Consider the following 115,343-nt stretch of genomic DNA (forward strand, 5'->3'; position numbering starts at 1 on the left):
TTTTGGAACGACATCTTTATAAATTTCTCTGTCTTCGTATCAAACTCTACATCAACAAAAACACCATATTCTTTTCCATCTTCCCGTAGCCACAATTTAAATTTTTCAACTGTTACTTGAACGGTTTTTGGTTTTCTGCCTATATGAAGATAATCGACAATTTCTGCTTTTGGGTATTGTTCTTTCGTCTTTTCTACAGCAAGTTTACCCCATTTCGCATAAGGTGGCTGCGCATGAACAATTGATGAGCCGGTATATATATTTGAACATGTTGTTATGAACAGAATGACGAGTGCGACACGCTTTAACAATTTCTTCATGATGAACTCCTTTTATTCTTTTTGTATATTGTTTACATATTTTTTCAACGATATTAGTTTGGATTTTTTTGTCTTCTTTACATAAAAGCGAGGCTTTTACAAAACATAACCAAGAAATCATTACCGTAATTAAGGAGGGAAAATTATGCGTCAAAAAGCTATTTTTAAAATAGCAGTTTTACTTGCGTTCATAGGACTATCTTTGATGGTTAGTAGTATACAATTAAAAAATGTAGAAGCCTTTTCTAATCAAGTCATTCAAAGAGGAGCATCTGGTGAAGATGTCATTGAACTGCAGTCTCGTTTGAAATATAACGGATTTTATACGGGAAAAGTGGATGGTGTTTTCGGATGGGGTACATATTGGGCACTGCGAAATTTTCAACAAAAATTCGGATTGCCAGTTGATGGTTTAGCAGGGACGAAAACGAAGCAAATGCTTGTTAAGGCAACGAAGTATGACAAGTCAACTGCTAATAAAGGTACTACAACGAATAAAGGAAATAGTGGTGGTACTGCACAAGAAAATAAACCACCACAAAATAAAGGGACGAATGTTCCAAATGGTTATTCTCAAAATGATATTCAACTTATGGCAAACGCAGTATATGGAGAATCTCGTGGTGAGCCGTACTTAGGACAAGTTGCAGTAGCTGCGGTTATTTTAAACCGTGTTACAAGCGCATCGTTCCCAAATACCGTTTCAGGAGTAATCTTTGAGCCAAGAGCGTTCACTGCGGTAGCAGATGGGCAAATATATTTAACACCAAATGAAACAGCGAAAAAAGCTGTACTCGATGCGATTAACGGATGGGATCCAACAGGAAACGCATTATATTATTTCAATCCGGATACCGCAACAAGTAAATGGATTTGGACTCGTCCACAAATTAAAAAGATCGGTAAACATATTTTCTGTAAATAGAGCGGAGGTGGCAACATGTTACGAGGTATTATCATTGTATTATTAACAGTCGGTGTAGTAGGAACAGGATATTGGGGTTATAAAGAACACCAAGAGAAGAATGCCGTATTAATTCGAGCGGAAAATAGTTATCAACGTGCGTTTCATGATTTAGCGTATGAAGTTGATTTATTACACGATAAAATTGGCACAACACTTGCGATGAATTCGCGTTCATCTTTATCACCTGCATTAGCGGATGTGTGGCGTTTAACATCTGAGGCTCGTTCAGATGTAGGACAACTTCCTTTAACATTAATGCCATTTAATAAAACAGAAGAATTTTTAGCGAATATCGGTGATTTTAGTTACCGTGCAGCCATTCGTGATTTAGAAAAAGAACCGTTAAATGATCAAGAATATAAAACGTTACAAACTTTATATTCGAATGCAGGAAATATACAAGATGAACTAAGAAAAGTACAACATCTTGTTTTGAAAAACAATTTACGTTGGATGGATGTAGAAATGGCGCTGGCATCAAACCGAGATCCAGCAGATAACACAATTATTGATGGATTGAAAACTGTAGAGAAAAACGTAACATCATATTCTTCTACAAACTTCGGACCGACCTTTACAAGTGCACAAAAAAATAAAAAAGGTGGATTTGAAGCAGAAGGGAAAGCAATTTCGAAAGATGAGGCTGCCAAAATTGCAAAATCGTTTTTGAATTTGAAAGGAAACGAAAAAGTCGATGTTGAGAAAAGTGGAAAAGGTGCAAAAGAGTCTTTCTACAGTGTGAAAATTAAAGACCCGGCAACAAATAATGAGTATTATATGGATATTACAGGTAAAGGTGGATATCCAATTTGGGTAATGAATAATCGAGAAATTAAAGAGCAAAAAATCAGTTTAAATGACGCAGGAAGTAAAGGATTGACATTTTTGAAAGATCATAAGTTTAAGAATATGGAGCTGTATGATAGTTCTCAGTACGACAATATCGGTGTGTTTACGTATGTAGTAAATGAGAACGACGTACGTATTTATCCAGAAGCAATCCAAATGAAAATTGCTTTAGATGACGGTTCTATCGTTGGATTTTCGGCGAAAGAATATTTAGCATCACATCAAAAACGAACAATCCCTTCGGCAAAGCTAACTGCAGCAGAAGCAAGAAAGAAAATCAATCCTGATGTAAAGGTAATGGAAGAGCGAAAAGCAATGGTAGTAAACGATTTGCATAATGAAGTGCTTTGCTATGAATTTGTTGGTACTTTAGGAAAAGACACGTACCAAATTTTCATTAATGCTAATAACGGTGCAGAGGAAAAAGTGAAAAAAATGCAAGCTGTTGAAAAAATTTATGATTAAACTTTAATAGTAAAGTGGTGAAAATAGTGAAAACCCTAATATATATATTGATGCTCTGTTTCGTTATTACTGGATGTAGTATCGGAAAAAAAGATAATCCAAACGAAAAACCAGAACAAAAAAATGTCTCAATGAAAAATGTTAATTATACAAATAAATCAAATAAGCCAAATGAAAAAGCAGCAGATCATTTAGCATCGTTAGCTGCAAGTGTGCCTGGTGTGAATGATGCGACAGCAGTAGTAGTTGGGAAATATGCTATTGTAGGTATTGACGTAAAAGCGAAACTAGACCGAACTCGAGTGGAGTCAATTAAGTACTCTGTTGCAGAAAGTTTAAAAAACGATCCGGATGGTGCGAATGCAGTCGTTGTAGCAGATGTTGATACGTATGAAAGACTGAAACAAATTGGAAAGCAAATTAAAAAAGGAAAAACAGGCGAAGGTATACTTGATGAGTTAGCAGCAATTGTTGGCCGAGTAATGCCACAAGTTCCAAATGACATGATTGAAAATCGAGAAACGAATCCAATTAAAGATAATGATAAACAATTACCTAAAGATGAAGAGAAAGAATTGAGAAAAGAACAAGATGACCAATCGAATAATCACTTAAATAAGTAAAATAAGCCTCGTACTACATTGTGCGAGGCTTATTTTACTTATTATTAAATATTCAGTTTATTTATAAGGGAATATATGGTTTAATTATGTATGGGAGGGACAACTGTTATGATGAAAAAAAGTGCATTTATATTATGTAGTTTATGCCTCAGTTTCAGTATGACAGCGTGTGAACAGACGAAAGAAGTGAAACAGCAAACAGCTACTTCTTCTACTGTGACGGAAATTCAGCAGAAAGAATCTATAAATATAAACCATTTCACGAAAATAAATGAAGGAATGACTTATATGGAAGTGAAGGATTTAATCGGTTATGAAGGGGATTTACTCATAGAAGAAGGAGTAGAAGATTCTGCACAAATTAAACAAATTTTTGCTTGGAAGGGAAGCAGTCCTAAATCAATTGTTGAAATTACATTTCTAGATGGAAAAGTACATTCTAAATCACAACAAGGTTTAAGTTAAAAAGATAAAAAACAGGAGAGTTTAGCATGAACATACATACAGGGGAAATTCAATTAGTTCCATATAAAGAGCAATATAAAGAAATAATACAATCATTTACTTTACCAAGTGAACAAGTTCAATTTACATCCGATCCAGGTGAATTACTGGAGAAAGCCAAAAATGATCGCACGAAAAATGTGATTGTTATTTTAGATTACAACGGGGTACCTGTAGGTGTTTTCGCATTACAAACGGGAGATAGAGTACAGGAATTTACAAATAATGAGAATGCTTTACTTTTAACATCCTTTTCTATAAATCACAATCGTCAAAGGAAAGGATACGCTAAAAAGTCATTGTTACTATTAGCAGAGTTTGTAAAACACTATTTCCCAATAAAAAATGAAGTTGTACTTGCTGTGAATGAAAGGAATATTCCAGCACAAAATTTATATGAAAAAGTTGGCTTTCAAGATAAAGGTTTAAGAAGAATGGGCCCCATTGGCCAACAAATCATAATGCATTTACCTATAATGAAATAATGAGATGAAAACTTGCTCTTGAATAATCATGTAGTAAGTTTTTTTATTATAATCACTTTCGGTGTAAAATATATGTGTATAAAATGAAATTGTTAAGTCCATTTAAATGTAAGGGGTAATGATATGACAATCTATATCGCACTACTAAGGGGAATCAATGTAGGTGGACATAAAGTAATTAAAATGGCTGATTTGAAAAAAGTGTTTGAATCAATAGGATTAAAACAAGTAAAAACATATATACAAAGCGGTAATATCGTATTCGAATCAGAGGAAGATATAGACTTTCTAAAGGGACGAATACAATCTGAAATTAAAAACGTTTTCGATTTCGATGTTCCAGTCATGTTAAGAACATATGATGAATTTATAAATATTATAAAAAGATGTCCTTATGAAGCTCATTCATTGCTAGAGGGAGAAAGTCTACACGTTGCTTTTTTAGCGAATGAACTTTCTGAAAAAGAACAAGATCAGTTGCTTATGCAAAAAAATGAGACTGAAGATTGTTATATACATGAAAAAGCTGTGTATTTATTTTTCAAAAATAGCATTCGGAATTCTAAATTAATGAACCAGTTGCAGAAGTTACATACACCAGCTACAGTAAGAAATTGGCGGACTGTGAATAAATTAAAAGCGATAGTAGAGAGTATGCAGCTATAAAAAGAAGAGGCTTTCTGTCTATAGAAAACCTCTTCTTTTTATTTATATTGTTTCGCGACAATGAGTTCAATAATAGGATAAATAAAGAATGAAGAGCACAGTGCAATAAAAAGAGGGAAGTTTTTAACCCCATCTAAATTAGCTCCCATAGAAAATCCTTCAGAGAAGAGTAATATAAGGAACATTACAACTACGAGCGTAAAATATGCAATTTTAGAGCTTTTATACGTAATTTGTTGTCCCATTTCATCCTGACTGTCTTTTGATACACCGTGGGGATCTCCCCATGTAATTTGATTGATGAGATAGCTAATTATTATAGCGCTAGTGAAAATTGTACCACCTAAAATCGTACCTTCAGTGATGTATTTATAGACTCCATGTATAAGTACTCCAAGTAATGATAAAGCGATTGTTATTAAAATGAATTTTTTGCGATTCATATGAGAAATGGCACCTCCATTATTGTAAAAAAGTCTTTACAATGATAGTGTGAAATTGGAAAAAATTATGTAAAATGTTTTTACACCTGGTGAAGGTATATAATATTTTGTTTTAAAGATAAATAAAAAATTACATTACATTTGAATGTAAAAGAATGGGCTCGCATATATTTGGAAGGGATGTCAGATTAATTTAGGGGGTAGTTATGTCTATTCTTTTAAAAGCTGGTGCTGATGCAGGAAATAACGGTTTGAAGTTAATGGTGAAAGGGCAAGATCCTATTTTTATTCCGAGTATATATTCTTTATATATAGGAGAGCCTACAGGATTGTTAGATGAGGGAGATGTTTCATTATCTGAATTAGAAAATCACATTGACGTGACCATTAGTTCTCCATCGTTAATGTTAAATAACGTGAGGTATATCGTTGGAGAAAAAGTCATTCAAGATCAATTAAAAGGTACTGAGGTTGAGAAAAAATCGAATAAGTCGACGGATGAGTTAATGGTTATTACAATACTATCAGGTTTAGCGGTAAGTGCTATGCGTCAAAGTCCAACTTCTAGTCATATTAACATTCGATATGATTTATCTGTTGCTCTTCCTATGCAACTTATTACGCAAGAAATAGCTGCGGAAAATGCAAAACGTTATATGGGTAACCATAAAGTTGTGTTCCATTATCCAAACGGACGTGATGTGACAATTAATATTTCTATCGAATATTGTAAATGCCTACCTGAGGGCGCTTCTGGGACGTGGGGCATTGTATATGATGAAGAAGGCAATGTGGTGAAACATAAAATAGAATGTGAACCGAATCAAGTTTCAGAAATTGATTTTGTTGATAAAACACTATTATCTTTTGATATTGGCGCAGGGACGACAGAAGAAGTAGTTTCACTAGGTGTAAACTTTCGACCACAACTAAGTAAAGGCTTATCATACGGTGTGAAAGAAACATTACTACAAGTAATTACGAGATGGAATCGGAAGTATCCAACAAAGACGATTGATAGCATTACAGAGTTTAACCAAATTTATTTAAATGAAAAGCATCCAAGAAATGCGTTATTAGTTGAAGAATCACAACCAGCATTATTAGGTTTAGCAGCGCGTGTCGCAACGGATATTATAAACAAAATTGATGATATGAAAGACGATCCATACGTGTTTATTTATGGTGGGGGCGCAGTTATCATTAAAAATAGCTTAAAAATGATTTTAAAACAAAAAGGACGTTTAACAAATGTAATCTTTGTAGATAATCCATTATTTACAAATGCAAGAGGATTATTAGTCTACACTTGTTCGCCAAAGTATAGAGAACATAAACAAAAAGAGTTAGGATTTACAAACTTAACGATAAGTTAGTTGGTGGAAACATGCGATCTAGGCGATATAAACGTGGTGATCGAGTAAAAATCAATATTCATAAATCAGTATCACCTGAAATGCTTGCATGGCTGAATAAACAATCAAACCCAACTAATTTCTTTTTCTTTGCAGCACAGCAATTATTTAAACAAGTAGGAGATATTGATGTGTCAAAAACTATACCAAGTAGCCATGTTTTCTCATTATATATAGAGCCAACATCACTATTAAAGATTGAAGTAAATCCTTTTAAAAACATACCACTGGAAGTAAATAAATCCACCGAAAGTACAAAAAAAAAATCATGGGATTCTGTTGATCAATTAGATTGTCCTTTTTTTTAAACATAGAAAAATTAATGAAGTGCCCATCACTATACATACGGATGCAGTGATGGGCTTTTGTTTGTGTATAGCCAATAAATAGAAGGAGCACTAGATGTGCCCCTTCTATTTATTGGTTCTATCTACATTTTTGATGTATGTTCTATAACTGCTTGCATTATGTCCTCCCAATCATCAGGGTGATTTTCATGTCCCGCACCTTCAAGAGTTAATAGTACTGATTTTGAAATTGCATCAATTAGCGCCAGACCATGTTCAAATGGGAGTGCTGTATCATCTGTTCCGTGAATGACTAATGTGGGTGCTTGTATGAAGTGGAGTATATCTTCATAAGCATCATCACCTTGAAGTAAAGCGTGATTAAACATACTCAATAGATTGTTAGCACGTTCTATTTCTTGTTTTACTTGTTTATAAACCCTATTTTCATCAAAGATTCGTTTTGATCCGCAAAGTAGACGAGAGCCTGAGACTAAATACTCTGCTACAGCATTTTGATTTGTCCAATCTATATTTTTACCATTTACGTGATGTGTCAAAATTCTTTCATCCATTGGGGGTAAATCACGAGTGTTGTTATCAGATCCTATTACACTTGTAGCTAGTAAAGTTAACGTTAGTATTCTTTCAGGGTGTTTTACAGCGGCAATTTGAGCAATCATACCACCTAATGACATACCAAATAGATGTGCTTTATCAATATGATACGCATCTAGTACCCCAATCGCATCTTCAGCCATATCCGTAACGGAATAATTAGAAGTTCCAGGTTCATATGCAACAGAGCGTCCCACATCACGGTTATCAAAACGAATAACAAATTTCCCTGTGTTCGCCAACCGTTCACAAAACTCTTCATCCCAATAAACCATTGAGCACGTAGCACCCATAATTAATAAAATAGTTGGGTTTTTAGGGTTCCCAAAGCTTTCTGTACATATATCAATCCCATTTATTTTAAATATTTTTTCAGTCATAGCGTTCTCCCCATTTCTTTTGAATTTAATTAAAAATACAATTTTGAATGATTCTTAGCTGTGTGTAAGTTTCGTTTTGGACTGCATAATGCTTCTTACGTAATTACCCCCAAAAATAAGTTTATGATAATTCAAAGCAAAAAATTTTGAGAAATATTTGTATGTTATTAAAATAAACACCAAGGAGGAGAGGAAATGAAAGCAATTGTTATTGAGCAATACGGTAGTGTTGAAGAATTACAAGAAAGACAAGTTTTAAAACCGGTTGTTAAAGGTAACGAGGTATTAATTCGGATTTTCGCAACATCTATTAATCCTGTTGATTGGAAAATTAGAAAGGGAGACTTACAAAAACAGTTACAGTTTTCATTTCCAATCATTTTAGGGTTAGATGTAGCTGGAGTTATTGAAGAAGTTGGGGAAGAGGTAGAGTGTTTCAAAATAGGAGATAGGGTGTATACGAAACCTGAAAATATAGGGCAGGGCTCTTATGCTGAATTCATTACAGTAAAATCGGACTTAGTATCCTATATGCCTACAAATCTAAGTTTTGAAGAGGCAGCTTCTATTCCTCTTGCAGGGCTTACAGCGTGGCAAAGTCTTGTAGATTATGCAGAAATAAAAGAACATGACCGAGTACTCGTTCACGCTGGAGCTGGTGGAGTTGGAAGTTTGGCAATCCAAATTGCAAAATCATTTGGAGCTTTTGTTGCGACAACTGCGAGTAGTAAGAATGAAGAGTTTTTAAAGTCTTTAGGAGCAGATCTTGTTATTGATTATAAAAAAGATAAATTTGAAGAACTACTATCAAATTTTGATATTGTATTAGATACAATAGGTGGGGAAGTACAAGAAAAAAGTTTTCAAATTATAAAGCCTGGTGGTGTTTTAGTTTCGATTGTCCATGATCCAATTCAAAAAGTAAAAGGGATAAAATCAGGGTTTTTATGGCTAAAACCAAACGGAAAGCAATTAGAAGTATTATCAAACTTAATTTTATACGGAAAAATAAAACCAATTATAAGTAAAGTAGTACCGTTTAGTGAGAAAGGGATTAGAGAAGCCCACATATTGAGTGAAGGTCAGCATGTTAGAGGTAAGGTTGTAATTAAAATGGAATGATAATGAAATTATTATTTATATGGTGAGTTGTATTTAATAAAAAGCAATTAGAACGCGTCAGAATTTAATACCCCAAAATATTTTGGGGTATTTGCTTTTATAGCATAAACTTTCGTATTGTATCATGTAATCTCTCTAATCCAATTACCATATCTTTTTCATTTAACATCGAATAGCTAATTCTTAATTGATTATTATTTGTTTCGGGATTTAATAGACAAGCTGTTCCTGGTAAAAAAGAGACATCTACTTCATTTGCCTTTTGTAATAAGGTAAAGGGTTCTATCGAATCAGGAAGTGTAATCCATAAATTAAAGCCACCATTTGGTATTTCAAAGTGTATTTCTTTAAGTGATAATAACATATCAATCGTTATATCACGTCTAATTTGTAAAGCTGTACGTAATTTTTCTAAATGATTTTTCATACGTTCTGCACGTAAAAAAGGTAGAAGTGCTTTTTGTGTTAATAAAGGGCTACCGATATCCATTGAACCTTTTACAGCATATAGCCATTCAAAAATAGGCCCTTCGGCTATAAGTGCAGCGATCCGCAATCCTGGTGCTAACGTTTTACTAAATCCTTTTATATATATTACATGGCCATGCGTATCAAAATTTTTGATCGGAGGGGGAACAGTAGCGCCCTCAAAATATATTTCTCCGAAAGAATCATCCTCAATTATAAAAAACTCATATAGCTCTGCTAGTTCTATAAGTTCCATTCTCCGTTCTTTACTCATTACTGTCCCCGTAGGGTTTTGGAAAGTTGGATTCGTATACAATAAAACAGGATTTTTACTTTGACAAATATCATCGATTAAGTCTGAACGAATTCCATGTTTATCAAGAGAAACCGGAATGATTTGAACACCTTTATTGACAAAAACATCAAGCGCAGCACCATAACATGGACTTTCCATTAATACGATATCGCCAGACTTTAATAATGTTTGAGCAATTAAATCAATTCCTTGTTGTGCTCCGCTTGTAATTAATAATTGAGAGGGGTCTGTCAGTAATTGCTGGTGTTCATTTAAATAATTTGCTATTTCAACTCGCAGTTCATAATCACCTTGAATTGGTCCATAAGTTGCTAGGATCATCTGATCTTTATTTAGTATTTTATGCATTTCGTCTGCCAAAAATGGATTTGGCAATAAACGAGGATATAAAATCGCTTGTGAAAAATCATAATATTTCCGGTGCTGATTCATTGCATATTGAGATCGCATAACATTAATCGTTTTCGTTTGTTGCCATTTAAACGGAATTGGTTTGAAATCTTTCTTTACATGTTTATGTATATAAGCGCCTTTTCCTTGCTTAATGCGTATATAGTCTTTCGTTTCTAATTGCTTATACGCTTTACGAACAGTTAATAGGCTGATCTGTAAATCTTCAGCCATGGAACGTAAAGATGGAAGGGAGTCACCATGTGCAAGCATGCCATTTTGTACTCTTTCAACAATCTGCATATATATTTGTTGATAATACGGAATGTTGGATTCTTTGCGTAGTACAATTTTCATAGCTTCACCTTTTTTCTTTTTATTTTTATTAAAGCGAAAAATATATAGGGAATCAACTACAACTTGAAGTAACTGTTATATGCACTGATACACTGTTATACACCATACCCTCTATACTCATTTTAAGAGTAAAAAGGGGGAAGTAAAATGGTCATTTTCAATTATATTTTAGTATGTATCATCTTCGGGACAACATTTTTAACGATAAAGGTTGGAATTGAAGCAGGAGCACCACCATTGTTTGCAGCAGGAATTCGTTTCTTTTTAGCGGGCGTCATCCTTATGATTATATATAAGCTAAAGCGAAAAGAGATTACACCACATGTATTTTCAAAACGTATTATGTATGCTGGATTTTGTTTAACGTTCATGACATTTGCAACTTTGTACTGGGCTGAACAATATATTTCTTCGGGATTAGCTGCTGTTCTTTCTGCTACAGGTCCAATGATGATTTTGTTATTACAAGCTAAGAGAAATAAAACAAAATTACAAAAGGAACAACTCGTTGCTTTAGTTATCGCACTAATTGGTGTTATCTTTGTTTCTTTACAAGGAATGCATCAAGAAGTAAGTTTCATATGGGGTATTGCTTGTATTGTTTTAGTAATAGGAGAGTTATTTTACGGAATAGGCTCTATTCACTCAAAAAAAATACTCTCGGATTTATCAAATGTCTCACCATTTCTCATTAATGGTATTCAAATGTTTTATGGAGGGGGTTTATTACTAATCGTATCTGTCATAGTGGAACAGCCAAATGTAACTATATTAACATCATGGAGTGTACAATGGCCTATTTTGTATCTCGTATTTATCGGGTCAATCGGTGGGCATGGTTTATATTATTGGCTTTTATCAAAAACAAATCCAGTGTTTCCATCAACGTGGTTATATGTTTCACCGTTAATCGCAATAATTGTGGGATATATCATTTTAGGAGAACCTTTGAATCCTACTATGGGAATAGGTGCTTGTTTCATATTGATTGGTGTATTTTTAGCTAATCGTTCCACACTCCGAACTTATTTCAAACAAGGAAGATTATTTGAGAAGGAAATGTAGTTGGATAAAGCAACAGCCCTGTAAATTACAGGGCTGTCATGTTCATAAAGATTGAATTACTATTTGGGATAAGTAAAGAAAGTATTACGGCCTAAAATAGTAGAAAAATCATTTATGACATGGATTAGAAATACAAAAGTTAGTTTAGAAGGGAATATAATTTCAAGTACCGTACTGAAATTATTGAGAAAAAGTGCAACATTAGGTTTTATATACAATTAAAAACCATTGCTATATCGCATGTTTATAATGTGCAAAATATTTGCTTTCCTTCTGTACAGAAGGAATTCAAAACAATTTATTAGGAAATGTGAATTGATATATTAGTGGGGAAATTAGAAGCATTAGAATCAAAAACACAGTTGGAAAAATAACCAACTGTGTTTTTTACTTAATTCGCTTTTTTTATAAACCCTTTATAATGACGTTTCACAAGTTGAGTTTCTAACGTTTTCATCGTTTCTAACGCTACACCAACGATGATCAGTAAGCTTGTACCACCAATTTGTGCAGAAGGTGGTAACGTAGCAATTTTTGTGAATAGGAGCGGTAATATTGAAATTGCACCTAAGAAAATTGCACCGATAAATGTTAGTCGGTATAAAATTTTAGTTACATATTGTTCTGTTGTTTTACCTGGACGAATACCTGGAACATATCCGTTTTGCTTTTTCAAATTCTCAGCCATTTGTTCAGGGTTTACTTGAACAAATGCATAGAAGTAAGTGAAAGCAACGATAAGACCAACATAAAGGATCATTCCGATTGGATGTGCGAAATCAAGATTCGTAATTAACCATTTTGATACGCTTGAATCAGGGAATAGCTGCGCAATTGTACGCGGCGTCATTAAAAATGCGGAAGCAAAGATAACTGGAATTACACCAGCACTATTTACTTTAAGAGGTAAATGAGTGTTTTTTGCTCCTTGATATTGATTATTGTTTCCTGAAACTGCTTTTGCATATTGAATTGGTATTTTACGCACAGCTTGTTGGATGTAAATAACGCCAACAACTATTGCTAAAATAACGAGACCAATTAAAACCATTTTTACAATGTGCATAAATAACTGATCGCCTGCGTTTTGGAATTGTTGTAAATAAATTTGATTTGCAACATTTGGAATCGCTGCAACAAGTCCAGCGAAGATAATCATAGAGATACCATTACCAACACCTTTAGCAGTAATTTGTTCACCTAACCAAAGTAAAAATGCAGTACCGGCAGTTAAAACTGTCGCAATAAATAAGTATGTAGTCCAGCTTTGATCTGTAATTAATTGTCCACCTGCTATATTATTAAAACCATAAGACATCCCAATGGATTGTATGAATGCGAGAATGATTGTAAAGTATCGAGTAAATTGAGCTGATTTCTTACGGCCCATTTCCCCTTGCTTTGCCCATTCTGAAAATTTAGGTATAACGTCCATTTGTAGTAACTGTACTATGATGGAAGCTGTAATATATGGTGTAATACCTACAGCAAAGATTGAGAAGTGTTGCAGTGCTCCTCCGCCAAATACGTTTAGCATACCTAAAACGTTGGCTTGATCTTGTACTTTTAATACCTCTGCGTTAGTATGAGGAACTGGAATAAACGTGCCAATTCGAAAGACAATTAGCATTGCTAGTGTAAAAAGAATTTTGTTTCTTATCTCAGCTACTCTCATGAAATTTGAAATCGTACGAAACATTATGTCGCCTCCTATATTTTTATCAGTTCAAAACTGATTATTATACCCTAATGAAGTAACCACAAACCTCCTTCCGCATTAAATTCATTTGACAAATGGATTTCATACATTTTGTAGTTTTCATGGATATAAAAATATAAGGTGTTTTTTAGCGACCTATAAGCTTTTCGTAATCATTCAATACACATAATATATCGAATAAATTAACAAATGTACATACATACGCATGAAAAATGAGTGAATAGGGGCATTTTTTACACTTATTTAATGCTAGATTGATAATTAGGAACGTTTTATGTAGTTGTATTGAAAGGATTGCGTGGAAAGTATTATGGTGTAGCTGTAGCACATGATAACCTCAAGGAAATCTTCAAGGATGTTGAGAAAACTCATATATTTAGTCGTGAATTAGAGAAACTATTAAAGCAAGAAAAGATTTGATTGAAATAGTAGTGAAGGAAAATCTTTTTTCTATAGAGAATATTTCTAACGCAGGAATCTAAGTATAGGTTCTAATGAAAGGAGAATTCACATGAATATATTTGTAAAGGACAAGTTTTATGAAACGAGAAATCAATTATTTGAGGAAATTACTTTGTTAAGTGATGCTCAATTTAATAGAAAACCAGATAAAGATAAATGGAGTATAGCGCAAGTTTGTCATCACTTAGTTTTATTAGATGATAGAGTTATAACGGTTATTTCGTCAGGATTAAAAAAGATGGATAGTTTCCAAAATGAGCGTAAAGAAATTCATACTATTGTATTAGATAGATCGATAAAATTTATAGCACCAGAAATGATTGAACCAAATATAGAATCATTTGAAGTGCTGCAAATGGTTGATTTGTTAAACGACTCTAGAAAAGAATTGATGCGTTTTCTGAGTACAATAGAAGATGAATCTAAATTGGCAAAAAAATCAGTGATGCATCCAGCTCTTGGAGAATTACTTCTTGATCAGTGGATAGAATTAATCTATTTGCATGAACAGCGTCATATAGAACAAATCAAAGAGGTCAAATTGCTTTGTGAAGTTGAAAAGTAAAAATTATTATCTATTTATTGAGCGATTTAGGATAGCATCAAGGGTTCGAGTGATAAAATACAAGTCTTGATTAAAATTATGATGAATTTAGTTGAAAGTAGCCAATAAGCAGAAGAAAATACGAAACTAGCAGATCTTACTCTTGAATAGGAAACGAACATTCAAAAAAACTGAATCCGAATTACTGTATAAGTGTAACCCCGTCTTAAATGAAGAACGGGGTTATTATTTTTGGAAGTGATCTCAGCATTTTCATTTAGAAGGAAATAAATTAGCAATGAAATCCGAAAATGTAACCAGCATTACACACTATATCTTTAAGTTATAATGATTTCCGGAGATGAGTTATATGTCCATAATTTTGACGGTACATATACATCTACCGTTGGTTTAGCGCTCTTCACACGTTAGAGGAAGAAGTAAATACTATTCTGCTAGGGGGGATATGCATTTTATTCTCTATATTTTCACAGCAGAACCACCTTCAAAATTATCTTTTGTAGTTGAAGTTTCCCGAATAATAAGTTACATTTTTAAAGTTCAAACAACTTTACGAAAGTACAAAAAGGGGAGGAATATTATTGTGCAAAGAATGAAATGGAAGAACTATGTATGTTACTTTGTAATTCTATTACTGCTCGGAACAGCAGTAATAGTCAAACCACCTATCTCTAAGGCTGAGGAATCTGAAGTTAATATTACATTGTTAGGTACTGCAGATATTCATGGTAGATTTATGCCGTGGGATTATGCACTTGATGGAGCAAATATGAGTGGAAGTTTGACGCAGCTTTATACGGTTATAAAGAAGGTCCGTCAAGAAAATCCAAATACCATATTAGTAGATGCTGGGGATACAATTCAAGGAAACTCAGTAGAATTATTCAACGATAAGCCACAATCGCCAATGATGGTAGCGATGAATACAATGGGATATGACGCCTGGGCATTTGGAAATCATGAATTCAACTTTGGATTAGATACATTGAAAAAAGTTAGTGAGCAATATAAGGGAAAAACGTTAGCAGGTAATATTTATAAGGAAAATGGAGAGCGCTTTCTTCCTGCATATACAATTGTAGAAAAAGGTGGAATTAAAGTTGGGATTATCGGTATGAATACACCAATGATTAGTGATTTTGAAAAAGGGACAGATCACTTAGATGGTTTAGTGGTGAAAAATCCGGTAGAAGAGACGAAAAAGGCAATTAAGGAATTAGAAGGTAAAGTAGATGTAATGGTAGGAGTTATGCATATGGGATTAGAAAATGAGAATGGTATCCCTGGTACTGGTGTTCAAGATATTGCAAATGCTTGTCCGGAACTAAGTGCTATTTTTGCGGCTCACATGCATAAACTTGTAAAAAAAGAAGTTGTAAATGGCGTAATTATTACAGAACCAGATAAATATGGAACACATATTTCACGTATTGACCTTACTTTTACAAAGCAAGATGGGAAGTTGGTTTTAAAAGATAAAACTGCTACCGCTATACCTGTAAAAAATGCTGATGGAACAACGATATTATCTGATCCTACACTTGAAGAAACACTAACACCTTTTCACGAATATGCGAGAGGAGATGCAAATGTTGTAGTCGCTCAATTAAAGGGTAGAAATCTTGTTCCTGAAAATGAAATAAAGGGTATTCCAAGTGTTCAGATTCAAGAAACACCTTTATCAGATTTCTTTCATGAAGTCATGCTCTACTACAGTAAAGCAGATGTAGTAGCCCATCAAATTGATAATGATTATGCCCGTTTGGATACAGGTCCTATTAAGAAAAAAGATATTGCGTATAATTACCAATATGCCTTGGGAGAAATTACAGTATATAAGATTTCTGGAAAAGATTTAAAAGACTATATGGAATGGGCAGCAGGATATTTTAACTCATCTCGTGCCGGAGATGTAACCGTTAGCTTTGATAAAACCCGCCGTGCGTCTAAATATAGTACGAACGATTTCTTTGGAGGCGTAAAATATGAAATTGACTTAACAAAACCATATGGAAGCAGAATTACAAATTTACGCTCTATTCGTACAAACAAACCAATCAAAATGAGCGATGTTATGACGCTGGGAATGAATGCATATAGAATGGAGGCTCTTCAGGCAAAAGGGGGAGCTTTAGAGGGGCGTAAGTTTGAACAAATTTGGTCATCTAAACAAGAGAATGCATTCGGAGAAACAGGTGGAACCATTCGTAACCTTGCTATTACATATTTAAAAGAGGTAAAAAACGGTGTATACACGCCAAAAGTTATGCGTAATTGGAAAATTACTGGTGTAGATTTACATTCTTCAGAGCATAAGGCTGTAGTTGATCTTGTGAATAAAGGGATTTTAGAAATTCCAAAAACAGAAGACGAAAAATACACAAATATAGCATCTATAAATACTAAAGATTCAATTACAAAAGAAGAGATTGTAGCACTCTCACAAAAAGCAAATATTAATCCAAATCAGTTTAAGCATATAAAAACGAAAGGTGAATTTTACAAAAAACTTAGTAGGATTACTAAAAAAATATAAATTATAAGGTTTCTTATAGTAATTGTTATTTTAATAACATTAAACCCACTCTTAAAATAGTAAAGAGTGGGTTTTTATGTTGTTATTTAGATGTAAGTGTACTTTTATTAGAATGAGTATAGATAATTAATAATTAACCAATTGGATGAGCGTCTAAAAGGACTCTTTTTTTATTCAAATTAATGTACATATGTGTTCCGTTCATTATTTATAATATTGACCACAATTTATGTAATTTTGCATAATTTTACATAAATTGTGTATTTTCTCTTTTTTCCGACAGTAATAGACAGTATACTTTGTACAAGCTTTCTATTTCAAAAATTATACGAGGTGAAATAATGAAAAACAAAAAGACATTAACTAAGGTAGCATTAACAACAGGATTAGCTTTAACAGCTGTGGCACCATATGGGGTAGGTCATGCAGAGGAAACAGATCAGCTACAAGTTCAAATTCAGGAGGAATCGTTCCGTTCGGGTGAACTTACACAACCGTCACAAAAGGCACCAGAAAATGTAGTAAAGGATGCACTTAAGGAGAAAACAGAGCAAGCTCTATCCCAAAAACAAGTCAATGGAGAAGCAGGAGTAGATTATAAAGTCCTTCAAAAACGTGGTTCGTATGATGGAACTACACTTGTACGTATGCAGCAAACATACGAAGGAAAAGAAGTATATGGCCATCAATTAACTGCACATGTAGATAATAATGGTGTTATTAAAAGTGTTTCAGGTGATAGCGCGCAAAATTTAAAACAAGAAGAATTGAAAAAACCTATTAATCTATCAAAAGATGAAGCAAGACAATTTATTTATACGAAGTACGGGAACGATATCAAGTTTATTACTGAGCCAGAAGTTAAAGAGGTCATTTTTGTTGATGAAAATAATGGACAAGCTAAAAATGCATACCAAGTTACCTTTGAAGCTGCAACACCAAACTATGTTTCTGGTACTTATTTAGTAAATGCACAAAATGGTGATATGTTAAAAAATATGGTACAAGAATCTAACTTAAAGGCCAGTGACAAACTAGTTGGAGCTTTAAAGAAAAGTAAACAAAGCAGTCTTACATCATTAACCGGAACAGGAAAAGATGATTTAGGTATTTCTCGTTCATTTGGTATCTCTAAACAAAGTAATGGCAAATATGCTCTTGCTGATTATACAAGAGGGCAAGGAATTGAAACATATGATGTGAATTACAGAGATATTACTAAAGAAGAAAGCTATTATCCTGGTACATTAGCGACTAGTACTTCGGCAACATTTAACGATCCAAAAGCGGTAAGTGCTCATTACTTAGCAACAAAAGTATTTGATTTTTATAAAGATAAATACAAGCGTAATAGCTTTGATAATAAGGGACAAAAGGTAGTTTCAGTTGTACACGCTTGGGATTCTGAAGAGACGAATGATCCGAAGAATTGGCAGAATGCATTAAGTGCTAATAATGGAAGTATGCTTGTATATGGTGATCCTATTGTTAAAGCATATGACGTAGCTGGACATGAATTTACACATGCTGTTACTTCTAGCGAATCTAATCTTGAATATTACGGGGAATCTGGTGCGATTAATGAGGCACTATCTGATATTATGGGAACATCTATTGAGAAATACGTAAATAATGGAAACTTTAACTGGACAATGGGAGAACAAACAGGATCTGTTTTCCGTGATATGGAAAACCCAGCTTCTGTTCCATCTTCACTAGGAGTACCTTATCCAGATGATTACAGTGAATTTAACGATTTTAATGGATGGGATCAAGGCGGTGTTCATTTTAATTCAAGTATTATTAATAAAGTTGCGTATCTCATTGCAAAAGGCGGTACTCATAACGGAGTAACTGTTAAAGGAATTGGTGAAGATAAAATGTTTGATATTTTCTATTATGCAAATACTGATGAGTTAAACATGACTTCTAATTTCAAAGAATTGAGATCAGCATGTATTCGAGTGGCAACTAATAAATATGGTGCGAATACAGCTGAAGTTCAAGCAGTTCAAAAGGCATTTGATGCAGCAAAAATTAAGTAATTTAGAAATATAGTCATCATTCATATATTAATACATTATGAAAAACAGCTAATATCATTTTAAGGATATTAGCTGTTTTTTTACGTAGCTATGTATTGTTGAAAATAAACTGACTAAGCAATAATTAGGTGCGTTATCTGTAAGAAGTTGCGACAAATAAATAAGGTTTAAAGTATATAAAAACAGAAAATTAATAATATATTGACCTCTTGATAGAAAGTCTATAAAATGAAAGCGATAACAAACGATTGCTTTAAAATGATTTCCCTGACCTTTTAGCATTTACAAATATATGAGGGCATACACAAATCTATTTTTTTAACTATTAATGCAAACGTTTTCGTATTAAAAGGTCATTGAAATACATACGTGAAAATAGCCAATATGGAGGTGAATTAAAAGAGATTTCTAGATTAATTTAAGCAGTGTTATTCAGTGTAAGCATAATAAATCGCTAGTAATATTTGAAGAAAGGGTGTATGTGGTGCAAATTACAAAAAGATTAATTAACAAATCATTTTTATTACTTACTATAATCGTTATGTTATCATCTGTTTTTTCTTTTCAAAGTGTAAAGGCAGTTTCAAATTCGAAAACAACTGAAGTTATCATTCATTACAAAGAGCAGTCTGGAAATACAAAAGACTGGAACCTTTGGATTTGGGGAGAAAACGCAAATGGTAAATCATATGAATTTACTGGTGAAGATGAATTTGGAAAGTACGCTAAGATGAATATAGATGGTGACTATAATCGTGTAGGATTTATCATTCGTACAAATGAGTGGGAAAAAGATGGTGGCGATCGTTGGATTGAAAATATAAAGGACGGTCGTGCTGAAGTATGGATTCTTTCGGGTGATGAAAAAGTATATAACTCTAAGCCTTCTTCGGATCTATCAATTCAAAAAGCAACTATTGATAGTTTCAATGAAATTACTGTAACGACTAATGTCCCGTTTAATATTAAGGAACGGAAAATTGAAATTGAAGGCATTAAAATTAAAAATATTAGTCCTTATGATATAAACAGTGGAAATATTACTAATAAGGTTAAAGTAATTACGGAGCAGAAAATTGATTTAAAACAGACATACAAAGTTAAAATTGAAAACTTAGCTGATACGAATACTGAAATCGGTAAAGTCATTCGTAGTGAGGAGTTTGATAATTTATTTTATTATGGTGGTAACGATTTAGGTAATGTATTTACACCACAATATACAAAGTTCCGTGTATGGGCTCCAACTGCAAGTGAAGCAAAGTTAGTTACATATAAAAACTGGAACGATAAAATAGGTGCTGAAATAAACATGCAACAAGGTGAAAAGGGAACTTGGACAGCAGAACTAAAAGGGAACCAAAAAGGGCTCTTTTATACGTATAAGGTCAAAATTGGTGATAAGTGGACTGAAGCAGTTGATCCGTATGCACGTGCTGCTTCTGTAAATGGGGATAAAGGTGCAGTCGTTAATTTAGAAGAAACAAATCCGAAAAAATGGAAAGCAAACAAAAAGCCAAAATTTAAAAATCCGGAAGATGCTATTATTTATGAGTTACATGTACGCGATCTTTCCATCCAACCTGAAAGTGGTATTAAACAGAAAGGGAAGTATTTAGGTGTAACAGAAAAAGGAACAAAAGGGCCAGAAGGTGTAAAAACAGGACTTGATCATATAAAGGATCTAGGTGTTACTCACGTTCAGTTTTTACCGATATTTGATTATGCTTCAGTAAATGAAGAGACTTTAAATGAACCGCAATATAACTGGGGATATGATCCTAAAAATTTCAACGTTCCAGAAGGCTCCTATTCTACAAATCCATATGAGCCAACTGTTCGAATAACTGAATTAAAGCAAATGATTCAAACACTACACGATAATAATCTTCGTGTTGTGATGGATGTAGTTTATAACCACATGTATAGTGCTACTGAATCTAATTTTCATAAGTTAGTTCCAGGTTATTATTACCGTTACAATGAAGACGGAACATTTGCAAATGGAACCGGTGTAGGAAATGATACTGCTTCAGAACGAAAAATGATGAGGAAATTTATGGTCGATTCTGTAGCATACTGGGCAAAAGAATACAATTTAGACGGATTCCGTTTTGATTTAATGGGTATTCATGATTATGAAACGATGAATGAAATACGTAAAGCTGTTAATCAAATTGACCCTTCTATTATATTGCATGGAGAAGGCTGGGATTTAAATACACCTCTTGCAGCTGAGTTGAAAGCAAATCAAAAAAATGCAGAGAAAATGAAAGGGATTGCACATTTTAACGATAATATACGTGATGGATTGAAAGGTAGTGTATTTGAAGAGAAAGAAAATGGATTTGTAAATGGAAAGGAAAGCATGGAAGACCGTATTAAAAAAGGGATTACGGCAGGTATTGACTACGATACAAATTCATCTACTTATCAAGATCCGGAGCAGGTATTAACTTATGTGGAAGCACATGATAATCATACATTATGGGATAAACTTGAGTTGACTAATCCAGGTGACAGTGAAGATGTGCGAAAACAAATGCACAAATTGTCTTCTTCGATTTTATTAACATCACAAGGCATTCCATTCTTACATGCAGGACAAGAGTTTATGCGTACGAAATATGGTGATCATAACAGTTACAAATCTCCAGATTCAATTAACCAAATGGACTGGTTACGCCGTGCAGCGTTTAATAATGAAGTAGATTATATGAAGGGCTTAATAGAATTACGCAAAAAGTACCCAGCCTTTAGAATGACATCTGCAGAACAAATTAAAAAACAAGTATCTTTTATTGATGCTCCAAAAAATGCTGTGGCTTATTCAATAGATGGAAAGGGCAATGGAAATAAAAACGAATACTTTATGGTCGCTCATAATGCAAATAGGGAATCCGTTGAAATCGCGCTTCCATCGAAAGGTCCTTGGAAAGTACTAGTAGACGGTAAACAGGCAGGTAGTAAAACACTTTATGTTGTCCGTGATAATAAAATTAAAGTCCCTGCTTTAAGTTCATTAGTTTTAAAAACAGAGAAACCGATTAAATAAATGCCAAAAGCGAAGTGAAGGTTGTTTTCATTTCGCTTTTAAAGTTAAAACAGTATAATTTCACATACTGTAATTATATTACAATTTAATAAATAAAAAGAGAAGAACTCACCAAGGTTCTTCTCTTTTTATGTGTAATTAGAGTTTCCGTGATTGTAAATATAAGAGTTTTTGAAAATAGCGAAAGGCAAGACGATGAATCGATTTACAAAGTGACAAGAAAATGACAAAACTGTAAGAATGCATGAATGTTTGTAAGAAAGTTCGATGTTTTCCTTTTTCTTTTTTTATTAAAGTGAAAAAGAAGAAAGCGATGTCATAAGAGGTTGATATTTTAGTTGAGTACAATAACTCAAATTATTCATGTAATGAGGGTATATGGCAAATAGTAAAACACCTTACTAAAAAGGAGGGATTTGAAAATGTCTTTTTCTCAATTCAATATTGATATTTTTCGAGCAATTAATGATTTAGGTAAACAATATGCTTTCCTAAACTCAGCCATGGTATTTTTGGCAGAATATATGGTATATATTTTGGGTTTAATTATTATAGCTTATTGGTTTACTGGGTTCAGAAAAAGTAGAATGCTGATTATTCAAGCGATGGTTGCTTTTGTAATTGCTGAGGTGATTGGAAAAATAGCAGGGAATTTTCATTTGAATTATCAACCGTTTGCAGTATTGCCTCATGTTAATAAACTTGTCGATCATACTGTAGATAATTCATTTCCTAGTGACCATACGATTCTCTTTTTTTCAATTTGTTTTTCGTTTTGGCTTGTTCGTAAAAAAACTGGATGGTTATGGCTTATACTTGCACTTTGTGTAGTAATCTCACGTATTTGGGTAGGGGTTCATTATCCTTTTGATGTTGCAGTAGGGGCTTTAATAGGGTGTATTTCAGCTGTAATTTCGTATTGGTTAGTACCGAAATTATCTTTTATTAGGCAATTACTTACTCAATATGAAAGGGTAGAGAAACATGTTTTACCATCCAAAAACAAATCAAAGGAATTTTGAGCATAGCCCTTTATCATCCTCATTACTATTCTCCACAAGTTGAATGGGCCGAGACATTCAATGCACTCATATCTAAAATACAGATACGATTGAAAGTAGAGATTATTTGTGCAGAAATCGATTGATTTAAACAGAGTTTTTGTTTGAGAAGGGAAGTAAAGACTTCTCGATGAAATGCGACGGCTGCTGGATTAAAGCGTTGATCCAGTCCTTCTGAGCTCATAAGTACCCCAATGGAAACTTCCAATTGTGTAAGTGATGTGCTAGCAATTTCTTGACTAAGCCATACGCAAAGGGCAATGAGTTCTTTTGCTGGATACTTATAAGATCGCTGTACAAAGCCAACTTGTTTGGCAATATCTTGTAGGGCCACTGGAGATAAAAAATATTGTAGCTCTTGAGCGGAAAAATTCAATCTATTTGAAATGATAGGATTCATCAAAACGCCATCCTTTCTTATAAACTGTTTACAATAAGCATAGCGTTTTTTCATTTTGAAGATATGATTCTAACTTTGCTTGATGGGAATGTGGAGAGATCACTTTAAACAACAGGAGTGATTTTTTTATGAGAGAAAATGGATTTTTATGTTAAAATATTTAAAAGAATATAATAATTATTATTTTTCTAACCGTTTGTATTGAATTATAAAATTTTTGGGGGAATAATTTTATGGTTAAACTAAGTGAAATAGTGTCTAAACTGGACATTGAACTTGATATAAAATCATTTGGGAAGGATTCTGCTTTCAGTCAATTCATACCAATGGTCTATGAACCTTTAAAGTTTGACTGGAAATCAGTTTTTGAAAAAGACTTTGTGGAATTATTTAATGGTCTAATGTTAAAAGGGGATGCAGATGTAAAGAAAATTTTTCTTGCCGTTTTCCCTACTGATGAAGTGTTGGAACGTTTTATAGAAGAAAGTAATAGCGGAGACTTACTTTTTATGCACCATCCCTTATTGATGGAATGTGGAGATCCAAAAGGAGTATGGGGCAAAGGCTTTGTTCCTATAAAAGAAAAATACATTAAACAAATAAAAGAAAAGGAATTATCATTCTATACATGCCATGTACCGATGGATTATCATGCCAATTTAGGTACAAGTGTAGCTATTGCTAAACAATTAAATGCAGAAATTATTGATGGGTTTTTAACAAGTTCTATAAATAATGAAGACCTAGTTCTAATTTGTAACATTGAAGAAAAGAGTGCAAGTGAACTAACTTCTCAATTAAAAGAAATATTCGATATTCCATATGTTGATTTTGAAGGTAAGAACATAAATAACGTAAAAAAAATAGCTATCGTTGCAGGTTGTGGCGACAAAGTAAGTTGGATGGAAGAAGCTGAAAAAAGAGGAGTTCAAGCTTATATCACTGGCGAAATCCATTGTCATATAGATAACGAATATGGTAAACAAAGATACAAACAAATGATGGATTATGTTTCTAATACTTCGATGTCTTTAATCGGCGTTTCCCATTCTGCATCAGAATATCTTGTCCATAAAACATTGATGAAGGAATGGTTTGAGAATAACTTTGATATTGAAACAGTTTTAATTCCACAGGAAAAATGGTGGTTATAAAGTTATAAAGTGATATTTAAAAGAGCTTGAATTCCCAAGCTCTTTTTTTGCGAATTTAGCTGAGAATTATATCGTGAAAACTAGGTGTTTTAGTCTGTGCTTCTTGCTGAAGTTTTAAGTTTAGCACCCCAAAAATGAAAAAAACAAGCGGAATTTTCATAAATAACTGTAAAAAAGTAAAATACTCGTTATGGGGTTTCTTAAAATCTTAGCGTGATGGGCATGTGACGTTACCCCTATAAGGGCTACTTTGCATCTTATGTGGTGAATTTTATAAATAGTGAAAAAGAGCCCTACATAAATGGGACTCTTTTTCTTCAAGTATTAACTTACTGGATATGCATTAGAACCGAGATAACGTTCTTTTATAATTTGAAGATGATGAAGCTCATGACCAGCAATGATGTATGCTAATGCACGAACTGTAACTTCAGATTGGTTTGCATTTCCTCTTTGTAACCAAGTGTCTTTATCTAAGCTTTTCAGTAAATGCACGGTAGATTGGCGAACAACTATTAAATTATCAAGAAGATTTTGCATAGATTGCTTATCAAAAGCAGCTTTAAGAACATACATATCATCGTTGTAGCCTGGAAGTTCAGCTGTCTCGCCTCGAGCAATAGATAACAAGCGATACGCCATAATACGTTCTGTATCTGCTATATGACCGATTACTTCTTTTATACTCCATTTAGTAGGAGCATATCGGAAAAGTCCTTCACTATCAGAAATCTTCTTTAATAAAAGATTCGTTTCCTTTATTTGTTGTTCTAAAATATGTATGATATTTCCGTCTGATACTAAGTTAATATACGTTGCATAATAGGAGTTATATTCACTTGCCTTTGGTTTTATTTGCATACGAATCATCCTTTATATTTAATCTTTAAGTACAGCTTATCATAAAAGAGTTTTTAATTAATCTGAAAATTTGAAATCGAAATAGTGTACTTTCACATCAATTAACAAACAGAAAAAAGGACTTTTGATTTAACTCTTAGAATATCGTTCTATTACAAGTTCTTTGATTGCTTCTGATGATAACGAGGAAATATAGAAAGGTTGTGAATTTATTTGGTGGGTTATAAAGCTATGCTGTTTGATTTAGATGATACGTTACTTGATAGGGATAAGGCAGTAGATAAATTGTTTTTATTTGTTTTAGAAACGTGTTATGAGGATGTTAGTGATACAGTCAAAAATAATATGTTACAGAAATTCAAAGAATACGATAAAAGGGAATATGGCATAAGTAATAAAACGGCAGTTTTGGAATCATTATTCGATGAATTCGCGCCAAAGTATAGATTGCCACGCAATTACATCCAAGATTTTTGGAATGAAAAATTCCCTAAATGTTTTTCGATAGACCAAAATACTATTCATTTCTTAAATCATATAAAGAAGCACTTTGAAGTTGGAATTATAACAAATGGCTCAACTCAAAGGCAAAAGGCTAAAATAAATAACACGAATTTAAACAATTACTTTGATACGATCATTATTTCTGAAGAAGTGGGATTTAGTAAACCTGATAAACGTATATTCGAACTAGCATTAAATAAGCTTAATGTAAAACCAGAAGATGTATTATTTATAGGAGATGACTTAGAAAAGGATATTGTTGGTCCTCAAAATGCAAATATAAAAGGTGTGTGGTTTAACCCTCAGAAAATCAAGAATACTACCAAAATACAACCATATGCCGAGATTAACACTTTGGATAGCTTGTTAAGTTATGTTACTCCACAATATTTTTTTAACAAGTAAAATTAATTTCATTGACCGTATTAGTAATATAAAAATCTGTATTTACAATAAAAAATAAGTGATTTTAATAGCTGCGGCTAATTTAATCTATGATTAACATGAAGTTTTGTAAAACAATTTTACTCATACTGTGTACATTATAAAGGGGTGGGACTATGGAAATAACGAAAGTAGTAATCGATGGAATCAATATTGCGGTCATTAGAAACGATAAGGTATTAATATCCGATGTTCAATCTGCATTAGATACTATGGCAACAGTTCAATATGAGGTAGATGCGAAACATATTATTATCCATAAATCTTTAATAAGTGAAGATTTCTTTGATCTAAAAACACGTCTGGCGGGTGATATCCTTCAAAAATTTATAAACTACAAGGTAAAGATTGCTATCATTGGAGATTTCTCTATGTATACAAGTAAAAGCTTAAAGGATTTTATTTATGAATGTAATAAAGGTAAAGATATTTTTTACTTAGCAACTGAACAACAAGCAATTGAAAAACTAAGTACATTAAAATAATAATAATACCCCCAGTAAAATCTCCCTCTTTTTCACATCGCTTATTATTTACAACATATAAGAACTGATGTTTGTGATAAACTAAGAAATGAATAAAGGGGGAATTTTCTTGAACAATTTTAATGATATAATCCACAATTTAAACAGCATAGTTTACAAACCTAACAATTTAATGATTACGAATCTAAAAGAAGAAAAACAAAACGCAGAATATGCAGGATGTTTATTTCACTTAAATAACAAAAACATTCGTTTTAGAAAATCAAAAATTACTCCTAATAAAATTGGTCAATTTGTTTCTTTTTGGGAGAAAGATGATAATATGCAAAATCAAGCGTTTTCTTATGACGCTGCTCCTGACTTATTAGTTATTACTTGTATAGATGATAATAAACTAGGACAATTTATTTTCCCTAAAGAGATTCTTCTTAAGGAAAAAATCTTGAGAACACAAAATCAAAAAGGCAAGATGGCTATGAGGATTTATCCGATCTGGGATACCCCTGTTAGCAACCAAGCTAAAAAGAGCCAAATATGGCAGCTTCAATATTTTGTTAATTTAAGTGATCATCATAATTTACCTATAGACAAACTATTAAATTTGTATTCATAGCTTCTTATCTTAAGTAATCTTGTAGGTTAGACTTTTTGTACCGGTACAGTTAAACGAAATGTACATTGTTTCAGTACCCCATCAAATTTACAATCAGCATATACTGTTTTAACTTATACATTTTAAGGGGTGCTGACTATGACAAGTCTACAACATAAGCTTTTTACAAGATTAAATCTTGCAAAGTGTACTGAAGTGAAGTTTGAAGAATTAAATACAATTCTCTTTGCATTTGCACACACTATACCATTTGAGAATTTAGATGTTATAGCAAGTAATACGAATACAATTACTATGGAAAATTTACAGGATAAAATTTTAACTAGATCCCGCGGCGGACTTTGTTATGAATTAAACACTCTTTTTTACTACTTTTTAAAAGATTGTGGTTATGATGTACAACTTGCATTAGGTACCGTATATAAAAATGATATAAACGCTTGGGCACTTGAAGATGGGCATATAACGATTATTCTAAATTACGATAACGTACGATACGTAATTGATGTAGGTATTGCTTCTTTAGTACCTCTAGTTCCTGTATCTTTTACTGGTGAGCCTGTTTCTTCTAAAAATGGTACGTATCGAGTGAGACGAAAAGATACGAGTAAAGGGAATTACGTTCTAGAAAGAAAAGATACGAATGGTGAGTGGAAAGTATGTCATGCTTTTTATAATCATATCATTGATGAGGCAGTAGTGAATGATGTTCAAAAAAGAGTAGTAGAAGATGAGAAATCTATTTTCAATAAAGGACCCATTGCGGTCAAATTGACGGACTCTGGCCATGTCTCTTTAACAAATACTAGTTTCACTGAAATAGTTCATGGTGAAAAAGTGAAACGTGAAATTACAGAAAATCAATATAGAAAGCTTTTATATACTTTATTTGCTATTGAGTTGTGAATATACAAATAGCCGGTTCTTATTCAGAATCGGCTATTTGTATAATTTTTGGTTTGAAAGGTTTTCTTCTAATGTGTTTAGGGAACTGTGGTATAGTTAATGTTTTTAATGTTTCTGCAGCCTCTTCGTATGAATTAAAAACTGGTTCTTTTCCATCATCCCCCTGTAAAACTAGTCCTTCATCTCGGATTACATACGGCATAAAACGACCCCTTTAAATAAAGATTTTTGTTCTTTTGAAACAGAATAACACTATTTAAAGTTTGATTTTCTTAATAGATATAATACACTAGAACAGTATAAAAAAAGTATATAAAATGAATATTGGATGTAAAGGAAGATTATTATGTCAGTAATTGATAAATTGAAACTAAATAAGTATACAAATATGGTTGTTATTAATGAACCAAGTGATTATGACATTTTTACAGGTAAAGAAACATCATTTTCAAAAGAACATGATGCTGTTTTTATTTTTGTAGAAACGCTTGATGAGATGGTAGAGCATACAAATTTCATTATTAAAAATGAAGAGTTGTTACTTGAGAAAGGTTATGTATTTTTTGCGTATCCGAAAAAAGGTAATTCTCGTTATAGTACTTTTATTCATCGTGATGAAATGTTTCCAGCTTTAAATGTTGGAGAAGATGGGTATGTAGGAAAGAGCGATATTAAATTTGCGCGAATGGTAAGTATGGATGACGTCTTCACTGTTGTAGGCTTAAAGCGTGAGAAGAAAAAAGCGACGAAAACACCTGCAATGAGCCAATGTGTAGCTGATTATGCAGATCGAATTCAAGATGTTGAAGCTTTATTAGCTAATCATCCAAATGAACTTACGTTTTATCAAAGTTTAACACCTGGATACCAAAAAGATTGGGCGCGTAATTTATTTTCTGTAAAACAAGAAAAAACACGTGAAAAACGTCTTGAGAAAATGATTGAAATCCTTTCACAAGGATATAAAACAATTGAATTATTCCGTAAGAAGAAAAAATAATGATTAGGAACGTCACAATGATGCAACAATTAATTGCGATGAGTACATTGAAAAAAGTATTCCTTCCATTATACTAAGGAATGTTCTTATATTTATATAATTAGTAAAAAAGAAAAGGTGTTTAAAATGAAATCGTATATTGTAGTTGGAGCCGGTATTTTAGGAGCGTCTACTGCTTATCATCTTGCTAAGGCTGGCGCGAACGTTATTATCGTGGATCGTCAACAAGTAGGTCAAGCAACTGATGCAGCAGCCGGTATTGTCTGTCCATGGCTTTCACAACGTCGTAATAAGGCATGGTATAAAATCGTTAAAGGCGGTGCGCGTTACTATTCTTCGTTAATTCAGCAATTAGAAGAAGACGGTGAAACGGATACAGGTTACAACCGTGTAGGTGCAATTAGTTTACATACTGATGAGAAAAAATTAGATCAAATGGAAGAGCGAGCGTATAAACGCCGTGAAGATGCACCAGAAATTGGTGAAATCACTCGCTTATCAGCTGAAGAAACGAAAAAATTATTCCCAGCATTATCAGAAGAATATAGTTCTGTTCACATTAGTGGTGCTGCACGAGTAAACGGAAGATTATTACGCAACGCATTAATAAGCGCTGCGAAAAAACATGGTGCAACTTTTATAAAAGGCGATGCAGTATTAGTCCGTGAAGGTAATCATATTACGGGAGTTAAAGTAAACGATGCAACAATTTTAGCAGAAAAGGTTATTGTAACTGCAGGTGCATGGGCGAATGAAATCTTAAACCCATTAGGAATTAATTTCTTAGTTACGTTCCAAAAAGGACAAATTGTTCATTTGCAAATGGAAAATACAGCAACAGAAAATATGCCTGTTGTTATGCCGCCAAACGATCAATATATTTTAACGTTTGATAATGGTCATTTCGTAATTGGTGCAACACATGAGAATGATACTGGTTTCGATCACCGTGTAACTGCAGGTGGTTTAAACGAAGTTTTCCATAAAGCAATAACAGTTGCACCTGGATTAGAAAATGCTACCATGCTTGAAACGAGAGTTGGATTCAGACCATTTACGCCAGGATTCTTACCTGTTATTGGCCCGCTTCCTAACTTTGAAGGTATTCTCGTTGCGAACGGATTAGGTGCTTCAGGTTTAACGGCAGGTCCATATTTAGGGTCAGAACTTGCTAAATTAGCGCTGGGACAACCAATTGAATTAGATTTAAATGATTATGACGTTGCTGGCGCAATTGAATAACATGGAGTACTTAAGCAAATTCGACAGGAAATAATCAGTTTTTCTTCGTTAAGAGTAAGCCTGTTTATGAAAAATAAAATACTTTAAAAATAGAGGGCCGACACGATAAACCTGCATTATTAATGTAGAATTGTGATGTTGGCTCTTTATTCATATTTATTTAAAGACGTTTATGTAATAAAAGAATTTTCTTTTGGAGTTAAAGTCCCTACAAAAAACATCTCATTATCTAAAGAACATTTCCATTATAAATGGTTTTGCTTTGAGGAAGCAGTAAAGCTTTTGAAATGGGATAGTAACAAAACAGCATTGTGGGAATTAAACAAAAGACTATTAAAACAATTAAAGTGTTAGCTAACAAAAATATTAGTGGAACAAGAATTGAACAATTAAGACAAGCCTTGCTACACTTCATATGTAGCAAGTTTTTTCTTAGCGTCGTTTTTTTAAAACCAAATTGTGATCAAATGATGAGTTACACCAAATATCGGAAATATATAATAGAAAATAAATTTCATATAGAGGTGAAATTATATGCCTAAAATTGATAATATGTTAGCGATTCTATGGATGCTTCGTTCAGGTAAAAAAATTACTGCAAATCAAATCTCAGAAAAGTTAGAGATTAATATAAGGACTGTGTATCGTTATATTGATACACTTTCAACAAGTGGCGTACCTATAATTTCAGAACCAGGACATAACGGTGGATACACTTTACTGAATAATTTTATTGAGGCTCCTCTTTTTTTTGATTTTGAGGAGCAAACTTCACTATTTCACGCTGCTGTTTTCGCAGAAGAAGCCGGATATTATGGAGGTGAAGCACTAAATAGGGCCATTTCAAAACTAAGTAAATACTCAAATCAAGAGCAGGAAACAAAGATAAACCAACATTTAACTAATCTTGAAGTAATAAGTCGATTACGTCCACTCTCTATAGAACCTTTTTTGAAGGAGTTGGAGCAGGCCGTAGCTGACGGGTATTCAGTAAAAATTCTTTACCATAAAAGTGGCGAAAAGCAATTAAATTATAGATTAGTCGATCCATACAGAATTATCTTTTGGAATAATAAGTGGTATGTGATTGGATTTTGTCATCTTAGGAATGATATCCGTAGTTTTAGAGTAGATCGAATTGAAAGTCTAATGCTAACCGAAAATAAGTTTAACCGGCCAAAAGATTTTTCAGCACGTGACTTTTTTATAAAAAACCTCCTTCCAACTATAGAAGATAAGGAAGAGATTATTTCTTTGGTTATAAATGGAGATAAAAGTGTATTGGCTGATATTTGCCAGCATTGGTTTTTAGGACATTATTTACAAGAACGGACTTCAAATCAAGCAGTTTTTCTTCTTGAAAAAGATATAATTCATACATATGTACCTTATTTACTTTTACCGTACAATAAATCTATTAAAGTTATTGAGCCGATAAGTCTTAAGAAAAGACTTATTGAAGTGCTGTCGGAATTAATAAAATTTCATCAAGTATGATAACTTCCCTGACGTTAGCTGTCAGGGAAGTTATCATATAATAGCTATATCAATTGTGATTGGAGTGCTATTGGATGCAAACAAAAAAAGTTTTTCTATATGTATTTAATACAATGTCGGACTGGGAATATGGATATTTAATTGCTGAACTAAACTCAGGAAGATATTTCAAAAAAGATTTAGCACCTTTAAAAGTAATTACAGTAGGAGCTAATAAAGAATTGATTACTACTATGGGAGGACTGAGCATAAAACCAGATATTTCCCTTGATGAATGTATTCTTGAGAGTAAAGATCTTTTAATTTTACCAGGAGGGACTACTTGGAGTGAAGAAATTCATCAACCTATCTTGGAGAGAATTGGCCAAGCTTTAAAGCTGGGCACTATTGTTGCTGCAATTTGTGGTGCAACTGATGCCCTCGCGAATATGGGATACTTGGATACTAGAAAACATACAAGTAATAACCTAGAATATACTAAAATGGTATGTCCTAATTATAAAGGAGAAAAGTTCTATGAGTTGGGATCTGCGGTATCTGATGCGAATTTAGTTACTGCATCAGGAATAGCTCCTCTGGAATTTGCAATGGAGGTACTGAAAAAAATAGATGTATTTACACCAGATGCATTACATTCATGGTATAACCTAAATAAGACTCATAAACCTGAATACTTCTTCCAGTTAATGAATTCAATAACTAGATGAGCTAAAAAAAACAACTTAGCAGATTTATATTAGTTTAAATAAAAACCATGCTTTAGACAACGTCAAAGCATGGTTTTTGAATATAATTTAAAAATGCTTATAGGGCTTATAGGGGTTTGATCCCTTATAGAGGAATAGGAATGAAAAAGCCCAATTTCTATTAATTAACGGTGAAGTTGGATTCTTTAGTATTGAAAAATCCTTAACGTTGTAAATCCGCATTTTCCTAACGGTACCCCAATAATCAAGCTTGTTTAAAAAGAAAAACGTTTTTTATACCTGAGGATAGTGAAAACTTCGCGTCTTTCTTACAAATATCGTGAATTTATTTCGAATTCACGTAGTTTTCTGTCAATTAAAAGAGACAAACTTGGATATATATGCTAACATCAGGGAGGAATTGTAAAGGAAGTTGGAAAAATGGAGGTAATTATGAAAACTTTCATATATATGGTGAGACACGGAGATTCACCGAAATTTGGAAAAGAAGAGACAAGAGGATTAACTGAAAAAGGAAAATTAGATGTTCAACGAATAACAGATGCATTACAAGGTGAGGGAATCGACGTTGTTATCTCAAGTCCATACAATCGCTCAATTCTAACTGTTCAGCAGTTAGCAAAGCAAATAGGACAAGAAGTTATAGTATTTGAGGACTTAAAAGAGAGACTTTTTATTGCTGAAGAGGAACGAATGTCGGATAAAGAATTATTCCCTTTGATAGAAAAGTCATTCTTAGAGCCCGACTTTGCTTTAATGGGAGGAGAGTCGAATATCGACTGTCAGAAACGTGCTATAAAAGGTTTAAAAGAATTATTAAACACCTATCGAGGACAGAAAGTAGTATTAGGCACTCATGGAGCTGTAATGACTTTGATGATGGGATATTATGACAGCAAGTATGATTTGAATTTTTTACTACAGACATCAAAACCAGATATATATAGAATGGAATTCAATGGGCAGGAATTGGTGGACGTTAAAAGGTTGTGGGAAATTTCATAGATTGACTTTATTCATCCATAGCTTACCTAAATGGCGTGTATTATAAGAAAAAGGGTTACTGTGGTAACCCTTTTTCTTATGGCACTGACGGGGATTGAGTTCAACAATATAAAAATTCGGTTCTTAGCGTACAAAATTCACTTTTGGTTCTTGCTATCCCGAAGTGAAATGGGAGGGAATGTTTTTGGACAGGATATTTTTAAAGTTATTTTTTAAATCAATCCTATTTGTTTTCTTATGCGGTATTGTTGTTTTTTCTATATTTCAGATTATTTTTGTCTGGAGTGTTTCGACAGGATTAGGGAGAGATGATATAGTCGGATTTTCTGATAATAAGTATGTAATTGGTCGTCCACCTGTTAGCTATAATTTATATAAAAAAGATAGCGGGGAAACTATATTAGATAATGTTATTGGTTATAAAAAAGGAACAACTAAAAGCTATATTCGGAATGAAATTGAATTTGTAGTGATAAATGAGACACAGGGTAGCTATGAATTGTATAAAATAGAAAAGGCTTCAGAAAAGGATATAGAACGGCTGAAAGAAATGAAGAGATTAGAATAAAAGAGACTATCTGAAAGGTAAAAATGTACACTTGTTATTGTTAAATCTAAAAAATGGTTTAGACTGATAACTAGGTTTTATTTTATAAAAAGAATTATTATTAAAATAAAGCATTAGGGGTTCAGTCCCATGCCCTTAAGCTAATATTTTGAAGTGTGCTCAAAACGAAAATTTTCTTCGTTTTGGGGAACTACCAATTTCTTAAGTTGATGGGCATGTGACGGTACCCCTAGATGATAAAATAGAGTACTAAGCATCCGATGTGAAAACAGATATCCCTGAATCAAAATTTTTATGGAAATGAAAACTCTTTTGGTCACCCAGGCGCAGGAGGTGCATTCTGTTTTGACTATCCAGATGAAAAGTTAGGTTATACTTATGCGATGAACAAACATGGCCAATGAACCAAGCGAACTGACGCTAAGAAAAACCCTGTTCAGTTGCCAATGAAAAAATGAAAATACGTAAAAATAGTTAGAAATATTTTTATGTTGTATGGTTTTTGGCTATGAATAGTGGAATAAATATTAAGTATTCAACAGTTCAAATAAAACGAGTCATCTTTTTATTTTAGGAAGAAAGATGACTCGTTTTATGCTAAAATTCGCTTAGTGTATATTTTCGTTAAAATGTGGGTGCCCCCCCTTTTAGCAAAACCGGAGTGGAAATGATGAGTATAAATAGTTTTGTGGGATTGATAAAGGACGAATTATTAAAAGAGGTAAGCATAAGAAGTGAGGATGCATTCGAGCCTGTAGTAGTTAAAGATATTCCTAGACTTTGGAAGTGTTTAGGGAAAGGTAATTATGCCGCAGTATTCATGCACAGAATGTACAAAGATTGGGTAGTGAAAGTTTACGCGCGAGAAGGAGAAGGAATTGAAAAAGAGTCAGAAGTATACCGAAGAATCGGAAATCATCCTTCTTATTCGAAGCTTATATATAAAGGAGAAAATTTCATAGTATTGAAACGTTTAAAAGAAATTACCTTATACGATGCTATTCATAAGGGGATTAAAATTCCTAAGCAGGTGATCCTTGATATCAATGAAGCTTTAGAGTATGCAAGGGAACAAGGGTTAACTCCTTGTGATGTTCACGGGAAAAATGTAATGATGGAAAAAGGAAAGGGATATGTAGTCGATGTATCTGATTTCTTAAAAACAAAAGAAGATAGTAAGTGGAGAGACCTAGAAAAGGCATATTTTACATTTTATGTGCCTTTCATTTATAAATTGCCTTTCCCTGTTAAAATACCGTATTTTATGTTAAATATTGTTAGACGTTCGTATAGAAACTATAAGAAGCTAAAAAAGAAATTCGAATTGTAAAAGGACCGTACATTTTAGATATGTCTAATTTGTACGGTCCTAATTTTATAAGTTCATAAAGTACGTCCTTTTTGTTTTCCATAAACATTTCTTCTTTTATAAAACAAAAGCAATCTAACAAGAATATATATACAGCATTACAAATCAACATTTTCCTGTTAAACCACCTTTTTTAAATAGAAATACGACTGATAAAACGATAACAACAGCCTTCAAACTGCCCCAATATGGATAAATAGCATGATTTGTTAGATTAGCATGTTGAAAAATGTTCTCTAAACCAAAAATCCCAATAATGACTGCTAAAAGAAAAGCGGCTTTTCCTATAGTCGTATTACGATAGAGGGTAAATAAATATAGTGCAAATATAAGTGGTACGATGATTTGTAGTAAAAGTGTCACAAGTAGTCCTCCTAGTTTATTTATAAGTATATTATATACAAAATTGTAATAAAAAGGAATATGAGTTAATTGATACTAATAAGACTACTCTAATCATACTCTTCTATTAAAAAGAAGAAAAAGGGGTGGAAAGTTAATTGACAAAAATTAAGGTTCGTTTACAACCCATCGTTCATAACATAAATTTACCTACTGTATTGAAAACAACTATTCTTCCAGGTGAATCGACCGAAAGACTATTTATCGCAACTCAATTAGGAGAGGTTTTTTACATAGGAGACGGAGTTATAAAAACATTTTTAAATATTCGTCCACGAATTATTAAATTAGGTACATTTGAAGAAGGTGTTGCTAGTAGTGGGTATGATGAGCGAGGATTGCTAGGACTTGCGTTTCATCCTCAATTTCATCATAATGGTTTGTTTTATCTTCATTATTCAGTAGCTGGAACTCAAGGACCTGGTGCACTTTCTGAACAATTTAAACCGAATCCGTGTGACCCTAAAACGTTAAACTTAAAGTGGGTTAATAGAAATACGCAATATGATCATATTGATACAATTGAAGAATGGGTTTTACAATCAAATGGTCAACCTCAAAAACGAAGAACATTACTTAATATAAAACGCCCATTTTTTAATCATAACGGAGTAAATACGTTAAACTTTTCTCCTGAAACGGGAAAACTTGTTTTTACAAATGGAGATGGTGGATCGGGATATGATCCATTTAATTTAAGCCAAGATGATTTAGAAATAGCAGGTAAAATAATTGAAATCGATGTAAGTAGAGATACATTCATAAATAATCCTCCAGTAGTTACACGCTTTAATGAACTTCCTCTATCTACACAAGAAATACTTACAGTAATTGCGAAAGGTGTTCGTAATATAACCGGTATTTCATTCCAAAGGTTTTATAATCAATATATTAAATATACAGGTCATGTCGGACAGGATATTGTAGAGTCTATTTTTTCATTTGTTCAATATAAACCGATACCGGTTACCGAACTTGTTCAAATGCATGTAATGAGGTTCCCTTCCAATCAAGATGGATTTATTAATTTTGGTTGGAGAGGATGGGAAGGAGAATTACCTACTTCTTTTATAAGGCACTGTTCTGAGAATCCTACTTTGGATGAGAGAACAATGGCTTATTATAATGAAACAATAATATTATCCGCAAAGCGTATTCAGCCACTAATTAGTTATTTTCATAAAGATCCCAGACCAGATAAGTTTGGAGGAACTTCACTAACAGGCGTTCAGCCATATATGGGAACTGCAATCCCGAATTTAAATGGTAGTGTTGTATTTAGTGACCTTGCTAAGAAAGAAGATTCTCGGCCGCCAGTTAAAGGTGTTTTAGCATATACTAGAGCTGGTACAGACGTTAAACATACTGACTTTCATGTTATTGAAACTAATTATGATTTCGGTACGCAAGCAGCTTATTATATGAGTTTAGGAACAAATTTGGATCAAACTAGGTTATATTTAGGAGTTTACGGTTCTATGAAAGTAACTGATTTTAACAAAGGTACTATTTTTGAAATTGTTCCTTAATACGATATAAATTCTCAGATTCATTCTTTTTACAATTGTTTATTATATAGTAATTGTTTTCTAGAAGAAGGTAACAAATAAACAATAAGTGTATGAATTAGATATCTTTAGGGGGTATTTCGATGAATCGGTTTGTAACTTATTGGTGTCAACTTATGATAGAGAATGATGCGAACTGTGTTCACAAAAGAAAATTGTCCCTAACAAATAAGTTAGTCATTACAGCTTTAATGAGCGCTTTGGCCACCATGTTTCAAGAGGCGGGGAATTTAATTCCTGGTATAGGATTATTCATTAGTCCTTTTGCGACGTTACCAATTTTTTTTGCTATTTTCTACTCCATTCGTGAGGGAGTACTTTCTTATCTACTTACTATTCTCCTATTATTTATTATTGAGCCGAGTGAACTAATTGTATTTCCCTTTACTACAGGCTTATTAGGTATAGCCTTAGGGCTTTCCTTTAAACAATTCAAGAGAAGAATTTGGGTGGTTTCCTTTTCTGCGATTTGTCTACTTATAGGAATTATGATTGTTCTAGATATTTTCCGTTTTCCCGTACTTGGTCCTACTATTCATACAACTATGGATATAAACATTATTTTATCTATATTTATACTGAGCTTTCTATACTGCTGGATCTATGCAGGGCTTTGTAGAATATTGTTGAATAGAGTATATAAAGTCTGGTTTTAACAATCGTATAGAATGGAGATTTAAAACATGTATAACGTTGAAATTAGGAGACCGAATTCGGATGATTTAGAGGAACTTCACTTGTTTTTCCGTATAGTTATTACGAATACATATAAAAACGAAGGATTATCACAATTATTGGATGACATAGAAAATGAAATTAACATGAAAAAGCAATATTTGAAAAATGATTTTGATAGTAATGGAGAAAAACGTTATTTTTTATTAGCGATTGATACAAATAATGATAAAATCATTGGAACAATTGAAGTTGGTCGAGCAAGTACATTGATTAATAGTTGTACAGGCGGTGTATTTAAAGAGTTGTATGAAATAGGAACTGTATTTATACTTCCGGAGTATCAAAGAAAGGGTATAGGGAGTTTACTACTAAATACAATGTTTCTTACATTACTTAGCAGAGGAATAACAGAATACTGTTTAGATAGTGGGTACAAAAATGCGCAAAGTATATGGACAAAGAAATTCGGAAAGCCTAGTTATATATTGAAAGATTATTGGGGAGATTCAAATGACCATATGATTTGGAAAAAAAGTTTACATGATACACCTATAATATTTGAATTATAAAATGAAATATACCTCTGAACATAGATTTTCTTACGCATGTATGCTATTATTTATCTTTATAATAAAAGAGGACGTGAATGAATTTGATTAAAATTAATATCCCTGAAGCTGATGTTTCAATTACTGAACGTAAACAAGTTATTAAAGGAGACGAGCCAATCATTACTCCAATTAGTGGATTTATCGATTTCCACTTGTTCCCTAGAGATAAAGGCGGCATTTTTATGTTTTACAATATTAATGACGAACTTCTTTTCGTAGGTAAAGCTCGTAAAATTAGACAACGTATTAAGAAACATTTCGAAGACAATGTTTCACCAATTAAAAATCACCGTGATGAAGTATACCGCATTGATGCATGTATCGTAGAAGATCCAACAGAAAGAGAAATTTACGAAACATATATCATTAATGAATACAAAGCAAAATATAACGTTGATAAAGTATTCTATAAATAAGTAATAAAAAACAATCCTAGCACATATACTGGGATTGTTTTTTTTATTTAAAATTAACCCTCATATTTTTCTCCTTTTTTCAAATGATTAGCAACAATAAAACAGCATACCCCTATACATATAAGTACAATTCCACTTGTTTTATGTTTTCCTTCAAAGAAAGGAATATCAGAAATAACATTTGTCATGCATAACCCTACAAACACAAGGATAGGTCCTACCCACAGTAATACATTGCCGAATTTCGTATGTTGCCACATAGTAAGCCTCCTCACCTCTTTTTACATATATATCCATAAATTAAAAGTAAATTCATAGAGAAATATAGTTTTTTTCATATCAAAAATTTAACCTTCATATATTGGTACAAGCAAACAAGAAAGGGGACCATCATGAATTGGTTAGAAGCTTTTATATTAGGGATCATACAAGGTTTAACAGAGTTTTTACCGATAAGTAGTACAGGTCATCTTTATTTAGGAAGGCATTTATTTCAATTAGATGAAGCAGGATTGTTTTTAGATACGATGCTGCATATTGGGACTTTACTTGCAGTGTTTATTTATTACAAAAAAGAATTTATATATTTAATTAAAAATCCATTTTCAAAACTAATGCTGCTACTTATTGTCGGGACGATACCCGCAGTTGTAATCGGATTGTTATTTAAAGACTTCTTTGAAGATATTTCAAAAACAGGTATTACGATTGGTTGGGAGTTTTTAGTGACAGGATTCTTTCTCTATATGGCAGATAAACAAAAGAATGGTCGTAAAAAAATGGACGATATTACATATAAAGATGCATTTATTATCGGTTCATTTCAAGCAGCGGCTATTTTCCCGGCTATTTCTCGTTCTGGAATGACAATCGTCGCTGCATTATGGAGGAAGTTAGATCGTGAAACTGCTGCTTACTTTTCTTTTTTATTATCAACTCCAGCTATTGCCGGAGCTATCATTTTGCAATTTGCAGATGTTTTTCAAGGGAAAGCAGAATCTATTTCAAGTACATCTTTAATTGTCGGAACGTTATCAGCTGCGTTTTTCGGTTACATAGCCGTTTCATGGATGATTCAATACTTAAAAAATCATTCCTTAAAAGTATTTGCGTATTACGTATGGGGATTAGGTATTTTAATTTTAACGTTGCAATTTACCCATGTGTTTTAATGTAAGTAACTATTTGTTTAGATCCTGTTTCATTCAAACAAGGCAGGGTCTTTTTTCATTAAGGGGGAAAATATGTTTAATAAGGCTGTTGTTATTGGCGGAAGTTTGGCAGGAAAACTCGCAGCAAAAGCATTATCAACTACTTTTAAAGAAGTAATAATTATAGAAGCTGGCGAAAAATGGGATGGAAAAGCTTCGAGAAAAAGAGTTCCACAAAGTAATCACCCTCATGTGTTGTTAAAAGGCGGAGAAAAAGCCATTGAAGAATTGTTTCCTAATATCACCAATGAACTAATTGAAGCAGGGAGTATCGAAAATAACTTTACTCGTGATTTAAAATGGCATCAATTTGGTTTATGGAAACAGCCATTCATAGGAGAAGTACAAATGATTCAACAAAGTAGGCTTTTGCTGGAATGGCATATTCAAAAACGAATCGATCAAATTTTAAATATTACTACTAAATATGAAACATTGGTTGAGGGGTTATTAGTAGATGTAAAGATTCACAAGGTATGTGGAGTAAAGGTTAAATGTTTAGAAACAGGCATGCAAGAAGAAATTCATGCAGATATTATAGTTGATGCAAGTGGATTTGGTTCGAAAAGTATAGAGTGGCTACGAGAATACGACATTGAAGTGCAAGAAGAGAAAGTTCGTATTGATTTATTTTACACAACGAAAATGTTTCAGCTTAAAGAAAATGAAACATTAAACTGCTGTAATATGCTAATGTCTCCAAGTTTCCCTGACAATCCGTATGGTGTTCTTATTCAAACAATAGAGGATAATCGTTATTTTGTGACTTTCAGCGGATATGCGAATGAAAAAGCGCCACAAACAGATGAGGAATTTTATAATTTTGCTGAAAATCTATCAATCTCAAATGTGACTGATTTCCTAAACAAAGCGGAGGCAATTTCACATATCAAAACGTATAAAATTCCTTATCAAGTATGTAGGCGATTTGATTTAGTGAATAATCTACCCGAAAGATTGTTAGTAGTTGGAGATGCACATTGTCGTTTTGATCCTGTTTTCGGGCAAGGTGTTTCAGTAGCTGCTATGGAGGCCCACCAATTGCAGTTACTTTTACAAAGGAGACAAAAGCTTGATAAAACATTTACACAGCAGTTTTATAAAGAGACCGCTCATATAATACAAACTCCATGGGAAATGACTACAACAGAAATATCACGTCATCCTCAGCTAAAAAGAGAATTAACAATAAAGCAAAAATTTCAGCTATGGTATACAAAACAAATATATCAACTATCTGCAACTGACTCTGACGTTTATATTCGATTAGTAAGAGTGATGAATTTAATTCGTAGTCCATTTCATTTATTTCATCCGAAAGTGCTACTTGCTGTGTTACTGAAGCGAAAGAAATAGCAGGAAATTAATCGATTTAAAAAGAATATATAACATTTAGTAGATATAGAAGGAGTAATCGAGATGAAAATATACATAGAACAATTAAAGAAAAACGATGCTAAGGATTTATTTACGTTTGAACTTATGAATAAGTCTTTTTTTGAAACAATGGTACCAAATCGTGGGTCGCAATATTTTGATTTTGAATATTTCCAAAAATTACTAGACGATTTATTAATAGAACAGACGGATGGAGATTCTTATTTTTATTTAATTCGTAATGAAGAAAAAGAAATTGTAGGACGAATAAATTTAGTAGATATAGATATGGAAACTCGAAGCAGTTCGTTAGGTTATCGGGTCGGAGAAAAGTTTACTAAAAAAGGAGTTGCAACAGCAGCTGTAAAATTAGTTTTAGACGTAGCGCAAAATAATGAAATTAATGAAGTTCATGCTAAAACAACTACTAATAATCTCGCATCACAAATTGTACTAGAAAAAAGCGGATTTGATTCTTATCATAACGAAGCAGATACAACATCTGTAGAATTAAACGGAGAACATGTGAAGTTTGTATATTATAAATGGAGAAATACTTCGTGCTTATAATAAGGGGGACTTATTCATGAATGATTTACGTTATCCAATTGGCCAATTCACATACAAACGTCCTATAACGGAAGAAATGATTGATACATGGATTCAAGAAATTGAAAATTTACCTAATGAACTAACAAAGGCAATCAAAGATTTAGATCAGAAACAGTTAGACACACCGTACCGCGTTGGCGGGTGGACGGTTCGTCAAGTAGTTCATCACGTTGTTGATAGCCATATGAATAGTTACATACGCTTTAAATTAGCACTAACAGAGAAGAATCCAACGATTAAGCCATATAAAGAAGAAAAGTGGGCAGAACTACCTGATTCTAAATTACCAGTAGATGTTTCACTAGTAATGTTAGATTCATTACATAAAAGATGGGTTAACCTTTTATATTCTTTAGAACTTGAAGATCTAGAAAAGACATTTAACCATCCAGAGACTGGTGAAACAAAACTCGCTGCTGCAATAGGACTATACGCATGGCATGGCCGACATCATACAGCTCATATTACCTCGTTAAGAAAGCGACTTAATTGGTAACATGGAGATTACATTAGAGAAGGCGACAGAAAGTGATGCAGTATCGTTATTTCAAATGCAAATAGACTCATTTAACCCTTTATTAAATAAATATAAAGAATATGAAACAAACCCAGCAAATGAATCTATTGAAAAAACTATTTTAAGGATAAATAATCCCCGCAGTAATTTTTATAAGATGATGATAGATTCGAACCTTGTTGGAGCGATATGTATATCCCAAAAAGAAATACCTTATAAATTTTGGATCAGTCCAATGTTCATTCATCCAATTTATCAAGGGAAAGGAATCGCTCAAAAGGTACTTATTTTAATTGAAGAGATGTTTCCAAAAGCACGAAGTTTTGAACTTGCTACAATTTTAGAAGAAGAAAGAAATTGTTTTCTATACGAAAAAATGGGGTATAAAAGAACAGAAGTAATAAAGAAATTAAATGATAAAACTACACTTATTTATTACAAAAAAGAAAGGTAAAGCATTTGAAATACGCTTTACCTTTTTATGTTATTTTAGATTAAATATACAATATCAATGCATATTCTTCCAAAACACTCGGGTTAGTAATTTTAAAAATGAATAAACATTCATAAAATGACTATTTCGTCGTATATGTTACCAATGCTTTTTGAATACTTAAAACACTATCGTCACCTTTAAATTCTTTCGTAATTGGTGCACTTAAACTAGATACCCAAATTTTAAGTTCTGCATCTAAATCAAAATGCCCAGCTGTTTCAATACTAAATTGTGTAATGCTTTTATAAGGAATAGAATGATACTCCGTCTTTTTACCTGATATCCCTTGTTTATCTACTAATATAAGACGACGATTTGTAAATACGATTAAATCACGAATTAATTTATAAGCATGTTCAACTTTCTCATCGTCTAGCATAATCTTCTCTAAATCACGTTCAACGCTTTCTGTACTCGCATTTGATGCATTTCCTAAAATACCACTAAATAAACCCATATGAAATTCCTCCTTTAATATCTGTGGAATGAGTTACTTATATTGTACCATGTTACTAACTTAGAGATTATGACATTACTTTAGTAGTTTTTGGTTATTGTTGTAATTAGTTTATATAACCTCATCTTAAAATCTTGTGCTAATATAGAAATAAGAAAAATGAAGCAGAGGGATATAACATGAAGAATACCGGTTTAGTATTAGAGGGCGGAGGAATGAAAGGTTTGTATACTGCCGGCGTACTCGAATATTTTATGGAAAAGAACTTATTCTTTCCTTATGTAGTCGGCGTATCAGCTGGAGCCTGTATGGGAGCAACTTATTTATCACGTCAAAAAGGGAGAAATAAAAAAGTAAATACAGAGCTAGTAGCAGATCACCGTTATATATCTTATCGAAATTTAATTCGAAAACGTGAATTATTTGGAATGGATTTTTTATTTGATGAAGTACCAAACAAAATTGTTCCATTTGATTTTCAAACTTTCTTAAACTCAAATGAACAGTTTGTAATAGGAACGACAGATTGTGAGTCAGGACAGGCTATTTATTATAATAAAACAGAACATGGAAATGATATTTTAAAAATCATTCGTGCCTCAAGCTCTGTACCGTTTATAGCACCTGCTGTAGAATACGATAATCGAAAGTTGTTAGATGGAGGGATTATAGATCCTATTCCAGTTCTAAAAGCTCAAAATGATGGTTATGAAAAGAACGTTGTAATTATGACAAAGCCAGAAGGATACGAAAAGCAACGGAATAGATTTTCTGGACTGGCTAAAATTTTATATAGAAAATATCCGAATATCGCAGAATCTTTAGTAGAACACTATCGTTTTTATAATGAGACGATATCTTATATGAATCAAATAGAACAAAAAGATAATTTTTATGTCATTCAACCAAGTGTACAACTTCCTATAAGCGGTATAGAGAGAAATAAAGAAAAGCTCGTTAATCTATATAATCTTGGGTATAAGGATGCTCAATATCATTATGAAAACTTATTAAATTGGCTGGAGAAATAGAGGGGGAAAAGTTGAAATTAGGAAAAAGGGTTATTTTTAATGAATTGCAGAAAATGTATAGTCCACTGCATAAACCGTTTCCTTATCGTGACATTCGAAAAATAAGGAAAGACTACAAAAACATTTTTAAAGAAGATGATTGTATCAGTTCTGATTTCAATTATTATTGGATGCATACAACAGGACCTTTAAGTTTCGTGCTTAATAATAATGAAAAGGATATTGCCTTTGACCAAATAAATTGGCTAAGAAAATCGTTTTTTGAATGGTTTCCGCAATATCGTTTTCTAGAAACTGAAATTGTGAAGTATCCTATTTTGTATAGAGATTTCATGAATCATGAGAAGACCCGAAAACTATTAATTTATTACCTTACTGAATAAAAGTGAAAACGTACAGGTTACAATACTTGTGCGTTTTTGTGTTCATAAAATATACAATAATAACAACTTGTTTATATAGGAATTCTTATTATGAAAAAGAAGTACATATAGAGTATTACAAAGGAGGGAAGAGGAGTGCGTTCAATAATTAGTCCTAAGTTAGAGGAACTTATTAATCAATTGAAGAATGGAAAAGAGAAAGCTTTAAATACTTTTTTACGTGAATTAAGGTCAATTCATACGCCATTAATCGAACAATGCCCTGCAGATAATCAGTTTAAGCTTATAACGTATATATGGTTAGGAGATCGACAAACTGAAAACGTTTATGTATTCGGTAGCTTCCCTGGTTGGGATCTGACTGTAAATCAATTACAACGGTTGCTACATACAGATATTTGGTTTAAAACGTTTAGAACGGATAAGGCATTTATTTCAACTTACTATTTTTCAGTAAATGATTTTTTTGAAAATGATTGGATAAAACGTAGTGAGCAGTACGAACTAGACCAATTTAATGGAGATACATTTGGAGATAGTGCCAATAAAGCATCTGTATTTAAAATGGATATGGAAATGCAGTATGATAGTCGGTTCACTTTAAATCATTATCCATCTGGAGAGATTGAGACTTATTCATTCTACAGTTCAACTTTAAATAATACACGTAAAATCCATATTTATACGCCTCATAATTATTCTCATAGTTCCCATCCTCATGAACTTCTCATTGCATTTGATGGGAATTCGTTTATTCAGAACCTTTCAATCGAAAAAACACTCAATTATTTAATTTATAAAAAAGAAATTCCATCTTGTATTGCCATTGCTATAGATCCTGTTGATCGGTTAGAAGAGCTAACTTATAACGATAAAATGAATACATTTTTAACAACGGAATTAATACCGTGGATGCAAGCTAAGTATCACGTATATCAAGAAGCGAAACATATAACAATTGCTGGTTTCAGCCTTGGTGGCTTAGCAGCTTTTTATGCAGCACTTCAAAATCCACATATTTTCGGAAACGTGTTGTCAATGTCTGGTTCTATACATTGGAAAAAGAATGATTATGAAAATACAATTTCTTGGATTGAAAGTCAAATTTCAACTATACATTTTAATAGGACTCAACCAAATTTTTATATTGCAGCAGGAGAGCTTGAAAACAAACCTCTTTTAACGGCTAATAGACGCCTGTATAAAGCTTTAAAAGAAAAAGAATACCAAATTACTTATGAAGAGTTCCAAGGTGGTCACGACGGTATTTGGTGGCGAGAAAAGTTATTTGATGGGTTGAAAGCATTAAAACTTACAAAAACGACACTGAAAAATAAAAAGGAGAGAGAATCTATGAATCAAGAAGAACTAGATAAAAAACTAAAAAAGCAAGAGATTTTAGTAAAAGATGAGAAAGTTTGGTCCTATACGTATGAGCATCACATCAGTTCTATCGTTAAAGAGGCGGAAAAGAAAGGGTCATTTGATAATTTACTTGGTAAAGGGAAACCTCTTAATCTTGATAAAGATCTTTCGTACAATCCTGAAAAGCAATTGTATAGAACGCTAAAGAATAATCATGTGTTACCTAGGTGGATTGAGCTTTCAAAGGAAATTGATAATTTAAAAGAGAGACTAAAAGAACATAAAAATACGGCAGAAGCAGCGGATTTAATTCGAACTATTAATAAAAAGGTTTTAGAACATAATCTACTTTGTCCACCAAGTGCGCAAAAAACGAGGGCGAAAATGGACTTTTAACAATTTTCAATGAAGCTATCTCGTGCTATATAATTAAGGAAGGCATTTTCAATTCATTATTAAAGGGAGGCAAATGTGATGAAGAATACGTATCAACTTCAAATTCCGAAAGAACTAGAGCAGTATCGTAGTATTTTAGAAGAAAGTATAAAACCGTATATTAAAGTGTCTGGAACATTAGCGGAGACAACTCTTTTTGAAAGCAAGTTTGGTGGTTATCCGTATTTACCTACAGATCAAGAGCATCCTAAAGGTTCAAATGGACAACCTATGATGTTGCTTGCGCAGCTAAACTTTGCAGAAATGCCGCATATTGAATATATGCCTCAAAAGGGCATATTACAGTTTTTCGTAAGTGCTGACGATGATCTTTTTGGAGCAGATTTTGATCACCTAACAACCCAAAAAGACTTTCGAATTATTTATCATTCTACAGTTACAGAAGATTTATATAAGGTTATTACTGATTTTAGTTATTTAAACACTTTAGAATTAGAAGACTTTATCATACCTGAAGCAGCGAAACTAAAGTTTGAATTGGGTCATCAACCCGTAACATCAAGAGATTATCGATTTGAAAAGATTTTTAACGATAACATTGATTGGGAAGAAATCGTTGATAAAGAAAACAATACAGAATTAGGCGAACTGTATGATGATTTATGCGAAGATCAAGGGCATAAAATTGGTGGTTATCCATTTTTTACACAGACAGATCCAAGAGAATGGCAAGAAAAATACAAACAGCATGATGTGTTATTGCTGCAAATCGATACAGACGACTCATTAAATATTATGTGGGGAGATTCTGGTGTTGCTAATTTCTTTATAAAGAAAGATGATTTGTTAAATCTAGATTTTTCCAATGTTATTTACAATTGGGATTGTTACTAAAAATATAGAAATAAAATACTAGCAAGCTAAAAAATCTTCCTGAAGATGAGGGGGGATTTTTTTAATGTTAAAAATAAACGTTATGTTAACTAGTGTATAGAACAATAAGTGCATTAAAAGTCAAGCGTAAATGATAGAAATAACAACAAATAAAGTAAAGCTGTAAAACGTGTGTAAATAGCAATAAATTGAACAAGTAAAACATAAAATAAAATTATTAATTTATATTTTGTATAGAAATAATTTTTCTGCATAAAAATTTCTTGTCGATTAAAAATGATTTGGATTCGTTAAATCTTAAGCAATTATTGATTAGGATTTGCTGTGATGGATTTATAGCAACATAAACAATAAAAACTGCAAAAATGTGTTTAGATACGATTTTATGTGAATCTCACTAAAAATCTCTGTTTCGTCTCATTAAGTATAGTTTACTTGGTTTTTGATACCTGATATTACTTTGTTTCTGTAACTGCCTATAATATATATTATGTCAACTAGTAAAAAGTAATAAACTTATTATATATTAGCGGCATGTTTTACACTTCCCTTTTCTTTTTTATTAGTGATTCATTCATTGTTTTGAATTGGTGTGAATTGATAGCTTTTTGGAATTCTAATTGTTTCTTGTATATGATGTTAATTAACAAAATTAAAAACAACTTGTTTAGAATTAATAATTAAACAAGTTGTTTTTAGATTGACCAAACTATATTTATAATTAGTTTTCTACAGCAATTAGTTTGATTTCGATTAATACTTCATTTTGAATTTAAATTTTATATATAATTGAACTTGCTCGTGTATGATTTGATTATCATTACAATTATTCTTTTTGTTGAAAAATATTATATTTACGCTTTAAATGTAAACCTTTATCTTTATGTAAACCTTTATCTTTATAAATCCACTGTGAAAATTTATTAACATTATTTTTACCACTTAGGTATATACGATATTGTCTTTCTTTATCAACAAAACTTAATTTGAATTTATTATCCTCAAGGATATCTTTAAAAGAATTCATAAAATTATACGATCCTCCAACAAAGCTAACAAAATATTTATGGGAGTTTACATGACCATCTCCATCAAAATACCCACGAACAAAATGATGTAAATATTCTTCTGGTACGAAAGGAAATTCGATGTTAAATGATTTACATGGCATGATTCCGTGTATGTTCATTAGATCGTCTTTTATTGTTTTGCTATTAATGTTTAGCATATATACGCCTGTTTTTTTATTTTGATATAGTGGCTGATTGGTGTTTAGTTCTTGTTTTATATCTTCTAAAATGTAACTTTCTTTTTGAGATATACTGACACATTGATTTTCTTTCTGTATAACACCATCTGCTGCTATAAACCCTAATATATAAGCCATGTTATTTGACCATGTTTTAAAATAATCTTCTGTTATGTCATACTTTCTCTTCCAACTCCCTATAGCACGCCTTGGAACGTTGTTGTCTGTTAGAATCATACGAATATACCTTGCAGACACATTAGCAAGTATAGCGATTTCTGAGGTGCTCTTCCCTTCTCCATACAGATGAATGATTTCAGGTTTTGATAGTTTACATTTTGAATTCTTTTTTCCTGTATTTGCACTTACATTCTCTCCTCTCTTTTACTAATTAGAGACATATTTTCTTCTTTAACATACAACGAAACATATGTTCTTTGTTGCTTTTAAGAAGGAATTTACTCAATTAAAACAATTTACATTTACTTAATATTGACTTTATCTGCTGCTGAATAAAGATCATTTTATATATACTAGCAATGAATTTGACGAATTTATGAAATGTACTGCATTTAAGATGAAAGATAAAATGATATAGTTTACACTACAAATAGCTACAATAACAACATACGTACATTGTTAAACGTAAAAAGGAGAACGAATGAAAAAGAAATATATTAATCAAATTCACACTGATGTAAGTTTTAAACCGAAAGATATTATAGGTTTAATGACTGATTACTTTAAAATGAAAACTAAGCTGCGTCCTATGAAAAATTTACCTATTGTTTTATCAAATAAAAATAATGAGTCTTTAGAGAGTGTTACGTGGTTTGGTCATTCTGCGTCTCTTTTAAAAATAGAAGGTAAAAAACTGTTATTAGATCCTATGCTTGGCGATGCCTCTTCCCCATTTCCTGTTTTTAATAGCAAACGTTATAGTGGTACGTTTTCTTTAGAAGGTGAAGATCTTCAAGAAATTGATGCGATTATCATTTCTCATAATCACTATGATCATTTAAATTATAAAAGTATTATGCAATTAAAAGATCGTGCAAAGCATTTCTATGTTCCGACTGGAGTTGCACAATATCTTATTAAATGGGGTGTTTCACCTAGTAAAATTAGTGAACATAATTGGTGGGATGAAGTTACGTTTGATAATATTAAGTTAGTTTGTGCTCCTGCAAGACATTTCTCTGGACGAAGTATGACAGATAGAGATCGTTCGTTATGGTGTTCATGGCTTATTCTTGGTCAAGAAACTAAAGTCTTCTTTAGTGGTGATAGCGGGTATGCGCCTCACTTTAAGGAAATTGGTGATAAATATGGTCCATTCGATCTTACATTAATGGAATGTGGGCAATATGATACACGCTGGTCTGCTATTCATATGTTGCCAGAAGAGACAGTACAAGCTCATATTGACGTTAAAGGAGAATTACTACTTCCGATTCATTGGGGTGCTTTTACATTAGCATTACATGAATGGAGTGATCCTATTGAACGTGTTACGAAAGAAGCAAAACGTTTAGGAGTTAATATTACAACACCGCAAATCGGTGAATCTATTACGTTAAAATCTAAAGATTATCCCTCAGCAGCTTGGTGGCGTGAAGTTTAATTATAAATGTAAAAAAGAGCGAACCTTTTTATTAGAGATTCGCTCTTTTTTCTGTATTTAATTTTTTTCTTCTTTAAATTTATTACTTAAATACTTTCATCTGCCTCATATAAAATTCTGTAACAAATAACTTAAAATATTCTATTTCCTCAAGCATTTTCAGTTTCGTTTATGTATTAATTAAGTTATGTATAGAATCTATCGAACCGTCCTGCTTAACTAATTCTTCATTCCTGTAATCTATTAATTTATGATTAGATAAAATAAAATTGTGTTCTAATATTAATTCATTATGCAGGACTTCAGGTAATAATTTTGGTAACATCTCTCCTACACCCTAATTATAGTCACTTAATATCCAGGACACACTTTTCCAATCTAAAATCCCTTCGGATACTTTTTTAGGTGTGTCATATGTAAATTCATACGGTAGTTCTACTATATAAACATACATACCACCGGAATATGAAGAATCTTCCCACTTAATAATGCCTTTAAATTGAATTTGATCATGCTTAACGTCTATATTAGTCTCTTCATTTATTTCACGAATCGCATTTTCTAAAGGTGATTCTCCTGGTTCTATCTTCCCTCCTACCCCGTTCCACAGTCCTTTTACAGGGTCATATTCTCTATTTAGCATGAGTATTTCTTCATTTCTTTTTATAAAACATCAAGTGTGCTTGTACATAATATAATTCCTTCCTTTGTTCCTAATAAGCTCTCACTGGTGATATAAGATGAACAGCTGTAGATTGCTCTCCTGCTTCAATTAATATCGGTCTCATAGAACCACCAAAACTTAAAATAACAGTTTCCTCTTTTATTGCTCTTAAAGCATCAACCATAAATCGTCCATCGAAAGATATATTTAATTGTTTTTCACCACGAATGGTATCTATTTGTTGTGTCTCAGATATTTTTCCGATTTGAGAAGCGTTAGAAGAAACTTTAATAGTGGATTCATTAATGATTTCTAAGTTGACGTTGTTATTCGCCCATTCACTTGCTAATAAACTTGATCGGTCTACACCTTGTAAAATCTTTTTTCTATCCATGTGAATAACCGTTTGAAATTCATTTGGAATGAGATTAGATATATTAGGATATTTCCCTTCAATCAGTCTTGAATATAACGTAGTTGTGCCAAACGTAAAAATAATATGGCTCTCTGAAAGATAAATAGTAACGAATTCTAAATTGCTGTTTATTAATTTTAAAAGCTCATTAACGGTTGCGCTTGGTACAATACAACTGGCTTTCATATTAGTAGAAATTAGCGTTTCCCGTATAGCTAGTCTATGAGAGTCAGTTGCAGCGCAAATTAATTTATTGTGGTCTAACTCGATATGTACGCCGGTAAGAACCGGTCTAGATTCATTTTTAGCTACTGCAAAGGCCGTTTGTTTAAACGCTTCAATTAATTGTTCAGTTTCCATTTGTATTTCTACATGATTATCTATTGATGGTACGTTAGGATACTCATCTGCTGAAAAACCATTTAAGTTTAAAGTGATTTCTTCTGATTGGATGGTAATTGTTTGCTCATTCTTACTTTTTATTACTATATCACCTGGCATTTTCTTTATAATTTCAATGAAGTATTTTGCAGGTACAACAATAGTTCCTGTTTTTAAAATAGTTGTAATTTGTTCGTCATCTATGGAACTAGGTATAAATTTTTCGATGAAAATATTCGAGTTACTTGCGATTAAAGTAATTCCAGATTGATCTGCTATTATTTTGATACCAGATAAGATAGGAAGTAAAGCTTTTGTCGATATGGCTTTACTTACTTCTGAAAGTGCTTGAGTGAAGTGTTTATGATTAACGATAAACTCCATTTTTCCCCCGCCTTATATGAAATGATATTTTTATGTTGATTGATGAATGATTGTTCCATTAAAAATGTAAGGTACTGTTTCTTTCTTTTGTAAAATGTCTAGTAAATGTTCTGATATACGTAAATACGGTGCTGCTATATGAAGTTCCATCCAAGTAATCTCTTCAATTTCTTTTGGACGAGATATATTTGTATCTCCGCCGATTATCTCACCTAAAAAATTAAAGAAAATCGCGTGATGGTCTCGCTCCTCGAAAAAGGCTTCGCTGATAGAGCAAATCCCGTTTACAGATATATGTAGTCCTGTTTCTTCTTTCACTTCCCGAATTACTGCCTCTTCTAACGTTTCTCCGAATTTAACTGCGCCGCCTGGTAATGTGTAATAAGAACCATTCTTCCCTTTGTTTTTTACCATTAAGATCTTTTCGTTAGCTTTATCGTATAAAAGTGCATATGTAACATTTACTTTCTTCATCTAAGTCCACCTCTAATAATGAGAATTTTCTATCTTTGTTACATTCTACCATTTAATCGTTTTAAAATATAAAAAAGTTAATTGAGTATTTCATTTATCTTAGCAAAATTAATAATCGGTAGTCCTTCATTACAAAATAAAAAAGAGCGTATTTTGAAAGTGATTATTCAACGTACACTCTTTATGCTATGATTGATTCAATTTTAGATTCTATATACTTTATAACCTTTTTTCTAAATAGTATCGATTGTGTCCCTTAGGATTGTCTTCACTTACCCCAATTACTTTATATCCATGCTTTTTATAAAAATCAGGTGCCTGAAAACTAAAAGTATCTAAATTGATTAACCTGCACTCTTTTTCAATTGCAAATTCTTCAATAAGTTTTATTAACTTGGTTCCATAGCCTCCGTGTCTATATTCTTCAGAAACCCACAGGAAATTAACATGTACGTGGTGCCAAAATGTAATTGCAGTTATTCCACCTACTATTTCTTCATTTTCATTTTTAACTATAAAACTAATTTTTTCTGAAGGCTTTTTCTCTTCATTCGAAATATGTTTTTGATTATATTCAATTACTTTTTCTCTTATGTAATCACTATCTTCCTGGACCCATTGTTTTACTATTTTCATTTTAATTATCACGCTCCTTTTATGCTATCTATTCAATTTAATAATCGCAATCTCCTGTCTAACTTAAAAGTTGTAGGTCACTGTTTCAGTTCACTAAAATAAAGAAAAGCCCTATCTGTAATAAGGCTTTATACGTTGTTCAATCCATTTTAATAAAAGCGCCCGTTAGTTCAACATTTTAATTAAATAATGTAATTGTATCGCTGCGAAAAAGAATGAATATTCCTAAACCAATTAGAACGATTGGAACAATAATATGACCGTTTTTCTCAAGTGCTTTAGCTAGAATTGGAGTTCTAATCAATATATAGCTAATAAAACACCATATTGCTATCATGGAAAAAAAGATAATTAATGTAACAATATTTGCTTCCAAGGTTTGACTAGCTAGCATTGGTATATAAATTGAGATATTGTCTGCTCCATTAGCTAATGTAATCGAAGCTACTTTAAATAATGAGCCAGAAACGTTATCAATGACTTCATTACTTTTATTAGAACGAATCGACAATAGTCCTTTAACACCCATATAAATTGGCACGAATCCTAATAAGCCAATCCACGAAACAGGAATGAAAAAAGAACTCAAAGAACCAATGATACTAAGAGAAATAATCAGACTAAATCCAAAATATTGTCCAATAACAATATAAAGTTTTTTAATCTTAGCTTTTTCGCGGACAGCTATACCTTCTATCCTAATTGCTTCTGTCCTTACTTGTGAAAATAAAGCAAGGAGTATAAAAATATCATCAATATTTGTTGTAGCAAATGCCACAACAGAAGAAATTATAGTTGTAACCAATATAAGCCAACTACCTTCATGATAAATTTATAAAAAATAATGGTCTATGAATGAAGTGCACATTCCATTACAAAGTTGGTTAACTTTAATTTTCTAAATGTTTTTTAACAATATTTTAGTTCCTTTATAAAACAATATGAATATTCTACTAATCTGCTACTTGATCCCTTAAGAAATAAACAACTTTACTGCTTCTCAAATCATTTCACTTTCAATTAAGTAACGCCATTCTTCCTACAAAAAAATAGGTTACACAATAAGGAAAATTAAATGTTTTGTAATAAAAAAGAGCCCTATATTAGGACTCTTTTTAGTATTACGCTACTTTCCGATGTAAATGTTTTAGTTCCTTTTTCTTCTCTGCTTTTGGTGGACGAATTAATATCGAAATAATGAAGGAAATAACGCTTAAAACACCAATGATAATAAAGGTCGGTTGAAATCCACCAAGTAATGCTCCGATGAATGATCCTGCAAGCGCACCAAATCCGAATCCTTGGTATACAATCCCGTAATTTGTACTATGGTTTTTTAAACCGAAGTAATCTCCAACAATGGCTGGGAATATTGTAATATTACCACCAAAGCAAAAGGCTACGCTGGCTACACAAGCAAAATAAATCCCGTAATTTAGTGGAATGAAACTTAATGTAAAGACTGACAATCCAATAATAATAAACGTTGCAGAGACAATTTTCATTCGACCAATTTTATCTGATAGCGTTCCAAGAATGATTCTACCTACTGTATTAAAGATTGCAATCATTGCGACGGCGTTAGCAGCAGTTGCTGCGCTAAGTCCAACGAGCTGTACCCCAATATCTTTTACCATCCCGATTAAATACAATCCACCCATACACGACGTAAATAGCATAAAAAACAAGAAATATACTTGTTTCGTTCTCATCATTTCACGCGGCGTATAATCATTGTGTAATGTTTCCGTTACTGTGTTACTTACAATTGCTTCACGTAAGAAGAACGATCCAATTAATACTAAAAGTAAGACGATAATCCCCCAATATAAAAATGCTTGTGATACACCAAGACTGTCGATAAGATTACCGTTTACATATCTAAAGATTAAGCTGCCCATTCCATATGCAGAAACAGATATACCAGAAATAAGCCCTTTTCGGTTTGGAAACCATTTAATTAAATTAGATAGTGATGTGATATAAGCAGTTCCATCTGCATAACCAACTACTACACCAGCTAATAAATATAGTAATGGTAAAGAAGAAACTTGCGAACTAAGTATTAATCCGAGTCCCAGAACAATTCCTGCAGTAGCGATGAGTTTACGAAGTCCAAATTTTTTCTGTAACTTTCCTGCAAATAAGGTTGAAAATGATAAAGAAAAGCTTGTTATGGAGAAAGTTATCGCAACGGCATTGAGGTTCCATCCAAACTTACTGACAAGGGGTTGATTAAATAAACTCCATGTATAAATTGTTCCAAGGCCAATTTGAACAATGATTGTGCCTAAAACAATTAGTAACGGATTTATAGTGGTTTGTTTCATACTAACTGTCCCCTTCTATTATATTGACATGAATTTTCACAGTTAGTATAACCATCATAAAATGCAAGATACTGTGCGGAAAATGGAAATTAAGTTCATGCACACAAAAAGACACTCCATAATGAAGTGTCTTTTTGCAGGTTATATACAGATATATTTCAAGAAAGCTTTGTTAAGATAAGACATTCTCAAATGCTTATGTATATAGAATATCAAAAAATTTCTTTTATGTGATGGGACTTAAGATGTATTTTTCATTCATCATATAGTCGGATGGATAAAAATTAATATTCGATTTCATCAAAATCCTTCGGCTGCGGTACTGTTTGCATATTAGCTGCATCTTTTGGATCGCTATAAATCGCATTTTGTTCTGTATTTACATCTTTAATGTTTTGCTTTTTGTTTTTATTTATTTTATCTTTCATTTTCTTTCACTCCTTTTCAATATAGGAGTAATTATGCCCTATTACTGCTACGAAATGTATCTGCGACTAAATTGCTAAATTCACGTAAATAATATAAATAATTCTCACCACCGTAGTTATATCTTTTATTATACATTTTCGCAACAACTACATTATATTCAGGTATTACTAATATAGTTGGTCCCGTAATCCCTAATATTTGATACGATCCTTTTGGTACGCGTTCACCAATTTCATTTAATTGTGCAGGTTCATTTTGAACGAACCAAAACAACCCGTTTTGTGGTAGTTCATTATTTTCAAACGCCGGACTCTGTATATCCGTAGCAGTTTTTATAATTTCTTTTGGAACGATTTGTTTACCATTTATCATACCTTGATTTAAATGGAGGTTACCCCAATACGCAAACTCTCTAGCTGAGACGAACAGATTTTTTTCAGTACCATCATCTACTGTACCCACTTCGCTAATCGCGGGTTCATTTGGATTATTAACAACTTTAACTAAATTTTCATCTTGCTTAATTCTCCACCCTGTTTCTTGGAAGTTGGCAAGTTTAAATATACGCTCCTTTAACAATTCAGGAAAACTTTTGTTATATAGCTGATAAATAAGACGTGTCATCATTCTTACATTAATATCTCTATACGCCCAAGCTTGTCCGGGTTCAAATTCACGAAAAATTGTCCCGTCATCCATTTCCGTTAAACCGTGCGAGTGAGTTACTAAATGTCTTATCGTTGTTTTACCAAGTAATAAAGGATCAAAGTCTTTAAAATATTTTATCGCCTCATCATCAATAGAGTTTATTTTACCCTCATAAAGCGCATATGCAATCATTAATCCTAAATAACTTTTTCTCGCAGAAGCAACGTTGAACTGGGAAGATGCTGTTACCTTTTTACTTTTAGATGTATTAGAATGGTATCCACTATAATGCTCTAGTACAATTTTGTTATCCTTTATAATACATAGTGCTGTAGCAGAACTATGATTTTTCTCTTTTATATTCTCTACCCAAGAAATTAACTTATCGTATGTATACAAATAAATCCCCCCTTAATACCCATAACAAATCACAGCATGAAAGAAAAGCATAAACTAGTATTTACGCCTTTCTTTCATATGAAATATTAGTGATTTATAAAATTAAATAACCCACCAGTTCCAGCAATTAAAACAGCTGAAACATCCAGCGCAACCTACACAACCGCCGCAACGTCCTGCACAACCACCGCATCTGCCTCCACATCCACCACAGCGTCCACCACAACCGCCACATCCACCGCAGCGACGTGCATCGTCCTGAATGTAGTAATATGGATATTGTTGTTGTTGATCCCAATACACAACATTACCAGACTGATAATCATTAAGGTTTAATGATTGTAGTTCTTGTTGAAACTGATTCATTACGAAACCCTCCATTTGTTATATAAATTCCGTCCAAATATTAAAATTAATATAGAAACAAGGCTATAGACTAAATGCGTACATCAACAAAATATGAACTTACACTAGGTGATGTACCTTGTTTTGCAGCCTATTTTCTTTATATCCTTTCAATGGACGAATTTACTATAAATAGAGTGATTTAAAAATTGCTAATCCAACAATTTAGTAGTTCATCACTTAATTTCCTTTCTAGTAATTCTTTAACTGAAGGCATTGGCATGATTTTATAAGTATTTAAAGATTCTTTACTATAATCTATCCAGTGGAATGCTAAATGAGATTCTCTAGACTTCGGTGTTAACTCAATATATAACTCTTGTGAATCTATTTCAAAAATGTGGTTAATTTCATGATGAAGTACTTCTTTATCTTTCCATTGGTTTTCTATGACCCCCAAAAACCGTTTTATACTACAATTTACTCCGAGTTCTTCTCGTAACTCTCTTATTAATGCATTCTCTGCTGATTCTCCGATTTCAACATGGCCACCAGGTAAAAAATAGTGATGTCCGATGTATTCAGCAACTAATAGTTTTTCATCTTTTATCACGACTGCTCGTACAATATGGTGGAATTTACTTTTCAATTTATATTCCTCCTAGGTATTCAATTTAAACTTGCTCAAAATAGTCATTTAGTATCGGTATAATATAAATCATAGGTGTTTCATACGGATGAATTTTATTAATAACTTCAAGAGCACCTTTTACAATTTCACGTTTACACTTTATTTCAATTTTACATTCTTGCCCCTCGCATATTTGACCAATTTCCCCATTATAAGGTGATGCTCCCTCTAACGGTCTCCAGTACCCTTTTACTGAACTATAAGAAAGACAATGGTCATATCCTCCAGTTTTACAAGCACCAATTTTATTTAACGCATCCCTTAACATTTCAATGTATTCTTCAGGAATAAATACTTCGATTTTCACTTCAGTAAATTGCACAATTCATTTCACACCTTTACTACTTTATAGTTAAACGAATAAACGATATACTTCCTCACCATCATAATCATATCCTAATGTTTGAAAACCGTAATGTTCATATAGTTTCTTTGCAGAAATATTATCTTTATGTACTGTTAATCTAATTTCTTTACACGCCTTAAATGTATTTTTTATTAAATCAATACTTTCTTGTAATGCTGCTTTTCCATAACCATTCCCTTGCCGTGTTTGATCAATGATAAATCCGTTAATCCAATACATATTTGATGTCTCTTTTACAACAGCATGCATAATAAAACCAACCATAAGATCACCATCGTATATGGCAAATGGTATGTATTCTACATTCTCGCCATCTGGTTTTATATATACTTTAGCAAGAGAAACTGCTACTGATGGAACAAAGTTTCTTTGCTCTTTTTTAACTTGTAAATTTAATGCATCTTCCCAATTCTCTCTCGTAACAACCTTTAAGTGGATATTCAATATTGTAAGCTCCTTTATAAAGAGAATGTATTTATATATTCAACGTAGTGAAATAATTCCCTTTTTCGACAACAGCTTATAACATGATTTTTATAAAATCTTGAATGAATTTTTGTTCATCTATTTCTAGTGCTATACGGGCCCCTTTAGGTATTGAGCTAGGGCGAAAATCAGCAAATGTTTGTCCTTTCGTATCTCCGTAAGTATCTACATTCACTGTACGATGCACAAATTCAAAAAAACTTGGGTTAACTAATCCACTTATAGCAACCACATCATGTAGCAAAGGTCCTTCGATAGATGGATTAAGTTTTTGGTATGCAGATAAATAGTAATCATACATTGGTTTCATTATCGTATGGAATGGATTCTTTGAATTAGATTGGATATAGTTAAATACATTTTGTGTTAAAACGGCTTTGTTTGTTACATTTAAAGGAAATATTAATAAATTCTTTGCTTGCTGAAAAACAATTTTACTTGCAATAGGGTCTCCATACACGTTTGCCTCTGCTAATGACGTAACGTTTCCTACTTCTAAAAAAACACCACCCATGAAATAGATTCCTTTTACATTCAACATTAAATCATTCCATAAATTAAAAGCAATCGCTAACGAGGTAGATCTTCCTACATCGACAATTGTTAAATCTTTTCCGTACTTTACAAGAATTGAAGTAATACTACCAAAATTGTATATCGGGATAGACAATACACTTTTTGGCACATGAATAGGCCCTAATCCTTCTGGTCCATGAATTTCAGGATAGTATGTTGTAATTTTTTCTGTAAGCGGTTTTGTTGCACCGCTAATCACAGGAATGTCTTGTCTATTTGCTAACTGTAAAATATACGCTGCATTATGCGCAGCATGTATATGTTCAACATTTCCGTATCCAGTTACAATACCGACAATTTCAATTTCAGGATGCAGTAAACCATACATAATGGCAAACGAGTCATCAATACCTGGGTCTCCGAAAAATAGTACTTTCTCCAAAGAATATCTCCTTCCATATAGAAAATAGCAGATGATAATTATGTATATGTAAAAAAATAATTAAACTATACAATTTTATATGAATATTACTCGTAATCATTGTATAAATAAAAAGAACTAACATTATGTTAGTCCTTTCTCAAATAAGCAATTTATTTAAGAGTTCAATAAAATCTCTTGCAAATAGTAAACAAACTACCCTGCTGTATTGCAGTACTCTTCACTTTGCATTTCTTTCTTTAATGATACATGTGCAATTAAAACTCCAAGTATAGTAATCCCCCCGCCAATTATTGAAACAATAGTTGGCACTTCACCTAACCATAACCAAGCTATAAAGCACGCAGTTACTGGCGTTAAATATAGAGAACTTGTTGCTTCAGCAGCACCAGTACGAGATATGATATAGGCCAATGCAATATACGGCAGTACTGTTGGAAATAAGCCTAAATATATAACACTTACATTTACTTCAAGAGGAGCCGCTAGTATTTTTTGATAAATTCCTGGTGAAAAAATAAGCATACATACAGTACTGGACAAAATTGTATATACCGTAAATGGCAAGAAACCATACTTTTTTAAATACGATTTTTGGAAAACGAAAAATAAACTTTCCGAAACTGCTGCTAATAATATAAATAGTCCTCCGCTATTTAATTGAATAGAATCCCCTTGACTTAAGGATATTAAAGCAATTCCGACAAAGCTAATTACACTACCGATCCAGCCATTTAATTTCATTTTTTCATTCAAGAACACCGAAGCAAGGATTGCTGTTACTATAGGAGTGACTGAAACAATTAAACTTGCAGATCCGGCATTTACAGTTTTTTCGCCGTAGTTTAATGCAATATGATAAAAAGTGAATCCTAAAGCGCCGAACATAAAAATTGCTGGGATATCCTTTAAATCCGGTATCCGTAACTTGTAAATAAAAGAAAACAACAGAAGTATAAATGAAGCGATTAATAAACGTAGTAAAGTAAGATGCTCAGGTGTATACGATTCAAGTCCCATACGAATTGCCGGAAAAGCAGTTCCCCATATAAGAATTGTAAAAGCGTGAGCATATATAATGCGTAAATCCCATTTTTTATTATGCATGTTGTCTCTCCCTTCCTAATAAACCAACCATTTTCAAATTACCAATTATTTCTTTTCATCATATTTAATAGTTGTTACAATGTCTTCAACCAGTTATTTATCGTAAAAACCAACCACTTAGCATTTTTAAAGTGAACGAGGGAGTTTTTTTATGACAACGAATAAAAAACTGCCTAAGTATCGGCAGATAGTAGACTATATGAAAGAAAAAATTGAAAATGGAGAATGGCCCATTGGAAGTAAGATTCCTAGTCAACGACAGCTAGCAAAATTATTTCATGTGAATCGGAGTACTGTAATAACTGCGCTAGATGAAATTATGGCGGATGGCTTAATTCAAGGACAAGTAGGAGCAGGAACAATTGTAACGAATAATACATGGTCATTGTTAGCGACAAATCCTCCGCCCGATTGGAGTGAATATGTAAAAGCTGGTATTCATAAACCAAGCAAATTAATGGTACGAGAAATAAATAAAGCAGAAGCAAATAAAAAACTTATACAGCTTAGTAAAGGCGAACTTTCACCTGATCTTTTCCCGATAGAAACTATGCGATCCATTATGAAAAACGTAAGCGAGGAATTAGATTATTTCGGATACGAGGAACAAAAAGGGGTGTACCCATTACGTGAAGCAATAAGTACATACGTAAAAACATTTGGAATACATGTATCGCCTCATTCTATATTAATCGTCTCTGGTGCACTACAAGCATTACAATTAATTTCAATTGGTCTTTTACATAAAAAATCAACCGTTTTACTTGAACAACCTTCTTACTTATATTCACTCCATGTATTTCAATCAGCAAATATACACCTATCTGGTATATCAATGGATCATCACGGTATTTTACCTCGCGACTTATTAAAAAGAATTAAATATAGTCAAAAGCAAAATATTTTATATTCTATTCCTTGCTTTCAAAATCCTACAGGGATATTAATGTCTAAAGAGCGACGGAAAGAAATATTAAAAATATGCGAGAAAGAACAGTTACCTATCATTGAGGACGATATTTACCGTGAATTATGGATTGATGAACAACCACCAGCTCCATTAAAATCAATGGATAAACATGGACATGTATTATATATTGGCAGTCTTTCTAAAACACTAACCCCTGGACTTAGAATTGGATGGATTATCGGGCCAGAACCTGTAATTGATAGATTATCAGATATAAAAATGCAAACAGACTATGGATCGAGTTCATTATCTCAAAGAGTTGCTGCTGAATGGATAAATAAAGGGTTTTATGAAGAGCATGTTGCAAACGTAAGAAGTCAATTAAAAGAACGAAGACAAATCATGATACAAGCTTTAAATAAGTATTGTGCAGATGTTGCAACGTGGGATATTCCTAGCGGCGGATTCTTTATATGGATAAAGATTGTACCTAACATTCCGATGAAGAAACTATTTTCAGAGGCACTATCAAAAGGTGTTCTTTTAAACCCGGGACGTATTTATGAAGAAGAATCAGATCAATGCATACGTTTATCATATGGATATGCTTCTCCAGAACAAATCACTAACGGGATTAAATTGTTGAGTGAATTAATCCGTATGTTAATGACACAATAAAAACTCCTCTTTTATCTATAGAGGAGTTTTTATGTATCTTTTACCACAACCGCATTTCCTGCCCTAACAAAATAAGTTCCTCATAAGGATCTCCGTCAATTTTTAATACTTGAGCAAAAGCCGGTTCTGTTTTTAAACCTTGTTCCTTTAAGTGCATTATTTTTTCTCTTATATGTGGATGTTGCATTAATAGCATGTGCTCTACGATCATATGTCTATATGCATTTTGGTTACGTACTGGCTTAGGCTGAGCAAATAATTCAAATTCAAAACCTTCAAATTCAAAGTTTACTTTTATCGATTCTGTAGTTTTAATTTTTTTCTTTTTTATTTTGAATCCTTTATAAGAACCGTATAAAGATCTCATTTCCTGTTCAAAAACATCAAAGTTATGTACTTCCATTACTATATCTAAGTCAGATCGAAGAGTATCAATTCTAATAGGAATTGTCCCACAAAGAACCGGACTATACAAAGTTAAATCCTCCATGATGTTTAGTTTATCCAAAACATCATACACTTTTTGTTGCTTCTCATTCCCAGATTGTAAATATGTAATAGATGTAAACATGGAAGTCTCTCCTTCTTTTCACGTAATACGTGTCTCGCTAAGTTCAAGAAAAATTTGTCCGTTTATATTTGTTCTAGGATTACCTTTATTTCAATATATTAAGGCGAATAAACAATGCGTTTCAACTTTTCTCCTATACTTCAATACTATAAAAATAAAAAGGAGGAATTATTATGAGCATTTTCAACGTTCTTTAACCATCCACATATTATTTGGAACAATATGTTTAATAACCGGTATTGTAGCGATGGTTGCTCAAAAGAAGAAAGGAAAACATACAGAATGGGGTGAAATATATCATGCATCCTATGTTGTTATCACCGTTACTGCAATTATATTATCAATTATAAACTGGGAAAAAATCGCATATTTATTTTATGTAGCAATTTTCTCTTATTCATTTGCGATTTATGGTTACCTTGCAAGAAAAAAGCGTTGGAAAAATTGGCTCCACCATCATATTAGAGGTATGATAGGCTCTTATATTGGTGCTGTTACTGCACTTTTAGTAAACATCGGCATTCATATTCCCATTATAAATTTACTTCCACCAATATGGTTTTGGTTTTTACCAACCTTAATTGGCATCCCCCTTGTAGCCAGTGTATCAAAAAAATATAAAAAACGTAGTTGAAATTAATTACATTTTGATTAATTTCAGATTATTATTATGAAAAGTTATACTCAATGTAATATTTTATAAAGAAATTCAATACTAGATTGATTTAAGTTATACATTTAGTGCTAAATGAAAAAGAACCCAATGATTAAATTGGATTCTTTTTCATATTTTATTAAATGTCGTTTCTTTTACACTTATTCCTTGTACATAACGAGCAACATTTGAAGTTTTATATTCTAAGTTATCTATAAGTAATTTTTGATAATTCATCAATTGTCTCCTTCCATACAGAGATTTGTACTCCTTCATTGAAAACACCCTTTTAAATACCTTTATATGACAGGTTGTAATATGAAAGAATTAAAAATGATATAACGTTGTCGGAATGAAAAAAGTGGTATATAATAAATATTAACATTACTAGTAATTATTTTAGGTATTCCTAGAATAAAGGAGCGATACATATGAAAATTACTATTTATTTCGGAAGTCATGAAGATCAAGATGTTCGTACTATGGACTGTCATTTAGATGTAGAAGATACAGAAGAAATTGTTTCTGTATCATAATATAAATAGTAGGGATGGACCCTCTTCCCTACAACGTTTAAGGCACCTTTTATAGGTGTCTTTTTTGTTGTTTTTTCGTCAAAAACCCTTTACTTTAGAGCGTTTTAATAGTAAAATATAAATATACGAACAAACGTTCTTTTTATTTTAATTGTACATGAAGGGATGATTTTTACAATGGCTCAAGCAAAGCGCAGAGGAAGAAAAAAGCAAACACCTATTATTTCAAATACAGGCTTTATCGGCTCTGTCTTTATTGATACATTGGAGTTACAAAAGAAATCCTATTATTTTGCCCGTAAAAAACTTCAAATTGTTCATCACGTATTAGATGGTCTCTCTGGGGCAACAAGCTCTCTATTTAAAGAACATAACATTTCAGCATATATGTCATGTGTGTATTTACATAAACAAAAGAAAATCGGCTTTGTTCTTTCAACGAAACCATTTGAACAAAGTGACGGTGTTGCTTATTTTGTAAATTATTTAATCGAAAAGAATTTTTACGGTAATCATGGCGAAGACGTAGAATATCAAGAAGTATTTAATACAGGTTTTATCGGTGTAGTATTCGCCGATTTATGTAGTATAGATCGTTTTAATTTCGAGTTTGAAATGGGTATGTTAACAAAATTAATGAAAGATATGATTATACCGGTTAAAGAACTCTTTTTACGCCATAATGTACCGGCCTACATCTCCACTTCTCATTTAGAGGAACAAAACAAATTAGGTTTCGTTCTATCTGTAAAACCATATGATGAACGTGCAGAGGCAGATTTATATTTTGAAGCGTATTTAAAAGAACGCGGGTTATTTATTGGTGATGAAGAAGATGATATTGACAAGATTGTTATTAGAAAAACCGCTGAATTACGATAGATAAGCGCAGAAAAATAAGACTGTCAAAGTAAACCCCAGAAATCCAACGGTCTCTGGGGTTTTATTATATATTTAGCTCTTTTTGCTTTTTGGTTTGTTTATGTCTATAAAGTAATTTACGAGATGTTAGAGAAATCAGTAATAAAATCAGTATTAGTACTAAAATTTGTATAAATGATAAATCAAAATATTTAGCACCTGTAACAATTAAAAGAGTAGAAATCGTACCTTTTACAATGAAAAAAATAATAATCCATAATCCGCCTTTTTTCCAGTTCATTTTTATTTTATCCCTTCCTGCGTTTAAATTCATAAAAAGTCCGTGATAGTTCTTGAAAGTGACACCCTAACGGGACTCTATTACACTAATAAAAAAGTAAAATTTTTTCACAAAAATAATGTCCAATTAAATGTGACGATTTCATATTAAATGAAAATGATATTCATTGTCAAATTTAGAGAGCGCTTTTAATTAGTCTTTTTTAATATTTTACTATCATTTTATATGAAGATGACATGAGTTTCGAAAAAGTATCTAATATAGGATGAATCTGCTACAGAGATTAAATAATAGAAATGGGTCCTACTACTTCACTAGTAAAAATGCTACATCTTATATTACGTATATCTTTAATTTTTTGTTGTATTCCAGGAATTCCTGCTATTAAACCGACTTAAAGAGAATAACGTAAAATTGTCTTCGATTTCATTAAATTAAATAAAAAACCCGCGAATTATTCACGGGTTTTACTTTAATAACTAATCGCTATTGTTCCTTCACCCGCATGAACAGCAAATGAAATCGGTAATGGATATAATTTGAAATCCATTTCAGGGAATGCTTGTCTAATATCTGAAATCCATTCTTCCGCTCCATCTTTATCGTTGGCATGGAACATATGAAGTACTTTAGGTAACTCTTTTTCGAGTTCACTTTTAATGTAATCTCTACATTTTTGGATTTTACGAACTTTCTTTTCAAGTAAAAGTTCTCCACTTTTCACTTCTAGTATTAAGTTGACACTTAATAAACTTCCAAGTAAAAATTGTACTCCTTTTACACGACCACTTGCATATAAACCTTTTAAGCTCTTTGGAAATACATAAAAAGGTCTTCTTTTTTCATCTACTAATGTTTTGTGTATATCTTGTAAAGTCATACCATCATTGTATAACGATTTCGCTTTTCTAATTAGTTCATCCATTGGATAACTTGTCGATTCACTATCTAACACAGTTAAAGGGAACCCTGCCATTTCTGCAGCAAGTTTCATATTTTGATAAGTTCCACTTACTTTCCCGCTAATAGCAACTGCAAATCCTTCTTCATATTCTTCTTTACATTTCGTAAATAACTCTACCATTTCCCCAATGTTAGGTTGTGATGTAGTGACAGTTTTACCTTCGTTTAACGCAGCATAGACGCGTTCACGTACACCTTCTTCACAATCTTTGTACGACACTCCATCAATAATAACTTCAATTGGTACAACAAAGTTATCTCCTTCTGTTATAAAACTCGCAGTTGTACTATCAGTAATCCAAGCAACACGCTTCATGTTGTTCCTCCCTTAATTCAATTCCTCTTTTCTAATTTTTCTATATATTTATGTTATGAAAAGAGAATATCCCTGTAATAGTAACAGGACTTTATAGTTTTGGCTATAGTAGATGAATATTAAATGTGAATATTTTTTGTCTATTTCACAAATAAAAAAGAAAATCAAGGAATTTGCTCGATTTTCTTCTTATCATATACTATTTAAAAGTTTCATTATCTAAAATTACAACATAATCATTCGTTAATCGTCCAGCTTCTTTTGTATAACTAACGAGCCGTTGTATGTTATCGCAGCAAATTTTTGCTCCCCATACGAGTAAAGGTACGCCGATAAAATCGATATGAAACCTTCTAGAAAATAGCCCGCCAAAAGTCATTGGTAAAGGCACTGTTGGTGATGTATTAGAAAAAACAATCTTTTCATGGCTTTGATAATGTTTTTGCAAAATCTCACCTAAATGCTTCATCGCAGGTACAACAACTTTTGATGCACCACATCCAATCGTATATACAGGGTGACCATTTTCGTCTATCCCATGAAAAATAATCTTCCCCATATCTTCGGTTTTCAATTTATTGAAGTAATCTACATTTAAAATTTCTTCTTTCGTTAACTTACGATCCGTTGGTAATTTATTTAAATGATACGCTGCAGCAAGTGAAGTTGTATGTGTGCCGCCGAAGTCTGTGTAAATGTATATCATATTATCATCCCTTGTTGTAAAAGTTCAATGTTAATTAGTATTACCGTTCACAGTGTTGTTAAACACGGGATGAACTTATTTTAAATTTTATTTATCAATAAATTTCACATTTTAGCATTATTTTTCTCTAGCACTTGAATGTTAAATTTAGTAACTAACTTTAAAAAAACTTTATACATATAATATCCAAAAATAGAGCCTAGTACGTTGCAGATTACATCATCAATATCTGTAATACGTCCCCATCCACTAAATAAAGACTCAAGTAATTGTAATAATTCAATACTAACTGATATAGTAAATCCTAATAAAATAGTGTTTTTGATCTTTTTATATGTATCCCATATAATTGGTGCTAAAAACCCTAAAGGCATTAATAATAAAATATTGCCTCCTACATTCCTTACGATTAGAGCAATCATGAATAAAGAATCCCCACCATAAGCACTTCCAATTTGATTGATATCTTTAATAATTGATGCAAAAGGGATAACATTAACTGAACGACTTAGATTTTCGGCACTAGAAGGAAAACCAATTGGTAAAGGAAATAGGGTTACGGCAACAACCATACAAATATATACTGCGAATAGACAACAAATTAATTCTGTCCGCCAATTTATACGTTCTTTACTTATTACTCCAATTAATATAATTCGAACTATAAAATAACAGATAATCCCCAAAATGATAAACACACTTCCGTTGATCATATACAAACAGTTAACACACCCCTTCCTATTATTATTTTTATATTACCTAAAAACCATCAATCTTTAAATTTGATTAATTGAATGTTTTTATGTTTATAAATTTGTATTTTAATATCTCTAACATTCATTATAGAAAACCATCATTTTGTAAATAAAATGATGGTTTTTAAAAGTATTTGTACAATTAAAAAGCTTGTTCTATTTCTCCCATTATTTTTTCAGGCCCCTCTCCTTTATTCGAAGGAATAACTAATGTAATTCCCAAATCTGGATATACAGCAGAGCGAAAACTGACGCCTGGATCATAGCCCATCACATGATATTTAAAAACATTGTTTTGTCTTGTTTCAATCCATATTCCATAGCCATAAAACTGATTATTTTTAACTTGAATATGAGGTTTTAAAAGTAACTCTGTATTTTCTTGGCTTATTACTTCATAGTTAAATAATGCTTCCCAAAACCTCAGCATGTCTGGCGCAGTAATAAAAGCACCACCATCAGAACCTCCTTTTATTGGTATAGAATATGCATTTGTTCTCCATGTTTGTTTATTTACATCTTTTATATATCCGAGAGCTGTGTGTCCTGGTAATCTATCTAAAGAGAAATAGCCAGAATCCTTCATGCCTAGTGGAATGAATATATTTTTTTCTATATATTCCGTAAAAGTAAGTCCTGTTTGCTCTTCTATAATTAATCCAAGTATGATAAAACCAGCATTGTTGTAGTGAAATTTCCTACCTGGTGTAAACATCATTTTATTGTTTTGGAATAATGGTAAAAAGTCTCGTAAACTTTTTAAAAGATACATTGGATTTTGTTTCCAAAGGTCCTCAAAGTTGTCCATAATACTTTCATCAAAATAATCTGGAATACCCGAACTATGCGTTAAAAGATGATGTACTGTAATATTTTCATTGAAGTTTGGAAATTCAATACTTAAACACTCCTTTAATTTTGTATGAAAAGTAATTATACCCTTTTCAACAAGTTGACAGATGCCAATTGCAGTGAAAATTTTACATCCTGAAGCAATTCCGAATCTTGTTTGTAGTGTATTATTTATACATTCACTTTTGTTTGCGTAACCAAATGCCTTTTCATAGACTAAGTCATTTTCTTTTTTTATTAAAACTACTCCAGAGAAATCTATTTTCTGTTGTATATCTTTTATAATTTTATCCACTTCATTTTTATTTTTATCACGACAACCACCCTTATCTTTGATATTGTTCTTTCCCCTTATTATTTTTCCATATAAAGGGGAAAGAACCTTCTTATTGAATACGATAAATTGTTAATGAGAACACAAAATTCATTTCGAATTTATTGATTCAGTAGAATACACCTTAGATTGTGATGGTAATAAAGTAAACACACACAATATGATAGTAATAAATAACATTATTAATGATCCTACAATAACTACAAGTTGTATCGAAATAGCTTGAGTTGCAATGCCGAACAAAATCGTTGCAACAATAGTTATTACCGCGATTAATAGCCCATATATACTTCCAATCCGTCCCATCATATGAACAGGAACGTTATTTTGGTAAAAGGTATAAAACCCTGTATTTGCATATGCCATAGCGAAAGATAAAATAAAAAATCCGATAGCAGCTATTAAAAACTCATTTGAAAAAGCATAAAATAAATAACCGATTGCAATGAATAATGATCCTATTCCAATTAAAAATGAAGGTGCTATTTTTTTTGATAAAATTGTATTTGTAATGGCACCTAATATATAGCCTGCTCCAGCTATACTAACTAAAAAACCATATTCACTATCTGTTAATAGTAATACCTCTTTTGCAAACGATAGTTCAAGTGAATCAGTAGCGGTTGCTAATACGATTATGCATTGAAATAAGAAGTAGATATATACGACATACACATGTTTTCTACTAAAGTTTATAACAGCCCTCCAATCTTTTCTTAATACAGTAAGGGATAATGTATTACTAGTCGTATCCAAATCTTCTTTCTTATCAAGGTTAGGCAGTAGCAGTGTAATGGCTCCTGATATAAGAAAGGCAGTAGCATTTATATAAATAGCAAACTCTGGTGTACCCGCAAATAATAGTACCCCCGCTACCGCCGGACCAATTAAAGATGCACCAGATCCTATTAAGGTACGCAGTGAGTTAAAACGTTGTCTTTGCTCTACTGGTATTAATTTCGTCATATATGTCATAGCAGTCGGTTCAAAAATCGCACTAGCCATGCTTATAACAAATACTAAGGAATAAACACTCCAAAGGGATGGAACTAATGGTAAAATGGCGATTAATATTGCACGAAATATATCAAGGTGAATCATTAATTTTCGTTTGTTCAAACGATCAATCATACTTCCTGACCAAGCGTTTGTGAATAGAGCAGCTACTGGTTTTATTACATATAAAATAGCAACAGCTAAGGCTGATCCACCCATATTATAGACAAGTACATTCAGTGCTATTAAGTAAATCCATGCACCTAAATTCGCAATACCAACTCCGGATAGTAGTAATAAAGGATATTTCCAATCTTTAAGTAAGTTTTTCATTTTAGGCCCCCGCTTTCCAAATTGTTTTAAAACAATAAAAAAATCCCACCCCCAAGACTTTTAGTCTTAGGGACGAGATTTATCATCGCGGTGCCACCCTAGTTTGTTAATATGTCGCCATATTAACCTTGTCAGGTACTGCATTGTAATTCATGCTTATACCATAGCTCTATAACGGGAGCTCCCGTCACACCACCCCCTAATAAAAGGTTCCGATGCGCTGCTCAGAGGCTTGGTTCAATAAAGAATTTTTGCTCCTTTTCAGCTAAATGGAGCTCTCTGTGAAAAATTCATTTTATTTACTCTTCTCTTCACCGCATTTGATTTTTTCCATATTATCACAGTTTTATATAACTGTAAATAAAGAATAATCTGTTGATTGAAATTATGTCAACGTTACTGTTCTTGTTTATTATTTTTTCTAAAAATTACGGTGCGTGAAATTACTTGTACTGTTAAAAAAGAGCCTACTGTCTCTAGGCCCTTCAAAGTGTCGGAATTAATTTGTATTAGCATCTGCTAACGGTTGCAGTGGAGGTTCTAATTCTATTTTTAATGCATCGCCTTCTTGTATAACTTGTCCCTTTTCAATACTTTGACTCGTTACATAACCCGTACCTGAAGTTTTCAAATCTAATTTTAATAGTTTAGAGAAATACATAACATCTCGCATTGACCAACCTTGTAAATTTGGCATTTTTGCATTATTCCCTAATAAGAATAAACGATCCCCTTCGCTCATCACTTCACCAGACTGTGGATATTGCTTTATTATCTTACCTTCTCCTAAAATTACTGGCTGAAGTTTCTTTTTTTCTACACTGTTCTCAACTGTATCCATCGTTTGATTAACATAATTTTGTACTTTTATTTGAGATTGTTTCGTTGTGTCTGCCATTTGTTTGTCAGTATATGGTTTCACCTTTAAATATTCGAGACTATTTTTCATAACTGGTTTAAAGATTTCAGCAAGAGGCTGAGCTCCATACTCGTCACCCTTTAATTTCGGTTGTTTAATAGCTAAATATACAATTATCTCGGGGTCATCAATCGGAGCCATTCCTAAAAATGAAAAAATATAATTTTCTTTACCTTCCATATATCGTCCATTTTCAGGATTCGGAATTTGAGCTGTTCCTGTTTTACCACCAATCGGATAACCATCTACTTTATACATTGTACCAGTTCCTTTTGAAGATGTAATAACACGCTCCATTAAGTTTCTTACCTTCTCTGCTGTTTCTTTTTTTATCGGACTCCCAATTTCTTTCGGTTGATTTTCCATAATAACTTGTTTGTTTGTTGGATTTACAACTTTGTCGACAATATATGGTTTCATCATTTTCCCGTCATTCGCTATTGCGGTAGCTGCTTGGATTAATTGAATAGGCGTTACAGTAGAACCTTGGCCGAAAGAAGTAGTAACTTGTTGAATTTGTGTGTTTAATAATAAAGTATTTTTACTTTCACCAGGTAAATCTATTCCGGTTTTTTGATTAAATCCAAACTTATTCATATATTGCTTAAATTTATCTGGTTTCAGTAACTGATCTTCTAAAATAGAAAAAGCTACATTTGATGATCTTTCAAAACCTTCATCAAATGTAATAGATCCCCACCCAAATCCACCATTATGATCTTTTATATCAGATGAACCAACAGAATATTTACCTGATTGAAAATATTCTTTTCCGTTATATACACCTTCATTAATGGCAGCAGCAAGCGTAAACACTTTCATTGTTGAACCTGGTTCATATGCGTTTGCAATTGGATCATTTAAAAAATACTCTATATCACCTTTATTAGGATTAAAACTAGGCTTGCTAGACATCCCTAAAACTTTCCCTGTCTTTGGATCTGCAATGATTCCTATTAACATAGAAGGATCATAGTGCTCTTGTGCTTTGTTCATCGCTTCTTCTAAAAAGCCATTAATTTGTTTATCAAGTGTAAGATATACATTATTTCCATTTTTAGCAGTCTCTATTTTTCTAATATCATTTGTAAGCGGAATACCTTTTGGTGAGCCTACATATTCTATATTCCCGTTTGTAGAGCGCAAATATTTATCCAAACTTTTTTCAAGTCCAAATTTACCTTCTGTATTTCCTTTATCATCAGGTCTAGCAAATCCGAGTATATAGGATGCAAAATCTTCATTTGTATATACTCTTGCTTTTTCTGTCCTAAAAGAAACCCCCGGTATTTTCAGTTTTTTTATTTCATCCTTCATTTCTCTAGATAAATTCCGGCCAATTTTTCCGATTTCAACTTGAGTACGTCCCTCATGAAAGTTTTTTATTATTTCTTCTTTATCAATTTCAAGCGCATCAGCTAATCTCCCTGCAGTTTCATCTTTATTTATTACTTTATCTTTTCCTTTTAAATTCACAACAACACGGTACGTTGTGGAATCTTGAACTAGCACCTTTCCAGTTTGATCATAAATTGTGCCACGATTCGCTTCTAAAACACCATTTTTATTGTGTTGTTCATTCGCAAGATCTTTTACATCAACATTTTGTATGACCCCTACTGCTTGAATGTAAAAAAAACGTAAAAGCATAGTAAGAAACAAAATAATAAAAACAATCATCATATACCTTGCGCCTTTATTTGTTTGAAGTTTATGCATACTTTTCTCCTTTCTTTTGCAATTAATTAATGAAAAGATGCGCTTTTAAGTATGATTTTATTTAATACTATATTTTTCGAAGTTTTTTTGGTAATCCCTTTAAATTAGTAAGAAGCCAGCAATGTTAATATTTATTTTTTGTTCTATTTTTTAATTTATATAAAATACGGTACATGAAATTTTTAAAAATTCAAATAAATAGAACCTACTTTTTTGTAGGTTCTAAAGTTTAAACTATATGATTGTATTTTGCTAAAAAAGGAATTCGTTTCGCTACCAATCCATACATTTTAAAAATAAGTTTCGCTATCGGTTCAAACTTACGTGCACTTTGCATTACTAACCTGCTCGTAATAAATGTTAAGAAAGCAGCACCAAGTATATCTAATGGATAATGAACGCCTACGTACATACGGGATATACCAACTAAAACTGCCCAAATAAGTGCGATATATTTCAGTCTTTCACCCCTAAGAATAAATATAAATGCAATGGAAAATACAAGTACAGAATGATCACTAACAAATGATGAATCTGCCGCATGTGGTACTAATTGATGTACTTGGTGTGATATAAAAGGACGCGGATGGTAATACACCGCATGAATGAAAACATTTACTAGTAATGCAATAACAACTGAAAGTGTCGTATATAAAACGGTATATTGTTTTCTAATTGCATTCTCTTTCTTTCCGTTATTAAACCATAAGATAAGCATAAATAGAATCGCTACATAAACAGCACTATTTGTAATAGCGATCATTAGCGTATCTAAAAGCTTGGACGATCCCGCGAAATGATTAAACCATTGAAATACTGTGTAATTCATCATACTCTCTCCTTGCATAAAAGTGTTCTTGATTTACACAGTATACAACCTCATTATGAAAATGGGTTTAAGCTTTTCTCATCTAATTCTCATTTTTCTATCATACATGTGACAATGAGGATACGTATTAAATAGGCAAATTATATATACAGCGGAAAAGCCTTTCAAATAATACAATTCATATATTTTTCATCGGTAGAATACATAACATTTACAGTTAAATATCCTCGTTCCGAAATCATATTTTTTAATGTATACACAGTACAATATACCTACATTGTTCTCCTTGCTACATCTGTTCTAATGCCTGAATCATTTCTTATATTTTATCAAGTATCTTTTATATTATGTTTCTTCATAAAGGTGACTCCTCACATTAAATTCGTCATCACTGCCCATTGACGTTCCCCTAATATATAAAAAAGAAGGAATGCTAAAAACATTCCTTCTTCGATCGATTATTTTATAATACAAGGTATTGTAATCGTAACGATTGTTCCTTTGTTTTCTTCACTCTCTATTTGAATCGCTCCGTTATATTTCTCTAATAGTCGTTTTGCAATAGATAAACCGAGGCCATTCCCCCCTTGTTTTCTACTTCTCGCTTTGTCAACTCGATAAAAACGGTTAAGAACAAATGGTAAATCCGCTTCAGGTATGCCTGCTCCACGATCTATTATACGAATTTTAACTTTTCCTGATTGCAAACTGGATTTAACACAAATATACTTATTATTTTCTTTTGTATATTTTACTGCGTTATCCATTATGATAATAACAATTTGTTCTAGGTATGATGATGGCATTGACACATATGCCGCATCTGCATTCAATTTCATATCAAATTGAAAGTCAGTTTGAAGTACGACAAAGTTTTGTGTAACTTGTTTTAATATGCTATTTACGTGAACTGGCTCAGCTGCAATTAGATGCATCTGTTCAGATTCAGCCCTAGATAGTTCTAGTAATTCTGAAACCAATTTATTTAAACGATCTACTTCTTTTAAACTGGATTGAAGAGATTTCTCTAATACCGCTGGGTCATTTTTTCCCCATCGATTTAACATTGATAAATGTCCCTGAATAATTGTTAATGGCGTCCTTAGTTCATGAGATGCATCTTCTACAAATTGTTTCTGTTGTGTAAAAGAGGTTTCTACTTCATCCATCATTTCGTTAAAAAGAAACGATAATTTCGCAAGTTCATCATTATTTTCTCGTACTGGAACCCGTTCATTTAGTCCATTTTTCTTAATACGTTTCATTGTAACTGTTATATTTTGAACACTTGATAATAGCTTTTTTGTTATAAGTATCCCACCTAAAAAACTAAATACCAATCCGCATATTCCAGAAATAGCCATTACAACTAAAATAATTTTTAATAAATGATCAAAAGTCTCTAAGTTTTTCGTAAGTTCGATCGTTCCAGTAAACTCTTTTGCTTGAATTGGTATGCGCTCAACTAATATTCGATCTTCTAGGTGTCTTTTTATAAAAGATTCATCCTCTATAACATGTTTCGGTTTTATCCAATCTTCATTAAAATCTCTTGAAACAGAAACAATCGCTTTTCCATTCATGTCGATAATACGAATCATTTGATGTTTATCAATCATATTATTTAGGAAATCTTTACTGTTCTCAAACGTTTTACTCGAAAGGCTATCGTCTTTATCTTGGAAGTATGCCGCTATTTCTGTCACTTGTCTATTTATTTGTTTTTGTTCATAATCTATAGTCCACTTATTAATTACGATAAATTGCAAAGCACTATATAAAATGAATAAAATAAATACTAGTGTAGTGGACCAAAGTGTTAATTTCCACTTTATAGGTAGATTTCGAATTCGAAACATAATATTTTTTATCATTTCATTATATATCCTGCACCTCGGACAGTTTGGATATATTCCTCCTTATCAACACTATGTAACTTATTCCGTAAATAACGAACATAAACATCAACGATATTCGTCTCAACCATTGCATCGTATCCCCATACTTGATCCAATAAAATATCACGTGTAAGGACTCGATTAATATTTTTCATAAACATAAGTAATAGCTCAAATTCTTTATTTGTAAGTTCAATTTCTTCATTACCTTTTGTAATAGTTCGAGATTCAATTTGGAGCTTTAAATCTTTGAACGTATGAAATGAGACGTTTTTACTTTCTATATTTTCTTCTCGTCTAAAAATAACCCTCATACGCGCTAATAATTCTTCAATCGCAAATGGTTTCGGAAGATAATCATCCGCTCCGCTATCTAATCCTGTCACACGATCCATAATACTATCCCTAGCTGTCAGCATAATAATAGGTGTCTTTTTAGCTGCCCTTAATCGACGGCAAACTTCCAATCCATTTAATCCTGGAAGCATTAAATCGAGTAATATGAGATCATAATTCTTTTCAAGTGCAGCTTCTAATCCCTTTCTGCCGTCAGGCTGTATATCTACTCTATATCCTTCATATTTTAATTCTAACTCTAAAAAATCCGATAAACTTTCCTCATCCTCAATAATTAGTATGTGTTGCAACAATAATTCCTCCTATACGGTTAAATGAATAAGTAAACCAATCCCAAATATAATTGCGATGATTTGATGTGTTCTTCGATACAATATCAAGTTTGTTGTTTTATTAGCTCGTTGTATGAAAAATCCAATAAACCCTAGAACGATTAAGGTTAAGAGAGAAAATATACCACTATATATTAGTAATACATGACGACTTCCTTTTATAAAAAAATATAACCCGTGAGTAATCGATACAGCTATTACAGCGTAACCGATTAATACGTGAAACTTTTTTATAAAAAGATATAGTTCTTTAAAAAATTTAAACCCAAGTATATTTTTCTTCTTTAAAAATAAACATATTTGACGTAAAAACCATAAAGATGCTGCTACAATTGCTCCATATTCACCGAAAGAACCTAATTTCTTATTTAACCATTTAACATTTAATACGTTCCCGTATATTACATTAATCACTAATAATGCTGCACTACAAATTATTATCGTAATACCAATTATTTTAACATACATATGGAAATATTTACTTCTAAGTATTTTCTCCATTTAATGTGAGCTCCCTTCCTTTTACAATCTTTGATAAGCAGTCTATCAAATAAAAAAGAAAAGAGCATGAGAGAAAGATTAAATTTAAATGAGAATTTCAAAACAACTTGAACTTTTTATAAATTTTTTTTAGCTAATTTTAATATTTTTTGAATAAAAGGAGCTTTTGCTTTTGTATATGATGCACGTTCAAAAGGAAATGTATTAGCTAGTTTTTCTTTTAATTCTTTATATTCCTTTCGTGCCCATTCATGATTTAAAAGAAAGTCTCGAAAGAAAAGGTTATTTCTCCATTCGTCACTATTATAAATATAAACATGTAGATGGTGGGTACCAGCTCTCCATTTTCCCTTTCTAAAAAAACGCCAATTAGGTGTTTCTTTCGGGACATATTCATAGCCAATTTCCGATAAATTTTCAGTCCACTCTTCTGTAATTTGTAAATCTTTTACACCAATCATCATATCGATAAGCGGTTTAGCAGCTAATCCTTCCACTGCTGTACTCCCTATATGTTTAATAGCAATACATTCTTCTCCCAATAAAGATATGAATTTCTCCTTTTCAATTAAATATTCTTCATGCCATTCTTTTTGATATGGTTTAATAACGATTTGTTGTTCCATTTACTTCACCTCTTTATAAGTGTTTATCATTATATTTACAAAGTTTTATATTGTTAACATAGGATTTTCACAAATTATGTCGAATACTGAAATATACAACTTTATTATATTAAATGCGAGGTACAATATGAAAGATATTCTAGTCGAAATCCAATTGAATACTGTAAAATTCCAATTAAAAAAACATCATGACTTTGATTGGCTAACGAAATTAGGAACCGTATTTGCAGTTTTTGACCAACAAGATTCCGGTAATCTTTCTTTTGGTGTGGAAAAAGATGGTCATAAGAAATTCATTAAATATGCTGGGGCACAAACCATTGCATATGAAGGAACAACAAATGATGCTATTGAAAGGTTAAAAAATTCAGTTACTATTTATGAAGAGTTAAAGCATGACTCGCTTATTAGATTAATTGAACATTTTCCAGTTCAATCTGGATATGTATTAATTTTCGATTGGTTTGATGGTGAATGTCTACATTCCCATTGGAGTTTCCCACCTCCTGAGAAATATAAAAATCCAAACTCTCCTTTTTTAAAATTTAAGCATTTATCTGTTAAGGAACGAATTCAATCCTTAAATTCCATTTTTTCTTTCCATACATATGTAGAAAAGAAAAATTATGTAGCGATAGATTTTTATGATGGTAGTATTTTATATAATTTCAGTACAAATGAGACAAAAATTTGTGATATTGATTTATATTCTAAAAAACCATATATAAATAAAATGGGACGATTATGGGGTTCCTCTCGTTTTATGGCTCCTGAGGAATTTGAGCTTAATGCAATGATTGATGAGAAGACAAACGTATTTAATATGGGGGCGATGGCATTCGCACTTTTAGGCGGTGGAAAAGATCGCACTTTTATAAAATGGGACGCAAGTAAAGGATTATATGAGGTAGCATATCGTGCTGTAAATGAAAACCGTGCAGAACGGTATGCATCAGTTAAAGAATTTTATGAAGCATGGCTAAATGTATCTGATACTGCAAAAATATAACTACATATTTTTAAACTAATATAGTTTATACGATTATCATGTATAATACAGATGAAATAGAAATTCAGAATAACGAGGCAAATATTATGAACTTTGTTTATATTAATCAAAACGTATTAAATAATCTTCTATACATTTTAAGTAGTATATTTGTTTTTTATTTTATATATGATAGTGGGCGTTATTTAAAGAAATATAGAAAACTACTTATTACCGTTTGTACGACTATCCCTCTTATTTTATGTATGCGTTATCCTATCTATATGGATGAAAATTGTATTCATGATTTAAGGCAAATTCCTGTTTTAATAGGTACACTTTATGGTGGATTCCCTGTTGGTATCATATTGTTTACTATTTTATTAATTACAAGATTTGCATTTTACGGATTTAACATGTTAACTGTCATTGTTTACGGCACAATGTTCATTATTACAGCTTTTGCATCTGCAAAATTTAATACATATAATAGAAAAGTTAAAGTAGCTTTTGCTATGTTTTTAACTTTTTTCCTAGCAATATTTACAACTGTAATTGTATTAACTTTATCAGACTTTGAAGTAAATAATTTGTATATTATTTATTTTATAATATTGCCAACCACTTTGATGCTATTTATTGTTTATTTTAATGAAGTACTAAGAGATGCAGTATTTATGCGATCTAAGTTAATTAAGATGGAAAAAATGGAGATTGTTAGCCAACTCGCTGCTAGTATATCTCACGAAGTAAGAAATCCCTTAACTGTCGTAAAAGGATTTACTCAACTTTTAAAAACACCAAATTTAACTCCAGAATCAAGAGAAAAATATATTGAACATATATTGGAAGAGTTAAATCGAGCTCAAGTAATTATTGATGATTATTTAACGTTTGCCAAACCTGCATCAGAAAAGCTAGATCATATTTCAGTAGAACAAGAGTTAAATCGAGTTATTAATATGATATTGCCATTATGTAATATGAATACAATACATATTACAAAAGACTTCTCCGAGGCAACGATTGTTGGAAATAAACAACACTTTCAACAATGTGTTTTAAACTTAATAAAAAATGCGATTGAAGCCATGCCTGATGGAGGTAGCTTAAATATTTCCTCTTCTATTAATAACAATAAAGTTATAATACGAATTGAGGATAGCGGAATTGGCATGTCACAAGAGCAAATAAATCGATTTGGTGAACCTTATTTTAGTACGAAAACGAAAGGTACAGGTTTAGGTACGATGGTTGCTGTTAAGATCATCGAAACGATGCAAGGTACTTTAAAAATTCGGAGCGTCATTCATAAAGGTACAACATTGATAATCACTTTACCAAAATATAATAAGAACCTATCTTAATACAAATAAAAAAGGAGCTATTATGCTCCTTTTTTATTTGTTTCGATACATAAGTATCTACTATGTTTTTTTCGTTTACATTATTGGAGACTAATTAAAAATTAGTATCCTCCGCCCCAACAGCTGCATCCAACAATAATTAATAAAATAAACAACACAACTAATAAAGCGAAACCTCCACCAAAACCACAAGAACCACCGTAACTCATATTTTCTCCTCCTTTTGGTTTGAAAACTAATAGGTAGTTGATCATTTTAACTGGTTCGTATTATACATTATGTAAATATCCCTTTTTTGAGCATGTCTGCATAAAATAAGTAAAAGCACTCCTATTAGGGTGCTTTAAAATGGATACCAAAAATCTTGAAATACATGTAATTTTAAATAAACTGCAAAAATCAAAATGAATATCCCTACAAGCAAAGCAATAAAATCCCAGGCATTTGCTTTTTTTGTATAGAACCACGTACGTTTATCCTTCTTTCCAAATCCTCTTAAATCCATTGCATTTGAAACTGTATCAATTCTGTCTAGCGAATGAATAATTAGAGGCCAGAAAATTAAAATACGATTTTTCATGCGCGTCCATAAACTTGCTTCTCCTTTTTCAAAAGCTATTCCTCTTGCTTCTTGTGCATGTTTAATAATTTGATATTCAGATTGAATATCCGGTATATAACGTAATGCGATATTTATTGCATATGTAATTTTATAATGAATGCCAAGTTTATTTAAGCTACTTACAAATTCACTTGGATCTGTCGTATAAATAAAGAGAAGTGTAAAAGGTAATAACGTAAAATACTTTAATGAAAGCGTAGCTGTATAAAATAATGTTTCATATGTAATTGTCGCATAACCAATATGTAAAAACGAAGTATATGATCCAGTTAATTCAGATCCATGGGTTGGCGTAATTAATAAAATCATGACAGAGTTTAATAAACTAAATGTAAATATAACACTAAAAACAATTAAAATTTTACGAAGCGGAATTTTAGCAAGCAATAGTCCAATACACCCAATAAAACATAAAATTAACAATATACGAAAATCAAAAAACAAAAAGGTAAGTGTCATACAAAAAATAAATAAAAACAATTTTACTGCTCCATCCATACGATGAAAATATGTACTATGCACCTTCCTCACTCCTATTATTACAGAAATAAAGCTCTATAAACTTTTTTTGACATGAAACGCCGCTAAATGTAACAAGCTTGAATAAAGAACTCTCTCTTAAGTTAGCCCTTTGTAATATCTCTTGATCTCCTAATACAGCGGATACAGTATTATCAGCAATTATTTCTCCTTCATGTAGTACTATCGCTCGGTCTGCATATTCTAACGCTAGATTCATATCGTGCGTGATAAAAATAAATGAGATTCCTTTTTTAGCTAGGTTTTTAATAAACGACATGAACTGTTTATAATGATAATAATCTTGTCCAGCCGTCGGTTCATCTAATATGATGAGTTTTGGATTTGTTGTTAGTACAGTTGCAATAGTTAATCTCTTCTTTTGTCCGTAGCTTAATGCCTGAATTGGCCAATTACGAAATGGATATAAACCACAAATTTTTAACGCTTCTTCAGCTCTATTCTTAATTTCTTCCTTTGAAAATTTTTTTATTTTTAATGTAAATACAACTTCTTCTAAAACAGTCGGTTGCGTAATCATGTGATTTGGATTTTGCATTACATAACATATACTCTCCCCACGTTTACGAATAGACCAAGAATTAATAGTTACTCCATCTAACAAAATTTCTCCACCTTTTATTTTGTTTATTCCAATAAGGCTATTGGCTAATGTAGATTTCCCAGCTCCATTCTGGCCCAAAAGTGTTGCAATTTCTCCTTCATATATTGAAAAATTGACATTTTTTAATACGCTTTGATTATTAGGATACGCAAATGACAAATTTTTCACTTTAAACACTTCTTTATTTTTAGTAGTATCCATTACAAAAGTTTGCTTTTTCACCCACTCTTTTATAATGCCACTAATCCTTTCCTTTTGAAGATTTTCAAGTGGATATAGTAAGCCATTTTTACTATCGTAATGTAATTTCTTTAATGCTTCGATGTAAATAGGCTCTCTTAAGCTGATACGCGGTAATATATGTGACGCTAAAATCTCTTCTGGTGTTCCTATCGCGACAACTTCACCTTCATCAATTAAAATAATTTTATCTAAATCCAAATTTAAAATTTCTTCTATTCGATGTTCAATAATTACAATTGTTTTCTTATATTGCCTATGTATATCTTTAATAAGTTCAATCGTATGTAAGCTGCTTAGCGGATCTAAGTTTGCTAACGGTTCATCGAACAATAATATATCCGCATTTGTTGTTAGCAGACCTGCTAGAGAAACAGTTTGCTTTTGGCCTCCTGATAATTCATGTGGACTTTGTTTATGAGTACTATGCATCTTCACCTTTCTTAATGAATCCGAAACGATCTTTTTCATATCATCTTGATGTACACATTCATTTTCTAAATAAAATGCTACATCTTCTTCTACTGTCAAACCAATAAATTGAGCGTCTTGATCTTGCAAAATTGTTCCTACATGTTTACTCTGTTCAAAAATACTGCCTTTCCTCGGATCTTTACCAGCAATTGAAATGTTTCCTGTACTAATCCCTTCATATGAAAATGGGATTAGCCCATTAATACAATGAGCTAATGTTGATTTTCCTGAACCGCTTCGTCCAGCAATTAATACTTTTTCCCCAGGATATATATGAAAAGTAATGTCTTTTAATGTAGGCTGTGCAGCATGCCCGTATTGAAAGGTAAATTGTTCAAAAGAAATAATCGGTCGCATATTAACATCCCTACTTTTCAATTTTTAAATGTGTATGTCTCTTATTCGATTTAGCTAAGCCAATTGTAATTGGTAATCCAAGAACTAAAAATACAAGAACATCAGATATAGTCGCCCCTAGTACTTGTATAACAATTTTGTCAAACGGTTCTCCCATCACAACAATATCGAAGGCTCCAGCAAATATAATAGCAATGACAATACCAATTAACCCAGTAATGGCTAAATAAGAAATATCTCCCTTATTATATGTCCCGTTTTTCACACTAAAGCCAACTCTTTTTTGAATGAGCCCCATTGCAAAGCCGATAATGCCTGAACTAATAACCCATCCCCACCAAATACCGAATCCGGCGATTGTATCTGTTACGGTATGACCAATTAGTCCTATTAACAGTCCAGCAACGGGACCAAATAAAGCTCCAAAAACAGTTAAAATGGCTAATCCAGGTTTAATAAATGTATTCGGTGCAATAGTGAATCCCCAAAGTCCTAATATGCCATATAAGGCAGCTCCAATCCCAATTGCTACTACTAACTTTGTCGTTAATTTATTCATTACAATTCCCCTCTCATATTAGTCAGCTTTAATTACTCTATATTTATTTTGAAAATGAATTATGCATCGACACTCCCTTTCTGTACAACAAAAAATGACCTCTTGCATAAGAGGTCATTTTCTTTCACGTTCAAGAATCCTCTTATCTTTCAAAAAACACATCGTGTCCTCTGCGGAATTAGCACCTTCCTATGAATTTACATAGGGGTTGCTGAGGTTTCATAGGGCCGTTCCCTCCACCTCTCTGGATAAGTATTAATTTGTAATTCGTATTATGGCACTAAGAAGTATAAATTTCAACACTTTTCTAATTATTTTTATTTTTTGTTTAACAGTACGTTTAAATCATTGTATTCTTATCGGAATTATGAAATAATAAATTCAAAGTTGTTACAGGAGGAATGTATGATGAAAGTAATTGGTTTAATTGGTGGACTAAGTTGGGAATCTACATCACTATACTACAAACATATTAATACACTTACACTTTCTCAATATGATCAAAATGCGAAGCTTGTTCTATATAGTATGGACTTTGGTGAAGTAACTACTTTATTACAAAACCACCAATATGAAGAAGTGAAAAATGAATTAGTCGCAGTTGCAAAAAAGGTTGAAAAATCAGGAGCTGAATGTTTATTGATATGTTCAAATACGGTCCATTTATTTGCTGAAGAAGTAGAAAATGCAATCTCCATACCGCTTCTTCACATTGGTGATGTAAGTGCTAAAGAAATGGTAGAACAAAATATAAAGCGTATCGGACTATTGGGTACGAAACAAACGATGGAACAAGATTTCTATACATCACGACTAGCAAGTTATAACATTGAGACAATTATCCCTGATGACAAAGAAAGAGCATTTATCCATCATGTCATATTAAATGAATTAAGTAGAGGAATTATTTCAGAAACATCAAAAGAAAAGCTATTACAAATTACAAACTCATTAGTTCAAAATGGTGCGGAAGGTATACTACTCGGTTGTACTGAAATACCTTTGCTCATTTCCCAGAACGATCTAACAGTTCCTGTATTTGATACTGCTTTTTTACATGCAAATACTGCTGTGCAGTTCGCTAGATAATACAAGCATATAGGTGTGATCTCTATGTTTTATATTGTCCAAACTATTAATTTAATTATGGATCCATGACTGCAATTACTATATTACAAAATTAACATTAACAATCTTAATACACTTGCTACATTATGTTTATAAATAATCGATATCAATAAAAAAGCATCTACACAAGTAGATGCTTAGATGTGATAAGGAGTGTTCTGTGAGGTTAGGATAAGCTTTTCAGCTTGTCCTATGCTATCAATATATGATTTATTTTATAAAACGTGAATAGTTAATAGAATTATTTTATGCCTCTTTTCTAATTTATTCCTATATTAAAACGTCCCTAGTTTCTATACATACTAGAGACGATTCACATTTTTTAATTCTCTACTTTTGTCACTTCCCCAGTTAATCGCTTACTTTTCAATTCAAAATAAGCATCTAAAACTTCTTTACCAATATCAGAGTTAATACCAGATTTATCATTTATAACCCACGGTACAACAATAGAAAATGCTACTTCTGGATCATCATATGGGGCATATCCTGCTAATGTTAAGTTATAACATTCTCTACGATCCCCTTTCTCATTTCGCCCAATATCACTTTCTCCACCGTATACCGTTTGTGCGGTCCCTGTTTTACCAGCTGGTTTATACGGTGCTTTTTGGAACGCTCTTACTCCCGTTCCATCCCCTTCTTGGAATACCTTTCTAAATCCTTCTTTTACTTGATTTATATACTCCTCTTTCATATCTACTTTATTTAAAACGACTGGTTCTATTGAATGCATCACTTTACCAACTTCATCTTTTTGAACGGTTTGTTCTCTAATCTCTTGAACAATTTGCGGTTTCATTCGATAACCGCCATTTGCGATAGTTGAAATATATTGTGCAAGCTGAAGTGGTGTATACGTATCATATTGTCCAATCGAATAATCTAATAAGAAACCAGGCTGATTATCTTTTCTTCCAATTTGTCCCGTAGTTTCATTCGGCAAATCAATACCAGTTTGTACGCCTAGTCCAAATTGCCTGAAATAATACCTCATTTTATCAAAGTATTCTTGTTTAATATCTAGTGAACTATTTTTCACATAATCCACGCCGGCAATTTTTAATGCAATATTAAACATATAAACGTTTGAAGAAACTTGTAACGCTCTTTGATCGTCTATATTTCCAAACTCTTTCCAAGACTTCTTCTCCTTAGTACCTTTAAACTTCATAGGTGCATCATAAAAATGTGTTCCTGGAGTTATAGCATTTGTTTCAAACCCTGTTAACACTGTCGCACCTTTAACAGTTGATCCAAGCTCATATGAACTTGTCATCGTACCTAAAGCATAATCTTCCACCTCCATTTTTCCATCTTTTTCCACGATCTTTTTCCCAGCCATTGATAATACTTGGCCGTTTTTCGGATTCATCATTACAACGAAAGCGCGGTCTAACATCGATTCTGAACCTTTATATGCCTTTAATATTTTCTCTATGCTCTCTTCCACTTTTTTCTGTAATTCCATATCTATCGTTAAAGTTAAATTCTTTCCGCTTTTCCCTTCCGAAACCGTTTCTGTTCTTGTCGTATTACCCTGTTTATCGGCAATGCTTCTTATTTCTTTTTTCGTACCGTGAAGTACATCTTCGTATTGCTGCTCGATATAACTTTTGCCGACTCTATCATTTCGGCTATAATCACGCACCAAATAATAATCTAATCGTTCACTTGGTAATCCTTCATCGGCATTAGAAACATTTCCAAGAACGGATCGGAATAATCCATCATTGACATAGAATCTCTCCCAATCAACTGATGCGTCTACACCTGGGAGATTCGCTAAACCCTCACTAATCACAGTATATTCCTTTTCACTAACATCTTTTTTAATAATTTGAGGTGCCATTTGATAACCAGAAGCCATTTTACTTTTAATAGCTAACACCTTTATATCTTTATCTGTTAATTCTTTAAGATTTTTATCTGTAACTCGTTTTCTTTGTAACTCTTCTATTTTTTTATCTAGCTTCTTTCCACTAATATCTTTCTCCCTAAATGAATCTATTTCTTTTTTTGATACTAGATTTTCAGCAAGTTTTGGATTTAATTGCATCCAAAAATCTTTCTTATCTGTCTCAGTTAACTTATTTATATCTTCTTGCGGCATTTCAATTATTTCTGCAAGTTGTCTTGCAGTTTTTAGCATTTCTTCTGATTTTACTCCTTTCATCTTTGTATATGTAATCGTGCGTAAAGATTTATTATCAACAACTGGATTCCCTTCTCGATCAAATATTTTCCCACGCGGGACAGAAAGACTCACGATTGCATTTTCTCTCTTCTCTACTTCATTTTTATGCGTCTCTCCATCGATAATTTGCACTTTACCTAACTTTATTATCATGGCAGAAAATAATAAAAATACACAGAAGAATAAAATGTTTAACCGCACTGGCATTGCTCTATTACTTTTTTTCTCTTGCTTCTTCACTTTGTCATAACCTCCTCCTTTTAGCGATTTGAATAATAATGGTACCTCTAAATTAAAAATAATGTACAACTTCTATACATTAATTCGTATGGATATTAATATAATGTTAAAAACTTAATTGAAATTAAAACAAAGGTAAAGAAAAGGTAAAGTTTACTAAAGTAAACATAAAAATACCCAATAACAAAAAGTTTAGCTTTTTGTTATTGGGTATTTAATAATTTAAGAATTAATAGTAGATCGTATTGATATACAACTATCATCACAATTTGATAGAGATTGTTTACTCTGAATTTTTGGCAAGTAAATCGTTACAGTTGTCCCGACTCCAACCTTACTCATAGTACTTATTGTCCCTTGATGACTTTCAATAATTTTATAGCTTAACATTAATCCAATACCGGTACCTTTTTCTTTCGTACTATAAAAAGGCTCCCCTAATCTCTTAATTCTTTCTTCAGGTATTCCTATTCCTTCATCTATTACATGAATAATAACGCCCTCATTATTGATCTTTTTTATATGAACTGAAATTTTCCCGCCAGCTGGCATAGCTTCAATTGAATTTTGTAAAATATTAATAAATACCTGTTTTAGTTGGTTTTCTGAACATTCAATAATTAACTCTTTGGAATCTGTATATAATTCCACTTGAATATTTGTCATAATTGCTTTTGTATTTATTAATGATACGACATTTTTAAATATTTGATAAATATTTTTCTTTTCCGTATTTATTTCATCTGTTTTTGCAATCGACAAAAACTCTTGGAGAATCGCTTCTATTCTTTCAATTTCCGAAAGCATAAGATCAAAATATTTTTCTTGATCTTCTTTATTGATTTGAAATAGCTGTATAAACCCTTTAATTACGGTTAATGGGTTCCTAACTTCATGAGCTACACCCGCTGCTAATTGACCAATCGCTGCTAATGTATCTGATTTGTTTAGCAATTCTTCTGTCTTTTTCCGCTCTGTAATATCGCGTACGATAATCATAATTTTATCCTGCAATAATGGTAAGCATCTAGCTTCAAAGAAATTAACACTTCCATTAATTGCAAGCGGGTATTCAACAATTGTATTTGTTCCTTTTTCTTTCACTTGATGAATTGCTTCTTGAAATTGCTGCGCTACTGGAGATGGTAATACTTCGTAAAACTTTTTTCCCATAAAAGCCTCTGCGGGTACGTAAAATTTTGTAGGAGATCCTGCTTTATAATCTATAATTGTGCCATCATCTTCTGTTAAGAAACATAAATCTGGTAAAGCTTTAAAAATTAATTCCAATTCAGATGTTTGTTGTTTCAACTGCTTTTCTATCGCTTTTAAATGTGTAATATCTACACCAACAGCCCAGTAGCTGAATCCTGTTACAGGAAACTGCTCTGATATATTTGACCACATGATTGTTTTAACTTCTCCGTTTTTACATGTTATACGCATTTCCCAATCTCTAAAATTTTTTCCACGAGTCAAAAATTTACTTTGTATTTGGTGACGATAAATATGGTCTGGGTACAATAATTGAAGTGCATTTGGATTCCCGATTATCTCTTCAGCGGTATAACCTGTAACAATTTCACATTCACGATTCCATAGAATAAATTCCCCATTATGATCAAGCGCATCGACCATGACAGGCATGTTTTGTAAAATTGTATGTAGCTCCTCCTCTTTTTGAGAGAGCAACGTTGCATTTTTACTTTGAAATACTTTTATTACCCCATCTAAAATCAGGTTTGCTAGCATTTCAAAGTATTTTTGACAATTGAAAATTTCACTTTTTGGGCACCATACCACAAAAGATCCTAAATATTGATTGTATAAGAAAATGGGGATTTCAATTTTGGGAAGCTTACATATTTCCATTTCATTTATTCCAAATGAAAATATACATACTTTTTCAGCATCAAGAAGTTGATGTGATATGTTTGTTAACTTATAAAATTGTTCTGCCATGGTTTCTATTGTACTCACATCAATAAGTTCCATTAGCCGCGCATTCATTGCTTTTTCACCTCAATATGTAAAATTAATACAAATCCAAAATTCATACTTCTCCATTATACGAAGAATGTGCGTATAGGTATATAGCTGTAGAATAATTATTCAAACAAATTTTATTTTTCAATTAAAAATAGATAATAGTATACACTCAAGTAAAGCGTTTATCCATTCCATACGAAGCAACTTATTATGTGTATGCCCCCTTTACTTTATTTTCGTTAAATTTCAAAATAGCAAACGATTCTTAGTAGAATAAAAATACAAAGAGATATAAAGTTCACAAAATTTTCATAATTATTATGAAAATTTTAAACATTTATTCCAATATATTCTATATAATGATAGGTAATAAGGCTTCTATGCATCTCATAGAATACCTTACCCCTAATAAAAAGTAAAAAAGAATCCAATGAGGATTCTTTTTTACTTTTTATGCTAACACATGCGTATAGAGAGCATGTGCAACACCGTGTTCTTCATTTGTCAACGTTTCGTATTGACACATCGCTTTTATTTCTTCAACTGCATTTCCCATTGCAATTGATATATTTGCTTTTTCCATCATGGAAACATCGTTTAGGCCATCACCTATCGCTACTGTATTTTCAACTGAAATATTAAGGTGTTCTGCCAATGTAAATAATCCATTTCCTTTTTGAGCCTCTCGATGATTAATCTCTAAATTATGCCAATAGGAAGATGTAATTGCTAAATCTGTATTATGCAGAAACTTCTCTTTTAATTGTTTTAGTTTATCAATGTCATAAGAAAAAGGTAACAGTTTATGCACGTGTATATCTGTTTGTACAATTGGTTTGCAGCTTTCCGCACTATGAAAAGCTGTATGCTCAAGGTATAATGCTGCGATCGTTTCTAACTCTTTCAAGTCGATATTTTCTTTTGTATTCTTCACGTATTCGATTTCGTTACGTACACTCTCTACGCCATATTCCGGTACGTACACACCTTTATCAGTATAAAGTTGATAATATAAGCCATTTTCTTCGAGATAGTTAACAATCTCAAGTGCCTGCATATTTTGAATTGGATGTCTCTTCATCATTTTTTTATCTTTATATATAAGCGCACCATTTTCCGCAATAATTGGACAATCTAAATTAACTTCTAACAATAATCGTTCAATGTCGACGATAGAACGTCCTGTACAAATTGCTACAACATGGCCAGCTTCCTGACATTTTCGAATTGCTTCTGCATTCTCTTTACTAATCATTTTATTCCCCGAAAGAAGAGTTCCATCTAAATCAATTGCAATTAATTTCATTATTTCTTCACCACTTTCTATAAATACACGAGTGCATATGAAACGAAAGATATCGTTCTCATACTGATCTCGTGAAGTACTCCTTATTTATAATTTATGAAAAGCGTTTCAGGTCAAGAAATAATTTTTAAAAACATGAATGAAAATGAGATTTATTATCAATACTATAATTAATAAAAGGGCAACCACGATTTGGCTACCCTTCAAAAATTTATATTTCTGGATCAAAAGTTTTGCAATCTGTTTCTTCCGTAGTTGATGCATGTTTCCCTTTATTACTTACTACATAAATTGCGTCTGCACTACATTTATTACCATTAGCCCAAAATTTACAATTGTTTACTTCACATAAAACGTCTTGTGCCATAGTATCACACCTCCTTGTTCTATTATCATTAACAAAATTCGGAGGTATGATACTCTTTAGAATGCATTTTTTATTACCTTTTGAGCTTTCTTAATGATTCTATATCACCTCGTACAATAGCATCGATATTTTGGGTTATCTTTTCAACGTCAAAATGCCACCATTGAATTCGCAATAATTCTTCTATTATTGCATTTGAAAATCTCTCTTTTATTTTATTTGCAGGGTTTCCACCAACAATTGTATATGGTGCGACGTCTCTAGTCACAACAGATTTAGCTGCAATTATTGCACCATCACCTATTTTTATTCCGGGCATAATAGTTGTATCCATACCAATCCAAACGTCATTTCCTATAACTGTATCTCCTTTATATGGTAAATCACATAAATCTGGTGTGAATTTCTCCCATCCATTCCCGAAAATATTAAAAGGATACGCCGAAAATCCATCCATTCGATGATTTGCTCCGTTCATAATAAAGGTAACTCCAGATGCGATACAACAAAATTTCCCAATAATGAGACGATCTCCGATGAATTCATAATGATATAATACCCGATCTTCTAAAGTTTCCCCATGTTTCGCATCATAATAAGAATAGTCATCAACGAGTATATTAGATTTCGTTATTGTATTTTTTATAAAATGAACGTTTTGATTTCCTTCAATTGGGTACTTAACATTTGGATTAGGATTCATGTTGCATACTCCCTTTACCATTCATTTCACTTTCAACTGCTATTACTGGCTTTAAATTGTAAATAGGTAAAATAAACAACAATCCAATTATAAATAGTAGAGCCGTTCCTTCGTACATCGTACTTAATGAAAACATCTCCTTTAATGAACCAGCAATACTCATCGTTACTACCATTGAACCAGTAAATAGCGGACTTAAAATACCATTAACACGACCAATAAAATCCGTATCACTATTTTGAATAATAAGCGTATTAATACCTATTTGGATACATGGAAGAGCTAAACCACTAAAAAGTTGTGCTGTAAGTGTCACCCATAAATTTGTAGAGTATCCTATTATACCAATGCCAATGGCCTGACCGAGCATCCCTACTATTAACATTTTTTGCGGAGCAACATTTTTCGCAAATACCATCGCTAAAGCTCCTCCAACAATCATCCCCGCACCATTTACTGTTAGTAACCATTGTAAACTCTCTTTTGATAACCCTAACTGCTCAGTCACAATAAATATACCTAGTGGCTGAATTAAACCTATCCCTAGCCCTGCTGCCATAAAACATAGTCCAAGCAAAGTTAATGCTTTTTTCTTTTTTACGTATTTAATACCGTCCAGCATTTCCTGTAATAGAGTGATTTCTTTCTTCTCATTATCATTCTCAAGATCTTTCGGAAGAAATAACAATACTGCTGCTGCAAGTAAAAAAGCAATACCTGTTATGATGATTGAAATATAAATTCCAAAACTATGAAAAATAAATGTTCCAAGAATCGGTCCTAACACCATAAAAATTGCAAATATCGTTTGATATATAGACATCGCTAATTGGATTTGTTCCGTTGATAAATGCTGTTTAAACAATTTCATACCAGATGGTTGAGAAAACTGTGAAAGGATTGCAGAAATAAGCGTGACAAAAAATACAATTTTCCACGTTCCAAACATAAGAGTAATTAATACAGCGAATACTGAAATAGAACTTAACGTTTCACACCATATCATTGTCTTCTTCGGCTTCCACCTATCAGCAAAAGTTCCGCCAATAAAGGAAAAAATAAATATTGGAGCAAACTCCGCAACTGAAATCATCGAAATAGCAAAAGCATCACCTTTTGTCATCTCCATTACGTATAATAATACCGCAAAGTTTCGAACCCATATTCCAATTTGTAAAAATAATGCTGATGCTAGAATCCCTTGTACAAACCGGTTTTTTAATACTTGTGATACCCCAACATTTTGTTTCGTTACTACATTTGTCGACATAAAAAAGCCTCCTATTTCATGTTCTGAACAGGAGGCAGCACAAATCATATGAAAAGACTATATTTTTCGCAGAGCGAAATACATCCCTTTTCTATAAATGTACAGACTAACCCTATTCAGAAGAATATTTCGTTTTTTAACGAAGATCTCTTACAAATAGAATTAGTTGATCATTGGGATGTCTTCACCCTTCCGTTTCGAATTTAAATAACACATACATACTCTATGTAAATCATTTTCTATGTATGCATGTCTTACACTAAATATTCTAGAATGTTAATGGTAATTCCTCTAAAGAACGCATTAAATAATTACCTTGCCATTTCATTTCTTCACGATTCCCCTTTATTTGTAGTTCAGGCATACGATTGAACAAAGTAGTAATAGCAATCTTCGCTTCTAACCTAGCAAGTGGAGCGCCTAAGCAGAAATGGCTACCATGACCAAAGGCAATATGGCGATTATTTTCCCGAGTAATATCGAATACTTCTGGGTTTTCAAATACTGTTTCATCACGATTAGCCGAAGCTAATGAAATGATAACCATGTCTCCTTTTTGTATTATTTGCTCGTGAATTTGAAAAGGTTCTGCTGCCCATCTTGCAGTTGTAACCTCAACTGGAGAATAATAGCGCAATCCTTCCTCAATAGCGGAGTCAATTAAATTTGGATTATTTTTTAATAACTGTAACTGATCCGGATTTTCGAGAAGTGCTAATACTGTATTTGTTATTAAATTCACCGTTGTCTCATGACCTGCAACAATTAATAACATTATCATTGAATATAGCTCTGGAGCATTAAGTTTATGCCCTTCATTTTCTGCAAGTATTAGCGCGCTCACCAAATCTTCTTTTGGATCTTTTCGTTTTACATCAACTATATATTGAAGATATGTAATAAACTCAGATAGTTGTTTTTCGATTTCTTTTATTTCTTCAGGTGTTTCAGGCGATGCAATGACAGCATGAGACCAAATTCTAAATTTCGCTTGATCTTCTTTTGGAATGCCAAGCATTTCACTTATCACAATGATCGGTAAAGGAAATGAATAATCATCAACAAGGTTTAATGAACCTTTTCGCTCAACTTCATTCAATAAATCATCTGCGATATGCTGAATTCTTCCTTCCAATTGCGCGATCATCTTCGGTGTGAAAACTTTTTGTACGAGTGATCGTAAACGATTGTGGTTAGGTTGATCTGAATTTAACATGTGCGTAGTTAAATGATCACTATTATCAACAGTAAGAAACACATTCAATGTATCTTGAGAAAAGACATTGGCTGGATCTTTTTTTAAGCGATTATCTTTTAAAAGTGGCAAAGCATCTTCATATCTTGTAATAAGCCACTCTGCACCTAATTCAGTTTTATTTACAAATAAGATAGGTTGCATTTTTCTTGATTCTTTATAAATTTCATAAGCATCTTCTTTAAACTGCGCGGAAGCTAAATTAATGCCATCCTCTATTTTTAGCCCAACTTTGTTTTTCATTGACATCGCATTCCCTCACTCTCATTTTTTTGAAAACGAACCAACAGTTGCATTATACTCTAATAAAAACATGAAAATTGTAAATTTTTAAACAAAATCTTACTTCATATATTGAAAAATAAAAAAGTGAGAGAATAAAATTATTTTACTCTCTCACTTCTTATTATGCGAAACACATAAAATTACTAATTTGTTGATAGCGGTAGCTTACTTTACGACGGCGACCACCTTGCCAAGTGTAACCTGAAACCCCATTTCTCCTCACTTCAGTCGGGAAGAACCATAAGTCTCTTCCGAAAGGTCCAGGACGGTGCAAACGTAAATAGCCCCATCTTCCTAGACAGTTACACATCCATGATTTCATATTCCCTGCTTGTGCTGGAGAAGCAAATGTAGACGGTAACGACGGCGCTTGTGACGGTGGTGGTGACGTTGGCGCATCTTCCGCATCATCTGGTCTATAATCTTCTTGTTCCATATCTCTCACTTCATTTACAGATTCATACCCGTAGCTTTGTGGATTATAATACATCCCTTGATCATATGGATAATTTTGTTGGTTATACATTTTAACAAATCACCTACTTTTCATTCAGTACCTTTAACATTCATATGTGATACGCCCTCTATAGGAAGCTTATGTATAGCCTAAATTTATAAAAAAAGTTGCAAACCACAAATAGAAGAGATTCATAATAAATCTCTCCTATTTGCACTAAGCAAAGCACATATAATTACTAATTTGTTTATAATGGTAAGTTACCTTAAAACGACTACCATTTTGCCAAGTGTATCCTGATACATCACACCGCCGAACTTCTGTTGGGAAAAACCATAAATCTCTCCCAAAAGTACCAGGTATATATAACCTTAAATAGCCCCATCTTCCTAGACAATTACACATCCACAATCTCATTTGAGCTATTGGCATAGGAGTAGCAAATGTAGACGGTAAACTGGGAGGGTTAGATGGAGGTAGTAACTTTGGAGTATCATCTAATTGACATGAACAAAATTGATTGTTCAATGAACTATTCCTCCTAATTATTAGTAAACTCTATATAGTATATGAGCTTTCTTTTTATATGAAACTTCCATTTAGGAAAAACTTCTGTTTTATTTCACAAAAAAATCCATTCTAACTCTTTAAGAGAATTAGAATGGATTTTTAGTTTAATCGCTATTTCAACTTCACACTATAAAAGCGCATTTCTTCTAATGAACCTACATATTCAAACACTTCTTGTTTAATTAATTGCTTTAAACGATATTCTAAAAACGTATCGCCAACTAACTGCTCTACAAGACCAAGTGCCTCACCAATAACTCTAGGTGCTTTTAGGAATTCTCGATCAGCACCTACACTTTTCGCGCATTCAATAATAAATTGATCAAAATAATCTTCTTGTACAGAATGCACGTTACTTTCTTTCCAAACTCTTAAAAATTCCGTACTATTCGATAATCTATCCCACTCATTTTCAAAGTTTACTCTGCTCTCTATAGTTAAGTATGGTGAATCTACACAATTTCTTAGGACAGCGGATAAACTTTCAGGCGATAATTCCCCTGTTCCACGAATAGCATAAACTTGTTTTAATATTATTCTACTTGCTTCAGATGTATTAATAATTCTAATATTTTTCTTATCTTTTAATTGTGCTATTACAAAACACAGACCTACATGTTCATGTGCATTATCGGCCTTCCAAATGGTAATTGGTGTTTCATTTGGGATTGAATGAAGATCTTCTAAAGTTTCCATAAATCTTCGCAAATATTCATCTTCAAAATAATTATCATAAGCGGTTAAGTTGTTTACTAACCATTTCTGTCTTGCTAGTTGCCCCTCATTCATATGTATCTTATATATCGGGCCAATTGAAAAGAATTCCGAAAAAGTGACAACCATCTCTTCCAATCGTTCTTCTTGACCCAGCATATGTTTTAAGCATCCAGCTGTTGAATCGTCAAAAGTAATATGTATGTGTGAGCTTTCTTTTACATTCCTGTTATAAGATGTATTACTCGTTAGTTGCTTGGGAATATCCATCAAATTTTTAATTATATCTTCACTATAGTTTTCTTCTAATAAATTCAACTGAATTAGAAGACTTTGAAGTAAATGTTTTGCTTCATCTTCGTACATATCTTCTACAACATTTTTAATTTTATCTATCATGTAAATCCCTCTATTCATTTCAAAAGTAACATAGACTATAGTGTATCATTTCATTGCAAATATTTAAAAGTTTTATCTTTAGTATTAGTGTGTAAAATTTGCTGTATTTTTTCAATTACAAATTATTTATAGAGTATTTTATTTTTATGAAGAAAATACTTTATAAATCCTTTTATTTGTATGTATAATTATATAAAACAAAACATAGGAGCAATTTCCATAATGAAAAAACTAATTAATTACAAATACCTTTTAAAAAACTGGCGATATCTTTTCATATGTATACTCCCTACAATTAGTTTATTTTACATTTTCGACGTTACTTTTGAATTACTGTACCACCAAAATTTCTACTTATCTAACTTAATATGTGCTGTAATCTTATTCATTTTATTTATCAATATTAAAGATAAATTTAAAATTAAAGATGATAGTACTTTATGATTAAACGTGATTCTTTTACGTTCAATCCTTTTTTAATTAGATGCTTATTAGAAACTTACACTGCCTCAAAATGATTGCTCATATCCTTTTCTTCTGTACAAATACCTTTTGTTTCTTTCAGTGTAATTGGTATATTGCTATTTATTATGTTGATTCGACATGTTTTACAAACAAAAAAGAGCATCTTCAATATCGGATGCCCTCATGTGATTACAATTTTTTCTGCGTATTATATAATTATGCGTCGTATTTAACTTCACTTTATGATTACTAATAAAAATGTAAAAGATAAAAACAAACAAAGTGGAATATATAAATTTGTATCCATTCTAGCAAACTTGGTATCCTTTTTTCGTTTAAAGATACCAAAATAATTAAACTCACCAATTACCCTTATGAAAAAAACAATCATACAAATCCAGGAACCGGCTTGAACAATAACATTAGGAACTGCAATGTGAACAATATTTGTTTGTTGTAATAAAATTATTGCTGCTATACTTAATAACAACGCAATGACCAGTGTAATTCCTGTATGAGGTGTAAACGCTTTTTCTCCCGATATAGTTGGAATAACACTATTTGTTCCCCACGTACCTCCGAAAGCCCAATAAACATGCAAAAAGCTAACTAAGAATAATATACAAACAGAGATAAATGTAATAATAAGCATTTTGTCCTCCATTTATTTTATTTCAGTTCCCATCTTTAACATATATTATGAGACCTTCATTCGCAACCTATATTTCATTACGCAAAAAAACCCTTAATAATTTATCTATTTAACGATAAATCATTAAAGGGTTACTAAATTTCATTACGCATTATACCTATTCCTTCTACGTTCCATCCTTGTTTGTCCTTGAACAGTATCTTCTTTGTATTGATCTATGTCCTCTTTCATTTCATACGTTGCAGCTGGTTCTTCGTAATTACGCTTATGGACTCTTTCTTGATTTTTACGTTTAGACGTCTTTCTCCCAAACTTAAATAATTTCATTTTTAATTTTGGTAATCTTGGAAGACGAACCTTAAATGATAGCCTTTTGCGTTTCTTTTTTTGCTGAAATAGATTTGTATTCTCTTTATTATTGTTCTCTTTGCGGTGTATTAACATCGCAAGTAATCCCCCTAAGATAAGACCTCCAGTTAAAAATAGAAGATATACATACTGACTTGTCATTAAGCTCGTCATGCGTTCAAGTATAACTAAAGACTGTACTTCTTTTATATCCCATAGTAAAGCGCCCCATAATGAGAATAAGCCCAAAGTAAGCCCATATGTACGAAAACGGAATAAACACGGTATTAACGCGATACACGCGGCAATTTTTGCATTCGAAATTATTGAACTTGTTGATATATCCTGGTTCCAAATGATTAACAGTAGTGTTATAAATGGTGCATATGCTATCCAGCTACATATACGTGAATATATCTTTTTCGCAAAATAACTACCGAAACTAGTAAAAAATAATAGTCCTCCAATATATAAAGATTGTTCTAGTGGGATTTGCTTTATAATTCCTGCAATTGGAAAGAGGCCGCTTAGTAGCATTAATAGCACATCTAATTTCTTCACAATTCCCCATTCCTTTCAATTTTTCAAATTAATAAAACTCGTTTTTCCATATGATATAGTTTTTGTATTTCTAAAAAACATCTTAATCCTGTATGTTAATAAAGTAAATACTTAAAAGAAACGATACATGACAAAGGATAGCATTATTTACATGAAAAAATGACAAATCCTGATCGGTACAACGAACAGGATCTGTTAACTTTATTTATAGTAAAATTACAGAATCTTTCTTTTCTATATTTATTATATCTACATCTAATTCATCTTCAAACTCTTTAAACTCTCTTGCATCTATATCTGTAATGTAACTTTTGATCACTTTAAACATATGCATGGAATACGTCATATGTACATTCTTTTCCAAGAGCATACTAGAATTACAACACATGTAATGAATCATTTTTACGATTTGTTCCCTTTCTAGATGTTTTACACCTAATGGTAGAATTTCAATTATATATCGATGCAAGGTTTCACTATAATTAAACGCATACTCTCCAGCGCTATAATACATACCTTTTCGATCTACATATAAACCGGTACTATCCGTAACCTCATCACGTTCTATCGCACCGTAGGTTGGTACATCAAAATCTGTATTGATTCTAATAATATTTAAATTTGGAACCTTTAGCACATTAGGAACAATCTCAGGTAAACTATCTATATGAATTTTTTTATTTTGTAACCCTTGTATCCAATATTTTCTCATATTCGCATCTACGATGTAATACACCTGTTCATTCTGCTCTTTTGCATGTTGTACAATTTCTATTAAAGTTTCGGAAACAAATTGTTTAAAAAGAACCCCCATATCATTTCTTTTTGAAGGTTGCGGTAAAAATGCATTATGATTATTTAAATTTAATAATAAGCGATCAATCGTATACCAATCTGTATCCCCATATAATTTATATAAAATTTCTTTTCCTTTTATCTTTGAAAAAATAGGTAAAAAATCAAATTTCGAGATTCGTTCAATTGATAACATGACGTATGTGCAAGGTAAATTTATCTTATTCCAACTACGCTTCAAAAACCCTCTCTGTTCTAATAAGCTAAAAATACTATTTACAATTGTTTTATGAGATACACTTTGACCAATAAATAAATCAATAAATGTTGAAATGCGATTTGTCCGCGCAAAACCTTCTCTAATGATTTGTTTTGGATTAATTTTTTCGCGCCCATCACAATTTTTTATTGCAATTAATGCTAATGTCGCATCAGACCGCTCTCCTGCAGTTTCATAAACAGCTTTCACAACATCATCGACAAGGTTGGATTTATATTTCTGGCAATACTGCATTTTATATGGATTTTGTAATACCTTTTCAATATTAAATCTCACTATCTTAAGTAATACTGGAGAATCTGCATTCAGTAAATAGGATGACTCACCAATTTGAGCTAAAACAATTTCACTTTCAAATAATACTTGTTCTATTTCCATCGATATTTTTTCAGACCATATTTCCAGCGTTATCGTCTCTAGTCCTTTTGGTGTAAATAAAGGAAAGAATTCATTCTCAGTATTTGTTACTACCTTTTTACATTCTGGGAGTAAGGCAAAACAAGAGAATTTCTGCTGAAATTCTTTAAATAAATACTCTTTCTCTGTTACTTTTATACCAAGTTTTATTTTAGTACCTTGTACTTTATATATTCTTTCATTGTACGGAAATAACACCCTTATATTTGTACCTATTAGATAATCTTTCGGATATTGGAGAATATGATCTAAATTAACCTCTCCGCCTATATGAAAATCATCTTTTAAATTTCTAAATATTTTAATCCACTTCATACCTTTTGTAGCTTGTTGTACTTTTAGTTTTATAAACCTTAATTTTTTATTATTTGCTGCAAACTCTGGAGTAGAAATTAATACCATGCCCCGTTTTCTTCTCAACAGTAAAGGGATATCTGGATGATTATATTCTTGATAGAATCTTCGAATGCCTACGGAAACATTTAATAATGGGATATTCTCTCCTGCACGAGTAATACATTCAAACCGATATACATAAGCGAAATAATCTTGTGTGCTTTCATCTTTAATTGGTTCTGACATGGCCTCACAAATATTTTGTGATCGTAGTGGAGAAAAATAGATTTCTTCTTCAATTTTATCTTCCAATTGTACCGGATGCTCACAAAAAATATGTGAAATTAAAGCGGGCACCCACTTAGAATATATTTCATTATCATGTAATACTGATAAATTAGAAACCAAATCGTAATGCCATTCATATTTTGGCGGTTCTATTAATTTATTAGGTTTCCAATCATGAATAACCTCATACCAACTTTGGAAAATATAATCAAGTTGTTCTTGTCTAATAGGTTCTTTCGATACAATCCATGGTGTATTTTCATTTAATACATACGGATTATGCTGAATAAACAATATGTCAGAAAACATATCATACAATCTTTCATTCAATCGTTTCAACTTACTCGTTAATAAAAACGTCTTATAATGTATTTCTACAATATCTAGCCATTCAATAGGAAAATATATAAATGATACACTTTCGTTTAAAAGGGGGGCTACTATATTTTCAAATGTTGATACCCTTAATTTTTCCATAAAATGAGTACTTCCTTTCTTTATTTGTCTTGATCATCAAAAACTAGAAAACGCTTACTTCATCTAATTAATTTAAACCAAGTATTTAAAAGAAAAATAAAAACATTTTATTAAAATAATACGTTATTAAAACAACTCTTTTAAAAGTTTAAAGCAATTATCATTTACATCACCTCTAACATCACTATAATTATACATTCTGATTATATAATATATAAGTGTATTATATTTATTATTTACAATATTTTTACAAAAAAATAAAAAATAGCATAGTTTTTATACATTCTATATCTAATAGAAAGCACTCTATCATTTAAGCATATAATAATAGGTTAATAAACAAGCAGTTTTTTTACTACAACATAGAATAATATGAATCCTAATTGAAGGGAGGTATAAAAGAATGTCCTGGAATAATGATTGTTGGAGTTCTAAGAAAAAGCATTGTTGTGATGACTGGTGGAAATCTAAAAAAGAGCACCATTGTGATGATGATTGGTGGAAATCTAAAGAAAAACACCATTGTGATGATGACTGGTGGAAATCTAAAGAAGAGCACCATTGTGATGATGATTGGTGGAAATCTAAAGAAAAACACCATTGTTGTGATGACTGGTGGAAATCTAAAGAAGAGCACCATTGTGATGATAATTGGAAATTCAAGCGAAATAAGTGTCGTTGTAAATGTTTCTTTATTTGTTGTCATTGTAAAAGGAAACATTGGTAAGATTTTCAGTGCCAATTTAAAGGAAAAGAACATGTCTTTGGGACTGATAAATGCTAGATTATAATAACTAAAAAGACTGTCTCTAAATGGGATGGTCTTTTCGTCCTTTGGATTCTCCGTCCATCCCGACAGATTAACGTTTTGATAAAAGGGCTACGATCATCGATTACGAGCGCATAGATACGTTATCCACACTTTACTCTTTTTTCAAAGAACTGTATAGGTATAGCGTAATATTGATTCTATTTTGAGAAATCCCCGGAAATGTCCCCTTTTTCTCGAAAAAAAGACCTGCATAAATGCAGGTCAAATATAAATTAGGGAATGTCCTTAGAAAAAATTACTGATGAAATTTCATATCACTTATGCTTTGGGAGACGGAAATCTTGCAGCTTCAAAATGCGTACTGTTTTCTACATTAGAAATAACTCCAGCTACGCTACTTTGTGCAAAAATCTCGACTAAATCCCCTGCATTCAACTGAATGATTGATGAAACAGCAACGACGTTGGCAAAGTTTATTGGACCAAAAAAGTCATTATCTATTGCAATTGCTGGATTTCCATTAACACGAATTTCTACCCGCGCTCTATAATTTACGTTTATGTTATTCGGGATAAAAGCAATCGTTCCAATAACAGAATAAACGCCTCTTGTCTTTGGAATAAAAATTGATGTAGTTGGATTATACTCATTCGCTAAATCAAATTGTTCATTTTGGAATAATACTTTAACAAAAGTATCGGCTGGAACATTTTGAATCCCCGTTTTTATAGCTCTAAAAGCAGATGCTCTTACAAGCTTGCCCTCTTTATCATCACAACAATCCACTTTCACATGAATCCAAGGGTTTTCCTCATGCTTTTTATCACATTTTTTATAATATCCATCATATTTGTTATAACACTTACTACTTTTATAACAATCATGATATTTCTTTTTGTAACCCTTACAATCTTCACCATAAGAATAGGACATACTAACATCTCCTTTCAAATTCATTACTATATATTATGTAAGATAGATTTAAAAAGTTTGGACGAGCTTTTACTATTTTTAATAGAATTAAAAAAGCCCCATCATTTTGCGGGGGAAGGAAACAATAAAATATATAAATGACACACTTTCATTTATATATTTTCAAATATTAATAACCGTAATTTCCTCATATAATTCTTACTTCCTTTCTTCATTTGTCTTGATCATCAAAAAACTATAAAAAAGGTATTGTCTATACCTATGTATAGCAATACCTCTATTCTTTATCCAATTACATCTTTCACGTCTGTATCCACTGGCCATTTCTCTAACGTATAAGCCATTTCCCAAAATGAATATTCATATTGACTACTGATAATGAAATGCTGTTTCATACGATTACGATCTGCCTCTGTTACTGTCTCCGCTATAGCATCTAACCGAGCGATCTGTTCCTCAACTAACGTACGGAACCAATCTGATCCATATGCAGAAATCCATTCTTGATAAATTGGTTCTTCTGGCGTGCTGGCTTTTAAACGTTCACCAATTTCGTAATACAACCAATAGCAAGGTAAAATTGCTGCGATAATATCCCCTAAATGCCCCTCATACGCAGCTCGATACATATGTGAAGTATACGCATATGCAGTTGGCGCAGGGATAAAATGATTTTTTTCTTCTTTTGTAATCCCTAGCTTTTTGGCAAAATTCTCATGTAAGGATAATTCCGCCTCATACGTATTTTGAGCATGGTGCGCCATACGGGCAGTCGTTTCTAATTCAAGAGCTTTTGCAGCTCCTAACGTTTGTACTCTAGCAAAATGACTCAAATAATATGAATCTTGAAGCACATAATAGCGAAAACTAGCTAAATCTAACGTTCCCTCTCCAAGTTTTTTTACAAAAGGATGATTAAAACTAGCTTCCCAAATTGAATCTACTTCTTTGCGTAATGATTGTGAAAAAGTCATTTAAATCCCTCCAGGTAATTTATAGAACACAAATATTTATCCCATTTATTAAAGCTGTAAAATAAAAAAACTTTCTTTACAGGCGTAAAGAAAGTGAAATAGACGATATTAATTTATGCATAAAATATCTTGTCTTCCCCACTTCCCTACGCTGGCATTAACCAGATCAGGTACTAAGAGTCTCAAAATTTCATTTGATCTCAGCCTATAACAGGCCCCCCTAGTGGATAAATATTTAGTTATCGTATTGTAATTATCATAGCATACTTCGTGGAACTATCAAAAGTTTTAATTGTACAATTATCTTAAAATCCTTCTTCTTTTCTAACTTTTAACGATGTTTCAATTATCATATCTAATAGTTTACTATAATTAATGCCCGCCGCATCTGCACTTTTTGGTAATAAACTTGATTGTGTCATCCCTGGTAATGTATTAACCTCCATTACATATGGAATTCCATCCTTCACCATCATATCAACCCTTGCATAAACACTACATTTTAATGCTTTATAGCAAGCCAGTGAAGCTTTATTTACACGTTCCTTAATTTCACCTGGAAGTTCAATAACTTCTTCAATTGTACTCGTATCATCATATTTTGCATTGTAATCAAAGAACTCCGCTGCATGTCGAATCGAGATGATAGGTAACTGTTTCCCATCAAAAATGGAACATGTAATCTCTTCGCCCTTTATATACTTCTCAATTACTACTTCTGAATCCCATTCAAATACAGTTTCCAGCATTGAAATTAATTCATTTTTATTATAGACGATTTTCACGCCAACACTCGAACCACCAGAGTTAGGTTTTACCACTAACGGAAACCCTAACTTCTCTAACTCTTCAAGGTTTAGATCCTCCATTTTTGTAAGTTCAATCCAATCTGGCGTTTCTATTCCTTCATAACGTAAAATCTTTTTTGAAAGATTTTTGTCCATACATATACCGCTAGATAACATATTGCTACCGCTATAAGGAATACCTAAACTCTCAAGCGTCCCTTGAACCGTACCATCTTCTCCGTATTTTCCGTGTAATGCGAGCAGCGCAAAATCAATGTCTTTCGCTTTTTCAATTAAATCCATTTTTTCATTTAACGTAATTGGAACGATTTCATACTTACTTTTATCTAAATGTGCAATCATTTCATTTCCAGTCATAATTGATACTTGTTTTTCAGAGGATACTCCTCCCATAATAACGCCAATTCTCATCTTCTCAACTCCAAGTTTCATTTTTTAATGTATCACCAATTATTTGAATCCCGCTAACTATTTCCTTTTCTTTCAAACGTGAAAATCCTAATCGGAAAGTGTTTGCTCCTCCTCCGTCAGAATAAAAAACATCTCCCGGAGAAAACGTAACTCCTTTCTCAAAACACTTTTGTAAAAGTGTTCGGGCATTAATATGCTCTTCTAGTTCTATAAATAAATGAAGTCCACCGTCTCCAGTCATTCTTTTAAACGGAATGTACTGATTGCATGCTCCAACAGCTAACTCATATTTTTTCTTATAAACAGATCTTGCCTTTTTTAAATATTTCTCAAAATATCCTTCATGTAAATATTGAAAAAGAACAGCTTGATCTAAAGTAGATGTGTGAATCGTTCTTGCCCTTTTTATACTTTCTAAATAATGAATCAGTTCTTTGTCTGCTATAATCCAACCTACACGTAACCCTGGAAAAAGTACCTTTGAAAAGCTACTAATATAAATGACGTTATTACCAGCTCCAGCAAAAGTTAATAATGGTGCTAAATGTGAACCTGAATAACGTAATTCTTCATTAAATCCATCTTCTATAATAGGAATCTTATATTTTGAAAATAATCTCATTAGTTCCGTTCTTTTCTCCGAACTCGTAACAATGCCAGTCGGATTATGATAAGAAGGAATTAAATACGCAAAATCAAAATCCATTTCACCTAAACTTTTTTCTACTTCATGTGTATCAATACCATCATCATTCATATCAATCCCATGAACTTCAAGTCCATGCAAGCGAAAAAGCTTCAGTGCAGCATGGTGAGTTGGATTCTCACAAATAACACGCCCTGATTTCTTTGATAAAGAAGAGAGTACAATATCTAATCCTTCTGTAAATCCATTTGTAATTAAAATATCTTTGTTCGAAATATCTACACCTTTCATTTCCATATAATGAAGTAGATAATTCATTAAAGGTCGATAACCTTTTGCATATCCGTAATTCAATACGATATCCCCTTCAATGGACATACGAGTAAGAAAAGCTCTTTTGAAATTTTCAACATCAAATAGCTTTTCATCCGGTGCTATACTATTAAAAACAATCATTCCTTTTTCCCAGCGAACACCATGTTTCATTAAATCTAATTCATCCGCTAATGTGGTAACTGTATTAAGTTTATTTTTCCAATCTATTTCAACAGCCAAATTGTTAGATATATCAACTTTTGCAACAAAATTCCCTTTTCCTTTAACTGCATAAATGAGGCCTTCTTGTTCTAGATCCGCATAAGCAGCGAGTACAGTGTTTCTACTCACAGTTAATAATTCACTCAATTCCCTTGTTGATGGGATTTTTTGATCTCCTAACAAATGCCCTTTCATAATCATCTTTTTCAAATAATCTTTCAGCTGTATATAAACGGGTCGATCTTTGACGACTTTAAAATCTTTAAACAATTTCTTACCCCCTGCAATCATTTTTGCATATTTATTTCATTCTCAAAAGGTCCACTACATATGTATTTTCTATAATGGGCGGTACGGTCTTATAAAGTTCAACTAATCGCGTGTTTACGAGCAGCCCGACTCCCACCTAACTTCTCTGCTCCAGTCGAATTTTGAGATGGGAGTTTTACTGCTCACAAATTGCAGGACAAATCCTTTCGGTATAAGTTAATTACATCTTTTAAAGCAGCTGCAGCAGCCCCGCGCGGATTAGAAGCACCACCAATTGTAGTAATTTGTCCCATCGTATCTGTAAAGAACGTAATTCCTTTTTCTGTCCCATTTATTTTTGCTAGCGGGTGATCTTTCGCTATTTCGTATGGTTCAACATTTAGATTCACATTACCTTTTTCATCCTTATAAGCTGATGCTATTAATTTAACAATTTTATGTTGTTCCTTAGCATTTCGAATTTGTTCTCTTGTAACGTGCTCGATTCCTTTTATATGAATATCTGTAAGTGTATTCTCTACTCCCATTAAACTGTTTGTTAAAAGTAGCAATTTACACGCACTATCTGAACCACTCACATCTAATATTGGGTCTGTCTCAGCAATCCCTTTATTTTGCGCTTCTTGTAAAGCTTCTTCAAATTTCATATCTAATTCATACATTTTTGAAAGAATATAATTAGTTGTCCCGTTTAATATCCCCTCTATTTTCTCAATACTACAACCAGCTAAACTGAATTGCCCAATATCTAATGTTGGTAGTGCAGCCGCAGTTGCACCGCTATATCGAATTCGTACATTCGCCTGCTTTGCTGCTTCATTTATTTCTCTCCAGTTTGTAACGAGTGCACCTTTTGAAATTGCAACTATATCCATCTGTTTCTCAATCGCTTGCTCCATATATTGTTTCCCTGGATTTCCACTTTTAAGGTTTGTAACTGTTGATTCTACCAATACAGTACCACTTATGCTATTTGTTGCACGTTCTTTCTGATAATGTTCTAAATATTTTTCAATTGCAGCAGTGCCACTGCCACATTTTAATAAGTGATGAATAGATAAACCTTCTTCATTATGTATTGCAACATTTCTACCTAATACACCGCTTACCACTAAATTGATTCCATATGTCTCATTTATAGATAAATGTTTTTCATTTAGTAATTTGATAAACTCTCTTCCTACTGTTCCATATCCTGATAATACAACTTGAATTTTCATAATATCCCCCCATATTTTTCTACCAAATCCCTCTTTCAATATAATATAAAGCACCCTCGAATTCCATCGAGAGCGCTTTATATTATATTTATTTCGATAACCGTCATAGTTTCGCTACAATTACTCTAATGATATTTACTACACCAACATTTTATTAGTAAAAAGTATAAATGGACATTTATGTTCTTCATAATAACTTGTAAATCCGATTATTTGAATTTATAATTAAATATAGTTTCCTCATATTAAACCAATCTATACATTATGAAAAACTATCTTCATTACATGAAAAGGAGGTAAAGCGATATGCACATCGGATTAAATACTCACACACTATCTCAACCTACTAAATTAACTCCTACTACTCTTGAGCGCAATAATATCTCTTCTAGTAAACTTGAAGATACAAAATTAAATGATCCAATCAAATTTGATATTCGTTCATCTGAAAAAGAAATGAAACAACCTGAGCATAAATTTAACGAATTGGATTTATGGAAGATGTTAAAAGATAAAGGTGTTCCTTTATGGATCATCCTTGAAATGCTACAAAAAGTTCGTAAAGAAAAAGAAGCTCAAAATAATTCGGTTCAAAATTCAATTGTGATTGAAGAAACGAGTGCGACACGATTAAATGAAGTAATGTAAAGTATAATATTTGATTGGTCGATAAACTAAAAAGAGTTCGAGGTTGATAAAATTTCTATCAACCTCGAACTCTTTTTTAAAATTTTTCTCCAATTGTTACAAACTGAAAAGATACTTCTCCTTCCAAACCTTTAATTAGTTTGTTTACTTTGACATTTTCATTAATCAATGTATTATCTGTCGACATTTTAGGTTTCTCGTCACCTATAGACTTTTTCAAATGTAGAAGTTGCATTTTCGTTTCCTTTGCTTGTATTTCTTTATATACACTATTTTTCGCTACAATTACATACCATTGCGTTGGATACTTCCGCGTATTACCTATCCAAGCGTCACTATTATATGTAAAAGAAATCTCTTTTCCTTCTAATTCAATACTTTTCAAATTCTTTTCTTCTTCTTGCGCGAACAGTAACGAACCCTCTTTCGAGAATTTTGGTAACGTATTTATAGGTATAAAATTGGATCCATTATCTCGTTTACGAAAAATATTAGCTTTAATCAATGCTTGTGCGGTAGATTCATTTAAAATTAATACCTGTCCGTTTCCAAATTTACCTGTTTTCACAGAAAACAATTCATTTTCTTTCGTAATTTCCTGATAACGATTAATAATTGATGATGTTTTATTTTCATCTCCAATGATTAATACACCGTTTGCGGGAAATGTGGAGTCCTTTTTTGAGCATGCACTAAAACTTATTAAAAGTAATATAGTTAATATCAAAATAGTTACAGTTCTTCTCATCGCAGTTCCTTTCATAATTCAATTCATTTTTCATATGCTTTTTTGTAATCTTTTTAGGTGAAATACTCTATTGCTCCATAGTTTTATACAGCTTTTGCAGGTAACGCCAACGAGTTATAAAGAAATATAAAAGTTGTATACATATAAATGAAATTAAAATAACGATCGAGCTATTTAAAATAGAAAAATCGACTAATTGTTGCAGCGCTATATACGCAACTCCAGTATGAATCACTGCAATGATAATTGGTAAGAAGAACATTAATAATAACTGTCTCGTTACAACTTTTTTTAGCTCTCGCTTACTTAATCCCATTTTCGAAATCATTTTATATTGCTGTTGATCACGGTCCAAATCTGTATATAACCGGAAATAGATAAAACTAGCAGCGAAAGTAAAGAAGACTATTCCGACTAAAACACTTGCCATAAGTAATAATCCATTCATTTGCTTTGCTTCTAACAAATTTAATGTTAAAGCATGAAAACTGAAATTACCTTTTCTTGCATCTTCATCGAATATACTATTTAATTGATTTGAAATTTCTTTCGTCTTTATCCAGTCATCTACAACAAATCCGTACGTACGATCTTGAACAACTACATCATCTTGATTGGCATTAAAAGGAATACGATCAAATACATGATCTTGAACAGCAATAAAAATACCAGTAGTATCATGTGGTAAAACTAAATTTTCTACAGCTTTTTTCACACGAAATGTCTTTGTCCAATCACCTTGAATGACTTCAATTTTCTTTTTATAATCACCATTTTTAAATTCTTGCTTGTGCGATACCATTCCAGGTATTAATAAAATTTCATCTTCTTTTTCAATTGTTTCTTGTTGATATCCAAGCGCTCTCGCAAGTCCATTATATTCACTTAACTTAATTATATATACATTACTTTCTGTATATATAAATGACGTTGCAGCCATTCGATACGGAATATTAGCATCAGAAAGGTGTTTTTTTATAATAGAGAGATGTTTATCCACCATCTTGTCTTTTTCAGGACCTACATAGAGAAATGTATACGGATTTGTCATCCTTACCAATTCTTTATTTCCAAGAGCAGCTGTTGTACCAATTGCTGTAAATGCAACTGCTGAAATAATAGATACTATAAAAAACATTGTTGCATTATCTTTCATTCGATAAATTAATTCTGAAAATGTTAATATATTTGTTCTCTTTAGAAAGAAAGCTTCACTTCTTTTAGCAAGATGTAATATGTAAACGCTACACTGTGTATATAAAAAGTACGTTCCTATAATTACTAGTAGTACACCCATTCCAAGTGCAATAAAGCTATGACTTGAGATAAATTGAAATACTGAAAAATATCCACATCCAATACTAATTAAAGATAGCAGTGATAATAAAATTGAAGCTTTCGGTTCAGGCTTCGGCTTTTCTTCTGCCTGTATAAGTTCCACTAGTTCTGTTACTTTTATCATTTTAAATGTAACTAGCGAAACAATTAAAAATAAGAAAAGAAACGTGATGACAGTTAATATTACAGCCTGCATTGGTATATAAAAAGGTAAGCCATTACTTATCATTAATACACTTGCACTTATCAACAAAACTAGTTTGGAAAATATGAGACCTATGAGAATGCCTACACAAATCGAACCAAATCCAATTAACATATTTTCAATCAATAATAATTTTTTTAGCTGTCTCATTGACATACCTTGCATCATTAATATGCCAAACTCTTTTTTACGCGTTTTTAAAAATGAACTAACCGAATATAAAATAAAGAAAAATGAAAATATAAAAATCAAACCTTGTGAAATTGTAAATCCCATTTTACCCATTGCACTTATTGTTGCACTTGTCGATTTTAGCTCACCTTGTAAATCAGGATGAAATAATAGAAGAGCATACGTAAAGAAAATCATAATAGAAAATGCACTACTTAAAAAATGAGCTGCATAAGTACGCTTATTGCGAAAAATATTGTTAAATGCGAACTGACGAAAAGTCATGCCTTTTCCCTCCTAACAAAGAAAGGACATCCATAATCTTTTGATAAAAGGCTTGTCTGCTTTCACCACAATATATTTCATTATATAATTGACCATCTTTAATAAATATAACTCTAGTGCAGAAACTCGCTGCATAAGGATCATGTGTAACTAACATCATCGTTGCTTTTTCTTCTTTGTTAAGAGTATCTAGCATCTCCATTACATCATTTGAAGATTTAGAGTCTAAATTCCCTGTAGGTTCATCTGCAAGTAATAATTGCGGCTTATGCACGATAGCACGAGCGATTGCGGTTCTTTGTGCTTGTCCCCCTGATATTTCAAACGTTCTTTTACTCAATATATCTGCAATATTTAATTTTTCTGCAATTTCTTCCACTCGTTTGTTCATTTCTTGTACAGAAACACCATCTAACGTCATCGGCAATACGATGTTTTCCTTTACTGTAAGTGTGCTAAGTAAATTAAATGATTGAAAAACAAATCCTAATTGTTTTCTACGGAATAAAGCTAAACTGTCTGATGATAATTGGAAAGGATTTGTACCATTTATTAATAGTTCTCCCGATGTGGGAGAATCGATAGTAGATACCATATTTAATAACGTTGTTTTTCCGCTACCTGAAGGCCCCATAATTCCTACAAATTCACCTTCTTGAATTGATAAATCAATATCTACTAATGCTTTATAAGGTACTTTCCCTTTATATACTTTACTAATACTTTTTGCATGTAAAATTTCCATTTATATTCTCCCTTCATTTGCACTGCTTACTATAAAGTGTAAATGAATTGTTTTATAGCTCATATTGATTCATCTTTCATTTATCTTACACGCTTGTAAGATTTCTAAAAAAACAGATAATAAATATACTTTCAAACTATAATCGATGTATATCTATCTTATACTATTTGCATAGCGGCATAAAATTCAATGCTACATATCTCTAGTTGCCGAGACAACTTGTATTCTTTGTTAGCAACATGGTGTATATCAATATACTATAAAGAATAACTATATAACATCAAAACAATGAACAACAATTTATCAAATAGTACGAAGAAAAGCTCAGAGTCTTAGCTCTAAGCTTTTTTATAATGATTTTATACCATTATAGCTCCTGTTAAGGAGCTATATTTTTCATTTCGTTATTACCCACCACGGATTATTAGTCTTCACTTTATCCATTCTGATTTACTCAATTGATAATGATTATATAGTTGGTTTTCTATCGTTTGTTGGCTCTTATAAGTAAATCCAGATTTTTCAATAACTTTATTTGAAACTATGTTGCTAATTAAAGCAATTGCGTTAAGAATAGTTACATTTGTATTTTCAAACAAATATTCAATCATTCCTTTAGTCGCTTTCGTAGCGTAGCCATTATTTTGATACGCACTTGAAATAGCATACATAATTTCTCTATTCGGTGAAGGGAGTTCTTCTTTAATAGCCGTACAGCACCATCCAATAAGCTCATTTGTACCTTTCATAAATATCCCTAAATGTAAGGAGTGTCCATCTATGTTAGATGTATTTTTCACGGCAGCTAGAAATGCTTTATTTGCTGGTATTTCATCATTGATAATCCAATGAATCCTCTGTTCCTTCGTCGATTTCCAGTCTGGTAAAAACTTTTCTATTTCCGGTTGATTGGATATTTTATAAATACTCTCTGCATCTTTGACCATAAACTCTTGCAAATATACATTTCCACAATCTATTCTAAATAACTTAGTCAAACTCTCTTCTCCCATGTTAATCCCCCTTTCCTTACACTAAAGCGCCTTAATCTGCTTCGTAAGTTCTATAAATCGTTCATCAAGTTCTTTGTATTCTTTATCGTTAGAAGTTAAAAAGCTTAATTTACCTAATACTTCTTGTCTTTCTGTTTCTAACTTTAAACGTAGCTCTTCAATATCATCTCTTGTTTTAATAGGCTCTTTTAGTTGCTTTTGTATCGTTTGATTTGAAAACACGAGTTTGGTTTTAGTTGTTTTCTCCAGGAAATATCGATCGTGAGAAACGATAACGAGTGTTCCATTATACTCTCCTAACGTATTTTCAAGCTGTTCCCGTGAAGGAAGATCTAGGTGATTCGTCGGTTCATCTAAAATAAGTACATCTTTTTCATCTAAAATATAAGCCATTAACTTACATTTTACTCGTTCACCCATACTCATATATCGAATTGGCTCTTTCCATTGGGAAGTTTCAAACCCTAAATGTTTCATTAAATTTTGGACTTTTCCTCTTTCTTCAAATGTCTCTTTATAAAATAAATCTTCTGGTGTTTTATCAAGTGGTAAATCAAATACTTCTTGAGTTAAATAACCGATGTTTGCTGATGGTGAAATCCATACTTCTCCTTCAGCAGTTTCGTCCCCCATAATCATCTTCAGTAAAGTTGTTTTCCCGCTACCATTCGGCCCAATAATCGCAACCTTCTCACCGTGTTGAATTGTAAAATTAACGTTTTCAAATAATGTTCGTCCATTAAATTCTTTTCTCAATTGTTTTACTTCTAAAAAGCGTTTTCCTACTTTTTTATTTGCTTGAATAGAGAACTCGACTGAATACTCTTCTTTCACACGTTCTACTTTCGTTTTCTCCAGCTCTTTTTCAAGACGCTTTCGTTTTGACTTCACTTGCGCATCCATTCGCTTCGCTTTTACACGATAAAATTCTTTAACACCTTCTTGTTTTGTCGACTGCGCATGTGCCTTTTGTGACCATGAACTTAATTCTTTTATATGAGTTTCTACTTGTTCTATCTTTTTTTGTTGTTTTTCATATTCACGTTGCTGCGTCATTCTTTTATGCTCACGTGCTTTCATATAACTTGTATAATTACCGCTATGGTCAATTAATTTCTTGTCCTCAATTGACCATATTCTAGTCGCAACAACATCTAAAAAGTATCGATCGTGCGATACGACGATAACTGTACCTTTCATATTTTTAATTTGCTTAATGAGAAGTTCCGTACTCATCTCATCTAAATGATTTGTCGGTTCATCTAATACTAAGACATTAGGATTTTCGGCAAATCCTTTTGCTAATCGAACTTTTAGCTTTTCACCACCACTTAAAGTATGAAAATCATTCGTCGGCACGCCCCATTTCGCAAGAAGTTCTGCTTCTTTTGCAATCATATCCTTACTAACGAAAGATTCTTTTTCTTGTTCAACATATGCTGTTGTTATATTCATTTGCATCCATTCAACAGTCCCTTTT

At 32.2% G+C, this 115,343-nt stretch carries 112 protein-coding genes, 6 pseudogenes, 2 riboswitches and 1 other annotated feature (2 of these 121 cut by a window edge); of the genes and pseudogenes, 51 read left to right on the forward strand and 67 right to left on the reverse strand.

Features of this window, described 5'->3' with window-relative positions; genetic code table 11:
* On the reverse strand, positions 1-320 hold the 5' portion of the coding sequence (locus EUC40_RS13140; protein ID WP_071712029.1) for a YqzG/YhdC family protein. The gene continues 13 nt to the left of window position 1, outside the view; only the first 320 of its 333 coding nucleotides appear in the window; its start codon is at positions 318-320; its stop codon lies off the left edge, out of view.
* Positions 321-465: 145 nt separating this feature from the next.
* Here EUC40_RS13140 and sleB point away from each other — a divergent pair, with 145 nt between their 5' ends.
* The 6 genes from sleB to EUC40_RS13170 all read left to right on the forward strand — a co-directional run bounded on the left by sleB (position 466) and on the right by EUC40_RS13170 (position 4,879).
* Entirely contained in the window at positions 466-1,245 is a 780-nt protein-coding gene (gene sleB / locus EUC40_RS13145; protein ID WP_001249057.1) for a spore cortex-lytic enzyme, read from the forward strand.
* Positions 1,246-1,260: 15 nt separating this feature from the next.
* The gene (gene ypeB / locus EUC40_RS13150) at positions 1,261-2,601 is read left to right on the forward strand and encodes a germination protein YpeB (protein WP_156575591.1); all 1,341 of its coding nucleotides are present in this window, start codon (positions 1,261-1,263) and stop codon (positions 2,599-2,601) included.
* A 26-nt stretch (positions 2,602-2,627) separates the two neighbouring features.
* On the forward strand, positions 2,628-3,224 hold the full coding sequence (locus EUC40_RS13155; RefSeq protein WP_071712031.1) for a YhcN/YlaJ family sporulation lipoprotein: 597 nt from the start codon (positions 2,628-2,630) through the stop codon (positions 3,222-3,224).
* 108 nt (positions 3,225-3,332) lie between these two features.
* Complete coding sequence (locus EUC40_RS13160; RefSeq protein ID WP_156575592.1) at positions 3,333-3,689, forward strand: DUF3862 domain-containing protein; 357 nt, start codon at positions 3,333-3,335, stop codon at positions 3,687-3,689.
* A 26-nt stretch (positions 3,690-3,715) separates the two neighbouring features.
* Complete coding sequence (locus EUC40_RS13165) at positions 3,716-4,213, forward strand: GNAT family N-acetyltransferase (protein ID WP_156575593.1); 498 nt, start codon at positions 3,716-3,718, stop codon at positions 4,211-4,213.
* 123 nt (positions 4,214-4,336) lie between these two features.
* Positions 4,337-4,879, forward strand: a complete 543-nt coding sequence (locus EUC40_RS13170; RefSeq protein WP_156575594.1) for a DUF1697 domain-containing protein — start codon at positions 4,337-4,339, stop codon at positions 4,877-4,879.
* Between the two features lie 38 nt (positions 4,880-4,917).
* Here the strand turns inward: EUC40_RS13170 and EUC40_RS13175 are convergent, their stop codons facing one another.
* Complete coding sequence (locus EUC40_RS13175; RefSeq protein ID WP_156575595.1) at positions 4,918-5,322, reverse strand: DUF2178 domain-containing protein; 405 nt, start codon at positions 5,320-5,322, stop codon at positions 4,918-4,920.
* 206 nt (positions 5,323-5,528) lie between these two features.
* Between EUC40_RS13175 and EUC40_RS13180 the strand changes: the two genes are divergently transcribed.
* A complete protein-coding gene (locus tag EUC40_RS13180; RefSeq protein ID WP_071712037.1) occupies positions 5,529-6,698 on the forward strand; it encodes a ParM/StbA family protein in 1,170 nt (389 codons plus the stop codon).
* A gap of 11 nt (positions 6,699-6,709) precedes the next feature.
* Positions 6,710-7,045, forward strand: a complete 336-nt coding sequence (locus EUC40_RS13185; RefSeq protein ID WP_071712039.1) for a hypothetical protein — start codon at positions 6,710-6,712, stop codon at positions 7,043-7,045.
* A gap of 122 nt (positions 7,046-7,167) precedes the next feature.
* Here EUC40_RS13185 and mleBCA read toward each other — a convergent pair whose 3' ends face one another.
* Positions 7,168-8,022, reverse strand: coding sequence for a BCA family alpha/beta fold macrolide esterase (gene mleBCA, locus EUC40_RS13190; RefSeq protein ID WP_156575596.1), 855 nt, complete (start codon positions 8,020-8,022; stop codon positions 7,168-7,170).
* A 195-nt stretch (positions 8,023-8,217) separates the two neighbouring features.
* Between mleBCA and EUC40_RS13195 the strand changes: the two genes are divergently transcribed.
* Positions 8,218-9,144: an NADP-dependent oxidoreductase gene (locus EUC40_RS13195; protein ID WP_156575597.1), complete on the forward strand. Its 927-nt coding sequence runs from the start codon at positions 8,218-8,220 to the stop codon at positions 9,142-9,144.
* A 97-nt stretch (positions 9,145-9,241) separates the two neighbouring features.
* Here EUC40_RS13195 and pdxR (EUC40_RS13200) read toward each other — a convergent pair whose 3' ends face one another.
* The gene (pdxR, locus tag EUC40_RS13200) at positions 9,242-10,675 is read right to left on the reverse strand and encodes a MocR-like pyridoxine biosynthesis transcription factor PdxR (protein ID WP_156575598.1); all 1,434 of its coding nucleotides are present in this window, start codon (positions 10,673-10,675) and stop codon (positions 9,242-9,244) included.
* A gap of 147 nt (positions 10,676-10,822) precedes the next feature.
* On the opposite strand from pdxR (EUC40_RS13200), the gene EUC40_RS13205 reads away from it, so the two are divergent.
* Positions 10,823-11,740 carry a DMT family transporter gene (locus EUC40_RS13205; RefSeq protein WP_156575599.1) on the forward strand — a complete coding sequence of 306 codons (918 nt, stop codon included), beginning with the start codon at positions 10,823-10,825 and terminating at the stop codon, positions 11,738-11,740.
* A 391-nt stretch (positions 11,741-12,131) separates the two neighbouring features.
* Here EUC40_RS13205 and secY read toward each other — a convergent pair whose 3' ends face one another.
* Positions 12,132-13,439 carry a preprotein translocase subunit SecY gene (gene secY, locus EUC40_RS13210; protein ID WP_156575600.1) on the reverse strand — a complete coding sequence of 436 codons (1,308 nt, stop codon included), beginning with the start codon at positions 13,437-13,439 and terminating at the stop codon, positions 12,132-12,134.
* Positions 13,440-13,971: 532 nt separating this feature from the next.
* Here secY and EUC40_RS13215 point away from each other — a divergent pair.
* From EUC40_RS13215 to EUC40_RS13235, 5 genes are all read left to right on the forward strand, one after another.
* The gene (locus EUC40_RS13215; RefSeq protein ID WP_156575601.1) at positions 13,972-14,487 is read left to right on the forward strand and encodes a DinB family protein; all 516 of its coding nucleotides are present in this window, start codon (positions 13,972-13,974) and stop codon (positions 14,485-14,487) included.
* A gap of 583 nt (positions 14,488-15,070) precedes the next feature.
* The gene (locus EUC40_RS13220) at positions 15,071-17,023 is read left to right on the forward strand and encodes a bifunctional metallophosphatase/5'-nucleotidase (RefSeq protein ID WP_156575602.1); all 1,953 of its coding nucleotides are present in this window, start codon (positions 15,071-15,073) and stop codon (positions 17,021-17,023) included.
* A gap of 341 nt (positions 17,024-17,364) precedes the next feature.
* Positions 17,365-19,068 carry a M4 family metallopeptidase gene (locus EUC40_RS13225; RefSeq protein WP_002018517.1) on the forward strand — a complete coding sequence of 568 codons (1,704 nt, stop codon included), beginning with the start codon at positions 17,365-17,367 and terminating at the stop codon, positions 19,066-19,068.
* Positions 19,069-19,552: 484 nt separating this feature from the next.
* A complete protein-coding gene (pulA, locus tag EUC40_RS13230; RefSeq protein WP_156575603.1) occupies positions 19,553-22,123 on the forward strand; it encodes a type I pullulanase in 2,571 nt (856 codons plus the stop codon).
* A 422-nt stretch (positions 22,124-22,545) separates the two neighbouring features.
* Entirely contained in the window at positions 22,546-23,145 is a 600-nt protein-coding gene (locus EUC40_RS13235; protein ID WP_156575604.1) for an undecaprenyl-diphosphatase, read from the forward strand.
* Between the two features lie 43 nt (positions 23,146-23,188).
* Here EUC40_RS13235 and EUC40_RS13240 read toward each other — a convergent pair.
* Positions 23,189-23,584, reverse strand: a pseudogene (locus EUC40_RS13240) (IS4 family transposase); the annotation flags it as partial.
* 233 nt (positions 23,585-23,817) lie between these two features.
* Between EUC40_RS13240 and EUC40_RS13245 the strand changes: the two are divergent.
* Positions 23,818-24,738, forward strand: coding sequence for a Nif3-like dinuclear metal center hexameric protein (locus tag EUC40_RS13245; RefSeq protein WP_156575605.1), 921 nt, complete (start codon positions 23,818-23,820; stop codon positions 24,736-24,738).
* Between the two features lie 324 nt (positions 24,739-25,062).
* On the opposite strand, the gene EUC40_RS13250 is transcribed toward EUC40_RS13245, so the two are convergent.
* On the reverse strand, positions 25,063-25,599 hold the full coding sequence (locus tag EUC40_RS13250; RefSeq protein WP_156575606.1) for a DinB family protein: 537 nt from the start codon (positions 25,597-25,599) through the stop codon (positions 25,063-25,065).
* Between the two features lie 216 nt (positions 25,600-25,815).
* Here EUC40_RS13250 and EUC40_RS13255 point away from each other — a divergent pair, with 216 nt between their 5' ends.
* The 4 genes from EUC40_RS13255 (at position 25,816) to EUC40_RS13270 (ending at position 28,551) form a co-directional block, all read left to right on the forward strand.
* Positions 25,816-26,508 (forward strand): HAD family hydrolase, encoded by a 693-nt coding sequence (locus EUC40_RS13255; protein WP_208814655.1) that lies wholly within the window; start codon positions 25,816-25,818, stop codon positions 26,506-26,508.
* Between the two features lie 155 nt (positions 26,509-26,663).
* On the forward strand, positions 26,664-27,032 hold the full coding sequence (locus EUC40_RS13260; protein ID WP_156575607.1) for a DUF4180 domain-containing protein: 369 nt from the start codon (positions 26,664-26,666) through the stop codon (positions 27,030-27,032).
* A gap of 109 nt (positions 27,033-27,141) precedes the next feature.
* Entirely contained in the window at positions 27,142-27,645 is a 504-nt protein-coding gene (locus tag EUC40_RS13265) for a MepB family protein (protein ID WP_156575608.1), read from the forward strand.
* Positions 27,646-27,783: 138 nt separating this feature from the next.
* Positions 27,784-28,551 carry an arylamine N-acetyltransferase family protein gene (locus tag EUC40_RS13270; RefSeq protein WP_156575609.1) on the forward strand — a complete coding sequence of 256 codons (768 nt, stop codon included), beginning with the start codon at positions 27,784-27,786 and terminating at the stop codon, positions 28,549-28,551.
* Positions 28,552-28,570: 19 nt separating this feature from the next.
* On the opposite strand, the gene EUC40_RS13275 is transcribed toward EUC40_RS13270, so the two are convergent.
* The gene (locus EUC40_RS13275; protein WP_071712068.1) at positions 28,571-28,753 is read right to left on the reverse strand and encodes a hypothetical protein; all 183 of its coding nucleotides are present in this window, start codon (positions 28,751-28,753) and stop codon (positions 28,571-28,573) included.
* Between the two features lie 144 nt (positions 28,754-28,897).
* Here EUC40_RS13275 and EUC40_RS13280 point away from each other — a divergent pair, with 144 nt between their 5' ends.
* The 8 genes and pseudogenes from EUC40_RS13280 to EUC40_RS13315 all read left to right on the forward strand — a co-directional run bounded on the left by EUC40_RS13280 (position 28,898) and on the right by EUC40_RS13315 (position 35,900).
* Positions 28,898-29,551, forward strand: a complete 654-nt coding sequence (locus EUC40_RS13280; RefSeq protein ID WP_088059013.1) for a YdeI/OmpD-associated family protein — start codon at positions 28,898-28,900, stop codon at positions 29,549-29,551.
* Positions 29,552-29,677: 126 nt separating this feature from the next.
* Positions 29,678-30,793, forward strand: a complete 1,116-nt coding sequence (locus tag EUC40_RS13285) for an NAD(P)/FAD-dependent oxidoreductase (protein ID WP_156575610.1) — start codon at positions 29,678-29,680, stop codon at positions 30,791-30,793.
* Positions 30,794-30,955: 162 nt separating this feature from the next.
* A pseudogene (locus EUC40_RS13290) lies at positions 30,956-31,147 on the forward strand (NUDIX hydrolase); the annotation flags it as partial.
* 180 nt (positions 31,148-31,327) lie between these two features.
* The gene (locus EUC40_RS13295; protein WP_156575611.1) at positions 31,328-32,290 is read left to right on the forward strand and encodes a helix-turn-helix transcriptional regulator; all 963 of its coding nucleotides are present in this window, start codon (positions 31,328-31,330) and stop codon (positions 32,288-32,290) included.
* 74 nt (positions 32,291-32,364) lie between these two features.
* Positions 32,365-32,997: a type 1 glutamine amidotransferase family protein gene (locus tag EUC40_RS13300; RefSeq protein WP_071712073.1), complete on the forward strand. Its 633-nt coding sequence runs from the start codon at positions 32,365-32,367 to the stop codon at positions 32,995-32,997.
* Positions 32,998-33,429: 432 nt separating this feature from the next.
* Positions 33,430-34,002 carry a histidine phosphatase family protein gene (locus EUC40_RS13305; RefSeq protein ID WP_156576943.1) on the forward strand — a complete coding sequence of 191 codons (573 nt, stop codon included), beginning with the start codon at positions 33,430-33,432 and terminating at the stop codon, positions 34,000-34,002.
* Between the two features lie 184 nt (positions 34,003-34,186).
* Complete coding sequence (locus EUC40_RS13310) at positions 34,187-34,570, forward strand: hypothetical protein (protein ID WP_156575612.1); 384 nt, start codon at positions 34,187-34,189, stop codon at positions 34,568-34,570.
* A 670-nt stretch (positions 34,571-35,240) separates the two neighbouring features.
* Positions 35,241-35,900 (forward strand): protein kinase family protein, encoded by a 660-nt coding sequence (locus EUC40_RS13315; protein WP_071712075.1) that lies wholly within the window; start codon positions 35,241-35,243, stop codon positions 35,898-35,900.
* Positions 35,901-36,044: 144 nt separating this feature from the next.
* Here the strand turns inward: EUC40_RS13315 and EUC40_RS13320 are convergent, their stop codons facing one another.
* Positions 36,045-36,302 (reverse strand): hypothetical protein, encoded by a 258-nt coding sequence (locus EUC40_RS13320; protein ID WP_156575613.1) that lies wholly within the window; start codon positions 36,300-36,302, stop codon positions 36,045-36,047.
* 137 nt (positions 36,303-36,439) lie between these two features.
* On the opposite strand from EUC40_RS13320, the gene EUC40_RS13325 reads away from it, so the two are divergent.
* From EUC40_RS13325 to EUC40_RS13340, 4 genes are all read left to right on the forward strand, one after another.
* Positions 36,440-37,870, forward strand: a complete 1,431-nt coding sequence (locus EUC40_RS13325; RefSeq protein WP_156575614.1) for a PQQ-dependent sugar dehydrogenase — start codon at positions 36,440-36,442, stop codon at positions 37,868-37,870.
* A gap of 122 nt (positions 37,871-37,992) precedes the next feature.
* Positions 37,993-38,565, forward strand: coding sequence for a YybS family protein (locus tag EUC40_RS13330; RefSeq protein ID WP_156575615.1), 573 nt, complete (start codon positions 37,993-37,995; stop codon positions 38,563-38,565).
* A 27-nt stretch (positions 38,566-38,592) separates the two neighbouring features.
* A complete protein-coding gene (locus EUC40_RS13335; protein ID WP_156575616.1) occupies positions 38,593-39,156 on the forward strand; it encodes a GNAT family N-acetyltransferase in 564 nt (187 codons plus the stop codon).
* Positions 39,157-39,233: 77 nt separating this feature from the next.
* Positions 39,234-39,614: a nucleotide excision repair endonuclease gene (locus tag EUC40_RS13340; protein ID WP_071712080.1), complete on the forward strand. Its 381-nt coding sequence runs from the start codon at positions 39,234-39,236 to the stop codon at positions 39,612-39,614.
* 53 nt (positions 39,615-39,667) lie between these two features.
* On the opposite strand, the gene EUC40_RS13345 is transcribed toward EUC40_RS13340, so the two are convergent.
* On the reverse strand, positions 39,668-39,874 hold the full coding sequence (locus EUC40_RS13345) for a hypothetical protein (protein WP_156575617.1): 207 nt from the start codon (positions 39,872-39,874) through the stop codon (positions 39,668-39,670).
* Positions 39,875-40,006: 132 nt separating this feature from the next.
* Here EUC40_RS13345 and EUC40_RS13350 point away from each other — a divergent pair, with 132 nt between their 5' ends.
* The 5 genes from EUC40_RS13350 (at position 40,007) to EUC40_RS13370 (ending at position 43,785) form a co-directional block, all read left to right on the forward strand.
* On the forward strand, positions 40,007-40,786 hold the full coding sequence (locus EUC40_RS13350) for an undecaprenyl-diphosphate phosphatase (RefSeq protein ID WP_071712082.1): 780 nt from the start codon (positions 40,007-40,009) through the stop codon (positions 40,784-40,786).
* 72 nt (positions 40,787-40,858) lie between these two features.
* Positions 40,859-42,181, forward strand: a complete 1,323-nt coding sequence (locus tag EUC40_RS13355; RefSeq protein WP_156575618.1) for an NAD(P)-binding protein — start codon at positions 40,859-40,861, stop codon at positions 42,179-42,181.
* 63 nt (positions 42,182-42,244) lie between these two features.
* Positions 42,245-42,772, forward strand: a complete 528-nt coding sequence (locus tag EUC40_RS13360; protein WP_156575619.1) for a GNAT family N-acetyltransferase — start codon at positions 42,245-42,247, stop codon at positions 42,770-42,772.
* A 16-nt stretch (positions 42,773-42,788) separates the two neighbouring features.
* Entirely contained in the window at positions 42,789-43,310 is a 522-nt protein-coding gene (locus EUC40_RS13365; protein ID WP_000999083.1) for a YfiT family bacillithiol transferase, read from the forward strand.
* A gap of 1 nt (position 43,311) precedes the next feature.
* Positions 43,312-43,785, forward strand: a complete 474-nt coding sequence (locus EUC40_RS13370; protein ID WP_156575620.1) for a GNAT family N-acetyltransferase — start codon at positions 43,312-43,314, stop codon at positions 43,783-43,785.
* 121 nt (positions 43,786-43,906) lie between these two features.
* Here the strand turns inward: EUC40_RS13370 and EUC40_RS13375 are convergent, their stop codons facing one another.
* Positions 43,907-44,284 (reverse strand): PH domain-containing protein, encoded by a 378-nt coding sequence (locus EUC40_RS13375; RefSeq protein ID WP_000522462.1) that lies wholly within the window; start codon positions 44,282-44,284, stop codon positions 43,907-43,909.
* A gap of 179 nt (positions 44,285-44,463) precedes the next feature.
* Here EUC40_RS13375 and EUC40_RS13380 point away from each other — a divergent pair, with 179 nt between their 5' ends.
* The 4 genes from EUC40_RS13380 (at position 44,464) to EUC40_RS13395 (ending at position 48,353) form a co-directional block, all read left to right on the forward strand.
* Entirely contained in the window at positions 44,464-45,315 is an 852-nt protein-coding gene (locus tag EUC40_RS13380) for a patatin-like phospholipase family protein (RefSeq protein WP_156575621.1), read from the forward strand.
* A gap of 11 nt (positions 45,316-45,326) precedes the next feature.
* On the forward strand, positions 45,327-45,698 hold the full coding sequence (locus EUC40_RS13385) for a YxiJ-like family protein (protein ID WP_156575622.1): 372 nt from the start codon (positions 45,327-45,329) through the stop codon (positions 45,696-45,698).
* 135 nt (positions 45,699-45,833) lie between these two features.
* The gene (locus EUC40_RS13390) at positions 45,834-47,459 is read left to right on the forward strand and encodes a DnaJ family domain-containing protein (RefSeq protein ID WP_156575623.1); all 1,626 of its coding nucleotides are present in this window, start codon (positions 45,834-45,836) and stop codon (positions 47,457-47,459) included.
* 78 nt (positions 47,460-47,537) lie between these two features.
* The gene (locus tag EUC40_RS13395; RefSeq protein WP_156575624.1) at positions 47,538-48,353 is read left to right on the forward strand and encodes a YwqG family protein; all 816 of its coding nucleotides are present in this window, start codon (positions 47,538-47,540) and stop codon (positions 48,351-48,353) included.
* Between the two features lie 826 nt (positions 48,354-49,179).
* Here the strand turns inward: EUC40_RS13395 and EUC40_RS13400 are convergent.
* Complete coding sequence (locus EUC40_RS13400; protein ID WP_244322159.1) at positions 49,180-49,839, reverse strand: LAGLIDADG family homing endonuclease; 660 nt, start codon at positions 49,837-49,839, stop codon at positions 49,180-49,182.
* Positions 49,840-50,263: 424 nt separating this feature from the next.
* Here EUC40_RS13400 and EUC40_RS13405 point away from each other — a divergent pair, with 424 nt between their 5' ends.
* Positions 50,264-51,226 (forward strand): MBL fold metallo-hydrolase, encoded by a 963-nt coding sequence (locus EUC40_RS13405; RefSeq protein ID WP_156575626.1) that lies wholly within the window; start codon positions 50,264-50,266, stop codon positions 51,224-51,226.
* Between the two features lie 169 nt (positions 51,227-51,395).
* Here EUC40_RS13405 and EUC40_RS13410 read toward each other — a convergent pair.
* The 14 genes and pseudogenes from EUC40_RS13410 to EUC40_RS13470 all read right to left on the reverse strand — a co-directional run bounded on the left by EUC40_RS13410 (position 51,396) and on the right by EUC40_RS13470 (position 61,940).
* Positions 51,396-51,869 (reverse strand): annotated as a pseudogene (locus EUC40_RS13410) (NUDIX hydrolase).
* A 70-nt stretch (positions 51,870-51,939) separates the two neighbouring features.
* A complete protein-coding gene (gene dnaN, locus EUC40_RS13415) occupies positions 51,940-53,070 on the reverse strand; it encodes a DNA polymerase III subunit beta (protein WP_156575627.1) in 1,131 nt (376 codons plus the stop codon).
* 30 nt (positions 53,071-53,100) lie between these two features.
* Complete coding sequence (locus EUC40_RS13420; protein WP_156575628.1) at positions 53,101-53,544, reverse strand: NUDIX hydrolase; 444 nt, start codon at positions 53,542-53,544, stop codon at positions 53,101-53,103.
* Positions 53,545-53,763: 219 nt separating this feature from the next.
* Entirely contained in the window at positions 53,764-54,180 is a 417-nt protein-coding gene (locus tag EUC40_RS13425) for a GNAT family N-acetyltransferase (protein WP_156575629.1), read from the reverse strand.
* A gap of 178 nt (positions 54,181-54,358) precedes the next feature.
* The gene (locus EUC40_RS13430; protein ID WP_156575630.1) at positions 54,359-54,985 is read right to left on the reverse strand and encodes a cadmium resistance transporter; all 627 of its coding nucleotides are present in this window, start codon (positions 54,983-54,985) and stop codon (positions 54,359-54,361) included.
* A 316-nt stretch (positions 54,986-55,301) separates the two neighbouring features.
* Positions 55,302-56,510, reverse strand: a complete 1,209-nt coding sequence (locus EUC40_RS13435; protein ID WP_151627345.1) for an L-lactate MFS transporter — start codon at positions 56,508-56,510, stop codon at positions 55,302-55,304.
* Positions 56,511-56,794: 284 nt separating this feature from the next.
* Positions 56,795-56,938 (reverse strand): hypothetical protein, encoded by a 144-nt coding sequence (locus EUC40_RS26950; RefSeq protein WP_000653324.1) that lies wholly within the window; start codon positions 56,936-56,938, stop codon positions 56,795-56,797.
* Positions 56,939-56,969: 31 nt separating this feature from the next.
* On the reverse strand, positions 56,970-57,986 hold the full coding sequence (locus EUC40_RS13440; RefSeq protein WP_156575631.1) for a serine hydrolase domain-containing protein: 1,017 nt from the start codon (positions 57,984-57,986) through the stop codon (positions 56,970-56,972).
* 102 nt (positions 57,987-58,088) lie between these two features.
* On the reverse strand, positions 58,089-58,352 hold the full coding sequence (locus EUC40_RS13445) for a heterocycloanthracin/sonorensin family bacteriocin (RefSeq protein WP_001071379.1): 264 nt from the start codon (positions 58,350-58,352) through the stop codon (positions 58,089-58,091).
* 181 nt (positions 58,353-58,533) lie between these two features.
* Complete coding sequence (locus EUC40_RS13450) at positions 58,534-58,980, reverse strand: NUDIX domain-containing protein (RefSeq protein ID WP_071712098.1); 447 nt, start codon at positions 58,978-58,980, stop codon at positions 58,534-58,536.
* Positions 58,981-59,005: 25 nt separating this feature from the next.
* Positions 59,006-59,344 (reverse strand): divalent cation tolerance protein CutA, encoded by a 339-nt coding sequence (gene cutA / locus EUC40_RS13455; RefSeq protein ID WP_156575632.1) that lies wholly within the window; start codon positions 59,342-59,344, stop codon positions 59,006-59,008.
* Between the two features lie 30 nt (positions 59,345-59,374).
* A complete protein-coding gene (locus EUC40_RS13460; RefSeq protein WP_156575633.1) occupies positions 59,375-59,833 on the reverse strand; it encodes a GNAT family N-acetyltransferase in 459 nt (152 codons plus the stop codon).
* A 76-nt stretch (positions 59,834-59,909) separates the two neighbouring features.
* Positions 59,910-60,833: a nucleoside hydrolase gene (locus EUC40_RS13465; RefSeq protein ID WP_156575634.1), complete on the reverse strand. Its 924-nt coding sequence runs from the start codon at positions 60,831-60,833 to the stop codon at positions 59,910-59,912.
* Positions 60,834-61,028: 195 nt separating this feature from the next.
* Positions 61,029-61,940 (reverse strand): DMT family transporter, encoded by a 912-nt coding sequence (locus tag EUC40_RS13470; RefSeq protein WP_156575635.1) that lies wholly within the window; start codon positions 61,938-61,940, stop codon positions 61,029-61,031.
* 151 nt (positions 61,941-62,091) lie between these two features.
* Here EUC40_RS13470 and pdxR (EUC40_RS13475) point away from each other — a divergent pair, with 151 nt between their 5' ends.
* Entirely contained in the window at positions 62,092-63,528 is a 1,437-nt protein-coding gene (gene pdxR, locus EUC40_RS13475) for a MocR-like pyridoxine biosynthesis transcription factor PdxR (RefSeq protein ID WP_156575636.1), read from the forward strand.
* 40 nt (positions 63,529-63,568) lie between these two features.
* On the opposite strand, the gene EUC40_RS13480 is transcribed toward pdxR (EUC40_RS13475), so the two are convergent.
* On the reverse strand, positions 63,569-64,099 hold the full coding sequence (locus tag EUC40_RS13480) for a DUF4269 domain-containing protein (RefSeq protein ID WP_071712104.1): 531 nt from the start codon (positions 64,097-64,099) through the stop codon (positions 63,569-63,571).
* Between the two features lie 173 nt (positions 64,100-64,272).
* Between EUC40_RS13480 and EUC40_RS13485 the strand changes: the two are divergent.
* Positions 64,273-64,733 (forward strand): annotated as a pseudogene (locus tag EUC40_RS13485) (DUF2306 domain-containing protein).
* 150 nt (positions 64,734-64,883) lie between these two features.
* Here EUC40_RS13485 and EUC40_RS27610 read toward each other — a convergent pair.
* Positions 64,884-65,030 (reverse strand): hypothetical protein, encoded by a 147-nt coding sequence (locus EUC40_RS27610; protein WP_395592425.1) that lies wholly within the window; start codon positions 65,028-65,030, stop codon positions 64,884-64,886.
* A 425-nt stretch (positions 65,031-65,455) separates the two neighbouring features.
* Between EUC40_RS27610 and EUC40_RS13495 the strand changes: the two genes are divergently transcribed.
* Complete coding sequence (locus tag EUC40_RS13495) at positions 65,456-66,172, forward strand: hypothetical protein (RefSeq protein ID WP_156575637.1); 717 nt, start codon at positions 65,456-65,458, stop codon at positions 66,170-66,172.
* A 64-nt stretch (positions 66,173-66,236) separates the two neighbouring features.
* Here EUC40_RS13495 and EUC40_RS13500 read toward each other — a convergent pair whose 3' ends face one another.
* The 12 genes and pseudogenes from EUC40_RS13500 to EUC40_RS13555 all read right to left on the reverse strand — a co-directional run bounded on the left by EUC40_RS13500 (position 66,237) and on the right by EUC40_RS13555 (position 78,888).
* The gene (locus EUC40_RS13500; protein ID WP_001104089.1) at positions 66,237-66,452 is read right to left on the reverse strand and encodes a hypothetical protein; all 216 of its coding nucleotides are present in this window, start codon (positions 66,450-66,452) and stop codon (positions 66,237-66,239) included.
* A 472-nt stretch (positions 66,453-66,924) separates the two neighbouring features.
* Entirely contained in the window at positions 66,925-67,731 is an 807-nt protein-coding gene (locus EUC40_RS13505) for a DegV family protein (RefSeq protein WP_156575638.1), read from the reverse strand.
* Positions 67,732-67,930: 199 nt separating this feature from the next.
* Complete coding sequence (locus EUC40_RS13510) at positions 67,931-68,437, reverse strand: DUF3189 family protein (protein ID WP_071712108.1); 507 nt, start codon at positions 68,435-68,437, stop codon at positions 67,931-67,933.
* An 87-nt stretch (positions 68,438-68,524) separates the two neighbouring features.
* Positions 68,525-69,156 (reverse strand): annotated as a pseudogene (locus tag EUC40_RS13515) (VanZ family protein).
* A 178-nt stretch (positions 69,157-69,334) separates the two neighbouring features.
* On the reverse strand, positions 69,335-70,339 hold the full coding sequence (locus EUC40_RS13520; protein WP_425278190.1) for a serine hydrolase domain-containing protein: 1,005 nt from the start codon (positions 70,337-70,339) through the stop codon (positions 69,335-69,337).
* Between the two features lie 129 nt (positions 70,340-70,468).
* Positions 70,469-71,707, reverse strand: coding sequence for an MFS transporter (locus EUC40_RS13525; protein ID WP_156575641.1), 1,239 nt, complete (start codon positions 71,705-71,707; stop codon positions 70,469-70,471).
* 65 nt (positions 71,708-71,772) lie between these two features.
* Positions 71,773-72,031, reverse strand: a binding site (T-box leader).
* Between the two features lie 175 nt (positions 72,032-72,206).
* Complete coding sequence (locus EUC40_RS13530) at positions 72,207-74,345, reverse strand: penicillin-binding protein (protein ID WP_156575642.1); 2,139 nt, start codon at positions 74,343-74,345, stop codon at positions 72,207-72,209.
* A gap of 229 nt (positions 74,346-74,574) precedes the next feature.
* Entirely contained in the window at positions 74,575-75,174 is a 600-nt protein-coding gene (locus EUC40_RS13535; RefSeq protein ID WP_244322160.1) for an undecaprenyl-diphosphatase, read from the reverse strand.
* A 458-nt stretch (positions 75,175-75,632) separates the two neighbouring features.
* Positions 75,633-77,048: a HAMP domain-containing sensor histidine kinase gene (locus EUC40_RS13540; RefSeq protein ID WP_156575644.1), complete on the reverse strand. Its 1,416-nt coding sequence runs from the start codon at positions 77,046-77,048 to the stop codon at positions 75,633-75,635.
* Entirely contained in the window at positions 77,045-77,719 is a 675-nt protein-coding gene (locus EUC40_RS13545) for a response regulator transcription factor (protein ID WP_156575645.1), read from the reverse strand. The genes EUC40_RS13540 and EUC40_RS13545 overlap by 4 nt, the downstream gene beginning before the upstream one ends.
* A gap of 12 nt (positions 77,720-77,731) precedes the next feature.
* Positions 77,732-78,262, reverse strand: coding sequence for a hypothetical protein (locus EUC40_RS13550; protein ID WP_156575646.1), 531 nt, complete (start codon positions 78,260-78,262; stop codon positions 77,732-77,734).
* Between the two features lie 116 nt (positions 78,263-78,378).
* Entirely contained in the window at positions 78,379-78,888 is a 510-nt protein-coding gene (locus tag EUC40_RS13555) for a GrpB family protein (RefSeq protein ID WP_156575647.1), read from the reverse strand.
* Positions 78,889-79,015: 127 nt separating this feature from the next.
* Between EUC40_RS13555 and EUC40_RS13560 the strand changes: the two genes are divergently transcribed.
* Both EUC40_RS13560 and EUC40_RS13565 read left to right on the forward strand, forming a co-directional pair.
* Positions 79,016-79,897, forward strand: a complete 882-nt coding sequence (locus EUC40_RS13560) for a protein kinase domain-containing protein (RefSeq protein ID WP_156575648.1) — start codon at positions 79,016-79,018, stop codon at positions 79,895-79,897.
* A gap of 38 nt (positions 79,898-79,935) precedes the next feature.
* Positions 79,936-81,243, forward strand: a complete 1,308-nt coding sequence (locus tag EUC40_RS13565) for a sensor histidine kinase (protein ID WP_156575649.1) — start codon at positions 79,936-79,938, stop codon at positions 81,241-81,243.
* A gap of 101 nt (positions 81,244-81,344) precedes the next feature.
* On the opposite strand, the gene EUC40_RS13570 is transcribed toward EUC40_RS13565, so the two are convergent.
* The 4 genes from EUC40_RS13570 to EUC40_RS13585 all read right to left on the reverse strand — a co-directional run bounded on the left by EUC40_RS13570 (position 81,345) and on the right by EUC40_RS13585 (position 84,639).
* Positions 81,345-81,452 (reverse strand): YjcZ family sporulation protein, encoded by a 108-nt coding sequence (locus tag EUC40_RS13570; RefSeq protein ID WP_000120182.1) that lies wholly within the window; start codon positions 81,450-81,452, stop codon positions 81,345-81,347.
* Between the two features lie 134 nt (positions 81,453-81,586).
* Positions 81,587-82,387 (reverse strand): energy-coupling factor transporter transmembrane component T family protein, encoded by an 801-nt coding sequence (locus EUC40_RS13575; protein ID WP_156575650.1) that lies wholly within the window; start codon positions 82,385-82,387, stop codon positions 81,587-81,589.
* Positions 82,380-84,080 carry an ABC transporter ATP-binding protein gene (locus EUC40_RS13580; protein WP_156575651.1) on the reverse strand — a complete coding sequence of 567 codons (1,701 nt, stop codon included), beginning with the start codon at positions 84,078-84,080 and terminating at the stop codon, positions 82,380-82,382. The genes EUC40_RS13575 and EUC40_RS13580 overlap by 8 nt, the downstream gene beginning before the upstream one ends.
* Before the next feature lie 10 nt (positions 84,081-84,090).
* On the reverse strand, positions 84,091-84,639 hold the full coding sequence (locus EUC40_RS13585; RefSeq protein ID WP_156575652.1) for an ECF-type riboflavin transporter substrate-binding protein: 549 nt from the start codon (positions 84,637-84,639) through the stop codon (positions 84,091-84,093).
* Positions 84,640-84,778: 139 nt separating this feature from the next.
* A riboswitch (SAM riboswitch) is annotated at positions 84,779-84,894 on the reverse strand.
* Positions 84,895-85,044: 150 nt separating this feature from the next.
* On the opposite strand from EUC40_RS13585, the gene EUC40_RS13590 reads away from it, so the two are divergent.
* Entirely contained in the window at positions 85,045-85,728 is a 684-nt protein-coding gene (locus EUC40_RS13590; RefSeq protein WP_156575653.1) for an aspartate/glutamate racemase family protein, read from the forward strand.
* A gap of 361 nt (positions 85,729-86,089) precedes the next feature.
* Here EUC40_RS13590 and EUC40_RS13595 read toward each other — a convergent pair whose 3' ends face one another.
* The 10 genes and pseudogenes from EUC40_RS13595 to EUC40_RS13640 form a co-directional block, all read right to left on the reverse strand.
* Positions 86,090-88,204 carry a peptidoglycan D,D-transpeptidase FtsI family protein gene (locus EUC40_RS13595; RefSeq protein WP_156575654.1) on the reverse strand — a complete coding sequence of 705 codons (2,115 nt, stop codon included), beginning with the start codon at positions 88,202-88,204 and terminating at the stop codon, positions 86,090-86,092.
* Positions 88,205-88,426: 222 nt separating this feature from the next.
* Positions 88,427-90,214 (reverse strand): PAS domain-containing sensor histidine kinase, encoded by a 1,788-nt coding sequence (locus EUC40_RS13600; RefSeq protein ID WP_156575655.1) that lies wholly within the window; start codon positions 90,212-90,214, stop codon positions 88,427-88,429.
* A gap of 430 nt (positions 90,215-90,644) precedes the next feature.
* Positions 90,645-91,499: a Cof-type HAD-IIB family hydrolase gene (locus tag EUC40_RS13605; RefSeq protein WP_156575656.1), complete on the reverse strand. Its 855-nt coding sequence runs from the start codon at positions 91,497-91,499 to the stop codon at positions 90,645-90,647.
* 211 nt (positions 91,500-91,710) lie between these two features.
* The gene (locus EUC40_RS13610; protein WP_000046092.1) at positions 91,711-91,866 is read right to left on the reverse strand and encodes a DUF1540 domain-containing protein; all 156 of its coding nucleotides are present in this window, start codon (positions 91,864-91,866) and stop codon (positions 91,711-91,713) included.
* Between the two features lie 73 nt (positions 91,867-91,939).
* Positions 91,940-92,569 carry a Vat family streptogramin A O-acetyltransferase gene (locus EUC40_RS13615; protein WP_156575657.1) on the reverse strand — a complete coding sequence of 210 codons (630 nt, stop codon included), beginning with the start codon at positions 92,567-92,569 and terminating at the stop codon, positions 91,940-91,942.
* Positions 92,559-93,839 carry an MFS transporter gene (locus tag EUC40_RS13620; protein WP_071712126.1) on the reverse strand — a complete coding sequence of 427 codons (1,281 nt, stop codon included), beginning with the start codon at positions 93,837-93,839 and terminating at the stop codon, positions 92,559-92,561. Before EUC40_RS13620 ends, EUC40_RS13615 begins: the two co-directional genes overlap by 11 nt.
* Positions 93,840-94,107: 268 nt before the next feature.
* Positions 94,108-95,343 carry a cytochrome P450 family protein gene (locus EUC40_RS13625; protein ID WP_156575658.1) on the reverse strand — a complete coding sequence of 412 codons (1,236 nt, stop codon included), beginning with the start codon at positions 95,341-95,343 and terminating at the stop codon, positions 94,108-94,110.
* 157 nt (positions 95,344-95,500) lie between these two features.
* Positions 95,501-95,905 (reverse strand): hypothetical protein, encoded by a 405-nt coding sequence (locus tag EUC40_RS13630; RefSeq protein WP_071712128.1) that lies wholly within the window; start codon positions 95,903-95,905, stop codon positions 95,501-95,503.
* Positions 95,906-96,052: 147 nt separating this feature from the next.
* Positions 96,053-96,325: pseudogene (locus EUC40_RS13635) on the reverse strand (hypothetical protein); the annotation flags it as partial.
* 192 nt (positions 96,326-96,517) lie between these two features.
* Positions 96,518-97,519, reverse strand: a complete 1,002-nt coding sequence (locus EUC40_RS13640) for a DUF1835 domain-containing protein (protein ID WP_156575660.1) — start codon at positions 97,517-97,519, stop codon at positions 96,518-96,520.
* 219 nt (positions 97,520-97,738) lie between these two features.
* Between EUC40_RS13640 and EUC40_RS26955 the strand changes: the two genes are divergently transcribed.
* Positions 97,739-97,963 carry a hypothetical protein gene (locus EUC40_RS26955; RefSeq protein ID WP_167520165.1) on the forward strand — a complete coding sequence of 75 codons (225 nt, stop codon included), beginning with the start codon at positions 97,739-97,741 and terminating at the stop codon, positions 97,961-97,963.
* Positions 97,964-98,219: 256 nt separating this feature from the next.
* Here the strand turns inward: EUC40_RS26955 and EUC40_RS13645 are convergent, their stop codons facing one another.
* The 3 genes from EUC40_RS13645 to EUC40_RS13655 all read right to left on the reverse strand — a co-directional run bounded on the left by EUC40_RS13645 (position 98,220) and on the right by EUC40_RS13655 (position 102,138).
* Entirely contained in the window at positions 98,220-98,636 is a 417-nt protein-coding gene (locus EUC40_RS13645) for a DUF3995 domain-containing protein (protein ID WP_156575661.1), read from the reverse strand.
* 144 nt (positions 98,637-98,780) lie between these two features.
* Positions 98,781-99,545 (reverse strand): DUF3959 family protein, encoded by a 765-nt coding sequence (locus EUC40_RS13650; RefSeq protein ID WP_156575662.1) that lies wholly within the window; start codon positions 99,543-99,545, stop codon positions 98,781-98,783.
* A 205-nt stretch (positions 99,546-99,750) separates the two neighbouring features.
* Entirely contained in the window at positions 99,751-102,138 is a 2,388-nt protein-coding gene (locus tag EUC40_RS13655; protein ID WP_156575663.1) for an RNaseH domain-containing protein, read from the reverse strand.
* Between the two features lie 383 nt (positions 102,139-102,521).
* Between EUC40_RS13655 and EUC40_RS13660 the strand changes: the two genes are divergently transcribed.
* Complete coding sequence (locus EUC40_RS13660) at positions 102,522-102,929, forward strand: hypothetical protein (protein ID WP_156575664.1); 408 nt, start codon at positions 102,522-102,524, stop codon at positions 102,927-102,929.
* Positions 102,930-103,228: 299 nt separating this feature from the next.
* Here EUC40_RS13660 and EUC40_RS13665 read toward each other — a convergent pair whose 3' ends face one another.
* From EUC40_RS13665 to EUC40_RS13685, 5 genes are all read right to left on the reverse strand, one after another.
* A complete protein-coding gene (locus EUC40_RS13665) occupies positions 103,229-103,843 on the reverse strand; it encodes an ABC transporter permease (RefSeq protein WP_156575665.1) in 615 nt (204 codons plus the stop codon).
* A gap of 284 nt (positions 103,844-104,127) precedes the next feature.
* Positions 104,128-104,817, reverse strand: coding sequence for a thiaminase II (tenA, locus tag EUC40_RS13670; protein WP_156575666.1), 690 nt, complete (start codon positions 104,815-104,817; stop codon positions 104,128-104,130).
* 126 nt (positions 104,818-104,943) lie between these two features.
* A riboswitch (TPP riboswitch) is annotated at positions 104,944-105,049 on the reverse strand.
* Positions 105,050-105,122: 73 nt separating this feature from the next.
* On the reverse strand, positions 105,123-106,037 hold the full coding sequence (gene ddlB, locus EUC40_RS13675) for a D-alanine--D-alanine ligase (protein ID WP_071712152.1): 915 nt from the start codon (positions 106,035-106,037) through the stop codon (positions 105,123-105,125).
* A gap of 4 nt (positions 106,038-106,041) precedes the next feature.
* Positions 106,042-107,490, reverse strand: coding sequence for a MocR-like pyridoxine biosynthesis transcription factor PdxR (pdxR, locus tag EUC40_RS13680; protein ID WP_156575667.1), 1,449 nt, complete (start codon positions 107,488-107,490; stop codon positions 106,042-106,044).
* Between the two features lie 182 nt (positions 107,491-107,672).
* Positions 107,673-108,710 (reverse strand): homoserine dehydrogenase, encoded by a 1,038-nt coding sequence (locus EUC40_RS13685; protein WP_156575668.1) that lies wholly within the window; start codon positions 108,708-108,710, stop codon positions 107,673-107,675.
* A 306-nt stretch (positions 108,711-109,016) separates the two neighbouring features.
* Here EUC40_RS13685 and EUC40_RS13690 point away from each other — a divergent pair, with 306 nt between their 5' ends.
* A complete protein-coding gene (locus EUC40_RS13690) occupies positions 109,017-109,358 on the forward strand; it encodes a DUF3914 domain-containing protein (RefSeq protein WP_156575669.1) in 342 nt (113 codons plus the stop codon).
* 76 nt (positions 109,359-109,434) lie between these two features.
* Here the strand turns inward: EUC40_RS13690 and EUC40_RS13695 are convergent, their stop codons facing one another.
* The 5 genes from EUC40_RS13695 to abc-f all read right to left on the reverse strand — a co-directional run.
* Positions 109,435-110,106, reverse strand: a complete 672-nt coding sequence (locus tag EUC40_RS13695) for a lipoprotein BA_5634 family protein (RefSeq protein ID WP_156575670.1) — start codon at positions 110,104-110,106, stop codon at positions 109,435-109,437.
* 67 nt (positions 110,107-110,173) lie between these two features.
* Positions 110,174-112,105 (reverse strand): FtsX-like permease family protein, encoded by a 1,932-nt coding sequence (locus EUC40_RS13700; protein ID WP_156575671.1) that lies wholly within the window; start codon positions 112,103-112,105, stop codon positions 110,174-110,176.
* Entirely contained in the window at positions 112,080-112,850 is a 771-nt protein-coding gene (locus EUC40_RS13705) for an ABC transporter ATP-binding protein (protein ID WP_156575672.1), read from the reverse strand. Before EUC40_RS13705 ends, EUC40_RS13700 begins: the two co-directional genes overlap by 26 nt.
* A gap of 431 nt (positions 112,851-113,281) precedes the next feature.
* Complete coding sequence (locus EUC40_RS13710; protein WP_156575673.1) at positions 113,282-113,863, reverse strand: GNAT family N-acetyltransferase; 582 nt, start codon at positions 113,861-113,863, stop codon at positions 113,282-113,284.
* 21 nt (positions 113,864-113,884) lie between these two features.
* Positions 113,885-115,343, reverse strand: partial view of a ribosomal protection-like ABC-F family protein gene (gene abc-f / locus EUC40_RS13715; protein WP_156575674.1) — the 3' portion only. It continues 170 nt past the right edge of the window; only the last 1,459 of its 1,629 coding nucleotides appear in the window; the start codon falls outside the window, past its right edge; it ends in the stop codon at positions 113,885-113,887.

This window comes from Bacillus luti, from assembly GCF_009739945.1.
Lineage (GTDB): Bacteria > Bacillota > Bacilli > Bacillales > Bacillaceae_G > Bacillus_A > Bacillus_A luti.

Coding starts and splice junctions, on each gene's coding strand:
- EUC40_RS13495 (WP_156575637.1), top strand. CDS start 65,456: ATGATTTTTACAATGGCTCAAGCAAAGCGCAGAGGAAGAAAAAAGCAA.
- EUC40_RS13380 (WP_156575621.1), top strand. CDS start 44,464: ATGAAGAATACCGGTTTAGTATTAGAGGGCGGAGGAATGAAAGGTTTG.
- EUC40_RS13365 (WP_000999083.1), top strand. CDS start 42,789: ATGAATGATTTACGTTATCCAATTGGCCAATTCACATACAAACGTCCT.
- EUC40_RS13280 (WP_088059013.1), top strand. CDS start 28,898: ATGTCAGTAATTGATAAATTGAAACTAAATAAGTATACAAATATGGTT.
- EUC40_RS13165 (WP_156575593.1), top strand. CDS start 3,716: ATGAACATACATACAGGGGAAATTCAATTAGTTCCATATAAAGAGCAA.
- EUC40_RS13250 (WP_156575606.1), bottom strand. CDS start 25,599: ATGCAAATAAAACCAAAGGCAAGTGAATATAACTCCTATTATGCAACG.
- EUC40_RS13425 (WP_156575629.1), bottom strand. CDS start 54,180: ATGAAAATAGTAAAACAATGGGTCCAGGAAGATAGTGATTACATAAGA.
- EUC40_RS13500 (WP_001104089.1), bottom strand. CDS start 66,452: ATGAACTGGAAAAAAGGCGGATTATGGATTATTATTTTTTTCATTGTA.
- EUC40_RS13245 (WP_156575605.1), top strand. CDS start 23,818: ATGGTTAAACTAAGTGAAATAGTGTCTAAACTGGACATTGAACTTGAT.
- EUC40_RS13445 (WP_001071379.1), bottom strand. CDS start 58,352: ATGAATCAGTTTCAACAAGAACTACAATCATTAAACCTTAATGATTAT.
- EUC40_RS13530 (WP_156575642.1), bottom strand. CDS start 74,345: ATGCATAAACTTCAAACAAATAAAGGCGCAAGGTATATGATGATTGTT.
- EUC40_RS13555 (WP_156575647.1), bottom strand. CDS start 78,888: ATGGAACAACAAATCGTTATTAAACCATATCAAAAAGAATGGCATGAA.
- EUC40_RS13580 (WP_156575651.1), bottom strand. CDS start 84,080: ATGCGACCGATTATTTCTTTTGAACAATTTACCTTTCAATACGGGCAT.
- EUC40_RS13350 (WP_071712082.1), top strand. CDS start 40,007: ATGAATTGGTTAGAAGCTTTTATATTAGGGATCATACAAGGTTTAACA.
- EUC40_RS13195 (WP_156575597.1), top strand. CDS start 8,218: ATGAAAGCAATTGTTATTGAGCAATACGGTAGTGTTGAAGAATTACAA.
- EUC40_RS13550 (WP_156575646.1), bottom strand. CDS start 78,262: ATGGAGAAAATACTTAGAAGTAAATATTTCCATATGTATGTTAAAATA.
- tenA (WP_156575666.1), bottom strand. CDS start 104,817: ATGACTTTTTCACAATCATTACGCAAAGAAGTAGATTCAATTTGGGAA.
- EUC40_RS13305 (WP_156576943.1), top strand. CDS start 33,430: ATGAAAACTTTCATATATATGGTGAGACACGGAGATTCACCGAAATTT.
- EUC40_RS13170 (WP_156575594.1), top strand. CDS start 4,337: ATGACAATCTATATCGCACTACTAAGGGGAATCAATGTAGGTGGACAT.
- EUC40_RS13625 (WP_156575658.1), bottom strand. CDS start 95,343: ATGTCAATGAAAAACAAAGTTGGGCTAAAAATAGAGGATGGCATTAAT.
- EUC40_RS13470 (WP_156575635.1), bottom strand. CDS start 61,940: ATGCATAATAAAAAATGGGATTTACGCATTATATATGCTCACGCTTTT.
- EUC40_RS13270 (WP_156575609.1), top strand. CDS start 27,784: ATGACAAGTCTACAACATAAGCTTTTTACAAGATTAAATCTTGCAAAG.
- EUC40_RS13355 (WP_156575618.1), top strand. CDS start 40,859: ATGTTTAATAAGGCTGTTGTTATTGGCGGAAGTTTGGCAGGAAAACTC.
- EUC40_RS13300 (WP_071712073.1), top strand. CDS start 32,365: ATGCAAACAAAAAAAGTTTTTCTATATGTATTTAATACAATGTCGGAC.
- EUC40_RS13690 (WP_156575669.1), top strand. CDS start 109,017: ATGCACATCGGATTAAATACTCACACACTATCTCAACCTACTAAATTA.
- EUC40_RS13685 (WP_156575668.1), bottom strand. CDS start 108,710: ATGAAAATTCAAGTTGTATTATCAGGATATGGAACAGTAGGAAGAGAG.
- EUC40_RS13620 (WP_071712126.1), bottom strand. CDS start 93,839: ATGTCGACAAATGTAGTAACGAAACAAAATGTTGGGGTATCACAAGTA.
- EUC40_RS13375 (WP_000522462.1), bottom strand. CDS start 44,284: ATGGGTTTATTTAGTGGTATTTTAGGAAATGCATCAAATGCGAGTACA.
- EUC40_RS13235 (WP_156575604.1), top strand. CDS start 22,546: ATGTCTTTTTCTCAATTCAATATTGATATTTTTCGAGCAATTAATGAT.
- EUC40_RS13525 (WP_156575641.1), bottom strand. CDS start 71,707: ATGAAAAACTTACTTAAAGATTGGAAATATCCTTTATTACTACTATCC.
- EUC40_RS13585 (WP_156575652.1), bottom strand. CDS start 84,639: ATGAATAAATTAACGACAAAGTTAGTAGTAGCAATTGGGATTGGAGCT.
- EUC40_RS13505 (WP_156575638.1), bottom strand. CDS start 67,731: ATGAAGCGTGTTGCTTGGATTACTGATAGTACAACTGCGAGTTTTATA.
- EUC40_RS13480 (WP_071712104.1), bottom strand. CDS start 64,099: ATGTTTACATCTATTACATATTTACAATCTGGGAATGAGAAGCAACAA.
- pdxR (WP_156575636.1), top strand. CDS start 62,092: ATGACAACGAATAAAAAACTGCCTAAGTATCGGCAGATAGTAGACTAT.
- EUC40_RS13615 (WP_156575657.1), bottom strand. CDS start 92,569: ATGAATCCTAATCCAAATGTTAAGTACCCAATTGAAGGAAATCAAAAC.
- EUC40_RS13705 (WP_156575672.1), bottom strand. CDS start 112,850: ATGGAAATTTTACATGCAAAAAGTATTAGTAAAGTATATAAAGGGAAA.
- EUC40_RS13640 (WP_156575660.1), bottom strand. CDS start 97,519: ATGATAGATAAAATTAAAAATGTTGTAGAAGATATGTACGAAGATGAA.
- EUC40_RS13335 (WP_156575616.1), top strand. CDS start 38,593: ATGTATAACGTTGAAATTAGGAGACCGAATTCGGATGATTTAGAGGAA.
- EUC40_RS13695 (WP_156575670.1), bottom strand. CDS start 110,106: ATGAGAAGAACTGTAACTATTTTGATATTAACTATATTACTTTTAATA.
- EUC40_RS13605 (WP_156575656.1), bottom strand. CDS start 91,499: ATGAAATTAATTGCAATTGATTTAGATGGAACTCTTCTTTCGGGGAAT.
- EUC40_RS13215 (WP_156575601.1), top strand. CDS start 13,972: ATGAATATATTTGTAAAGGACAAGTTTTATGAAACGAGAAATCAATTA.
- ypeB (WP_156575591.1), top strand. CDS start 1,261: ATGTTACGAGGTATTATCATTGTATTATTAACAGTCGGTGTAGTAGGA.
- ddlB (WP_071712152.1), bottom strand. CDS start 106,037: ATGAGAATTGGCGTTATTATGGGAGGAGTATCCTCTGAAAAACAAGTA.
- dnaN (WP_156575627.1), bottom strand. CDS start 53,070: ATGGAGTTTATCGTTAATCATAAACACTTCACTCAAGCACTTTCAGAA.
- EUC40_RS13205 (WP_156575599.1), top strand. CDS start 10,823: ATGGTCATTTTCAATTATATTTTAGTATGTATCATCTTCGGGACAACA.
- EUC40_RS13655 (WP_156575663.1), bottom strand. CDS start 102,138: ATGGAAAAATTAAGGGTATCAACATTTGAAAATATAGTAGCCCCCCTT.
- EUC40_RS13600 (WP_156575655.1), bottom strand. CDS start 90,214: ATGAATGCGCGGCTAATGGAACTTATTGATGTGAGTACAATAGAAACC.
- EUC40_RS13405 (WP_156575626.1), top strand. CDS start 50,264: ATGAAAAAGAAATATATTAATCAAATTCACACTGATGTAAGTTTTAAA.
- EUC40_RS13175 (WP_156575595.1), bottom strand. CDS start 5,322: ATGAATCGCAAAAAATTCATTTTAATAACAATCGCTTTATCATTACTT.
- pdxR (WP_156575598.1), bottom strand. CDS start 10,675: ATGAAAATTGTACTACGCAAAGAATCCAACATTCCGTATTATCAACAA.
- EUC40_RS13665 (WP_156575665.1), bottom strand. CDS start 103,843: ATGTCCTATTCTTATGGTGAAGATTGTAAGGGTTACAAAAAGAAATAT.
- EUC40_RS13285 (WP_156575610.1), top strand. CDS start 29,678: ATGAAATCGTATATTGTAGTTGGAGCCGGTATTTTAGGAGCGTCTACT.
- EUC40_RS13340 (WP_071712080.1), top strand. CDS start 39,234: ATGAATTTGATTAAAATTAATATCCCTGAAGCTGATGTTTCAATTACT.
- sleB (WP_001249057.1), top strand. CDS start 466: ATGCGTCAAAAAGCTATTTTTAAAATAGCAGTTTTACTTGCGTTCATA.
- EUC40_RS13330 (WP_156575615.1), top strand. CDS start 37,993: ATGAATCGGTTTGTAACTTATTGGTGTCAACTTATGATAGAGAATGAT.
- EUC40_RS13370 (WP_156575620.1), top strand. CDS start 43,312: ATGGAGATTACATTAGAGAAGGCGACAGAAAGTGATGCAGTATCGTTA.
- EUC40_RS13185 (WP_071712039.1), top strand. CDS start 6,710: ATGCGATCTAGGCGATATAAACGTGGTGATCGAGTAAAAATCAATATT.
- EUC40_RS27610 (WP_395592425.1), bottom strand. CDS start 65,030: ATGAAGGAGTACAAATCTCTGTATGGAAGGAGACAATTGATGAATTAT.
- EUC40_RS13590 (WP_156575653.1), top strand. CDS start 85,045: ATGATGAAAGTAATTGGTTTAATTGGTGGACTAAGTTGGGAATCTACA.
- secY (WP_156575600.1), bottom strand. CDS start 13,439: ATGTTTCGTACGATTTCAAATTTCATGAGAGTAGCTGAGATAAGAAAC.
- EUC40_RS13630 (WP_071712128.1), bottom strand. CDS start 95,905: ATGTATAACCAACAAAATTATCCATATGATCAAGGGATGTATTATAAT.
- EUC40_RS13570 (WP_000120182.1), bottom strand. CDS start 81,452: ATGAGTTACGGTGGTTCTTGTGGTTTTGGTGGAGGTTTCGCTTTATTA.
- EUC40_RS13180 (WP_071712037.1), top strand. CDS start 5,529: ATGTCTATTCTTTTAAAAGCTGGTGCTGATGCAGGAAATAACGGTTTG.
- EUC40_RS13435 (WP_151627345.1), bottom strand. CDS start 56,510: ATGAAACAAACCACTATAAATCCGTTACTAATTGTTTTAGGCACAATC.
- EUC40_RS26950 (WP_000653324.1), bottom strand. CDS start 56,938: ATGAAAGATAAAATAAATAAAAACAAAAAGCAAAACATTAAAGATGTA.
- EUC40_RS13400 (WP_244322159.1), bottom strand. CDS start 49,839: ATGATTCTAACAGACAACAACGTTCCAAGGCGTGCTATAGGGAGTTGG.
- EUC40_RS13560 (WP_156575648.1), top strand. CDS start 79,016: ATGAAAGATATTCTAGTCGAAATCCAATTGAATACTGTAAAATTCCAA.
- EUC40_RS13360 (WP_156575619.1), top strand. CDS start 42,245: ATGAAAATATACATAGAACAATTAAAGAAAAACGATGCTAAGGATTTA.
- EUC40_RS13260 (WP_156575607.1), top strand. CDS start 26,664: ATGGAAATAACGAAAGTAGTAATCGATGGAATCAATATTGCGGTCATT.
- EUC40_RS13420 (WP_156575628.1), bottom strand. CDS start 53,544: ATGAAGAAAGTAAATGTTACATATGCACTTTTATACGATAAAGCTAAC.
- EUC40_RS13565 (WP_156575649.1), top strand. CDS start 79,936: ATGTATAATACAGATGAAATAGAAATTCAGAATAACGAGGCAAATATT.
- EUC40_RS13535 (WP_244322160.1), bottom strand. CDS start 75,174: ATGAATTACACAGTATTTCAATGGTTTAATCATTTCGCGGGATCGTCC.
- EUC40_RS13610 (WP_000046092.1), bottom strand. CDS start 91,866: ATGGCACAAGACGTTTTATGTGAAGTAAACAATTGTAAATTTTGGGCT.
- EUC40_RS13395 (WP_156575624.1), top strand. CDS start 47,538: ATGAAGAATACGTATCAACTTCAAATTCCGAAAGAACTAGAGCAGTAT.
- EUC40_RS13510 (WP_071712108.1), bottom strand. CDS start 68,437: ATGATATACATTTACACAGACTTCGGCGGCACACATACAACTTCACTT.
- EUC40_RS13160 (WP_156575592.1), top strand. CDS start 3,333: ATGATGAAAAAAAGTGCATTTATATTATGTAGTTTATGCCTCAGTTTC.
- EUC40_RS13315 (WP_071712075.1), top strand. CDS start 35,241: ATGAGTATAAATAGTTTTGTGGGATTGATAAAGGACGAATTATTAAAA.
- EUC40_RS13275 (WP_071712068.1), bottom strand. CDS start 28,753: ATGCCGTATGTAATCCGAGATGAAGGACTAGTTTTACAGGGGGATGAT.
- EUC40_RS13700 (WP_156575671.1), bottom strand. CDS start 112,105: ATGACTTTTCGTCAGTTCGCATTTAACAATATTTTTCGCAATAAGCGT.
- EUC40_RS13345 (WP_156575617.1), bottom strand. CDS start 39,874: ATGTGGCAACATACGAAATTCGGCAATGTATTACTGTGGGTAGGACCT.
- EUC40_RS13645 (WP_156575661.1), bottom strand. CDS start 98,636: ATGCTTATTATTACATTTATCTCTGTTTGTATATTATTCTTAGTTAGC.
- mleBCA (WP_156575596.1), bottom strand. CDS start 8,022: ATGACTGAAAAAATATTTAAAATAAATGGGATTGATATATGTACAGAA.
- EUC40_RS13710 (WP_156575673.1), bottom strand. CDS start 113,863: ATGGGAGAAGAGAGTTTGACTAAGTTATTTAGAATAGATTGTGGAAAT.
- EUC40_RS13295 (WP_156575611.1), top strand. CDS start 31,328: ATGCCTAAAATTGATAATATGTTAGCGATTCTATGGATGCTTCGTTCA.
- EUC40_RS13540 (WP_156575644.1), bottom strand. CDS start 77,048: ATGATAAAAAATATTATGTTTCGAATTCGAAATCTACCTATAAAGTGG.
- EUC40_RS13225 (WP_002018517.1), top strand. CDS start 17,365: ATGAAAAACAAAAAGACATTAACTAAGGTAGCATTAACAACAGGATTA.